This is a genomic window from Pseudomonas sp. AN-1 (assembly GCF_034057115.1).
Taxonomy (GTDB): Bacteria; Pseudomonadota; Gammaproteobacteria; order Pseudomonadales; family Pseudomonadaceae; genus Geopseudomonas.
Genome location: NZ_CP139195.1, coordinates 967,964 through 1,080,452, shown reverse-complemented (window position 1 = coordinate 1,080,452; position 112,489 = coordinate 967,964). Strand labels below are relative to the sequence as shown.

The 112,489-nt window shown below is 67.7% G+C and carries 108 protein-coding genes and 2 tRNA genes (2 of these 110 cut by a window edge); 58 read left to right on the top strand and 52 right to left on the bottom strand.

From position 1 onward, the window contains the following. The 3 genes from rbbA to SK095_RS04795 form a co-directional block, all read right to left on the bottom strand. On the bottom strand, window positions 1-1,178 hold the beginning of the coding sequence (gene rbbA / locus SK095_RS04805; protein ID WP_320548067.1) for a ribosome-associated ATPase/putative transporter RbbA. Its footprint begins 1,555 nt before the window's first position; 1,178 of the gene's 2,733 nt are visible here — the first part of the coding sequence; the start codon lies at window positions 1,176-1,178; the stop codon falls past the left edge of the window. After that, on the bottom strand, window positions 1,175-2,248 hold the full coding sequence (locus SK095_RS04800; RefSeq protein WP_136488075.1) for an HlyD family secretion protein: 1,074 nt from the start codon (window positions 2,246-2,248) through the stop codon (window positions 1,175-1,177). The genes rbbA and SK095_RS04800 overlap by 4 nt, the downstream gene beginning before the upstream one ends. Window positions 2,249-2,354: 106 nt before the next feature. Continuing rightward, on the bottom strand, window positions 2,355-3,122 hold the full coding sequence (locus tag SK095_RS04795; protein WP_320548066.1) for a YoaK family protein: 768 nt from the start codon (window positions 3,120-3,122) through the stop codon (window positions 2,355-2,357). A 329-nt stretch (window positions 3,123-3,451) separates the two neighbouring features. On the opposite strand from SK095_RS04795, the gene speC reads away from it, so the two are divergent. After that, entirely contained in the window at window positions 3,452-5,608 is a 2,157-nt protein-coding gene (gene speC / locus SK095_RS04790; RefSeq protein WP_320548065.1) for an ornithine decarboxylase, read from the top strand. Here the strand turns inward: speC and SK095_RS04785 are convergent. From SK095_RS04785 to SK095_RS04750, 8 genes are all read right to left on the bottom strand, one after another. After that, window positions 5,598-6,248 (bottom strand): 2'-5' RNA ligase family protein, encoded by a 651-nt coding sequence (locus tag SK095_RS04785; RefSeq protein WP_320548866.1) that lies wholly within the window; start codon window positions 6,246-6,248, stop codon window positions 5,598-5,600. The genes speC and SK095_RS04785 overlap by 11 nt on opposite strands. Before the next feature lies 1 nt (window position 6,249). Continuing rightward, the gene (locus tag SK095_RS04780) at window positions 6,250-8,892 is read right to left on the bottom strand and encodes a DEAD/DEAH box helicase (protein ID WP_320548064.1); all 2,643 of its coding nucleotides are present in this window, start codon (window positions 8,890-8,892) and stop codon (window positions 6,250-6,252) included. Window positions 8,893-8,950: 58 nt separating this feature from the next. Then, a complete protein-coding gene (locus tag SK095_RS04775; protein ID WP_320548063.1) occupies window positions 8,951-9,934 on the bottom strand; it encodes a glycosyl transferase family protein in 984 nt (327 codons plus the stop codon). Beyond that, window positions 9,931-10,266, bottom strand: a complete 336-nt coding sequence (locus tag SK095_RS04770; RefSeq protein ID WP_201486732.1) for a TusE/DsrC/DsvC family sulfur relay protein — start codon at window positions 10,264-10,266, stop codon at window positions 9,931-9,933. Before SK095_RS04770 ends, SK095_RS04775 begins: the two co-directional genes overlap by 4 nt. Then, complete coding sequence (gene tusB / locus SK095_RS04765; RefSeq protein WP_136488082.1) at window positions 10,263-10,562, bottom strand: sulfurtransferase complex subunit TusB; 300 nt, start codon at window positions 10,560-10,562, stop codon at window positions 10,263-10,265. Before tusB ends, SK095_RS04770 begins: the two co-directional genes overlap by 4 nt. Continuing rightward, window positions 10,562-10,921, bottom strand: coding sequence for a sulfurtransferase complex subunit TusC (gene tusC / locus SK095_RS04760; RefSeq protein ID WP_201486733.1), 360 nt, complete (start codon window positions 10,919-10,921; stop codon window positions 10,562-10,564). The genes tusB and tusC overlap by 1 nt, the downstream gene beginning before the upstream one ends. Window position 10,922: 1 nt before the next feature. After that, a complete protein-coding gene (gene tusD, locus SK095_RS04755; RefSeq protein WP_201486734.1) occupies window positions 10,923-11,315 on the bottom strand; it encodes a sulfurtransferase complex subunit TusD in 393 nt (130 codons plus the stop codon). Window positions 11,316-11,408: 93 nt separating this feature from the next. Further along, window positions 11,409-12,077, bottom strand: a complete 669-nt coding sequence (locus SK095_RS04750; protein WP_201486735.1) for a Bax inhibitor-1/YccA family protein — start codon at window positions 12,075-12,077, stop codon at window positions 11,409-11,411. Between the two features lie 130 nt (window positions 12,078-12,207). Here SK095_RS04750 and SK095_RS04745 point away from each other — a divergent pair. The 10 genes from SK095_RS04745 (at window position 12,208) to SK095_RS04700 (ending at window position 19,002) form a co-directional block, all read left to right on the top strand. Beyond that, window positions 12,208-12,295, top strand: a tRNA-Ser gene (locus SK095_RS04745). Between the two features lie 381 nt (window positions 12,296-12,676). Further along, window positions 12,677-12,985 carry a PepSY domain-containing protein gene (locus SK095_RS04740; RefSeq protein WP_320548062.1) on the top strand — a complete coding sequence of 103 codons (309 nt, stop codon included), beginning with the start codon at window positions 12,677-12,679 and terminating at the stop codon, window positions 12,983-12,985. Next, window positions 12,985-13,290 (top strand): PepSY domain-containing protein, encoded by a 306-nt coding sequence (locus SK095_RS04735; protein ID WP_136488154.1) that lies wholly within the window; start codon window positions 12,985-12,987, stop codon window positions 13,288-13,290. Before SK095_RS04740 ends, SK095_RS04735 begins: the two co-directional genes overlap by 1 nt. After that, entirely contained in the window at window positions 13,290-13,967 is a 678-nt protein-coding gene (locus SK095_RS04730) for a response regulator transcription factor (RefSeq protein ID WP_136488155.1), read from the top strand. The genes SK095_RS04735 and SK095_RS04730 overlap by 1 nt, the downstream gene beginning before the upstream one ends. After that, entirely contained in the window at window positions 13,964-15,286 is a 1,323-nt protein-coding gene (locus SK095_RS04725; protein WP_320548061.1) for a sensor histidine kinase, read from the top strand. Before SK095_RS04730 ends, SK095_RS04725 begins: the two co-directional genes overlap by 4 nt. Before the next feature lie 246 nt (window positions 15,287-15,532). Then, window positions 15,533-15,757 carry a cytochrome oxidase putative small subunit CydP gene (gene cydP / locus SK095_RS04720; RefSeq protein WP_320548060.1) on the top strand — a complete coding sequence of 75 codons (225 nt, stop codon included), beginning with the start codon at window positions 15,533-15,535 and terminating at the stop codon, window positions 15,755-15,757. Then, window positions 15,754-17,328, top strand: coding sequence for a cytochrome ubiquinol oxidase subunit I (locus SK095_RS04715; RefSeq protein ID WP_320548059.1), 1,575 nt, complete (start codon window positions 15,754-15,756; stop codon window positions 17,326-17,328). Before cydP ends, SK095_RS04715 begins: the two co-directional genes overlap by 4 nt. A 12-nt stretch (window positions 17,329-17,340) precedes the next feature. After that, complete coding sequence (gene cydB / locus SK095_RS04710) at window positions 17,341-18,483, top strand: cytochrome d ubiquinol oxidase subunit II (RefSeq protein WP_320548058.1); 1,143 nt, start codon at window positions 17,341-17,343, stop codon at window positions 18,481-18,483. Window positions 18,484-18,602: 119 nt separating this feature from the next. After that, window positions 18,603-18,719, top strand: coding sequence for a cytochrome bd-I oxidase subunit CydX (gene cydX, locus SK095_RS04705; protein ID WP_136490714.1), 117 nt, complete (start codon window positions 18,603-18,605; stop codon window positions 18,717-18,719). Beyond that, entirely contained in the window at window positions 18,703-19,002 is a 300-nt protein-coding gene (locus SK095_RS04700; protein ID WP_320548057.1) for a cyd operon YbgE family protein, read from the top strand. Before cydX ends, SK095_RS04700 begins: the two co-directional genes overlap by 17 nt. A gap of 22 nt (window positions 19,003-19,024) precedes the next feature. Here the strand turns inward: SK095_RS04700 and SK095_RS04695 are convergent, their stop codons facing one another. Together SK095_RS04695 and SK095_RS04690 are read right to left on the bottom strand one after the other, a co-directional pair. Further along, on the bottom strand, window positions 19,025-21,298 hold the full coding sequence (locus SK095_RS04695) for an ATP-dependent DNA helicase (RefSeq protein WP_320548056.1): 2,274 nt from the start codon (window positions 21,296-21,298) through the stop codon (window positions 19,025-19,027). Next, the gene (locus SK095_RS04690; protein ID WP_320548055.1) at window positions 21,295-22,935 is read right to left on the bottom strand and encodes a VRR-NUC domain-containing protein; all 1,641 of its coding nucleotides are present in this window, start codon (window positions 22,933-22,935) and stop codon (window positions 21,295-21,297) included. The genes SK095_RS04695 and SK095_RS04690 overlap by 4 nt, the downstream gene beginning before the upstream one ends. A 269-nt stretch (window positions 22,936-23,204) precedes the next feature. On the opposite strand from SK095_RS04690, the gene ahpF reads away from it, so the two are divergent. Both ahpF and SK095_RS04680 read left to right on the top strand, forming a co-directional pair. Then, window positions 23,205-24,761 (top strand): alkyl hydroperoxide reductase subunit F, encoded by a 1,557-nt coding sequence (ahpF, locus tag SK095_RS04685; RefSeq protein WP_320548054.1) that lies wholly within the window; start codon window positions 23,205-23,207, stop codon window positions 24,759-24,761. A 181-nt stretch (window positions 24,762-24,942) separates the two neighbouring features. Continuing rightward, window positions 24,943-25,272, top strand: a complete 330-nt coding sequence (locus SK095_RS04680; protein WP_136488647.1) for a hypothetical protein — start codon at window positions 24,943-24,945, stop codon at window positions 25,270-25,272. Window positions 25,273-25,352: 80 nt separating this feature from the next. On the opposite strand, the gene SK095_RS04675 is transcribed toward SK095_RS04680, so the two are convergent. From SK095_RS04675 to SK095_RS04650, 6 genes are all read right to left on the bottom strand, one after another. Further along, window positions 25,353-25,895: a hypothetical protein gene (locus SK095_RS04675; protein WP_320548053.1), complete on the bottom strand. Its 543-nt coding sequence runs from the start codon at window positions 25,893-25,895 to the stop codon at window positions 25,353-25,355. Between the two features lie 223 nt (window positions 25,896-26,118). Further along, window positions 26,119-26,307 (bottom strand): DUF2892 domain-containing protein, encoded by a 189-nt coding sequence (locus SK095_RS04670; RefSeq protein WP_201485903.1) that lies wholly within the window; start codon window positions 26,305-26,307, stop codon window positions 26,119-26,121. A gap of 46 nt (window positions 26,308-26,353) precedes the next feature. Further along, window positions 26,354-26,734 carry a rhodanese-like domain-containing protein gene (locus SK095_RS04665; RefSeq protein ID WP_201485902.1) on the bottom strand — a complete coding sequence of 127 codons (381 nt, stop codon included), beginning with the start codon at window positions 26,732-26,734 and terminating at the stop codon, window positions 26,354-26,356. After that, window positions 26,718-28,520 carry a sulfate permease gene (locus tag SK095_RS04660; RefSeq protein WP_320548052.1) on the bottom strand — a complete coding sequence of 601 codons (1,803 nt, stop codon included), beginning with the start codon at window positions 28,518-28,520 and terminating at the stop codon, window positions 26,718-26,720. The genes SK095_RS04665 and SK095_RS04660 overlap by 17 nt, the downstream gene beginning before the upstream one ends. Beyond that, a complete protein-coding gene (locus tag SK095_RS04655; RefSeq protein WP_320548051.1) occupies window positions 28,520-30,262 on the bottom strand; it encodes a bifunctional protein tyrosine phosphatase family protein/NAD(P)/FAD-dependent oxidoreductase in 1,743 nt (580 codons plus the stop codon). The genes SK095_RS04660 and SK095_RS04655 overlap by 1 nt, the downstream gene beginning before the upstream one ends. Before the next feature lie 40 nt (window positions 30,263-30,302). Next, window positions 30,303-31,169 carry an MBL fold metallo-hydrolase gene (locus tag SK095_RS04650; RefSeq protein ID WP_320548050.1) on the bottom strand — a complete coding sequence of 289 codons (867 nt, stop codon included), beginning with the start codon at window positions 31,167-31,169 and terminating at the stop codon, window positions 30,303-30,305. Between the two features lie 290 nt (window positions 31,170-31,459). On the opposite strand from SK095_RS04650, the gene SK095_RS04645 reads away from it, so the two are divergent. Then, a complete protein-coding gene (locus tag SK095_RS04645; RefSeq protein ID WP_320548049.1) occupies window positions 31,460-32,779 on the top strand; it encodes a Na+/H+ antiporter family protein in 1,320 nt (439 codons plus the stop codon). A 61-nt stretch (window positions 32,780-32,840) separates the two neighbouring features. Here the strand turns inward: SK095_RS04645 and SK095_RS04640 are convergent, their stop codons facing one another. Next, window positions 32,841-33,155 carry an SCP2 sterol-binding domain-containing protein gene (locus tag SK095_RS04640; RefSeq protein ID WP_136488639.1) on the bottom strand — a complete coding sequence of 105 codons (315 nt, stop codon included), beginning with the start codon at window positions 33,153-33,155 and terminating at the stop codon, window positions 32,841-32,843. 203 nt (window positions 33,156-33,358) lie between these two features. On the opposite strand from SK095_RS04640, the gene sohB reads away from it, so the two are divergent. Next, complete coding sequence (gene sohB, locus SK095_RS04635) at window positions 33,359-34,381, top strand: protease SohB (protein WP_320548048.1); 1,023 nt, start codon at window positions 33,359-33,361, stop codon at window positions 34,379-34,381. 42 nt (window positions 34,382-34,423) lie between these two features. Beyond that, entirely contained in the window at window positions 34,424-35,419 is a 996-nt protein-coding gene (locus SK095_RS04630) for a YhdH/YhfP family quinone oxidoreductase (RefSeq protein ID WP_136488637.1), read from the top strand. Between the two features lie 73 nt (window positions 35,420-35,492). Here SK095_RS04630 and SK095_RS04625 read toward each other — a convergent pair whose 3' ends face one another. The 7 genes from SK095_RS04625 to SK095_RS04595 form a co-directional block, all read right to left on the bottom strand. Next, window positions 35,493-35,987, bottom strand: coding sequence for a DUF934 domain-containing protein (locus tag SK095_RS04625; protein WP_136488635.1), 495 nt, complete (start codon window positions 35,985-35,987; stop codon window positions 35,493-35,495). Next, complete coding sequence (locus SK095_RS04620; protein WP_320548047.1) at window positions 35,971-37,629, bottom strand: nitrite/sulfite reductase; 1,659 nt, start codon at window positions 37,627-37,629, stop codon at window positions 35,971-35,973. The genes SK095_RS04625 and SK095_RS04620 overlap by 17 nt, the downstream gene beginning before the upstream one ends. A 197-nt stretch (window positions 37,630-37,826) precedes the next feature. Next, entirely contained in the window at window positions 37,827-39,410 is a 1,584-nt protein-coding gene (locus SK095_RS04615; protein ID WP_320548046.1) for a sensor domain-containing diguanylate cyclase, read from the bottom strand. An 83-nt stretch (window positions 39,411-39,493) separates the two neighbouring features. Next, complete coding sequence (locus SK095_RS04610; RefSeq protein WP_320548045.1) at window positions 39,494-41,065, bottom strand: sensor domain-containing diguanylate cyclase; 1,572 nt, start codon at window positions 41,063-41,065, stop codon at window positions 39,494-39,496. Between the two features lie 297 nt (window positions 41,066-41,362). After that, window positions 41,363-41,602 carry a DUF2970 domain-containing protein gene (locus SK095_RS04605; RefSeq protein ID WP_320548044.1) on the bottom strand — a complete coding sequence of 80 codons (240 nt, stop codon included), beginning with the start codon at window positions 41,600-41,602 and terminating at the stop codon, window positions 41,363-41,365. A 63-nt stretch (window positions 41,603-41,665) separates the two neighbouring features. Continuing rightward, complete coding sequence (locus tag SK095_RS04600; RefSeq protein WP_136488631.1) at window positions 41,666-42,991, bottom strand: MATE family efflux transporter; 1,326 nt, start codon at window positions 42,989-42,991, stop codon at window positions 41,666-41,668. 122 nt (window positions 42,992-43,113) lie between these two features. Next, window positions 43,114-43,476, bottom strand: coding sequence for a 4a-hydroxytetrahydrobiopterin dehydratase (locus tag SK095_RS04595; protein ID WP_320548043.1), 363 nt, complete (start codon window positions 43,474-43,476; stop codon window positions 43,114-43,116). A 243-nt stretch (window positions 43,477-43,719) separates the two neighbouring features. Between SK095_RS04595 and SK095_RS04590 the strand changes: the two genes are divergently transcribed. Next, window positions 43,720-44,460 (top strand): sulfite exporter TauE/SafE family protein, encoded by a 741-nt coding sequence (locus SK095_RS04590; protein WP_320548042.1) that lies wholly within the window; start codon window positions 43,720-43,722, stop codon window positions 44,458-44,460. Here the strand turns inward: SK095_RS04590 and SK095_RS04585 are convergent. The 8 genes from SK095_RS04585 to SK095_RS04550 are packed head-to-tail and all read right to left on the bottom strand — an operon-like array spanning window position 44,447 to window position 51,934. After that, a complete protein-coding gene (locus SK095_RS04585) occupies window positions 44,447-45,781 on the bottom strand; it encodes a leucine-rich repeat-containing protein kinase family protein (protein WP_320548041.1) in 1,335 nt (444 codons plus the stop codon). The genes SK095_RS04590 and SK095_RS04585 overlap by 14 nt on opposite strands. Before the next feature lie 7 nt (window positions 45,782-45,788). After that, entirely contained in the window at window positions 45,789-46,025 is a 237-nt protein-coding gene (locus SK095_RS04580) for a hypothetical protein (RefSeq protein WP_136488627.1), read from the bottom strand. A gap of 2 nt (window positions 46,026-46,027) precedes the next feature. Continuing rightward, window positions 46,028-46,681, bottom strand: coding sequence for a glutaredoxin 2 (grxB, locus tag SK095_RS04575; RefSeq protein WP_320548040.1), 654 nt, complete (start codon window positions 46,679-46,681; stop codon window positions 46,028-46,030). A gap of 32 nt (window positions 46,682-46,713) precedes the next feature. Further along, on the bottom strand, window positions 46,714-47,175 hold the full coding sequence (locus tag SK095_RS04570; protein ID WP_320548039.1) for a potassium channel family protein: 462 nt from the start codon (window positions 47,173-47,175) through the stop codon (window positions 46,714-46,716). 10 nt (window positions 47,176-47,185) lie between these two features. Continuing rightward, the gene (locus tag SK095_RS04565) at window positions 47,186-48,217 is read right to left on the bottom strand and encodes a DUF2955 domain-containing protein (RefSeq protein ID WP_320548038.1); all 1,032 of its coding nucleotides are present in this window, start codon (window positions 48,215-48,217) and stop codon (window positions 47,186-47,188) included. Then, the gene (locus tag SK095_RS04560) at window positions 48,207-49,337 is read right to left on the bottom strand and encodes an HlyD family secretion protein (protein ID WP_320548037.1); all 1,131 of its coding nucleotides are present in this window, start codon (window positions 49,335-49,337) and stop codon (window positions 48,207-48,209) included. The genes SK095_RS04565 and SK095_RS04560 overlap by 11 nt, the downstream gene beginning before the upstream one ends. Next, on the bottom strand, window positions 49,330-50,841 hold the full coding sequence (locus tag SK095_RS04555) for an efflux transporter outer membrane subunit (RefSeq protein WP_320548036.1): 1,512 nt from the start codon (window positions 50,839-50,841) through the stop codon (window positions 49,330-49,332). Before SK095_RS04555 ends, SK095_RS04560 begins: the two co-directional genes overlap by 8 nt. A 4-nt stretch (window positions 50,842-50,845) precedes the next feature. After that, window positions 50,846-51,934, bottom strand: coding sequence for an AI-2E family transporter (locus tag SK095_RS04550; RefSeq protein WP_320548035.1), 1,089 nt, complete (start codon window positions 51,932-51,934; stop codon window positions 50,846-50,848). A 381-nt stretch (window positions 51,935-52,315) separates the two neighbouring features. Here SK095_RS04550 and SK095_RS04545 point away from each other — a divergent pair, with 381 nt between their 5' ends. From SK095_RS04545 to SK095_RS04495, 11 genes are all read left to right on the top strand, one after another. Further along, on the top strand, window positions 52,316-54,616 hold the full coding sequence (locus SK095_RS04545) for an Orn/Lys/Arg decarboxylase N-terminal domain-containing protein (protein WP_320548034.1): 2,301 nt from the start codon (window positions 52,316-52,318) through the stop codon (window positions 54,614-54,616). A gap of 78 nt (window positions 54,617-54,694) precedes the next feature. After that, window positions 54,695-56,029: a putrescine-ornithine antiporter gene (potE, locus tag SK095_RS04540; RefSeq protein WP_320548033.1), complete on the top strand. Its 1,335-nt coding sequence runs from the start codon at window positions 54,695-54,697 to the stop codon at window positions 56,027-56,029. A 47-nt stretch (window positions 56,030-56,076) separates the two neighbouring features. Beyond that, complete coding sequence (locus tag SK095_RS04535; protein WP_136488618.1) at window positions 56,077-56,982, top strand: amino acid ABC transporter substrate-binding protein; 906 nt, start codon at window positions 56,077-56,079, stop codon at window positions 56,980-56,982. Window positions 56,983-57,058: 76 nt separating this feature from the next. Next, on the top strand, window positions 57,059-57,739 hold the full coding sequence (locus SK095_RS04530; RefSeq protein ID WP_320548032.1) for a DUF3313 domain-containing protein: 681 nt from the start codon (window positions 57,059-57,061) through the stop codon (window positions 57,737-57,739). A gap of 93 nt (window positions 57,740-57,832) precedes the next feature. Beyond that, the gene (locus SK095_RS04525) at window positions 57,833-58,993 is read left to right on the top strand and encodes an efflux RND transporter periplasmic adaptor subunit (RefSeq protein ID WP_320548031.1); all 1,161 of its coding nucleotides are present in this window, start codon (window positions 57,833-57,835) and stop codon (window positions 58,991-58,993) included. Continuing rightward, window positions 58,986-62,153, top strand: coding sequence for a multidrug efflux RND transporter permease subunit (locus SK095_RS04520; protein WP_320548030.1), 3,168 nt, complete (start codon window positions 58,986-58,988; stop codon window positions 62,151-62,153). The genes SK095_RS04525 and SK095_RS04520 overlap by 8 nt, the downstream gene beginning before the upstream one ends. Then, window positions 62,150-63,562, top strand: coding sequence for an efflux transporter outer membrane subunit (locus SK095_RS04515; RefSeq protein WP_320548029.1), 1,413 nt, complete (start codon window positions 62,150-62,152; stop codon window positions 63,560-63,562). Before SK095_RS04520 ends, SK095_RS04515 begins: the two co-directional genes overlap by 4 nt. A gap of 15 nt (window positions 63,563-63,577) precedes the next feature. Further along, window positions 63,578-64,594 (top strand): amino acid ABC transporter substrate-binding protein, encoded by a 1,017-nt coding sequence (locus SK095_RS04510; protein WP_320548028.1) that lies wholly within the window; start codon window positions 63,578-63,580, stop codon window positions 64,592-64,594. An 11-nt stretch (window positions 64,595-64,605) separates the two neighbouring features. Next, a complete protein-coding gene (locus tag SK095_RS04505) occupies window positions 64,606-65,946 on the top strand; it encodes an SLC13 family permease (RefSeq protein ID WP_320548027.1) in 1,341 nt (446 codons plus the stop codon). Between the two features lie 13 nt (window positions 65,947-65,959). Continuing rightward, complete coding sequence (locus SK095_RS04500; RefSeq protein WP_201485880.1) at window positions 65,960-67,048, top strand: hypothetical protein; 1,089 nt, start codon at window positions 65,960-65,962, stop codon at window positions 67,046-67,048. An 11-nt stretch (window positions 67,049-67,059) separates the two neighbouring features. After that, complete coding sequence (locus SK095_RS04495; protein WP_320548026.1) at window positions 67,060-68,103, top strand: aliphatic sulfonate ABC transporter substrate-binding protein; 1,044 nt, start codon at window positions 67,060-67,062, stop codon at window positions 68,101-68,103. 40 nt (window positions 68,104-68,143) lie between these two features. Here SK095_RS04495 and SK095_RS04490 read toward each other — a convergent pair whose 3' ends face one another. From SK095_RS04490 to SK095_RS04470, 5 genes are all read right to left on the bottom strand, one after another. Beyond that, entirely contained in the window at window positions 68,144-69,559 is a 1,416-nt protein-coding gene (locus SK095_RS04490) for a DUF2252 domain-containing protein (RefSeq protein ID WP_320548025.1), read from the bottom strand. 46 nt (window positions 69,560-69,605) lie between these two features. Beyond that, on the bottom strand, window positions 69,606-71,852 hold the full coding sequence (locus SK095_RS04485; RefSeq protein WP_320548024.1) for a patatin-like phospholipase family protein: 2,247 nt from the start codon (window positions 71,850-71,852) through the stop codon (window positions 69,606-69,608). Between the two features lie 43 nt (window positions 71,853-71,895). Continuing rightward, a complete protein-coding gene (locus SK095_RS04480) occupies window positions 71,896-72,960 on the bottom strand; it encodes a DUF4105 domain-containing protein (protein ID WP_320548023.1) in 1,065 nt (354 codons plus the stop codon). Window positions 72,961-73,139: 179 nt separating this feature from the next. Further along, on the bottom strand, window positions 73,140-73,541 hold the full coding sequence (locus tag SK095_RS04475; protein WP_136488606.1) for a GFA family protein: 402 nt from the start codon (window positions 73,539-73,541) through the stop codon (window positions 73,140-73,142). A gap of 228 nt (window positions 73,542-73,769) precedes the next feature. Beyond that, window positions 73,770-74,345, bottom strand: coding sequence for a hypothetical protein (locus SK095_RS04470; protein ID WP_201485875.1), 576 nt, complete (start codon window positions 74,343-74,345; stop codon window positions 73,770-73,772). Window positions 74,346-74,451: 106 nt separating this feature from the next. Here SK095_RS04470 and SK095_RS04465 point away from each other — a divergent pair, with 106 nt between their 5' ends. Then, window positions 74,452-74,748 (top strand): DUF1883 domain-containing protein, encoded by a 297-nt coding sequence (locus tag SK095_RS04465; RefSeq protein WP_136488604.1) that lies wholly within the window; start codon window positions 74,452-74,454, stop codon window positions 74,746-74,748. 83 nt (window positions 74,749-74,831) lie between these two features. Here SK095_RS04465 and metH read toward each other — a convergent pair whose 3' ends face one another. Both metH and SK095_RS04455 read right to left on the bottom strand, forming a co-directional pair. Next, the gene (gene metH / locus SK095_RS04460) at window positions 74,832-78,542 is read right to left on the bottom strand and encodes a methionine synthase (RefSeq protein ID WP_320548022.1); all 3,711 of its coding nucleotides are present in this window, start codon (window positions 78,540-78,542) and stop codon (window positions 74,832-74,834) included. A gap of 210 nt (window positions 78,543-78,752) precedes the next feature. Continuing rightward, entirely contained in the window at window positions 78,753-80,138 is a 1,386-nt protein-coding gene (locus tag SK095_RS04455) for an IS4 family transposase (protein ID WP_320546382.1), read from the bottom strand. Between the two features lie 135 nt (window positions 80,139-80,273). Here SK095_RS04455 and SK095_RS04450 point away from each other — a divergent pair, with 135 nt between their 5' ends. The 3 genes from SK095_RS04450 (at window position 80,274) to SK095_RS04440 (ending at window position 84,719) form a co-directional block, all read left to right on the top strand. Then, window positions 80,274-82,544 (top strand): fatty acid cis/trans isomerase, encoded by a 2,271-nt coding sequence (locus SK095_RS04450; RefSeq protein ID WP_320548021.1) that lies wholly within the window; start codon window positions 80,274-80,276, stop codon window positions 82,542-82,544. Between the two features lie 106 nt (window positions 82,545-82,650). Then, window positions 82,651-83,235 carry a Fe-S biogenesis protein NfuA gene (gene nfuA / locus SK095_RS04445; RefSeq protein WP_136488601.1) on the top strand — a complete coding sequence of 195 codons (585 nt, stop codon included), beginning with the start codon at window positions 82,651-82,653 and terminating at the stop codon, window positions 83,233-83,235. Window positions 83,236-83,417: 182 nt separating this feature from the next. Next, window positions 83,418-84,719 carry a sigma-54 dependent transcriptional regulator gene (locus tag SK095_RS04440; RefSeq protein WP_320548020.1) on the top strand — a complete coding sequence of 434 codons (1,302 nt, stop codon included), beginning with the start codon at window positions 83,418-83,420 and terminating at the stop codon, window positions 84,717-84,719. Window positions 84,720-84,776: 57 nt separating this feature from the next. Here SK095_RS04440 and SK095_RS04435 read toward each other — a convergent pair whose 3' ends face one another. The 6 genes from SK095_RS04435 to SK095_RS04410 form a co-directional block, all read right to left on the bottom strand. Continuing rightward, on the bottom strand, window positions 84,777-86,039 hold the full coding sequence (locus tag SK095_RS04435; protein WP_201485868.1) for a hypothetical protein: 1,263 nt from the start codon (window positions 86,037-86,039) through the stop codon (window positions 84,777-84,779). A gap of 41 nt (window positions 86,040-86,080) precedes the next feature. Next, a complete protein-coding gene (locus SK095_RS04430) occupies window positions 86,081-86,815 on the bottom strand; it encodes a hypothetical protein (RefSeq protein WP_320548019.1) in 735 nt (244 codons plus the stop codon). A 64-nt stretch (window positions 86,816-86,879) separates the two neighbouring features. Further along, window positions 86,880-87,560: a C39 family peptidase gene (locus SK095_RS04425; protein WP_320548018.1), complete on the bottom strand. Its 681-nt coding sequence runs from the start codon at window positions 87,558-87,560 to the stop codon at window positions 86,880-86,882. 63 nt (window positions 87,561-87,623) lie between these two features. Continuing rightward, a complete protein-coding gene (locus SK095_RS04420) occupies window positions 87,624-88,985 on the bottom strand; it encodes a hypothetical protein (protein ID WP_320548017.1) in 1,362 nt (453 codons plus the stop codon). A gap of 58 nt (window positions 88,986-89,043) precedes the next feature. Then, window positions 89,044-89,622 (bottom strand): adhesin, encoded by a 579-nt coding sequence (locus SK095_RS04415; RefSeq protein ID WP_201485866.1) that lies wholly within the window; start codon window positions 89,620-89,622, stop codon window positions 89,044-89,046. A gap of 1 nt (window position 89,623) precedes the next feature. Further along, window positions 89,624-90,043 carry a hypothetical protein gene (locus SK095_RS04410; RefSeq protein WP_320548016.1) on the bottom strand — a complete coding sequence of 140 codons (420 nt, stop codon included), beginning with the start codon at window positions 90,041-90,043 and terminating at the stop codon, window positions 89,624-89,626. Between the two features lie 384 nt (window positions 90,044-90,427). On the opposite strand from SK095_RS04410, the gene SK095_RS04405 reads away from it, so the two are divergent. Continuing rightward, entirely contained in the window at window positions 90,428-90,895 is a 468-nt protein-coding gene (locus SK095_RS04405; protein ID WP_136488593.1) for a DUF3429 domain-containing protein, read from the top strand. A 5-nt stretch (window positions 90,896-90,900) separates the two neighbouring features. Here SK095_RS04405 and SK095_RS04400 read toward each other — a convergent pair whose 3' ends face one another. Next, on the bottom strand, window positions 90,901-91,503 hold the full coding sequence (locus SK095_RS04400) for a hypothetical protein (protein WP_136488592.1): 603 nt from the start codon (window positions 91,501-91,503) through the stop codon (window positions 90,901-90,903). Between the two features lie 324 nt (window positions 91,504-91,827). Here SK095_RS04400 and SK095_RS04395 point away from each other — a divergent pair, with 324 nt between their 5' ends. Beyond that, window positions 91,828-92,661 (top strand): undecaprenyl-diphosphate phosphatase, encoded by an 834-nt coding sequence (locus SK095_RS04395; protein ID WP_136488591.1) that lies wholly within the window; start codon window positions 91,828-91,830, stop codon window positions 92,659-92,661. A gap of 59 nt (window positions 92,662-92,720) precedes the next feature. Here the strand turns inward: SK095_RS04395 and SK095_RS04390 are convergent, their stop codons facing one another. From SK095_RS04390 to SK095_RS04380, 3 genes are all read right to left on the bottom strand, one after another. Then, complete coding sequence (locus SK095_RS04390) at window positions 92,721-94,310, bottom strand: ABC-F family ATPase (protein ID WP_136488590.1); 1,590 nt, start codon at window positions 94,308-94,310, stop codon at window positions 92,721-92,723. Next, complete coding sequence (locus SK095_RS04385; RefSeq protein ID WP_320548015.1) at window positions 94,307-94,729, bottom strand: tyrosine-type recombinase/integrase; 423 nt, start codon at window positions 94,727-94,729, stop codon at window positions 94,307-94,309. The genes SK095_RS04390 and SK095_RS04385 overlap by 4 nt, the downstream gene beginning before the upstream one ends. Window positions 94,730-94,912: 183 nt before the next feature. Beyond that, on the bottom strand, window positions 94,913-96,115 hold the full coding sequence (locus SK095_RS04380) for an ISL3 family transposase (protein WP_320546462.1): 1,203 nt from the start codon (window positions 96,113-96,115) through the stop codon (window positions 94,913-94,915). 474 nt (window positions 96,116-96,589) lie between these two features. Between SK095_RS04380 and SK095_RS04375 the strand changes: the two genes are divergently transcribed. The 24 genes from SK095_RS04375 to SK095_RS04260 form a co-directional block, all read left to right on the top strand. Continuing rightward, on the top strand, window positions 96,590-97,276 hold the full coding sequence (locus SK095_RS04375) for an alpha/beta hydrolase (RefSeq protein WP_320548014.1): 687 nt from the start codon (window positions 96,590-96,592) through the stop codon (window positions 97,274-97,276). Further along, a complete protein-coding gene (bamE, locus tag SK095_RS04370) occupies window positions 97,276-97,683 on the top strand; it encodes an outer membrane protein assembly factor BamE (protein ID WP_320548013.1) in 408 nt (135 codons plus the stop codon). Before SK095_RS04375 ends, bamE begins: the two co-directional genes overlap by 1 nt. A gap of 577 nt (window positions 97,684-98,260) precedes the next feature. Next, window positions 98,261-98,347, top strand: a tRNA-Leu gene (locus SK095_RS04365). Window positions 98,348-98,518: 171 nt separating this feature from the next. Next, on the top strand, window positions 98,519-99,832 hold the full coding sequence (locus SK095_RS04360; protein ID WP_320548012.1) for a tyrosine-type recombinase/integrase: 1,314 nt from the start codon (window positions 98,519-98,521) through the stop codon (window positions 99,830-99,832). A 104-nt stretch (window positions 99,833-99,936) separates the two neighbouring features. After that, window positions 99,937-100,854, top strand: coding sequence for a hypothetical protein (locus SK095_RS04355; RefSeq protein WP_320548011.1), 918 nt, complete (start codon window positions 99,937-99,939; stop codon window positions 100,852-100,854). A gap of 111 nt (window positions 100,855-100,965) precedes the next feature. Beyond that, the gene (locus tag SK095_RS04350; RefSeq protein ID WP_320548010.1) at window positions 100,966-101,220 is read left to right on the top strand and encodes a transcriptional regulator; all 255 of its coding nucleotides are present in this window, start codon (window positions 100,966-100,968) and stop codon (window positions 101,218-101,220) included. Then, the gene (locus SK095_RS04345; protein ID WP_320548009.1) at window positions 101,217-101,891 is read left to right on the top strand and encodes a KilA-N domain-containing protein; all 675 of its coding nucleotides are present in this window, start codon (window positions 101,217-101,219) and stop codon (window positions 101,889-101,891) included. The genes SK095_RS04350 and SK095_RS04345 overlap by 4 nt, the downstream gene beginning before the upstream one ends. A gap of 356 nt (window positions 101,892-102,247) precedes the next feature. After that, entirely contained in the window at window positions 102,248-102,565 is a 318-nt protein-coding gene (locus SK095_RS04340; RefSeq protein ID WP_320548941.1) for a hypothetical protein, read from the top strand. Then, complete coding sequence (locus SK095_RS04335) at window positions 102,562-102,792, top strand: hypothetical protein (protein ID WP_320548008.1); 231 nt, start codon at window positions 102,562-102,564, stop codon at window positions 102,790-102,792. The genes SK095_RS04340 and SK095_RS04335 overlap by 4 nt, the downstream gene beginning before the upstream one ends. Further along, window positions 102,789-103,097 carry a hypothetical protein gene (locus tag SK095_RS04330; protein ID WP_320548007.1) on the top strand — a complete coding sequence of 103 codons (309 nt, stop codon included), beginning with the start codon at window positions 102,789-102,791 and terminating at the stop codon, window positions 103,095-103,097. Before SK095_RS04335 ends, SK095_RS04330 begins: the two co-directional genes overlap by 4 nt. Continuing rightward, a complete protein-coding gene (locus SK095_RS04325; protein ID WP_320548006.1) occupies window positions 103,094-103,351 on the top strand; it encodes a hypothetical protein in 258 nt (85 codons plus the stop codon). Before SK095_RS04330 ends, SK095_RS04325 begins: the two co-directional genes overlap by 4 nt. Before the next feature lie 3 nt (window positions 103,352-103,354). After that, on the top strand, window positions 103,355-103,609 hold the full coding sequence (locus SK095_RS04320) for a hypothetical protein (RefSeq protein WP_320548005.1): 255 nt from the start codon (window positions 103,355-103,357) through the stop codon (window positions 103,607-103,609). Beyond that, a complete protein-coding gene (locus SK095_RS04315) occupies window positions 103,602-105,410 on the top strand; it encodes an AAA family ATPase (protein ID WP_320548004.1) in 1,809 nt (602 codons plus the stop codon). The genes SK095_RS04320 and SK095_RS04315 overlap by 8 nt, the downstream gene beginning before the upstream one ends. Then, window positions 105,410-105,703 carry a hypothetical protein gene (locus tag SK095_RS04310; protein WP_320548003.1) on the top strand — a complete coding sequence of 98 codons (294 nt, stop codon included), beginning with the start codon at window positions 105,410-105,412 and terminating at the stop codon, window positions 105,701-105,703. The genes SK095_RS04315 and SK095_RS04310 overlap by 1 nt, the downstream gene beginning before the upstream one ends. Window positions 105,704-105,710: 7 nt before the next feature. Beyond that, window positions 105,711-106,388, top strand: a complete 678-nt coding sequence (locus tag SK095_RS04305) for a hypothetical protein (RefSeq protein WP_320548002.1) — start codon at window positions 105,711-105,713, stop codon at window positions 106,386-106,388. A gap of 3 nt (window positions 106,389-106,391) precedes the next feature. Continuing rightward, on the top strand, window positions 106,392-106,976 hold the full coding sequence (locus SK095_RS04300; RefSeq protein ID WP_320548001.1) for a hypothetical protein: 585 nt from the start codon (window positions 106,392-106,394) through the stop codon (window positions 106,974-106,976). Window positions 106,977-106,984: 8 nt separating this feature from the next. Beyond that, window positions 106,985-107,302, top strand: coding sequence for a hypothetical protein (locus tag SK095_RS04295; protein ID WP_320548000.1), 318 nt, complete (start codon window positions 106,985-106,987; stop codon window positions 107,300-107,302). 79 nt (window positions 107,303-107,381) lie between these two features. Continuing rightward, the gene (locus SK095_RS04290) at window positions 107,382-107,729 is read left to right on the top strand and encodes a head decoration protein (protein WP_320547999.1); all 348 of its coding nucleotides are present in this window, start codon (window positions 107,382-107,384) and stop codon (window positions 107,727-107,729) included. Between the two features lie 68 nt (window positions 107,730-107,797). Then, on the top strand, window positions 107,798-108,361 hold the full coding sequence (locus SK095_RS04285; RefSeq protein WP_320547998.1) for a hypothetical protein: 564 nt from the start codon (window positions 107,798-107,800) through the stop codon (window positions 108,359-108,361). A 280-nt stretch (window positions 108,362-108,641) separates the two neighbouring features. Further along, window positions 108,642-109,433, top strand: coding sequence for a hypothetical protein (locus SK095_RS04280; RefSeq protein WP_320547997.1), 792 nt, complete (start codon window positions 108,642-108,644; stop codon window positions 109,431-109,433). Between the two features lie 107 nt (window positions 109,434-109,540). Next, window positions 109,541-109,903 carry a hypothetical protein gene (locus SK095_RS04275; protein ID WP_320547996.1) on the top strand — a complete coding sequence of 121 codons (363 nt, stop codon included), beginning with the start codon at window positions 109,541-109,543 and terminating at the stop codon, window positions 109,901-109,903. A gap of 24 nt (window positions 109,904-109,927) precedes the next feature. Continuing rightward, window positions 109,928-110,848: a hypothetical protein gene (locus tag SK095_RS04270; RefSeq protein ID WP_320547995.1), complete on the top strand. Its 921-nt coding sequence runs from the start codon at window positions 109,928-109,930 to the stop codon at window positions 110,846-110,848. Between the two features lie 16 nt (window positions 110,849-110,864). Then, window positions 110,865-112,316, top strand: a complete 1,452-nt coding sequence (locus SK095_RS04265) for a phage portal protein (RefSeq protein ID WP_320547994.1) — start codon at window positions 110,865-110,867, stop codon at window positions 112,314-112,316. 13 nt (window positions 112,317-112,329) lie between these two features. Continuing rightward, a protein-coding gene (locus tag SK095_RS04260) for a hypothetical protein (protein ID WP_320547993.1) crosses the window boundary here: on the top strand, window positions 112,330-112,489 show its 5' portion. 158 nt of this gene lie beyond the right edge of the window; the window shows 160 of its 318 coding nt (coding positions 1-160); its start codon is at window positions 112,330-112,332; the stop codon falls past the right edge of the window.

Below are 112,489 nucleotides of genomic sequence, written 5' to 3'. Positions count from 1 at the left end.
TCGTCCTGCAGCTCGAAACGCTCGAGCATCTCGCGGATGCGCGCCTGGCGGCGTTCGGCCGGTAGGTGGAACAGGCGGGCGTGCATCTCGAGGTTCTGCAGCACGCTCAGCTCGCTGTACAGCGAGAAGGCCTGCGACATGTAGCCGACGCGCTGGCGGGTCTGCAGGTCGTGCGGGTCCACCGGCTTGCCGAACAGCAGCGCTTCGCCCGCGCTGGCCGGCAGCAGGCCGGTGAGCATCTTCATGGTGGTGGTCTTGCCGCAGCCGTTGGAGCCGAGAAAGCCGAAGATCTCCCCGCGTTCGATGCGGAAGTTCACCCGGTCGACCGCCACGAAGTCGCCGAAACGCATGCTCAGGCCGTGCGCCTCGATGGCGATGCTGTCGTTGTGCTGGCGCGGCGGGATCACCAGCGCCTGGTGGTGCTGGCGCCTTTCCTCCGGCAGCAGGCGGATGAAGGCCTGCTCCAGGTTGTCGCTGGCGGTGCGCGCCAGCAGTTCGGCCGGCGTGCCGGTGGCCAGCACCCGACCGGCGTCCATCGCCACCAGGTGGTCGAAGCGCTGCGCCTCGTCCATGTAGGCGGTGGCCACCAGCACGCTCATCTGCGGGCGGCTGGCGCGGATGCGCTCGATCAGCTCCCAGAACTGGTTGCGCGACAGCGGATCGACGCCGGTGGTCGGCTCGTCGAGGATCAAGAGGTCGGGGTCGTGGATCAGCGCGCAGCACAAGCCGAGCTTCTGCTTCATGCCGCCGGACAGCTTGCCGGCCGGGCGGTCGAGGAAGGGGTGCAGGCCGGTGCTGCGGGTCAGCTCGTCGATGCGCCAGCGCCGCTCCTCGCGGGCCTGGCCGAACAAGCGGGCGAAGAATTCGAGGTTCTCGCGCACCGTGAGAGTGGGATAGAGGTTCCTGCCCAGGCCCTGCGGCATGTAGGCGATGCGCGGGCACACCGCGCGGCGGTGGTCCTTGTCGGCCATGTCGCCATCGAGCACCTCGATGGTGCCCTGCTGGATCTGCCGGGCGCCGGCGACCAGCGCCAGCAGGCTGGACTTGCCGACCCCGTCAGGGCCGATCAGGCCGACCATGCGCCGGGCGGGAATTTCCAGACCGATGCAGTCCAGGGCATGGGTCTTGCCGTAGACGAGGCTGACGTTGTCCAGCCGGGCGACGCGCTCCTCAGTCATTGGCCGGCATTCGCGTTCAACTGCAGGTGGGCGGGCCACTGGGCCTCAGGCGCGAGCTTGAGGTAGGCCATGCCGGGCAGGCCGGTCTTCACCTGGTCCTGGTGCTTGCGCAGCAGTTCCGGGTCGATGCGCGCCTTGACCCGGAACATCATCTTTTCCCGTTCGCTGGCGGTCTCCACGGTCTTGGGGGTGAACTGGGCGACGCTGGCCACGTAGCTGACCCGGGCCGGGATGACGAACTGCGGCGCGGCATCCAGCACCACGCGCACCTCGCTGCCCAGCGCCACCAGGCCGGCCTGGCGCTCGGGCAGGAAGAAGGTCATGTACACGTCGGCCAGGTCGACCAGGTTGAGCAGCTTGCCGCCGGCGCCGAGCACCTCGCCGGGCTGGGCGATGCGGTACTGCACGCGGGCGACGCGGTCGATCTTCAGCGCGCTGTCGTCGATGTCCGCCTGCAGGCGGGTCACCGTGGCCTTGGCGGCCTCGACGGCGGATTCGGCCTCGATCACCTGCGAGCGGGCCGCCTCGATGGCGGCCTGGTCGGACAGTACCCGGGCCCGCGCCGCGGCCAGCGCCGCCTGGGCGCCCTGCAGGGCGGCGAGGTCGTCGTCGAGCTGCTGCAGGGCCATGGCGTTGCGCTTGACCAGCGCCGCGGTGCGCTGGTGGCGCTTCTGCGCGGCGGTCAGCTCGGCCTGGCGCTGCAGCACCACCGCCGCGGCGGTGGCCTTCTCGCTCTCGCGCTGGGCGACCAGGGCGTGGGCGGTGTGGATGGCGTTCTGCGCCTGGCGCACCTGGGCCTGGGCCTGGCTGAGCTGCGCCTGCAGCACCGTGGTGTCCATGCGCGCCAGCACCTGGCCGGGCTGGACGAAGGCGCCCTCGTCGACCTCGATGGCGGCGATGCGCCCGGCCAGCTTGGTGGCCACGTCGATCTCGGTGGCCTCGATGCGCCCGTTGCCGCTGACGAAGCCCTCGCCGAGGCCCTTGGGCTGCAGCCCCTGCCAGACCAGCCAGCCGGCGCCGGCCAGCGCCGCGAGGAGAATGCCGCGGGCGATCCATTTGCGTTGATTCATCTCGTCCATCCGTTTGCGAGGGCGCTTCCTCTATCTATCAGACCAGCCGTGCATTGCCTATCGCTCAAGCGGACTATCCGCAGCGCCCCGGCCTGTGGACGCTGCATCAGCTGCGCCGCCGCCGCCGCAGTTGCCAGCCCAGGCGCAGGTCGTCGAACACCGGCACCAGCGCCAGGGTCAGCAGCAGGGCCGCCAGCGGTACGGTGACGAGAAAGCCGAAGTGCTGGAAGCCGAAGGCGCCGCTGACTCCGCCGGTGAAGAAGCAGCCGACCAGCAGGGCGTTGATGCGCAGGCGCTCGCGGTTGGCGCGTACCGGCGCCTGGTCCGGGCGCTCGTGGCGGTTGACGTAGAGCGCCTTGCCCAGCTCGATGCCGATGTCGGTGATCATCCCGGTGACGTGGGTGGTGCGGATCTCGGCGTTGGAGAGCTTGGTGATGATGGCGTTCTGCAGCCCCATGATGAAGCACAGCAGCATCACGGTGAGCGGCACGAAGAAGCCGGGAATCTCCATCAGCCGCGCCCCCAGCACGCCGAAGCACAGCAGCAGGCCGGCCTCGAGTAGCAGCGGCAGGGCGAACTGGCCGTGCAGGCGGCGCCGGCGCGAGAAGTTGATCAGCAGGGTGGAGGTGATGGCCCCGGCGACGAAGGACAGCAGGCCGCCGATACCGCCGAGGGCCAGGTCGCTGGCGCCGAGCACCAGGTTGTCGGCCACCGAGGAGAGGATGCCGGTCATGTGCGAGGTGTACTGCTGCACGGCGATGAAGCCGCCGGCGTTCGCCGCCCCGGCGATGAACGCCAGGCACAGGCCGAGCTGGCGATTGCTCTGCCGGGAACGGCGGCGATCGGTGAGGCGGCGGGCGTACTTGATCGGCATGGCTCCGGGGAATCCCTCCGTCCGGGCTGCGGGGTAAGTGGCCGGATTATACGGCCGGCTTGCAGTCACGTGGTGAGCTGGTTGGGCCTGGCGATCCAGCGGCAGTGGCGAGTGGGGGGCAGGCAGCCATTTTATCAGGCGTCACTTAACATAATGAATTGCGATCGCCCATGTTAGCACCACCTGCACGCTTCACCGGTCAACAGAAAGACGCATTGATCGCACGCGCCCATCGTCGATCCGCGGCGCCTGGCGTGGGCGCTGGCAAAGCCCGTGCCGCTGGCTAGATTCAAGAGGTCGCCGCCGAGGGCTTCGGCCCGGAGAGTCCCATGAGCACGTTCAAGATCGCCTGCCCGCCCTCACTGTTCGACAGCTTCATCCTCGAACACGCGATGATCGATCTGGCCAGCACCGACTTCACCAACGTGGCCGCCGTGGTGACGGCGGCGGACGAGGCGCGCGAGGTGCTGGCCCGGATCGCCCATACCGGTTTCCCGATCCCGCTGTTCGTCGCCCTGCGGCCGGGCGAGGCGGTGCCGGAGGACATCCTGTCGCGCATCGCCGGCACGCTGCAGGTGGGCAAGGGCGAGCGCCATTTCAACGGCAAGCGCATCGCCCAGGCGGCCGAGACCTACGCGCAGAAGCTCTACCCGCCGTTCTTCAGGGCGCTCAAGGAGTACGTGAAGACCGGCAACGTGGCCTTCGACTGCCCAGGGCACCAGGGCGGGCAGTTCTTCCGCGGGCATCCGCTGGGGAGGGCGTTCTTCGAGTTCTTCGGCGAGAACGTGTTCCGCGCCGACCTGTGCAACGCCGACGTCAAGCTCGGCGACCTGCTGATCCACGAGGGGCCGGCCCGCGACGCGCAGATGAACGCCGCGCGCATCTACAACGCCGACAAGACCTACTTCGTGCTCAACGGCACCTCGACCTCCAACAAGGTGGTTACCAGCGCGCTGCTGGCCAAGGACGACCTGGTGCTGTTCGACCGCAACAACCACAAGTCCATCCACCTCGGCGCGCTGATCCTCTGCGGCGCCAGGCCGGTGTACCTGGAGACGGCGCGCAACTGCTACGGCTTCATCGGCGGCATCGATGCGCACTGCTTCGACGAGCAGTACATCCGTGCGGCGATCGCCGAGGTCGACCCGGACAGGGCACAGCAGGAGCGGCCGATCCGCCTGGCGGTGATCCAGCTCGGCACCTACGACGGCACCATCTACGACGCCCGCCAGGTGGTGGAGAAGATCGGCCGGCTGTGCGACTACATCCTGTTCGACTCGGCCTGGGTCGGCTACGAGCAGTTCATCCCGATGATGCACGACAGCTCGCCGCTGCTGCTCGACCTGGGGCCGGACGACCCGGGGCTGTTCGTCACCCAGTCGGTGCACAAGCAGCAGGCGGGCTTCTCGCAGTCGTCGCAGATCCACAAGAAGGACCGTCACATCAAGAGCCAGCCGCGCTACTGCAACCACAAGCGGCTGAACAACGCCTACATGATGCATGCCTCGACCAGCCCCTTCTATCCGATCTTCGCGGCGCTGGACGTCAACGCGCAGATGCACGACGGCCTGGCCGGGCGCAACCTGTGGCGCGAGTGCATCAGGAACGGCGTGGAGGCGCGCAAGCTGATGCTGCGCACCTGCAAGTACATCAAGCCGTTCATTCCGGCGCAGGTGGACGGCCGCCCGTGGGCCGAGCACGAGACCGAGATGATCATCGACGACCTGCGCTTCTTCAAATTCCGGCCGGAGGACAAGTGGCACGACTTCGCCGGCTACGCCAAGGACCAGTACTACGTCGACCCGTGCAAGATGTTGCTGACCACCTTCGGCATCGACCCGACCACGGGGGGCTATGCCTCGCTCGGCGTGCCGGCCGCGGTGCTCGCCCACTACCTGCGCGCCAACGGCATAGTGCCGGAAAAGGCCGACCTCAACTCGATCCTGTTCCTGCTCACGCCCTCGGACAACTTCGCCAAGCTGCAGCATCTGGTCGCGCACATCGCCCAGTTCGAGCGCCATATCGACCACGACAGTCCGCTGAGCGAGGTGCTGCCGGCCATCCATGCCGCGCACGAGAAGTACGCCGACTACACGCTGCGCCGGCTGTGTCTGGAAATGCACGATTTCTACAGGCGCCACGCGATGAACAAGCTGCAGAAGCAGATGTTCCGCAAGCAGCACTTCCCCCGCCAGGCGATGACGCCCTGGGAGGCCAACCAGCATCTGCTGCGCAACAACGTGGAGCTGGTGCCGCTGGCCGAGATCGACGGGCGCATCGCCGCCGAGGGCGCCTTGCCCTATCCGCCGGGAGTGCTCTGCGTGGTGCCGGGCGAGGTGTGGGGCGGTGCGGCGCTGCAGTATTTCCTGGCGCTGGAGGAGGGCGTCAACGCGCTGCCCGGCTTCGAGCCGGAAATCCAGGGCGTCTACCTGCAGCGCGAGGCGGACGGACGCAAGCGCGCCTACGGCTACGTGATCAAGACCTAGGGCTGGGGCGCAGTGCCAGGCGGTGCTCGACGTGCAGCGGGCCAGCCAGCTCGCTGGCGGCGTAGGTGCTGTAGTGCAGTTCGTGGATAGGTAGCGCCAGCGGCTCGGCGTCGGCGAACCCGCCCAGCCGTTGCTGCAGGGCCTGCCGCGGCACGGCGCGGGCGTACAGGCCGACCGTCAGGTGCGGATGATAGGGTGCCTGGCGGATTTCCGCGCTGTGCTGGCCCAGCGCTGAGCGCAGGGCCTCCAGGCGCCGGTCGGGATCGCTCACGGTGAGGAAGGGCGCGCTGGCGTAGCTGTCCAGGTTGCCGATCTGCAGCTCGAAGCGGCCGGCGCGCAGGGCACTGAGGGCGTCGATCTGCGCGGCCAGGCGTTCGCCGGGAAAGTCGTCGTCGAAGCGCGCGGCCTCGGCCGGAAAGCCGCAGACGAACAGGGTCACATGCGCCTGGCGCCGGTAGTCGTCGTGCAGCCAGGCGCTCAGGTGCGCGCGCGCCCGCTCGAGGCGGGCGAGGATGCGCGGGCAATCGACCGGCAGGGTCCACACGCCATAGCGGGTGCGGCCGCGGTGCCACTCGGGATAGTCGCGCCGCTCGCAGGCGATGCTCTGCGCCGGTGCCTGCAGCGGATCGGAGAAGCGCACCTCAGGCAAGCGGCGCCAGCAGGGCGTCGAGGTCGGCCTCGCTCAGCGTCCAGTCGCCCTGGCCGCCGCCCTCCAGCACGCTGCGGGCGAGACTGGCCTTGCTCTGCTGCAGCTGCTGGATCTTCTCCTCGACGCTGCCGCGGGCGATCAACCGGTAGACGAACACCGGCTTGTCCTGGCCGATGCGGTAGGCGCGGTCGCTGGCCTGGGCCTCGGCGGCCGGGTTCCACCAGGGGTCGAAGTGGATCACCGTGTCGGCGGCGGTCAGGTTGAGGCCGGCGCCGCCGGCCTTGAGACTGATCAGGAACACCGGCACCCGGCCGCCCTGGAACGCCTCTACCGGCGCGCGGCGGTCCTGGGTGGCGCCGGTGAGCTTGGCGTAGGCGATCTTGCGCGCCTTCAGTTCGGCTTCGATCAGGCCGAGCATGCTGGTGAACTGCGAGAACAGCAGTACGCGGCGGCCCTCGGCGATCAGCTCCTCGAGCATCTCCAGCAGGGCGGTGAGCTTGCCGGAGTCGGCGCTGGCGTGTTCGGTGCCCTCGTCGCCGAGCAGGCGCAGGTCGCAGCAGGCCTGGCGCAGGCGCAGCAGCGCTTCGAGGATCACCAGCTGGCTGCGGCCCAGGCCGAGGCGCTGGATCTCGGCGCGCACCTTCTGGTCCATGGCCAGGCGCAGGGTCTCGTAGCGGTCGCGCTGCACGTCGGTCAGCTCGATGCGCTGGGTGATCTCGGTCTTCGGCGGCAGCTCGCGGGCCACCTGCTCCTTGGTGCGGCGCAGCAGGAAGGGCTTGACCCGCGCCACCAGGTGGGCGAGGCGCAGCGCATCGCCGCGCTTCTCGATCGGCGTGCGGTAGACCCGGGTGAACGCCTTGCTGTCGCTCAGCCAGCCGGGCATCAGGAAGTTGAACAGCGACCACAGCTCGCCGAGGTGGTTCTCCAGCGGCGTGCCGGTCAGGCACAGGCGCTGGTCGGCGGTGAGCTGGCCGGCGGCCTGGGCCGCGCGACTGCGCGGGTTCTTGATGTTCTGCGCCTCGTCGAGGATCAGCAGGTGCCAGTGGCGGCCATGCAGCTGCTTGAGGTCGCGCGGCAGCAGGGCGTAGGTGGTCAGCACCAGGTCGTGCTGGTCGATCTGCTCGAACAGCGCCTTGCGCCTGGCGCCGTGCAGCGCCAGCACGCGCAGGTCGGGGGCGAAGCGCGCCGCCTCGTCCTGCCAGTTGGGAATCAGGCTGGTGGGCATGACGATCAGCGCCGGGCTGGTCAGCCGGCCGGCCTGCTTCTCGGCGAGGATGTGCGCCAGGGTCTGCAGCGTCTTGCCCAGGCCCATGTCGTCGGCGAGGATGCCGCCGACCTTGAGTTCGCGCAGGGCCTGCAGCCAGGCCAGGCTGTGCTGCTGGTAGTCGCGCAGTTCGGCGCGCAGACCGGCCGGGGTGGCCACCGGCTGCTGCGGCAGCTCCTGCAGGCGGCGGGCGAACTCGCGCAGGCGCTCGCCGCCCAGCCAGTGCAGCGCCGGCACCTGCTCCAGAGCTGCCAGGCGCGCGGCGTCGGCGCGGCCCAGGCGCAGGCGTTCGCTCCAGATCGCGTCCTCGTCCTGCTCGGCGCGGAAGTACAGCTCGCCGAGGCTGGCCAACAGCGGCTTGAGGCGGCCGAAGGGCAGGGCGACGCGGCGTCCGCCGTAGCTGCGCGGCAGCGGCACCAGCAGCTCCTCGTCGTCGCCGCGCCGGGCCAGCGCCTCGCCGGTGAGCAGCCAGGGCGAGTGGCGGATGGCGTGGAGCAGGATCGGCAGCAGGCTGACCTTCTCGCCGTCCACCTCGATGCCCATCTCCAGGTCGAACCAGTCGCCTTCCTCGGCTTCCTCGATACCGACGTGCCAGTCGCCGAGGGTCGCCAGGTTGAACTGGAAGTCCGGCTGCAGGCGGATCTGCCAGCCCTGTTCGCGCAACTGCGGCAGCTGCTCGCGGACGAAGTGCAGCCAGGCGGCATCGTCGGGCAGCTCGAAGGGCTCGCCGGCGCTTTCCGGCAGGGCCTCGCTGCGGCGCAGGGCGATGCTGAAGCCGCACGCGGTGAGCTGCTGGCGCAGCGCGGCCTCGACTTCCAGCTGGCGGGCGATGCGCAGCTGCCGGCGGGCATCGAGGCTGACCAGCCACTCCTTCTGCGCCACCCGGCCGAAGGTGACGTGGCCCTGGTAGTCGAACGACAGGGCGGCGCGGTGCTGGGTCTGCTCGATCATCCGCCCCTTGCGCGCGTCGTAGTGCACGCGCACGTGGCTGCCGAGGATCAGCCGCGGCTGCGGCGCCGCGGCGGGCAGGTCGATGACCTCCGGCGGGGCGTCGCGGTCGGGCACGCTATGCCCCTGCAGCTGCAGGCGCTCGAGGGTCAGCAGGGCGGCGACCACGTGCTTGCAGTTGTAGCCGACCGGGCAGCTGCAGCGGCCGTCGACGTCCCAGTGCGCGCCGCGGTCGATCAGGCGGATGCGCTGGCGGTAGCGCTGGCGGCCGGAGCCGCGGCATTCGGCGAGCAGCACGCCCTTCTCGAAGCCGTCGATCTGCGAGCGGTTGTCGAGGAAATAGTCGCGGCCACGGCTGTAGTCGCCGGCGCCGAAGGCCTGGCGCCAGTCCTGTACGCGCAGCTGGTGGATGCTCAGGGTCATGGATGATCGGACCGCAAAGCCTCGGGCGGCTCCCGATCCGGCAGCCCACCCCGACGGCTCACCCCAGTCGACGCTCCCACAGTTCGGCGGCGCGCTGGAAGGCGGCCTCACGCTCCAGGCCCAGGCCACGCAGGGCGAGGGCCATGGTGGCGAGCACGGCCAGGCGGCCGTAGGCGTCCTCGGCCTCGCCGCGCCAGAAGGCGGCCAGGTGCTCGGGGTCGAGGCTGGCCGGCTTGACGTGGCGCTGCGCCGACAGCGCCGGCCACTCCTCGTCCCACGCCTGGCCGGCGGTGGCGCCGAACAGGTGGGTGTCGACGTCGGGATTGACCTCGATCTCGCCGCCATCGCCCTTGATGACGAGGGAATGGTCGCCGAGCAGCACGCTGGCCTCGCGGTGGATGGCCTGGTAGCCGGGGTGGAAGATGCTCTGCAGCACGCAGCGCGCGCCCAGCGGGTTGAGCACGCGGGCCAGCGAGTGGATCGGCGAGCGCAGGCCGAGGGTGTTGCGCAGGTCGATCATGTGCTGCAGGCGCGGCATCCAGGCGCCCAGCGGGATAAAGGCGAGGTGGCGCTCGTCCAGCGCGTGCACCACCGCATTCCAGTCGGCGCAGCAGGGGATTTCCAGCCGGTCGAGCAGTTGTTCGCTGTACAGGCGCCCGGCGGTGTGCGCGCCGCCGCCGTGCATCAGGATGCGCACGCCGCTGGCGGCCAGGGCCTTGGCCGCCAGCAGGTACCAGGGCAGGTGGCGCTTCTTGCCGGCGTAGCTCGGCCAGTCCAGATCGACCACGGTGGGCGGTGCGTTGAGGCGCTCGCGCACCGCCTCGGTGAAGCCGGCGATCTCCTCGGCGCTCTCCTCCTTGTGCCGCAGCAGCATGAGGAAGGCGCCGAGCTGCACCTCCTCGGCCTTGCCGTCGAGCAGCATGCCCATGGCCTCGCGGGCCTCCTCGCGGGTCAGGCTGCGCGCGCCGCGCTTGCCCTTGCCGAGGATGCGCACGAACTGCGCGAAGGGGTGTTCTGCGGGAGTCACCAGGGTCGGGGTCATATGCAATTGGTCGGTTTGGGCAGTCCGGCCAGCTTGGCGGCCAGTTTGGCGGGAGTGCCGTGGAACAGTTGGTTGAGGTGCAGGCTGTTGCCCTTTTCCGGGCCGAGCTGCTGGGCGGTGTAGCGGATCAGCGGGCGGGTGGCCGGCGACAGCTGGAATTCGGCATAGAAGCGCTGCAGCAGTTCGAGGATTTCCCAGTGCGCCGCGCCCAGCACGATCTGCTCGCGCGCGGCCAGCGCCTCGGCCACCGCCGGGTTCCAGTCGTCCAGCGCGACCAGGTAGCCGTCCTTGTCCAGGGCGATGTCCTTGCCGTCTACGGTGATCATGCTCATAGCCAGCTGTTGGTCCGCTCGAAACGCAGGGTCAGCTCGACGAAGCCGGGGTAGTCGAGCGGGTGGACGAACTCCGGCGCGGCGATGCCGCGGGCCTGGAGGTCCTCGGCGAGGGCGAACAGCCGGCGGTCGGCCGGCAGCGCGCGCAGCACCTCGAACGGCTGCGAGCCGGGTTGCAGGGCGTAGACGGCGTCGCCGCAGAGCAGCAGGCCATCGCCCGGGCCGAGCAGGCGCAGGCAGCTGGCGCCGCTGGTGTCGGCGAACGGCGAACGGGAAAGCAGGTGCAGGGTGGCCATCAGAGGGTGATCACCAGGTCGTGATGGTTGAGCAGGGCAGGCAGTTCGGCGTCGGGCAGCTCGGTGACCGGCAGGGCGAGCTGCCGGGCGGTGAGGCCGCGGTGCTGCAGGTCGCTGGCGGCGACGTACAGCGCCTCGACCCCGAACAGCGGCAGCGCCTGCAGGTTGGCGGTCAGGTCCTTCTGCTCGATGGCTTTCGGGTGCTGGCCGCTGTGCAGCTGGAACACGCCGTCGTCGAGAAACAGCAGGCTGATCGGCAGGTCGAAGGCGCCGCCGGCCAGGGCGATGTCCAGCGCCTCGCGGGCGGCCGGGCCGTTCCACGGCGAGCGGCGGCAGATCAGCAGCAGGGATTTGGCCATCTCAGTCCCCTCCGAAGCAGATCAGGCGGTCGGCGTCCTGGGCCGCCTCGTGCAGCTGGCCGAGACCGGACAGCTCCCAGGGCGCCTCCAGGTTGTGGCTGGCGCGGCCGTAGCGCTGCGCTTCTTCCGCGTTCAGCACGCCGCGGCGCAGGGCGGCGGCGATGCACACCACGCCATCCAGCTGGTGCTCGGTGACGAAGGCGCGCCAGGCGGCCGGCAGGTCCAGCTCGTCCTGGGCGCTGACCGTCAGCGCGGAAGCCAGCTGTACGGCATCCTGATAGACGAACAGGCGGACGATCTCGTGGCCGCCAGCCAGCACCGCCTCGGCAAAACGCAGGGCACGGCGGCTGGACGGGGCATGGGGCGGGGCGAACAGGGCGATGGCGAATTTCATCTGGAGCGGCCTGGCAACAATGCCGCACATGATAAACGCAAACGAAAGAGCCCGCCAAAAGGCGGGCTCCATGGAGTGCACGGCAGGGTGGGATCAGTCGTCGCTGCCCATGATGCCGAAGATCTGCAGCAGGCTGATGAACAGGTTGTAGATCGACACATACAGGCTGATGGTCGCCATGATGTAGTTGCGCTCGCCGCCGTGGATGATCTCGCTGGTCTGGTAGAGGATCGCCGCCGAGGAGAACAGCACGAAGCCGGCGCTGATCGCCAGTTGCAGGCCGCTGATCTCGAACAGCCAGGCGGCCAGCATGGCGCCGAGCAGGACGAAGAAGCCCACGGTGATGAAGCCCGACAGGAAGCTCATGTTCTTGCGGGTGGTCAGCACGTAGGCCGACAGGCCGCCGAACACGATGGCGGTCATGGTGAAGGCGCTGACGATCACGTCGGCACCGTTGGCCATGCTCAGGTAGCGATCGAGGATCGGGCCGAGGGTGTAGCCCATGAAGCCGGTCAGGGCGAAGGTGCTGAGCAGGCCCCAGCCGGAGTTGCGCAGCTTCACGGTGAGGAAGAACAGGCCGTAGAAGCCGACCAGGGTGATCAGGATGCCCGGGTGCGGCACATGGGCCTGCTGCGCGGCGAAGGCCACCAGGCCGCTGAAGCCCAAGGTCATCGCCAGCAGGGCGTAGGTGTTGCGCAGGACCTTGCTGGTCTCGATCTGGTCGACCTGCGTGCCCTGCAGGACATAGGGTTGTTCGCGCATTGTGCTTTCCTCCTGGACATGCAACGTCCGCCAGATTGGCGGGATGCCCGAATCTTAGCAAAGCCGGACGCCGCGCCAAGAAACAGAGTTTGACAGTCTGTTTCGATCGGGTAGTATTGCCGCCCGTTGTGGAAGCGTGGCCGAGTGGTTTAAGGCAGCGGTCTTGAAAACCGCCGACGGGCAACTGTCCTAGAGTTCGAATCTCTACGCTTCCGCCATCTATTCAGCGCAAAGCCCCGGAAATCGGGGCTTTGGCGTTTCTGGGCTTTGCTGTTCCCCATCTGTTCATTTCGTGGTTGCTTGCTGGTCTTGGTCAGTCTTCTGCATCGACGTCCAAGGCCCGGCGCGGTATCTACATGATCTCCGGTCGGTTGACGGTCGATGCGCCGAACTCGCCATGCACCAGATCGAAGCCTTCTAAGAGATCTACCTGTCGCTGTATCAGGTCGCCATCGGCAGCGAAGGGGAGAACAACGTCTACAAGCAGTGGTCCTGGCAAGTTCAGGCCGCTCCGTCCGCCATGGCTGTTTCAGGCTCAATTAAGCAGCGCTGGTTAGAGTGAACCCATCGAAAGCCACTCACTCCCCAGGAGATCGAAGATGAATAAACTCACTGCCCTGCTTGCCACCGCCCTGATCGCCGCCACCGCCGGTGTAGCCCAGGCCCGCGACCTCGGCCCGGACGAGGCGCTGAAACTGCGCGATGCGGGTACCATCATGTCCTTCGAGAAGCTCAACGAAGCCGCCATCGCCAAGCACCCGGGTTCCGCCGTCGAGGAAACCGAGCTGGAAGAGGAGTACGGCCGCTACGTCTACCAGGTCGAACTGCGTGACGCCCAGGGCGTGCAGTGGGACCTGGAGCTGGATGCCACCAACGGCCAGATCCTCAAGGACCACCAGGACGACTGATGATCAAGACCACGCCCTTCATCGCCGGATTGACCCTGTGCCTGATCGCCTCGGCGCAGGCCCGCGATCTCGACCAGGACGAGGCCCTGCGCCTGCGCCAGGAGGGCGTGATCCAGCCGCTGCAGCAGTTGCTGCAGCAGGCCATGCAGCGCTACCCCGGCGCGCGCCTGCTGGAGGCCGAGCTGGAGGAGGAGGACGACCAGTACGTCTACGAGGTCGAGCTGCTCACCGACGGCGGTCAGGTGCGCGAACTGGATCTGGATGCGGTCACGGGCCGCATCCTCAAGGACGAGGAGGACGACTGATGCGCCTGCTGCTGGTGGAAGACAACGTCGCCCTCGCCGACGAACTGCTGGCCGACCTCGGCCGCCAGGGCTATGCCGTGGACTGGCTGGCCGACGGCCGCGATGCCCTGGTGCAGGGCGCTACCGAACCCTACGACCTGGTGGTCCTCGACCTCGGCCTGCCCGGCATGCCGGGGCTCGAGGTATTGCGTCGCTGGCGCGCCGACGGCCTGGCCATCCCGGTGCTGATCCTCACCGCGCGCGGCAGCTGGGCCGAACGCATCGACGGCCTCAAGGCCGGCGCCGACGACTACCTGAGCAAGCCGTTCCACCCCGAGGAGCTGGCCCTGCGCATCCAGGCGCTGCTGCGCCGCGCCCACGGCGTGGCCAACCAGAGCGAGCTGAAGGCCGCCGGCCTGGTTCTCGACGAGGCGCGCCAGTGCGTGCGCCGCGGCGACGAGGAGATTTCCCTGAGCGGCGCCGAATTCCGCCTGCTGCGCTACTTCATGCTGCATCCCGGGCAGATCCTCTCCAAGACCCAGCTCACCGAGCACCTCTACGATGGCGAGAATGAGCGCGAGTCCAACGTCATCGAAGTGCACGTCAACCACCTGCGCCGCAAGCTCGGCCGCGGCGTGATCGAGACCCGTCGCGGCCAGGGCTACCGTTACGCCGGCGACGCGGAGCAGGACGGGTGAGGTCGCTCCAGAGCCGCCTCGGCCTCGGCCTGACGGCGACCCTGACGGTGGTCATGCTCGCCTTGCTGCAGGGCAGCCTGTGGCTGCTCGACAGCGGCCTGCGCCGCTACCACGAGAGCAACCTGCAGGATGAGGCGGAGACCCTGCTGATCGCCCTGGTGCGCGGCGAGGAGGGCGTGCAGCTGGACGAGCGGCGCCTGCACCCGGCCTACCAGCGGACCTTTTCCGGGCGCTATTTCCGCATCGACTTCGCCGAGGACGTCTGGCGTTCGCGTTCGCTGTGGGACAGCGAGCTGCCGCGCCCGCCACGCAAGGGGCTGGCGCCGGGGTTGGAGGACGGCATCGAGGGCCAGCGCCTGCTGGTCTATCGCGGCGACTTCCGCCGCTTCGGGCAGAACTTCTCCATCAGCGTGGCGCAGGACTACAGCCCGGTGCTCGCCAGCCTCGCGCGCATCCGCTGGCTCGGCCTCGGCCTCGGCGCCGGCGGCCTGCTGCTGGCGCTGCTGCTGCAGTGGCTGACCGTACGCCGTGCGCTGGCGCCGCTGGAGCGGGTGCGCGCGCAGATCGCCGAACTGCAGGCCGGCCGCCTCGGCGCGCTGGACAGCGACGTGCCGCGCGAGCTGGAGCCGCTGGTGGGGCAGGTCAACCACCTGCTGCACCACACCGAGGAGACCCTCAAGCGCTCGCGCCACGCCCTCGGCAACCTCGGCCATGCGCTGAAGACGCCGCTGGCGGTACTGGTCAGCCTGGCCAATCGCGAGGAGCTGCGCGCCCAGCCGGAACTGCGTGCCACCCTGCGCGAGCAGCTGGAGCAGATCGAGCAGCGCCTGGCCCGCGAGCTGGGCCGCGCGCGTCTGGCCGGCGAGGCGCTGCCCGGCGCGCACTTCGACTGCGCCACCGAGCTGCCCGCGTTGTGCGCGACCCTCAGGCAGATCCATCCGCACGTCGACATCGACTGGCAGGCGCCGGAGGGACTGCGCCTGCCATGGGACCGCGAGGACCTGCTGGAGGCGCTCGGCAACCTGCTGGACAACGCCTGCAAGTGGGCCGACAGCGCCGTGCGGGTCAGCGCCGGCGCGGATGGCGAAGGCTACTGGCTGTGCGTCGAGGACGACGGCCCGGGCATCGCGCCGGAACAGCGCGAGACGGTGGTCGCGCGTGGCAACCGCCTCGACGAGCAGGTGGCCGGCCATGGCCTGGGCCTGGCCATCGTCCGCGACATCGCCCAGGCCTGCGGCGGTAGCCTGAGCCTGGAGGACAGCGCCGAGCTCGGCGGGCTGTGCGCGCGCCTGCGCCTGCCGCGCCGCGCGCTCGCGTGATCCTGTAGGGGCGAATTCATTCGCCCAAGTGCCCCGCAACTGGCGAATGAATTCGCCCCTACGCCCGCCCCCTGTGCTTCCTGCTGCGACCAAGTGTCTCGCTCGGTCTTTCGCTATACCTGGGGGAGTACGATGACTGCAGCCCGCACGCCAGCGGTGTTCCGCACAGCGACTAGAGTGGTTCATTGGTCGCCGCCGGATCGCCGGATCGCCGGATTGGCGTCCGCAGGCTGAGGAGCTGTCGTCATGCCGCAAGTCCCCCCGCAGTCGCCGTGGCGCATCCCGCTGGTGCGTGAGATCGGCGTCATCCTGCTGGTCAAGCTGGCCATCCTGCTGACCATCAAGGCGGTCTGGTTCACCGAACCCACGGTGCCGGAAAACGGCACCGCCCGGGTCAGCGAGCGTCTGCTCGGCACTCCGCAAACCTCTCCCGCATCGCCCGCATCCCTGAACGAGGAGGAGCCGAGATGATCTCGGAAGCCGTCGTCGACCTGTCGCGTCTGCAATTCGCCATGACCGCGATGTACCACTTCCTGTTCGTGCCATTGACGCTCGGGCTGGCCTTCCTGCTGGCGATCATGGAGTCGGTCTACGTGATGACCGGCAAACAGGTCTACCAGGACATGGTCAAGTTCTGGGGCAAGCTGTTCGGCATCAACTTCGCCCTCGGCGTCACCACCGGGCTGACCATGGAGTTCCAGTTCGGCACCAACTGGGCCTACTACAGCCACTACGTCGGCGACATCTTCGGCGCGCCGCTGGCCATCGAGGGGCTGATGGCGTTCTTCCTCGAGTCGACCTTCATCGGCCTGTTCTTCTTCGGCTGGGACCGGCTGTCGAAGGTGCAGCACCTGGCGGTGACCTGGCTGGTGGCGCTGGGCTCGAACCTGTCGGCGCTGTGGATCCTGATCGCCAACGGCTGGATGCAGAACCCGGTGGGCGCCGAGTTCAACTACCAGACCATGCGCATGGAGCTGGTGGATTTCGGCGCGCTGATCTTCAACCCGGTGGCGCAGGTCAAGTTCGTGCACACCGTGGCCGCCGGCTACGTCACCGGGGCGATCTTCGTGCTGGCGATTTCCAGCTGGTACCTGCTGAAGCAGCGCGATCTGGGCTTCGCCCGCCGCTCGTTCGCCATCGCCTCGGCCTTCGGCCTGGCCTCGATCCTCTCGGTGATCGTCCTCGGCGACGAGTCCGGCTACGAGATCGGCGACGTGCAGAAGACCAAGCTGGCGGCCATCGAGGCCGAGTGGGAAACCCACCCGGCGCCGGCTGGCTTCACCCTGTTCGGCCTGCCCAACCAGGAGGAGATGCGCACCGACTACGCAGTGAAGATTCCCTGGGCGCTGGGCCTGATCGCCACCCGTTCGCTGGACGAGGAGGTCAAGGGCATCAAGGACCTGATCGTCGAGCACGAGGCGCGCATCCGCAACGGCATGACCGCCTACGCACTGCTCGAGCGACTGCGGGGCGGCGACCAGAGCGCGGAAACCGTCGCCGCCTTCGAGCAGGTCAAGCACGATCTGGGCTACGGCCTGCTGCTGAAGAAGTACACCCCGGACGTGGTCGACGCCAGCGACGAGCAGATCCGGCTGGCCGCCAGGGACACCATTCCCCACGTGTTCAGCCTGTTCTGGAGCTTCCGCGCCATGGTCGCCTCGGGCTTTCTGATGCTGGCGCTGTTCGCCTGCGCCTTCTGGGCCTCGGCGCGCAAGAACGAGGAGTCCAAGCCCTGGCTGCTCAGGTGGGCGCTGCTCAGCCTGCCGCTGCCGTGGATCGCCGCGCAGACCGGCTGGTACGTGGCCGAGCATGGTCGCCAGCCGTGGTCGATCGGCGAGGTGCTGCCGACCCATCTGTCGGCCTCCAGCCTGACCACCGGCGACGTCTGGGGCTCGCTGATCGCCCTGATAGCCTTCTACAGCCTGCTGCTGGTGGTGGAGATGTACCTGATGATCAAGTTCGCCCGTCTCGGCCCGTCCAGCCTGCACACCGGCCGCTACCACTTCGAGCGCCTGGCCGGCGCGCAAGCGGCCAGGGCCTGAGGAGAGACCGCCATGTTCGACTATGAAACCCTGAAACTCCTCTGGTGGGTGCTGATCGGCGTGCTGCTGATCGGCTTCGCCCTTACCGACGGCTTCGACATGGGCGCCATGGCGCTGATGCCCTTCGTCGGCCGCACCGACAACGAGCGGCGGGTGGCGATCAACACCATCGCCCCGCACTGGGACGGCAACCAGGTGTGGTTCATCACCGCCGGCGGCGCGCTGTTCGCCGCCTGGCCGATGGTCTACGCCACCGCCTTCTCCGGGCTGTACTGGGCGATGCTGCTGGTGCTGTTCGCGCTGTTCTGCCGCCCGGTGGGCTTCGACTACCGCAGCAAGCTGGAGAACCAGAAGTGGCGCGGCGCCTGGGACTGGGCGCTGTTCGTCGGTGGCGCGGCGCCTGCGCTGCTGTTCGGCGTGGCCTTCGGCAACCTGTTCCTCGGCCTGCCGTTCCGCCTCGACGAGCTGATGCGCTCGACCTACGAGGGTTCGTTCTTCGCCCTGCTGCATCCGTTCGCCCTGCTCGCCGGGATGGTCAGCCTGAGCATGCTGTGCACCCACGGCGGCGCCTGGCTGATGATGCGTACCGACGCCGACCTGCACCAGCGCTCGCGCAAGGCCACCCAGCTGTGCGCGCTGGTGTACCTGCTGACCTTCGCGGCGGCCGGCACCTGGCTGGTAATGGGCATCCAGGGCTTCAGCCTGGTCGGCGGCTTCAGTGACCTGGGCGCGGCGCTCAACCCGCTGCACAAGCAGGTGAGCCTGGACAACAGCGGCTGGCTGGCCAACTACGCGCAGTACCCGCTGACCCGCCTCGCCCCGCTGGCGGGCCTGGCCGGCGGAGTGCTGGCGCTGCTCGGCGCGCTGTTCAATCGTGGCTTTGTGGCCTTCCTCGGCAGCAGCCTGGCCATCGTCGGCACCATCTGCACCGCGGGCTTTGCGCTGTTCCCCTTCGTGTTCCCGTCGAGCCTCGACCCGGCGTCGAGCCTGACCGTGTGGGACGCGGTGTCCAGCCACAAGACCCTGGGCATCATGCTGGTGGTGGCGGGCATCTTCGTGCCGCTGATCCTGCTCTACACCCTGTGGTGCTACACCCGCATGTGGGGCCGGTTGACCGACCAGACCATCGAGAGCAACCCGCACGGTCTTTACTGAGGCCGCGAACCGTGGCCGAGCGTAGGGTGCGCCATGCGCACCATGGGCCACGGTGGTTTTCCGGTGCACACGGCGCACCCTACTCGATCAGTGCCCACCTGGGCCAAGGAGAACGACAGATGTGGTACTTCGCCTGGATCCTCGGCGTGCTGCTGGCGTGCAGCTTCGGCATCATCAATGCCCTGTGGCTGGAAACCACCCAGAACCTCGACGAGGGCGATGCGGGTGACCGCTGAGCCCTGTCCCTGGCTGCAGCGCGGCATCAGCCGCGCCGGCTCCCTGCTGCTGGCAGCACCGCTGGCGCTGGTGCTGCTGATCCATCCCGCCGCCATGCTCGACGCCGAGGGCCGCTACAGCCACGGCCTGCTGATGCTGGTGATGTGGGGGATTTCCAGCGGCTTCATCCACGGCGTCGGCTTCGATCCGTACAGCCGGCTGTGGCGCAGCATCTTCCATCCGCTGGGCGGCTGGCTGCTGATGGGCCTGGGTTACGCGATTCTCTGGCAGGCGCAGGGTTGAGCACCGCCTCGCGCCCCGGCATTCAACATCTCACCAACTCCACCTGCCACCAGCTCGGCAGCAGCTCCCGGACCCTGGGCTGCGCGAAGCGGTCATCGAGCAGATGCACCACGCCCCGGTCTGCGGTGGTGCGGATGACCCGCCCGGCGGCCTGGACGACCTTCTGCATCCCCGGATACAGATAGGCGTAGTCGTACCCCATGGCCTGACCGAACATCTCCTGCATGCGCGCCTTGATCTCCTCGTTGATCGCGTTGACCTGCGGCAGGCCGAGGGTGGCGATGAAGGCGCCGATCAGGCGCCGGCCGGGCAGGTCGATGCCCTCGCCGAAGGCGCCACCCAGCACGGCGAAGCCGATGCCGCGCGAGTGCTCGGTGAAGCCGTCGAGGAACGCCTGGCGCTCACCCTCGTCCATGCTGCGGGTCTGCGCGCTGGTGGGAATCTCCGGATGCAGCGTCGTGAACAGCTCGCGCACCTGCTGCAGGTAGGCATAGCTGCTGAAGAACGCCAGGTAGTTGCCCGGCCTGTCCCGATACTGTTCGGCCATGATCCGGCAGATCGGCGCCAGGCTCGTCGCGCGATGCTGGTAGCGGGTCGACAGGTTGCGCATGACCCTCACCTCCAGCTGCTCGGCGGCGAAGGGCGATTCCACCTCCAGCCAGCGGGTCTGCTCCGGCAGGCCGAGCAGATCGCGGTAGTAATCGGCCGGACGCAGGGTGGCGGAGAACAGCGTGGTGCTGTGGGCGCTGGCGAAGCGCCCGGCGAGGAAAGGCGCCGGGACCACGTTGCGCAGGCAGAGCGTCGAGCGGGCGCGCGTTCCCGCGCCGGCATGGCGGCTGATGTCGAACAGCGAGTGCGGCCCCCAGGCCTCGGCGAGGCGGCAGAACTGCAGGGCGTCGAGGTAGAACTGCAGCAGGGCGCGGTCGTTGCCGTCGGGCTGGTCGGTCAGGTGATCGGTGATGGCGGAGACGGCCTTGTGCAGCGCGGCGACGAACAGGTCCGGCACGCTGGGCAGGATCCGGTAGTCGCTGTCCTGGTCGCGGTTGAGCTGGTTCCAGTGGCGGCCGACGCGCTCCAGCGGGCTCTTCAGCTTGGCCGGCGCCGACCTGCGCATGTCCATGAACACGTGCTGGTCCAGCTCCGCCGTGTACATGCCGCGCGCCCGCTCCACCAGGTTGTGCGCCTCGTCGACCAGCACCGTCACCCGCCAGTCGTTGAGCACGGTCAGGCCGTGGAGCAGGGCGCTCATGTCGAAGTAGTAGTTGTAGTCGCCGACCACCACGTCGACCCAGCGGCACAGCTCCTGGCTCAGGTAGTAGGGGCAGACCTGATGGGCGAGGGCGATCTCGCGCACCTCGCCCTGGGTCAGCCAGCGCCGCCCGAGCGCCGCCAGCCGCGCGGCGGGCAGGCGGTCGTAGAAGCCCCTGGCCAGCGGGCAGGACTCACCGTGGCAGCTCCTGTCCGGATGCTCGCAGGCCTTGTCGCGCGCCACGTGCTCGAGCACGCGCAGCGGCAGGTCGTCTTCCTGCTGGCGCAGGCTGGCCAGCGCATCCAGGGCCAGGCGCCGGCCGGGGGTCTTGGCGGTGAGGAAGAACAGGCGGTCGAGCTTTTGTCCGGGGAAGGCCTTGAGCTGCGGGAACAGGGTGGCGAGGGTCTTGCCGATGCCGGTGGTGGCCTGCGCCATCAGCGTCTGGCCGTCGCGGGTGGCGCGGTAGACGGCTTCGGCCAGCTGGCGCTGGCCGCGGCGGAACTCGGGCCAGGGGAAGCGCAGCCGTTCCAGGCTGGCGTCGCGCGCCGTGCGGTGCGCCTCTTCCTGCTCTGCCCAGGCGATGAAGCGCCGGCACTGCAGGGCGAAGAAGGCTTCCAGCTCGGCCGCCGCGAAGCGCTCGCGCAGCACCGTTTCCTCCTGGGTCAGCACGTTGAAATACACCAGCGCCAGCTCGATCTCCGCGAGGCCGCGGTTCTGGCAGAGCAGCCAGCCATACACCTTGGCCTGCGCCCAGTGCAGCTGGCGGTGGTTGTCGGGGATGCGTGCCACGTCGCCGCGGTGGGTCTTGATCTCTTCCAGCAGGTTCTGCGCCGGGTCGTAGCCGTCGGCGCGGCCGCTGACCATGAGGCTCTGCCAGGTTCCGGCCAGCGGCAGCTCGGCCTGGTAGTGCGGGCCGCGCCGGCTCACTACCGTCTGGTGCCCGGCGATGCCTTCCTGGGCGCTGGGCGAGGGGGTGAAGCGCAGGTCGAGATCGCCGGCCTTGGCGGTGAACTCGCACAGCGCGCGCACGGCGATGGCGTAGCTCATGCCTCGGCCCAGCTCACGTAGCAGACCTCGACCGGGATGCCGTGCTCGGCGGCGAAGGCCAGCCAGCGCTTCTGATTGTCCTGCAGGCGGTCGCCCGGGCCCTTCACCTCGATCAGTCGGTAGTGGCGCTCGGCGGGGTGGAACTGGATCAGATCGGGCATGCCGGCGCGGTTGGCCCTGAGGTCGCGCAGCAGGCGCTCGCAGCAGGCGCGCAGGTGCGCGGCGGGGATGCAGGCCAGCGCCAGTTCGAGCAGCGCCTCGTCGAGCAGGTTCCAGAACACGAAGGGCGACTGGGTGCCGAACTTGGTGCGATGCAGCAGGCGCACGTGCGCCCGGTAGCTGCCGTCGTCCAGACGCGCCAGGCAGGCGTCGAACAGCGCCCGGCGCCGCTCGTGGAAGTCGCTGCCGTACAGGTCGACCGGCCCGCTGTGGAACGGATGGAAGAAGGCCCCCGGCAGCGGCGCGAAGATCGCCTCCCAGCACAGCAGGCCGAACAGGCTGCACAGCAGGGTGTTCTCCACGTAGTGCACCGGCGCCTGTTCGCGGTGCAGGTGCTCGCGCACCGCGTGCTCGACGCTGCCGTGCGCCGGGCGCGGCAGCACCAGCTCGCTGCGGCATTCGGCGACGGCGGCGCGGCGTGCGGGGGCGGGCAGGCCGAGCCTGCGCGAAAGGCGCGGCAGCGCCCGCTCAAGGCGCTGGGCTTCCTCGTCGCTGCCGGGGCTGGCGCTCAGCTGCACGGCCAGCGCATGGGCCTCGCTGTGGCGTTCGAGCTTCTCCAGCACGCGGATCTGCCGCCAGCGCGCCTCGCCGTGGGCGCTGCGCCGGTAGAGGGCCAGCGCCGCCTCGGCCTCGCCGTCCTTCTCCAGCTGCTGGGCCAGCCTGAACAGCAGCCGGGCATGGCGCGACTGCAGGTAGGGATTGGCGCTGGCGAAGTCGAGCAGTCCTTCCAGCAGATCCGCGACGGGCTCGCCGGCCTCGAAGCGCTCGCGCCGCGCACGCAGGAACAGGTAGTCGTCGACGTCCTCCCGGCAGCGGAAGCCGCGCGATTCCGGGGCGATCGCCACCGGTTCGTAGCGGTAGATGCCGAGGTCGGCGAGGACGAACTCCGACCAGTCCTGGCTCAGGTTGCCGAAGAACAGCAGGCGCAGGCGGTCGCACAGCTCGCCGACCTGCAGGCTGTACAGGCGCTCGTCGAGGTTCGGGCACCAGGCGGCGAACGGCTGCGCCGGCAGCTCCAGCGCCAGCAGCTGCGCCTCCAGCTCGGCCTTCTTCTGGCTGGCGCGGCGGTCGGCCAGCGGCAGGTGGGCGAGCAACTCGTCCTTGCGCAGCAGGGCGGCGACTGCGGCGGCCTCCAGCGGTGCCCGCTCGCTCAGCCAGCCCAGTTCGAGGAGCGGCCGGGCAGCCGCCGCGATATCGCCGATCTCGTCGTATCGCAGCTTGCTGGCGCGGAAGTGGCTGCCCTTGCGCATGACCATGCGCACCAGCAGCGCCTGTGCCGGTACGGCCAGTTCGGCGAAGCGGGCGATGAAGCGGGACTCTTCGTCGGACAGCAGATCGGCATGGCGCTCGTCTACCCAGGCGAGCGCAGTGCGGAAGTTGCCGAGGTAATAGAGTTCGGGAGGTAGTGGCACTGACATGGCCGGATGATCTGTATAGGCATCCAGCATTGTCAATGCTGCGCGTCGGATTTCCCTGCGCCGGGTATCGATAGGCAGCTTCAATCGAACTACTTGATTCAATCAAATGGGATCGAGGCCCGGTGAGGCGTAGGATTCACTCCAGGCAGCCAGCCAAGCCCCGACAGCGTCGACAGACACGCCGAACACTGACCACGGGCAATTTCCACGGCAGGCATCTCCCCTAATCTGAAACAGATCAACCCCGATTTGCAGAGGAACATCGCCATATGTTGGACGCCAACCTGAAAGCCCAGTTGCAAGCCTACCTCGAGAAAGTCACCGAGCCGTACGAGATCGTCGCTTCCCTGGACGACAGCGAGAAGTCCGACGAGATGGTTTCGCTGCTCAACGACATCAACGGCCTGAGCGACAAGATCACCCTGAACACCACCGGCACCGACGCCCGCAAGCCCTCGTTCGGCTTCCGCCGCGACGGCGTGGAGATCGGCCCGCGCTTCGCCGGCCTGCCCATGGGCCACGAGTTCACCTCGCTGGTGCTGGCCCTGCTGCAGGTGGGCGGCTACCCGCCGAAGGTCTCCGACGAGGTGATCGCGCAGATCAAGGGCATCGAGGGCGAGTTCCGCTTCGAGACCTACTTCTCGCTGTCCTGCCACAACTGCCCGGACGTGGTGCAGGCGCTCAACCTGATGGCGGTGCTCAACCCCAACATCAAGCACGTGGCCATCGACGGCGCGCTGTTCCAGGACGAGGTGGAGCGGCGCCAGATCATGGCGGTGCCGAGCATCTACCTCAACGGCGAGCCGTTCGGCAACGGCCGCATGGGCGTCGAGGAGATCCTCGCCAAGCTGGATACCAACAGCGGCGCCCGCGAGGCCGACAAGCTCAACGCGAAGACCGCCTTCGACGTGCTGGTGGTCGGCGGCGGCCCGGCCGGCGCCGCGGCGGCCATCTACGCCGCGCGCAAGGGCATCCGCACCGGCGTCGCCGCCGAGCGCTTCGGCGGCCAGGTGATGGACACCATGGCCATCGAGAACTTCATCTCGGTGCCGGAGACCGAAGGCCCGAAACTGGCCCGCGCGCTGGAAGAGCACGTGCGCCAGTACGAGGTCGACATCATCAACCTGCAGCGCGCCAGCAAGCTGATCCCGGCCGAGACCGGCGATGGCCTGCACACCGTGCAGTTCGACAACGGCGGCGAGCTGAAAGCGAAGACGGTGATCCTCGCCACCGGCGCGCGCTGGCGCGAGATGAACGTGCCGGGCGAGCAGGAATACCGCGGCCGCGGCGTGGCCTACTGCCCGCACTGCGACGGCCCGCTGTTCAAGGGCAAGCGCGTGGCGGTGATCGGCGGCGGCAACTCCGGCGTCGAGGCGGCCATCGACCTGGCCGGCATCGTCGCCCACGTGACCCTGCTGGAGTTCGGCGAGCAGCTGCGCGCCGATGCGGTGCTGCAGAAGAAGCTGCACAGCCTGCCCAACGTGAGCGTGATCACCATGGCGCAGACCACCGAGGTGACCGGCGACGGCCAGAAGGTCAACGGCCTGATCTACAAGGACCGCCACGACGACGCGGTGCACGAGGTCGAGCTGGAGGGCATCTTCGTGCAGATCGGCCTGCTGCCCAACAGCGACTGGCTGAAGGGCACCGTGGAGCTGACCCGCTTCGGCGAGATCATCGTCGACGCCAAGGGCCAGACCAACATCCCCGGCGTGTTCGCCGCCGGCGACGTGACCACCGTGCCGTACAAGCAGATCGTCATCGCCGTGGGGGAGGGCGCCAAGGCTTCGCTGAGCGCCTTCGACCACCTGATCCGCCAGGGCTGATCGCCAGGCACCCCAGAACGCCCGCTCCGGCCAGACCGGGGCGGGCGTTTTTTGTGTGGCGGCGGCTGGCGCGGCAACCCGATGCCCGAGCGGCGTCCGTGTGCCATGCTTGCAGTGATGTTCTTCCCTGCCACCCCGTTGCGGGGGCTGTCGACAAGCGAAGTCATTGAGGAGAACCGCAATGAAGAATCATCTGTTCTGCGTGGGGGCCGAAGTACGACCGTCGCCGGCCAGCGGCCAGGCACGGGATTTCGTCAGCTGCCATGTCAATGTCTATGCCGCTGCCAACACCCTGCGCGAGGCACTGGAGCGGGCCGAGGGAGCGCTGCGTCGCGATGGCTACGAGGTGAGCTTCATCCGTGGCTGCTGGGTCGTGGATGCGGCCTGCAACGACGGATTCTGTCCCGCCGACGAGCTGCCCACGGAGGTGAGCGGGGAGCTGATGTTCAGCGACGAGGTTCACTATGGCGCTTTTCGCGAGCTGAGCAGCGAAAGCGACTACGTCTACTGAGGGGGCGGGCCCCGTGGGGCCGCCACTGGCTGGATGGGCGGGAAACCCGCGCAGGTCGTTGCTGGTTTCCCGCTTGCCGCTCAGCCGTCCTCGCCGTCGCCCAGCGCGGTCAGCCGGCTCTCGTAGGCCGGCGCCGCATAGATGCCGATTTCCATCGACAACTCCAGCAGCCGCGGCAGGTCGCGGGTGTAGATCAGCACCATCTGCAGTCCGCCATCCAACGGTTCGCCGAAGTCGACCAGTTCGTAGCCTTCCGTTTCCGGATACAGGTCGCTCAGCGCCACCTGGATGCGCTGCAGGGCGGTCAGCAGATCCTCCCCGGCAAGATCGCCAGCCTCGAACGGGAAGGGCGACGACGTGCCGAACGAGTCGATCACCTGCTGGAGCAACTCGTCGGCCTGCTTGGCCTGGAACAGCACGCTATCCGGCAGACTGCCGAGCAGTACCCATTCCCCCGGCGGGATCGGGCAGCCGTCCTCGTAACCGCTCTCCGGATGGGCGGCGAGGAAGGCCGGCGGATCGGCATAGGCCTGGGCTGCCTCGTCGGCGATCCGCTGGATGTCGTCGTTTCCCATGCTGCCCGAGCTGATCAGGGTGATCAGCTCCACCAGTAGTTCCTTCATGTCGTGCCCCCCCGAGGGATCGTCGTCGGCTTCGTCGGCGGGTGTTGCAGGCCTGGCCGGCAGCGTTCCCGCCGCCCGCGGCTCGCTCCAGGTCGGGACGGCCCAGCCGCGGGTTGCAGAGCAACCATAGTTCATCCGCGCGCGGTGCACCCCCTGCAGCGAGCCCCGAGCCTGTCCCGGGCCGGCCGGCGAGCCCTGCAGCCACGTGGCCGGGGGCGGGCCGTCACTTCTTCAGCGGGCAGGTCTTGATGCCGAGCAGGCTGTAGGCCGGGCACCAGTTGAGCAGGCCGGTGGCCAGCGGCAGGATGCCGATCCACGCCCACACCGGGCCGCCGGCGATGGCCCAGACGATCAGCGCTATGCCCACCACGATGCGGGCGATCTTGTCGATACCGCCAACGTTCTTCTGCATGATGTATTGCCTCTCGGGTTGCGGGATGGGATGCCGTGCGCTCGGTTCAGTCGAACACCGGCAGACTCGGCGTCACCACCGCCTTGCCGGCCGCGCTCCAGGCGTCGAAGCCGCCGGCGATCGACTGCACGTTCAGGTAGCCCATGTCCTGCAGGGCGCAGGCGGCCAGTGCGGCGCGGCCGCTCGTCTTGCAGTACAGCACGATATTCAGGTCGCGGGCGGACAGTTCCGGGCTGGCGCTGAGCCGGAACTCCAGCAGGCCGCGCGGGATGTTCACCGCGCCGGGGATGTGCCCGGCGTGGAACTCGTCGGCCTCGCGCACGTCGAGCAGCGCGTCGGCGTTGCGGATCGCCGCTTCGGCGGTGTCGAGGTCGATTTCGTCGATGCGGGCCTTGGCTTCGGCTACCAGGTCATGGGCGTTTTTCACTGTCGCTTTCCTGCAGTTGGGGGTGAACGAATGGCAGTCCGTTGCGGCGCTGGCCGATGGCGCGTCGGGTGGTCTGCGGGTCGAGTTCGGCGAGGGCCTCGAACTGGCTGATGAATACCCGGCCGCCGAAGTGCGCGAGGAAGTCGGTCTGGCTGAGGCGGTCCATCACCGGGCCCTTGACCTCGGAGAGGTGCAGCTGGATGCCGGCGGCATGCAGGCGAGCGCTGATCGCCTCGAGGCTTTCCAGGGCGCTGGCGTCGATCAGGTTGACGCCGGGGCACATCAGCACCAGGTGCTCGGCCGCCGGGCGGCGGGTGACCAGTTCGGCGATGCGGTCCTCGAGGTAGCGGGCGTTGGGGAAGTACAGGCTCTCGTCGACGCGCACCGACAGCACCTTCGGGCTTTCCACCACGGCGAAGCGCTCGATGTTGCGGAAGTGCTCGCTGCCCGGCAGTTGGCCGACCACGGCGATGTGCGGCTGGCTGGTGCGCCAGAGGAACAGCAGCAGCGACAGGCCGACGCCGATCAGGATGCCGGCCTCGACGCCGACCAGCAGCACGCCGAGCATGGTCGCGGCCATGGCGGCGGCATCCTGGCGCGAGTAGCGCCAGGTGCGCTTGAGGGCGCCGAGGTCGACCAGGCTGAGCACGGCGACGATGATGGTGGCGGCCAGCACCGCCTGCGGCAGGTTGTGGAACAGCGGGGTGAAGAACAGCACGGTGACGGCGATGCCGACGGCGGTCAGGGCGCCGGCCAGCGGGGTCTGCGCCCCGGCATCGAAGTTGACCACCGAGCGGGCGAAGCCCCCGGTGACCGGGAAGCCGCCGCTGAGCGCCGCGGCCACGTTGGAGGCGCCGAGGGCGACCAGTTCCTGGTTGGGCTCGATGCGCTGGCGGCGCTTGGCGGCCAGGGTCTGCGCCACCGAGACCGACTCGACGAAGCCGACCAGGCTGATCAGCAGGGCGGCCGGCAGCAGCTGGGTGGCCAGCGCCAGGTCCAGGGTCGGCAGGCTGAACGCCGGCAGACCGCTGGGCACGGCGCCGACCACGCGCACGCCGGCTTCGGCCAGGTCGAGCAGGCTGACGGCCAGTATCGAGGCGAGCAGGGCGAGCACCGGCCCGGTCTTGGCCAGGCTGCCGGCCACGCGCGGGGTGAAGCCGAGCGCCTGCAGCCAGGGACTGAGCCTGCTGCGGACCAGGAACAGGAAGGCCAGCGCGCTGGCGCCGATGGCCAGGGTCGGCAGGTGGGTATCCGGCAGGTTGGCGAGCAGGTCGAGCAGCAGTTGCGGGGCGTGCTCGCCGGCAGCCCGGATGCCGAGGATGTGCTTGAGCTGGCCGAGGGCGATGAGCAGGCCCGAGGCGCTGATGAAGCCGGAGATCACGGGGTGGCTGAGGAAGTTGGCGAGAAAGCCCAGGCGCAGCACCGCCATGGCCAGCAGCAGGGCGCCGGAGAGCAGGGCCAGCAGCAGGGCGGCACCGGCGTATTCGGCGCTGCCGCTGGCGAACAGCGGGCCGAGGGCGGCGGCGGTCATCAGCGAGACCACCGCCACCGGGCCGACCGCCAGGGTACGGCTGGTGCCGAACAGGGCGTAGGCGATCAGCGGCAGGATGCTGGCGTACAGGCCGTTGATCGGCGGCAGGCCGGCGAGCATGGCGTAGGCCAGGCTCTGCGGGATCAGCATCAGGGTGACGATCGCCGCGGCCAGGAAATCCTTGCCGGCAGCGTCGCGGTCGTACTGCCGTGCCCACTGCAGGCACGGCAGGAAGCGGGCGAGCCGCTCTTTCATCACTTCTTCTCCTGGGTGAAATCACAGGCCGCCGGCGATTCCACCGGGCGCGGCTCGAAGTCCAGGTGCCTGGGTTCGGCCAGCCATTCGTGGCCCTTGAGCATCAGGTCGAAGTAGATGCCCGGCATCCACTTGGTCTTCAGGTCCCAGGCCAGGCGGCGCGGCACCCGCGGGTCGAGGGGGAAGGTCGGCAGCAGCTTTCCGCCGTAGCCGAACTCGGCGAGGATCACCTTGCCGCGCTCGACCGTCAGCGGGCAGGAGCCGTAGCCGTCGTAGATGGCCCGCGGCCCGCGGCCGGCCAGCACGGCGATGACGTTCTCGGCGACCACCGGCGCCTGCTTGCGCACCGCGGCGGCGGTCTTGGCGTTGGGCGCAGCGCACACGTCGCCGAGGCTGAAGATGTTGCCGTAGCGCGGGTGGCGCAGGGTCTCGTGGTCGACCTCGACCCAGCCCTCGGCATTGGCCAGCGGACTCTGGCGGACGAACTCGGGGGCGCGCTGCGGCGGCACCATGTGCAGGAAGTCGAACTCGCGTTCGACCAGTTCGCTGCCGCCGTCGGCGGCCGCCTTGCGGAACCAGGCCTTGCGCGCTTCGCCGTCGACCTTGACCAGCGTCTCGCCGAAGTTGAGGTGGGCGCCGTAGCGCTCGACGTACTTCATCAGTGGCGGTACGAAGTCGGCGACGCCGAACAGCACGGCGCCGGCCGAGCAGAAGTCGACCTGGATGTCCTTCAGTACGCCCTGTTTCAGCCAGTGGTCGCAGGACAGGTACATGGCCTTCTGCGGCGCGCCGGCGCACTTGATCGGCATCGGCGGCTGGGTGAACAGCGCGCGGCCGCCGCGCAGGGCCTGCACCTGCTGCCAGGTGTAGGGCGCCAGCTCGAACACGTAGTTGCTGGTCACGCCGTTCCTGCCCAGGGCCTCCTTCGCCCCCTCGATGGCGCTCCAGTCGAGGGTCAGTCCCGGGCAGACCACCAGCGCGCGGTAGCCCAGGCGGCTGCCGTCCTCGAGTACCACCTGCTGCTGCTCCGGCTCGAACGCCGCCGCGGCGGCGCGGATCCACTGCGCCCTGGGCGGGATGCAGCGGGCCATGTCGCGCTCGGTGCGGGCGCGGTCGAACACCCCGGCGCCGACCAGGGTCCAGCCGGGCTGGTAGTAGTGCTGTTCGCGCGGCTCGACGATGGCGATGCGCAGGCCCGCATCACGCTTGAGCAGGCTGGCGGTCACCGCGCAGCCGGCGGCGCCGCCGCCGATCACCAGCACGTCGTAACGCGGCGTGTGGGCGAACTGGCTGGGGGAAACCGGCTGGTTGGGCAGGGTCTGCCAGCGCTGTTCGAGGCGCGGCTGCAGGGCAGCGAGGTCGTAGCCGGCCTCCCTGGCCGTCTGCAGCAGGGCATCCGGGGCGAGATGGTGGGCTTCGGCCAGTGCCCACAGGGTGGTGGAGCGGGTGCCGGTGCGGCAGAAGGCCACGACCGGGCCCCTGACCCGGTCGAGCAGTTCGCGGAAGGCCGCGACGTCCTCGTCGGTGATCTTGCCGGAGACTACTGGCAGGTCATGGTACTCCAGGCCGGAGGCCTCGGCCGCGGTGCGCATCGCGGCGCTGGAGGGCTGGCCTTCGCCCTCGTTGTCCGGGCGGTTGTTGATCACGCAGCGGTAGCCGCTGGCGGCCAGGGCTCCCATGTCGGCAGGTTCGAGCTGGCCAGCCACGGCGATGAACGGGGTCAGGCGCTTGATCGGTTGCATCTTGTCGTTCTCCAGTCTGCGTTGGAGTGCGGGGGCGGCGTCACAGCACGTCGAGCGGGATCTTCAGGTAGCGGCTGCCGTTGGCCTCGGCGGGCGGCAGCTCGCCGGCGCGCATGTTGATCTGCACCGAGGGCAGGATCAGGGTCGGCATGCCGAGGGTGGCGTCGCGGGCCTGGCGCATGGCGACGAACTGCTCCTCGCCGATGCCCTGGTGGATATGCACGTTGTGCGCACGTTCGGCGCCGATGGTCGTCTCGTACAGGTACTCCTCGCGGCCCGGCGCCTTGTAGTCGTGGCACATGAACACGCGGGTGGCGTCCGGCAGGGCGAACAGCTTGGCGTGGATCGAGTGGTACAGGGCGCGCGCGTCGCCGCCGGGGAAGTCGCAGCGCGCGGTGCCGTAGTCGGGCATGAACAGGGTGTCGCCGACGAAGGCGGCGTCGCCGATCAGGTAGGTCATGCAGGCCGGGGTGTGCCCGGGGGTGTGGATGGCGCGGGCCTGGACGTTGCCGACCTGGAACTCTTCGCCGTCGGCGAACAGGTGGTCGAACTGGCGGCCGTCGGTGGCGAACTCCGCTTCGGCGTTGAACAGCTTGCCGAAGGTCTGCTGGATCACCGGGATGCGGTCGCCGATGCCGAGCTGGCCGCCGAGCTGTTCCTTGAGGTAGTGGCCGGCGCTCATGTGGTCGGCGTGCACGTGGGTTTCGAGGATCCACTGCACGCTGAGGCCATGCTCGCGCACGTAGGCGATCAGGCGGTCGGCGCTGTGGTGCGAGGTGCGCCCGGCGGCGGGGTCGTAGTCCAGCACGGGGTCGATCAGTGCGCACTGGCGGCTCTCGGGATCGCTCACCACGTAGCTGTAGGTGAAGGTGGCGGGGTCGAAGAAGGCTTCGATGCGGGCATTCATGGGGCAATCCTCCGTCAGTCCTTGTATACCCATGGGGGTATGTCATGAATACAGCCTACTGCGATTTTTGGTTCTATGTATAGAATAAATAATCATAAGCGGGAGAGGCCATGATCCGGCTTTCCAGTGTGGACCATGGACGCCGATCGGCACTTGTCCGCCGGCCGTCCGCGCTGGCGCAACGCGTCGCCGCAACGGGCCGTCGGGCGTGCGCTTTTGACAGGTCGCCGGGGTTTGGGCAGAGTGCGCGCCTTTCGCCCGCGGGCGATCCCGAAATCTGGAGTGAAGACATGAATGCGGTACTCATCGCCGTCGGCCTGATGCTGGTGCTCAGCCTGTGCCGGGTGCATGTGGTGGTCGCCCTGATCCTCGGCGCCCTGGCGGGTGGCCTGGTCGGCGGCCTGGGCATCGAGGGCACCCTGGCGGCCTTCAACAAGGGCCTCGGTGGCGGCGCCACCGTGGCGCTGTCCTACGCACTGCTCGGCGCCTTCGCGGTGGCCATCGCCCGTTCCGGCATGGCCCACGCGCTGGCCGACAGGGCGCTGCATCTGGTCGGGCGTCAGGAGGCCAACGGCGGCGGCACGGTGAAGTGGCTGGTGCTCGGCCTGCTGCTGGTGGTGGCGGTGTCCTCGCAGAACATCCTGCCGATCCACATCGCCTTCATCCCGCTGCTGGTGCCGCCGCTGCTCTACGTGCTGAGCCGCCTGCAGCTGGATCGCCGGCTGATCGCCTGCGTGCTGACCTTCGGCCTGATCACACCGTACATGTTCCTGCCGGTGGGCTTCGGCAGCATCTTCCTCAACGACATCCTGCTGGCCAACGTGGCCAGGAGCGGCGTCGAGGTGGCCGGCGTGAGTGTCACCGAGGCGATGGCGATCCCGGCGCTGGGCATGGTCTTCGGTCTGCTGGTGGCGGTGTTCGTCAGCTACCGCAAGCCGCGCCAGTACGACCTGGCGCTGATCGAGCAGGCCGAGCAGGTCGAGCGCCGCTACAGTCCGCTGACCCTCGGCGTGGCCGGGGTGGCGGTGGCGGTGGCCTTCGCCATCCAGCTGTGGCTGGACTCGATGATCATCGGCGCGCTGGCCGGCTTCGTGGTGTTCTCCGCCTCCGGCGTGGTGCGTTGGAAGGAGGCCGACGGCCTGTTCACCGAGGGCATGAAGATGATGGCGATGATCGGCTTCATCATGATCGCCGCCGCCGGCTTCGCCGAGGTGATGCGCGAGACCGGCCACGTCAAGTCGCTGGTCGACGCCTCCGCCGGGGCGATCGGCAACAGCAAGGCGCTCGGTGCGCTGCTGATGCTGCTGGTCGGCCTGCTGGTAACCATGGGCATCGGCTCGTCGTTCTCCACCGTGCCGATCATCGCGGCGATCTTCGTGCCGCTGGGCGTCGAGCTGGGCTTCAGCCCGCTGGCCATCGTCAGTCTGGTGGGCACCGCCGGCGCCCTGGGCGATGCCGGCTCGCCGGCCTCCGACTCGACCCTCGGCCCGACCGCCGGCCTCAACGTCGATGGCCAGCACAACCACATTTGGGACAGCGTGGTGCCGACCTTCCTGCACTACAACCTGCCGCTGCTGGCTTTCGGCTGGGTGGCGGCGATGGTGCTGTAACGCGGTGCCAGAAACGCAAAAGCCGGAGCATGCTCCGGCTTTTTTCTGTCTGCCTGCCCGATCAGGACGGGAACAGGTCGCCCAGCTTGAGGGCCAGCATCATGTCGCCCTCGGTGCGCAGCTTGCCGGTCATGAACGCCTCCATGCCGCTGATCTCGCCCTTGAGCACGCCCTTGAGGGTGGCGCTGTCCATGATCAGGGCGACGTTGGGCGACTCGGCGTTGCCTTCGGTGAGGCTGCAGGTGCCGTCCTTGATGCTCAGGTAGTAGTTCTCCGCATCCTCGATGTTGAACTGGAACACCAGGTCGAGGCCGGCGGCGGCGTTGGCATTGAAGCGGGCCTGCATGGTTTCGATGACTTTGGCGACGCTGCTCATGAAGGGGTCCTTGTGTTTGGCGGGGAGTCGTGCCGGCGGCAGGAAGCGTTTGCTGGCGAGGGTAGGGGGCTGCCGGCGGGCTGTCAACGCGACCATACGCACGTTTGAAACGTCGCCGCGGTCGTGCCGTCACGCTGGCGGTGGCCGCCGCCGGTCGGCGCCGGTATGCTTTGCAGACCGCCACAAGCCATCAAGGAGAGCCCGTGGAGTTTCTTGTCGAGTATGCCGGTTTCCTGGCCAGGACAGTGACCGTGCTGGTGGCCATCCTCGTCGTCCTGGTCACCATCGCCGTGCTGCGCAGCCGCGACCGCCGCTCCGGTGGACATCTGGACGTGCACAAGCTCAACGACTTCTACAGGGCCCTGCGCGAGCGCCTGCAGGATAGCGTGCTGGACAAGGAGCAGCTCAAGGCGCTGCGCAAGGCCGAGACCAAGGCGGAGAAGGCCGAGAAGAAGGCCGCCAGCCACCGGCCTCGGGTCTACGTGCTGGACTTCGATGGTGACATCAAGGCCTCGGCCGGCGAGCACCTGCGTCACGAGGTCACCGCGCTGCTCAGCCTGGCCACCCCGCAGGACGAGGTGGTGGTGCGCCTGGAGAGCGGCGGCGGCATGGTGCACAGCTACGGCCTTGCCTCCTCGCAGCTGGCGCGCATCCGTCAGGCCGGCGTGCCGCTGACCGTGTGCGTGGACAAGGTGGCCGCCAGCGGCGGCTACATGATGGCCTGCATCGGGGAGAAGATCCTCGCCGCGCCCTTCGCCATCCTCGGCTCGATCGGTGTGGTCGCCCAGTTGCCCAACTTCCACCGCCTGCTGAAGAAGCACGCCATCGATTTCGAGGTGCTCACCGCCGGCGAGTACAAGCGCACCCTGACCGTGTTCGGCGAGAACACCGACAAGGGCCGGGAGAAGTTCCAGGAAGACCTGGACATCACCCACGAGCTGTTCAAGAACTTCGTCGCCCGCTATCGCCCGCAACTGGCCATCGACGAGGTCGCCACCGGCGAGGTCTGGCTCGGCCAGGCGGCGCTGGGCAAGCAGCTGGTCGACGAACTGATGACCAGCGACGAATACCTGGCCGAGCGTGCCCGGCACGCCGACCTGTACCAGCTGCGCTACCACGAGAAGAAGAGCCTGCAGGAACGTGTCGGCCTGGCCACCGGTGCCGTGCTCGACAGCGTGCTGCTGCGCTGGTGGAGCCGGTTGTCGCAACCCCGTTTCTGGCAGTGAGCCGGTCGCCGGTGCATCGACCGGCGACATGAGGAGGACAGGATGACGAGTTTCAAGGCCCTTTGGGTGACCGAAAGCAGCCCGGGGGTGTTCGACCAGGCAGTGGTCGAGCGGCGCATCGAGGACCTGCCGCCGGGCGAGGTGCTGATCCGCGTGCGCTGGTCCTCGCTCAACTACAAGGACGCGCTGTCGGCCAGCGGCAACCGCGCGGTGACCCGCGAGTATCCGCACACCCCCGGCATCGACGCCGCCGGCGAGGTGGTCGAATGCTCCACCGGCGAATTCCAGCCGGGCGAAGAGGTGTTGGTCACCGGTTACGACCTGGGCGCCAACCACGCCGGGGGGCTCGCCCAGTACGTGCGCGTGCCGGCCGCCTGGGTGCTGCGCCGTCCCGAAGGGCTGTCCCTGCGCGAGGCCATGCTGCTCGGTACCGCCGGGCTGACCGCCGGACTGTGCATCGACAAGCTGCAGCGCATGGGCCTGGATGCCGCGGCCGGCCCGGTGCTGGTCACCGGCGCCTGCGGCGGAGTGGGCAGCGTCGCGGTGCTGCTGCTGACCCGGCTGGGCTATACCGTGGCGGCGTCCACCGGCAAGCTGGAGCAGGCCGAGTTCCTGCACCGCCTGGGCGCCCAGCAGATCATCGACCGCACCCTGCTGCGCGACGGCACCGACAAGCCGCTGCTGAAGATGCGCTGGGCCGGCGCGGTGGACACCGTGGGCGGCGACATCCTGTTCAACGTGGTCAAGTCGCTGCAGTACGGCGCCAGCGTGACCTGCTGCGGGCTGACCGCCAGTGCGGCGATGAGCCGCGCCTCGGTGCTGCCGTTCATCCTGCGCGGGGTCAACCTGCTCGGCGTCGACTCGGTGGAGCTGCCGCTGGCCACCAAGGCGGCCATGTGGGAAAAGCTGGCCGGCCCCTGGAGACTCGACAATCTCGAGCTGGTCTGCCACGAGATCGGCCTGGAGGAACTGCCCGACGCGGTCTACCGGATCCTCGCCGGGCGCATGGTGGGGCGCACGCTGGTGCGCATCGACTGAATTCCGAGGATTACCGCGCCACAAACAGGAAGCCCCGCATATGCGGGGCTCCCTGTTTTCAGCGGGCTGAAACTCAGCGGCGGCGGAACAGCGGCAGCGGCTGGTCGACCCCGGTCTGGTAGGTCACCGAGAAGTCCGACAGGCCCTTGAGCGCGTCGTACGGGTCGCGGTCCGGGCGCACGGCGAAGGCGTCGAAGCCGCAGCGGTGCATGAAGAACAGCTGGTCGCGCAGCACGTCGCCGATGGCGCGGATCTCGCCCTTGTAGCCGTAGCGCTCGCGCAGCAGGCGGGCGCTGGAGAAGTGGCGGCCGTCGGTGAACGCCGGGAAGTCGAGGGCGATGACCTGGAAGTGCTTCAGGTCGTCGACGATGTCCTCGATCTGTTCGTGGCTCTGCAGCCACACGCCCAGGCCGCCGTCGCGCACCTTGAGGGCGTGGCTGGATTCCAGCCACAGGCCCAGCGGCACGATCAGGTCGTCGCTGTTGGAGATGCCGTCGAGGGTGGCGTCGACCGGCAGCAGGTGCCAGCGCTCGTCGATGACCTCGCCGTTCTTAATGATTCTTTGCATAGACGCGTTCCTTGAAGGGATCGATGCCGATACGGCGGAAGGTCTCGATGAAGCGCTCGTCTTCATGGCGTTGCTCGACGTAGACATTGATGATCTTCTCGATCACGTCGGCCATGTCGTCCTGGGCGAAGGACGGGCCGAGGATCTGGCCGAGGCTGGCGTTGCGCCCGGCTTCGCCACCCATCGACACCTGGTAGAACTCCTCGCCCTTCTTGTCGACGCCGAGGATGCCGATGTTGCCGATGTGGTGGTGACCGCAGGCGTTCATGCAGCCGGAGATGTTCAGGTCGATCTCGCCGAGGTCGAACAGGTAGTCGAGGTCGTCGAAGCGGCGCTGGATGGCCTCGGCGATCGGGATCGACTTGGCGTTGGCCAGCGAGCAGAAGTCGCCGCCGGGGCAGCAGATGATGTCGGTCAAGAGGCCGATGTTCGGGGTGGCCAGACCCAGCTCGCGCAGCTCGTTCCACAGGGCGAACAGCTTGGACTGCTCGACGTCGGCGAGGATGATGTTCTGCTCGTGGCTGGTGCGCGCCTCGCCGAAGCTGTAGCGCTCGGCCAGGTCGGCGATGGCGTCGAGCTGCTTGTCGGTGACGTCGCCGGGGGCGATGCCGGTCGGCTTGAGCGACAGGGTGACGGCGGCGTAGCCCGGCTTCTTGTGGGCGACCACGTTGCGCGAACGCCAGCGGGCGAAGCCCGGGTGCTCGGCGTCCAGGGCGGCGAGGGCGGCGCTCTGGTCTGCCTGGGCCTGGTAGGCCGGGTCGACGAAGTGCGCTGCGACGCGGTCCAGCTCTTCCCGGGTGAGGGTGGCCGGGCCGTCCTTGAGGTGCGCCCACTCGGCGGCGACGCGCTCGGCGAACACTTCCGGGGTCAGTGCCTTGACCAGGATCTTGATGCGCGCCTTGTACTTGTTGTCACGGCGACCGTAACGGTTGTACACGCGCAGGATGGCTTCCAGGTAGGTCAGCAGGTGCTGCCAGGGCAGGAACTCGTTGATGAAGCTGCCGACGATCGGGGTGCGGCCGAGGCCGCCGCCGACCAGCACGCGGAAGCCCAGTTCGCCGGCCTCGTTGTGCACCGGCTCCAGGCCGATGTCGTGCACCTCGATGGCGGCACGGTCGGCGGCCGAGCCGTTCACCGCGATCTTGAACTTGCGCGGCAGGTGGGCGAATTCCGGGTGGAAGGTGGCCCACTGGCGGATGATCTCGCACCACGGACGCGGGTCGATCACCTCGTCGGCGGCGACGCCGGCGAACTGGTCGGTGGTGACGTTGCGGATGCAGTTGCCGCTGGTCTGGATGGCGTGCATCTGCACGCTGGCCAGTTCGGCGAGCATGTCCGGCACGTCTTCCAGCTTCGGCCAGTTGTACTGCACGTTCTGGCGGGTGCTGATGTGCGCGTAGCCCTTGTCGTAGTCGCGGGCCAGCTTGGCCAGCATGCGCAGCTGCGGCGCGGAGAGCAGGCCGTAGGGCACGCAGACGCGCAGCATGGGCGCGTGGCGCTGCACATACAGGCCGTTCTGCAGGCGCAGCGGGCGGAATTCCTCCTCGCCCAGTTCGCCGGCCAGGTAGCGTTCGGTCTGGCCGCGGAACTGCGCGACGCGCTCCTCGATGATCCTCTGATCGTATTCGTCGTATACGTACATGTAATTCTCTGCTCTCAGGCTGTCGGCGGCGCCGTGCGGGCTGGACAAGGCGTTTCTGCTGCGCACACGGCTGCGCACTCCGATGGAGTGGCGGCACGATAGCAGCTCGTGCTTATGCAACAAAGTGAAGAATAACTATATGTACATAACCTTAATAGATAAGGCCGGGTCCGAACCGTGGCTTGCGCGCGATCGCCTCACGGCTGGCAGCTTGCCGAGGCGCTGTTCACCCGGTTGCGTCCCTCGCGCTTGGCCCGGTACAGGGCCTGGTCGGCCAGCTGCAGCACGCCGTCGACCTCGTGTGCGCTGTCCGGCCAATGGGCGACGCCGACGGAGAGGGTGAAGCGGATGCCGTCCGGCGCCGTGGCGGATTCGGTCCGCTGGCGCAGGCGTTCGGCGACCTGGCAGGCGGAGTCCAGGCTGGTGCCCGGCAGCAGCATGACGAACTCCTCGCCGCCCGAGCGGCAGAGGACGTCGTCGCGGCGCGAGCAGTCGCGCATCAGCTGGGCGAAATGGCGGATCGCCCGGTCGCCGGCTTCATGGCCGTGGTTGTCGTTGATCAGCTTGAAGTGATCGATGTCGAGGGCCAGCACGGCGAAGGGCTGTCCGCCGCGCACCCACTGTTCCAGGGCAACCTGCAGGCCGCGGCGGTTGAGCAGGCCGCTGAGCGGGTCGGTGAGGGTGTCGAGGTTGAGCTGGCCGATCTTCTGCTGCAGCAGGGCCAGGCCGGCGAGCAGGGCGCGCTTGAGCTGGGCCGCCTCGAAGTACCAGGAGCGTACCCGGTGGATCTGCTCGCTGGCGGTCGGCGAGTCCAGATGCTGGGCGGTGTTGGCCAGCTGGCGCAGGGGCTGGGAGACCATCCGTGCCAGCCCCCAGATGGCCAGCAGGCTGAGCAGCGAGAAGGGCACGGCATTGCTCAGCACCCCCAGCATCAGGCTCCGCAGCTTGGCCATGACGCTGGCGGTGGGGCGCTGGGCGACTATGCCCCAGCCGGTGCTGGGCACGGGCGCGTAGCCGGCCAGCATGTCCACGCCGCGCGAGTTGATCAGTTGGCGGCTGCCGTCCTGCCCGCGGATCACGTCCTCGATCACCGGGTTGCCGTGCACCACCTCGCCGATCCGCGCGGCTTCCGGGTGGTAGAGCAGGCGGCGGCCGCGGTCGATCACGTACAGGTAGGAGCCGTCCTTGTAGTGGTGCTCGCCGAGCAGGGTGTTGAGGATGTTGTGCTGCTGCAGGTAGATGCTGCCGCCGACGTAGCCGAGGTAGTTGCCCTGGCGGTCGTGGATCGGCTGGGAAATGAACACCACCAGGTTGCCCAGGGCGGAAATGTAGGGGGCGCTGATCAGCGGCCGGCGCTCGCTCAGCGCCTGCAGGGCGCCGTGGCTCTGCACGGTCTTGCCCACCTGCTGCAGGGTCTGCGGCGAGGAAGCCAGTACCTTGCCGCTTGCATCCACCACGAATACCGAGTTGAAGCTGGCCGTCTGCAGGCGCAGGCGGTCGACCTCCCGGTTCAGGCGCTCCTCGTCCTGCATCTGCCCGGGCAGCAGGCTGGCGCTGTAGGCCAGTTGCTGGCGGGTGCCGGCGAGGAAGTGCTCGGTGCTTGCGGCCAGCTTGACGGCATAGACGCGGTTGGACTCCAGGCTTTCCTGGATCAGCAGGTCCTGCTGCACCAGGTAGCTGGCATAGAAGGTATTGGCGAGGGTGAGCAGTGCCGTGGCAAGGGTGAGCAGCAGGATCAGGCGGCGCAGATCGAGACGCAGCAGGGATCGGAGGGAAGGCATTGCGGCGCCGGCGAAGTCAATCCATGGAAAGCGTGCGACCTTATCACATCGGCGTCCCTTCCCCCAGTAGCACCCGCAGCCGATCAGGCTGCGCCGGCGATGACCACCCGGTTGCGCCCCTGGTGCTTGGCCGCGTAGAGCGCCTGGTCGGCCTTCTTCAGCACCGTCTCGGTGCCGTTGCGGCTGTCGGGGCAATGGGCGACGCCGAGGGAAATGGTCACCGTGGTGCCGTCCGGACTCGGGCTGTCGGCCACGCACTGGCGCAGCCGCTCGGCCACGCCGCAGGCGTCGACCAGGGTGGTGCGGGGCAGCAGCATGACGAATTCCTCGCCGCCGAAGCGGCACAGCACGTCGGCCTGGCGGGCGATCTGCTGCATCAACTGGGCGAGGTGGCGCAGCAGCTGGTCGCCGACATCGTGACCGAAGCGGTCGTTGACCTCCTTGAAGTGGTCGATGTCGATGGCGATCACCGCATAGGCATGGCCGCTGAGCTGCCACTGTTCGAGGGCGAGCTGCATGCCGCGGCGGTTGAGCAGCCCTGTCAGCGGGTCGGTGATCGAGTCGAGGTTGAGCTGGCCGATCTTCAGGCTGAACTGTGCCAGCCCCGCCAGCAGGGCCTGCTTGAGCTGGCCTGCCTCGTAGTACCAGGCGCGCACCTGGCGGATCTGCTCGCCCGCCGCCTGCGAGTCGAGGTGGCGGGCGTTGCTGGCCAGTTGCCAGAGCGGCCGGGCGATCAGCCGCGACAGCCACCACAGCCCCAGCAGGGTGAGCAGCGAGACCGGGATCGCGTTGCCCAGGATGCCGAGCATCATCTCGTTGAGCTCGGCCAGGGCGGCCTGGGTCGGCCGCTGGGCGACTATGCCCCAGCCTGTGCTGGGCACCGGCGCATAGCCGGCCAGCATGTCGACGCCGTGGCGGCTGATCACCCGACGGCTGCCGCTCTCGCCGCGGATCACCGCCTCCAGCGCCGGATCGGAGCGCATGGTTTCGCCCACCCGCTCCGAGTCGCGGTGATAGAGGACCTGCCCGTGGCGGTCGACCACGTACAGGTAGGAGCCATCGCGGTAGAAGTGCTCGCCGAGCAGGGCGCCGAGCACGCTCTCCTCGCGCAGGTAGATGGCGCCGCCGACATAGCCGCGGTAGTGGCCGTCGCTGCTGTGGATCGGATGGCTGATGGCGATGATCAGCCGGCCGCTGGCCGACATGAAGGGCCGGCTCACCAGCGGCTCGCGCTTTTCCAGTGCCTCGCGGGCACCGTCGCTGTCGATGCTGACGCCCACGCCGTGCAGGGTCGGGGGGGAGACGGCGAGCAGGGTGCGGTCGTCGCGGACGATGAAGGTGGAGTTGAAGCTGTCGGTCTGCAGCCGCAGGCGCTCGGCCTCCATGGCCAGCTGCTGCGGCTGGTCGAGCTGCGGCGCCAGGTGGGTGGCGCTGTAGGCCAGCTGCTGGCGTGCCGCCGCGAGCAGGCTTTCGGTACTCTCGGCGAGCTTGCTGGCGTAGACCCGGTTGGCCTCCAGGGTCTGGCGGATCAGCAGGACGCGCTGCGCCTGATAGCTGGCATAGAAGGTATTGGCCAGCGTCAGCAGGGCGGTCGTCACGGCCAGGAGCAGAATCAGGCGACGCAGATCGATCCTGAACTCGGTGGAGAGGTGCATGTCGTGACGCCGCCAGGTTCGTGAGCTGATGTCTGTCGCAAAGCCTAGCATGGCCGCGGCGAGGCGGCGGGAAATGGCTGCTGGCAGAATGCTGGCAGCGGCCTTGAGCGCCGGCCGGCAGTGGTCTTGACTCAGGAGGAGCAGACCCACGGGGGGAATCGATGATGAACGAGCACGACAGCCACGACCGCGCCGACAGCAAGGCCGACGCCCGGGCCGCACTGGCCCTGATCCTGATCGCGGTGAGCACCGCGCTGATGTGGGTCAGCCAGCAGTGACCCGGGATACCGGGGCCGGCTAGCCGGCCCCGGCGAGGTTCAGCACCAGGCGCACCACGCCGAACAGCAGCAGCACGAACAGCAGGGTGAACAGCAGGCCGAGCAGGATGAAGTGACTGGGCTTGCCACGGCTGAAGTCGCGCTGGCGGTTGCGATTGCTCTGCACGCCGAAGGCGGCGGCCAGCACGCTCTGCAGCATCTGGCGCAGGCCGAGCGGGCGCTCGTGCTGCTTGTCGGTGGGCTTGTCGGGCTGGTTCATGGCCACCTCTCTCGCGGGGTCTGCAGCAAGCTTCGTGCGCATTCCCGGGCTGCGCAAGTCGCCCTACAGCTGGATGCGCGCCCAGGCGCGGCGCTGCCACATCAGGCCGAACACCGCCGACACCAGGCCGCGCTGCAGGATGTACAGGCTCCAGATCGCCAGCAGGCCGTAGCCGAGCACGGGGCCGAGCAGGTAGGTCAGCGGCAGCAGCACCAGCCACTGGTTGCCCAGGCTGATCGCCATCACCGTGCGGCTGGCGCCGGCGCCGAGCAGCGCCTGGGTCAGCACCAGGGTGCCGGCGTCCAGCACCATGCCCAGCCCGGTCAGGCGCAGCGGCAAGGTGCCCAGCTCGATCAGCGCCGGATCGGTGACGAACAGGCCGAGGATCGCCTCGGGGCACAGCCAGAACGGCACGCCCAGCAGGGCCAGGCCGAAGGCGGCGATGCGCACCACCTCCCAGCCCCAGCGGTGCGCCGCCTCCACGTCGCCCTCGCCGAGGCTGTGGCTGACCAGGGTGGTGGCCGCCATGCCCAGGCCGATGGCCGGCAGGATCAGCAGCAGGGTCAGGTTGATCAGCACGTGGGCCACCGCCAGCTCGGCGGTGCCGATCTGCGCGATGATCCAGAACAGGATGGTGATGCCGGTGGCGAACAGGAACTGGTGCAGCGAGTTGGGCAGCGCCAGGCGCAGCAGCACGCGCAGCTCCATGGCCGGCGGGCGCTGGCGCAGGAAGCCGCCGCCGCGCGCCACCCGCCAGGTCTGCACGGCGTAGACCAGCGAGCCGAGCCAGAGGGCGATGCAGGTGCCCAGCCCGGAGCCCTCGGCGCCGAGGGCCGGCAGGCCGAGCCGGCCGTGGATCAGGCAGTAGCTGAGCGCGGCGTTGAACAGGTGCATGCCGAGCAGGATGCGCATGTACATGCCCGAGCGGTGGCTGCCGTTCCAGAAGCCGCGGAAGGCGAAGTTCAGGCCGACCGCGGCGACCGCCAGCACCCGCCACTGGAAGTAGTCTTGGCCGATGGCGGCCACCGCCGGGTCGTCGGCCAGCAGGTCGATGATCCAGGGCGCGGCCCACCAGCACAGCAGCCCCAGCGGCAGGCCGACCAGCAGGGCGAGCAGCAGGCCGGCGTTGAGCGGGCTGGCCACTTCGGCCAGGCGTCCTTCGCCGCGGCGGCGCGCCACCAGCGCCTGCACGCCGGAGCCCAGGCCCATGACCAGGGCGATGACCATGAAGTTGGCGTAGCTGCCGATGCCGACCCCGGCCAGCGCCGTTTCGCCCAGGTGGCCGACCATCGCCGCATCCACCAGGTTGATCAGGCTCTGGCTGAGCATGCCGCCGATGATCGGCAGGCCGAGGACGAGGATCTGGCGCAGGCGCTGGGGCTCGGGCATGGAGGAGCGGGTCTCGGAAGGCGGGGCGGGCATTCTAACCCGGAAACTCCCCCCGCCAGGCGAGTGGGCCTGTGCCTTGCCGTTCCGCTCGGTTGCCTGGTCCATGGCGGGCTGCCGGGCGGCTACGACTGGCGGTGGCCTTCGGCGTGCTGCGCAGCGTGGTCGGTGCGCGCCGCCATGATGAAGTCGTTGCGGTGCAGGCCGCCGATCTTGTGGGTCCACCAGGTCACCGTGACCTTGCCCCACTCGGTGAGCAGCGCCGGGTGGTGGCCCTCCATCTCGGCGAGGGCGCCGACTGCGTTGGTGAAGTTCAGCGCGCGCTGGAAGTCGGGGAAGGCGAACACCTTCTCCAGCTGCATGACGCCGTCGCGCACCTCGATGCTCCAGTCGGGGATCTCGTGGATCAGCTCGGCCAGCTCGCTCTCGGAAACCTGTGGGGCATCGGCGCGGCAGGCCTCGCAGTGGGCTTGGGACAGGCTGTTCATGGCGGGCACCTCTGCTCTCGGAGGGTGGGGCTCCCGGTCCGTAGGGGCGAATTCATTCGCCTTGGCGGGGCATTTGGGCGAATGAATTCGCCCCCACAGCGGATTGGTCAGCTCGGATGCCAGTCACGCAATCGCCCTGGGACGGCGTCCGGTATTCGGCCAGTATAGTCCGGCCGCCTCTGTAATCCCGCCGCCCAGGCGCTACACTGCGCGGCCCGCGTTGCGCTGCCCATGGATGCCCCGATGTCCCTGACCGATTTCCTGCTCTTCGGCCTGCCTGCCGTCCTGCTCACCGGCCTGTCCAAGGGCGGCTTCGGCGGCGCCCTCGGTGGCATCGCCGTGCCGCTGCTGGCGCTGGGCCTGGCGCCGACCCAGGCGGCGGCGGTGATGCTGCCGATCCTCTGCGTCGCCGACCTGGTCGGCCTGCGCGCCTACTACGGCAAGTGGGATCTGGCCAACCTGAGGATCATGCTGCCGGGGGCGCTGGTCGGCGTGCTGATCGGCTCGCTGACCTTCGAGTTGCTCAACGAGCGGGTGATCGGCCTGCTGATCGGCGGCATCGCCGTGGCCTTCGTGCTGGCCAACCTGCTCAGGCCGGCGCAGCCGCGCCCCGGCCTGCCGCCGCCGAAGGGCAAGGGCACCCTGCTGTCCACCCTGGCCGGCTTCACCAGCTTCGTCGCCCACGCCGGCGGCCCGCCGATCATGATGCACCTGCTGCCGCAGCAGCTGGACAAGGTGCGCTACGTGGCCACCATCAACGTCTTCTTCCTGCTCACCAACGCGGTCAAGCTGGTGCCCTATGCCTGGCTGGGCCAGTTCAGCCGGGACAACCTGCTGATCAGCCTGAGCCTGGCGCCCTTCGTGCCGCTGGGCGTGTGGGCCGGGCTGTGGCTGCAGGACAAGGTCAACCACCTGTGGTTCTACCGCATCGCCCGCGCCGGCATGCTGCTGGCCGGCATCCAGCTGCTGGTCAGGCACTGGTAGCCGGCGGCTCCCCCTGCAGGGCGGCGAGTATCTCGGCGAAGTCCGGCCGCTCGCCGACCCACGGGCTCAGGCAGCGCTCGCTCAGCCCGGCCAGCGCGTGCCGGCGCTCGGGCTGCCGCTCCTCGGGGCAGCGCTGCAGCAGCTCCTCCAGCAGATGGCCGAAGGCGCGCGCCTCGATGCGCTGCAGGGCCCGGCCCTGGGCGCTGGCGGGATCGAAGAAGGAGGCGGCGCCGAAGTCGCCGAGCAGGCAGGCGCCGGCCGGGTCGACCAGCAGGTTGTGGGCGTACAGGTCGCCGTGCAGGATGCCGCGCCCGTGCAGGTGGGCGACCGCCGCGGCCGCGCCGCGGGCGATGCGCAGCGCCTCGTCGAGGTCGAAGCGGCGCTCGCTCGGGTAGCAGTCGCGGGTGCAGTTGGCCAGCGACGGCGGCCCGGCCAGCGGCCGGAAGGCCGGGTCGATCAGTTCCAGCAGCAGTCCGGGCGCGGCGCCGGCCTGCTCGGCCAGCGGGCCGGCGACGCCGATCAGGTTGGGATGCGCGCCGGCGGCCAGGCAGGCGGCCATCTCGCTGTGCGCCAGGCCGTCGCTGGTGACGTGGCCCTTGAACAGCTTGGCGGCCATCGGCTGCGCCGTCTCGCCGTCGAGGCGCCACTCGGCGCGCTGGATGATCCCCGAGGCACCCTGGCCGAGCACCTCGCCCAGTGCGATGCTCTCGCGGGCGATCGGCGGCAGCGGATGCTCGGCCAGCACCTGCGCTTCGCGCGCGTCGCTGCACGGGTTGCCGGCGAAGGCCAGCCAGGCCAGGCGCGGCAGCTCGGTGAGCCAGCCGGGCAGGCTGTCCAGGCGGTTGGCGGAAATGCGCAGCAGCTCGAGGCGCTGCAGGTCGGCCAGGCTGTCCGGCAGCGCGGTCAGGCGGTTGCCGGCCAGCGCCATCTTCTGCAGGCGCTGGCAGTTGCCCAGCTCGGCTGGCAGGCGCTCCAGGGCGTTGTCGGTGAGGATCAGCCAGCGCAGCCGGGCGGGCAGCGCGGCCGCCGGCAGCTCGCGGATCCGGCAGGCCTTGAAGCCGACCATCTCCAGCTGGGCGCAGGCGCCGAGAACTTCCGGCACCTGCTCGAAGGGGTTGTCCGAGCAGAACAGGATGCGCAGCTTGCCCAGCCGCGGCAGCCAGTCCGGAAGATGGCGCAGGCGGTTGCCGGAGAGGTTGAGCACCTCGAGGCTGTCGGCGAGGGCGAGGATTTCGTCGGGAAGCTCGGTCAGCCCGGCGGACAGGTCGAGGCGGCGGGCGCCGGCCAGTTCGCCGCGGCGCAGTTGTTCGAGAGTGTGCATGGGAAGCTCAGTCGTTCTTCAGGCCCTGCCGGCGGGCGGCGAGGCGGACGAGGATGCCCTGGGTGATGGGGATGATGACGAACACCATGCCGGCGATCATCTGCGGCACGATGATCGCCGCCACCTGCCACTCGGGGCGGCCGGCGATCACCGGCCGCCACAGCTTGAGCAGCAGGGTGATCAGCAGCCAGGCCGGCAGCAGGATGGCGGCGGCCAGTCTGGCGCGGGCGAGGAAGATGTGCACGCTCAGATCGCCCGCTCGAAGTAGGTGGCGGTCTCGGTGAGGCGGGCGACCTCGTCGACGTAGGCGCGCACCGCCGGCGGGAAGGCGAGATCCCTGACCATGCTCAGGTTGCGCAGGCCGGGGTAGAGCAGCACGTCGTCCCAGCCCAGGGTGCCGCCGTGGGCGCTGGGCAGCGGCAGGGGCGGCAGGCTGGCCAGCATCGCCTCGACCGCGGCCTTGTGCTCGGCGGTTTCCGCCAGGGCCTGGCTGAATGGGCGCTGGATGATCTGCTCCTTCTTGGCCTGGAAGTAGTCGCGCGCCGCCGCCGTGGCGAACTCCGGCAGGTCCAGGGCGATGTCGCGGGGGAACAGCAGGCACCAGATGGCCAGGCGCACCTGGTTCATGTGCTCCTGGATCGGCAGGTAGTCGCCGTGCGGGCGGATCGGCCGCGCCGGATCGCCCAGTTCGTCCAGCCTGCGGGCGATGTCCAGGCTCTCGCCCATGGCGCGGCCGTCGTCGAACTGCAGGATCGGCACCTGCTTGGCGCCGATCAGCGCGAAGCAGCTCGCCTCGTCATCGTTGAGCAGGTAGACCTGCTCGACCGGCACCTGCTTGTAGTGGGCGACCATCTCGGCGCGCACGCAGAAGGGACAGTGGTCGTACAGATAGAGCTTCATGCAGCCTCCTCGGTCTGGGCAGGCTGCAGAGTTTAACCGTTCGACCCGCGCCCGAGCCTCTCCATGTTGTGCTTGATCACCTCCCGCACCGCGGCGGTCATCACCCCGGTGGAGATTCCCAGCATCAGCACGCCGTTGCCGGCCTCGAGGGCGCCGAGCAGGCGCCAGCGCTCGGAGAGGACGATGTCGCCATAGCCGAGGGTGGCGAAGGTCACCCCCGAGTAGTAGATCGACGTGGCGAACGCGTCGAACTCGCCAAGCAGCATGAACAGGCCAGCCCACAGAGCGATCTGCACGAAGTAGCCGAGCATCATCAGCAGCATCACCAGGCCCAGCACCAGGCAGTCCCACAGCAGGGTCTGGTCGCCTGCGCCAGCCTTGCCGGTGCGGCTGTAGTAGCTCACGTAGTAGCGCAGGCACACGACCACGATGTAGGCCTCCATGAGCAGGCACAGCAGCATGGCGGGAATGCCGACCAGCAGGTTGAGCAGCATGGTGATCTCCTCAGCAGCCGGGCTGGCGCAGGCGGCCCTGGCGGTAGCGGTCGAGCAGGTAGACCATCAGCCAGGCGTACAGGCTGATGGCGACGAACAGGCCCATGCGCAGGGCGAAGGCGCCATAGACGTCCTTGCCGTTGGCGCTGTCCTCGACCGACAGGCCGAGCAGGATGAGCATGGTCACCAGGCCGTTCAGCCAGAAGCCGGGGCTCAGCCGGGTCGGCGTGAGGCCGTAGAGTCTGCGCGCCACCAGCAGGCCGAACAGCAGCATCCACAGGAAGAACATCCACAGGTGCACGAACAGGCCGAGCGCCCACCAGAACAGCACGGCCATGAGGCCGCCGAGCAGGGTCGAGCCGATCAGCTCGCGTGCGGCGTCGCGCGCCGTGGCGCTGCAGCTCTGCTGGCCGAGGCCGACCGCCTTGAGGATGATCGCCATGTAGCCGGCCGGGTCGATCAGCGCCAGCAGCCAGGCCGGCAGCACCACCAGGGCGGCGCGCAGCGCCACCCAGTTGGCCTCCGCGGCGGGCAGGCGCGGCTCGGTCGGCGGCGGTCGGGCGCCGGCCGGCTCGGGAAACAGCCAGTGGCCGACGGGCAGCACCAGTACGGCGAGCAGCAGGCCCTGCGCCAGGGCGGCGATGACCATCAGCGCCAGGCCGAAGTCGGTGGTGCCGGCGGCCGAGATCATGGTCAGGCCGACGGTGAGGAAGGTGGTGAGCAGGGCGTTGCCGCCGCCCAGGCCATGGCGGAAGGCCAGGAACAGGCACAGGCCGACCAGCAGTACGCCGCTGAACGGGGCATGGCGCAGCAGGGGGATCAGCATCAGGCCGCTGCCGGTGGTCAGGATCACCACCAGCGTCAGGCCCAGCCCGGCCTTGGGCGACAGCGGGCGGTCGAGCCGGGCGAACAGGAACAGGGCGAACAGCGGGGCAACGAACGGCAGCGGCAGCCCCAGGGCGTAGCTCGCCGCCAGGCACAGCGCGGTGCCGCTGGCCAGGCGCAGCGCGCGCTGGGCGCGGGGCCTGCGCTCAGTAGCCATAGGACAGCCAGCTCATCAGGTAGAGGAACAGGCGGCCGAGCGGGTTGAGCGGGTTGCCCTGCGTCGGGAACGCCATCACGTCGGCCTGGCCGCCGACGCGGATGCCGCGCAGGCCGGCCAGCCTGGCCACCTCGCCCGGGGCGAACTCGACGATCACCGGGAAGCGCTGCGCCGGACGCAGCCAGTCGCGGCTGTTCTCCACCTTGGGCAGGGTGCCGGGCGCGGTGCTCTGGCCGACGCTGACGCCGAAGCCGACGCTGCGCACCCTGCCGGCGAACACCTCGCCGGGCAGCACGTCCAGCACGATGGCCACGGGGGTGTCCGGCACGATCCGGCCGAGGTTGTTCTCGGTCATTTCCGCATTGATCCACACGTCCTGGATGGTGATCAGGGTCATCACCGGGTTGCCCGCCACGGCGAACTGGCCGACATCGGTGCGCAGGTCGGTGATCATGCCGGCCGAGAGCGCGCGTACCCGGGTATTGGCGAGATCCAGCTCGGCCTTCTCCACGGCGGCGGCGGCGCTGCGCAGCAGGGCGTTCTGCTCGTCGCTGCCGCCCTGCTGCTCGCGCGCCCGCTGCACCTCGGCGCGCGCCGCGGCGACCTGGCTGATGGCCTGCACGTGGGTGGCCCGCGACACCTCTAGGCGGCGCAGGGAAATGGTGCCGGGGTCCTCGCGGTACAGCCGCTCGAGACGATCCCGGTCCTGCTGCGACTTGAGCTGGTTGGCCTCGGCGGCGCGCAGCGAGGCCTGTGCCGAGTCGATGCCGGCGGTGCTGGCGGCGATCTGCCGGCGGGTCGACTCGAGGTCGGCACGCGTCCGTTCCACGGCGATCTGGTACTGCCCGGGGTCCACTTCGAAGAGTACTTCGCCGGCCTCGACCATCTGGTTGTCGCGCACCCGCACCCGGGTCACCCGACCGGCCACCTCGGCGGCCACCGGCACCACGAAGGCCTGCACCCGCGCCTGCTGCGTGTAGGGGGTGAAGCGGTCGGCCAGCAGGTACCAGAGCAGGCTGAGCAGGATCACCCCGAGCACGCCCTTCACGCCGCGGGAGACCGGGTCGGCGGGCGGCGGGGCAGGCGGGGCCGCAGGGGCGGGCGGCGTCTCGTCACTCATCTTCGCGCTCCTCGTCGGGTGGCGGAGGTTCGTCCAGCAGATCGCCCCAGTCGGTGCGGCGCTGCATCTGCATGCGGCTGGCCTCATCGATCCGCGGCCGGGTGCTGTGCCAGCCGCCGCCGAGGGCCTTGTACAGGGCGATCAGGCTGCTCACCGCGCTGTTGCGGGTGACCAGGTAGCCGTCCTGCTGGACCAGCAGGGCCCGCTGGGCATCCAGCACACGCTGGAAGTCGGCGTAGCCTTCGCGGTACTGGGCGCTGGCCAGGGTCAGCGAGCGTTCGGCGGAGACCGCCGCCTCGCGCAGGATACGTTCGCGCTCCAGCGCCTTGCTCAGGCCGCGGGCGGCATCGTCGGCCTCGCGTGCCGCCTGGCGCACGCTGTCGCGGTAGACCTCGATCAGCTGCTGCAGGCGGGCGTCCTGCACGCGCACGTTGTTGCTGATGCGCCCGTAGTCAAGGATGTTCCAGCGCAGGCTGGGGCCGCCGACCATATCGAGGGTGTCGGGTGCGCCATCCAGCGAGCTGGTCGACCAGACGATGCTGCCCAGCAGGCTCAGCGAGGGGTACAGATCGCTCTTGGCCACGCCGATCAGCGCCGATTGGGCGGCGACGTTCAGCTCGGCGGCGCGGATGTCCGGGCGGCGGCGCAGCAGGTCGGCCGGCACGTCCTGCAGCACGGCGCGGTCGAGCAGCGGAATCAGGCCTTCCCGTTCGGCCAGCTCCGGCAGCGGCCCGGGCGGGCGGCCGAGCAGCACGGCCAGGGCGTTGCGGGTGCGTGCCACCTGGTCCTCGAACTCGGGGATGCTGCTCAGGGTGCCCAGGTACTGGGTCTTGGCCTGTTGCAGGTCCAGCTCGTCGCTCTCGCCGCTGGCGAACAGGCGCTCGGTGATCTCGAAGCTGCGCTTCTGCTGCTCGGCGTTGCGGCGGGCGACGCGCAGGCGCGCCTCTGTGGTGCGCAGGGCGAAGTAGGTCTCCGCGACCTGGGCGCGCAGCAGCACCAGCACGTCCTCGTAGTTGGCCTCGGCGGCGAAGTAGGCGGCGTCGGCCGACTCGATGGCGCGGCTGAAGCGCCCCCAGAAGTCCAGCTCCCAGCCGATGTCCAGGCCCAGGCTGTGCTGCCAGAAGCGGCTGTCCTGCGGGTTGCGGCCGCCGGACTGGTTGCGGTCGAGGTAGATGCTGTCGGCGCTGGCCTGCTGCAGCTGCGGGTAGCGGCCGCTCCGGGCGATGCCCAGCTGGGCGCGCGCCTCCATCACCCGCAGGCCGGCGATCCGCAGGCCGGCGTTGTGGGCATCGGCCTCGGCGATCAGGCGGTCGAGCAGCGGATCGTCGAACACCCGCCACCACTCGCGGATGTCGGCCTCCGGCCGCTGCTGGCTGGCCTGCTCGATGGCCGGGCTGCGCCACTGCCCGAGCCAGGCCTCGCCGGGCGGCTGGAAGTCCGGCCCCAGGCGCACGCAGCCGCTCAGGCCGAGTGCGCCGAGCAGCAGCCAGCGAGCGCGGGCCATGGGCTCAGGACTGCTTGTCGGCACCGGGCTGGTCCCTGACCCACTGCCAGAACAGCTGGTAGCCGACTGCCAGGACCACCGGACCGATGAACAGGCCGATGACGCCATTGGTGACCATGCCGCCCAGGGCGCCGATCAGCACCACCGGCATCGGCACATCGACACCCCGGCCGAGCATCAGCGGCTTGAGCACGTTGTCGGCCAGGCCGGCGATGAACACGTAGATGGCGAAGACGATGGTCGCAGTGCTGGCGCCCTCGGTGGTGAAGACGAAGGCGATCACCGGAATGGTGATCAGGGTGGCCGGCAGCTGCATGATGCCGAGCAGCAGCACCGCCAGGGCCAGCAGGCCGGCGCCGGGAATGCCCTTGAGCACGAAGGCGACGCCGATCAGCAGCATCTGGATGAAGGCGATGCCGACCACGCCCTGGGCCACCGCGCGGATGGTGGCGGTGCACAGTTCGGTGATCTTCGGCCCCTTTTCCGGGCCGGAAAGCCGTGTGGCGATCTCCACCGCGCTGCGGCTGCCGCTCTCGCTGTAGGCCATGAAGATGCCCGCGATGACCAGGGCGACGATGAACACCAGCAGGCCCATGCCGAGGCCGGCGAGCTTGCCGAGCAGGGCGAGCACCAGCTCCTTGATCTGCGGGGTGAACTTCTGCGCCACGCCGGACAGATCGGTGGAAGCCTGCAGCCAGAAGGCATACAGCGGCTTGCCCACCAGCGGCCAGCCGGCGACCGACTCGGCAGGGGGGCGGATATGCACGTTGCCGCTCCTGACCATGGTCAGGGCATTTTCCACCGAGTCGGCCAGCGAGGAGCCCAGCAGGTAGATCGGCACCATGAGGATGGCGATGGCGACCACTACGATCAGCGTCGCGGTGCGGCCGTCGCTGTTGCCCAGCCTGCCCTTGAGCCGGCGATGCAGCGGATAGAGGGTGATCGCCATGATCAGCGACCAGAGCATCAGGTTGAGGAAGGGGTGAAAGATCTGGAAGCAGAACATCACCAGCACGGCGATCAGCCCGGCACGGATCAGGACATCGAGCAGGCCGCGCGACAGGGCCTTGTCGGAAGGGAAGCTGGGCAGCATCGCTGGACTCCTCGCGGGGCACGGCATCGGTAAGCCCAGCATAGACACTGCGACCGGAGGGAAGGGGGCGTGCCGGCACGGCGGTGCCCGCCCACAGCTGGCGAGGGCGGCGGCATCGCTGCAGCGAAGGCGTGCGTCGGGTTGTTGGCGGCCGAGTCTCTTCTATGCTTGTCCATGCTTGGCTTGAGTGGATTTCCGACGACCTGCAGCGGGTCGCCGGGAGCCGCTCTGCGGTAGCCGGCGACCTGGAGCGTCAAGGCCTCGCTTGCCGGTGCTGCAGTCTGCCGATTGCCGCTGTTCCGGCGCTCGCGCCGCGCTTCCGGATAACGACATTCCTGCCGCGATCCGCCCCGCGGCCAAGCGTCCCAGAGGAGCCGCTCGATGAGTCTCTCGCCAACCCCGTTGCCGCCGGCCCTGGCGCAGCGCTATCCGGTGCTGGTCGCCGCGCAGATCCAGGGGCACGAGGACAGCTACGTCGCCCAGAGCGCCCGGGCGGTCGCCCTGGCGCTGGAGGGCTACGGCCTGCGCGTGCAACTGGTCGGCGCCCTCGACGATGTGGAGGCGGCATTCCGCGCCGATCCCGGGTTTTCCTGCGTGATCCTCGGCTGGGGACTGTGCGAGCAGGACCTGGCCAGGGCAATGAGCATCATCCGCCTGATTCGCAAGCGCACCGCGCAGCTGCCGATCATGCTCGGCATGGCTCATGCGCACCGCGGCCGGGTGCCGCTGGAGTTCGTCGAGAACATCGACGGTTTCATCTGGCAGCCGGAGGACAGTCCCGAGTTCCTCGCCGGGCGCATCGCTGCCGCCGCGCACCGCTACCTGGATACCATCCTGCCGCCGTTCTTCGGCGCGCTGGTCAACTTCGCCGACACCCACGAATACTCCTGGCACACCCCGGGCCATACCGGCGGCACCGCCTTCATGAAGACCGCGGTGGGGCGCAGCTTCCTCGACTTCTACGGCGAGCAGATGCTGCGCTCCGACCTCAGTGTGTCGGTCGGCGAGCTGGGCTCGCTCAACGACCACTCCGGGCCGGTGGCCGCGGCCGAACGCTACGCCGCGCGGGTGTTCGGCGCCGACTACACCTTCTTCTCGGTCGGCGGCAGCTCGGCCAGCAACCAGATCATCCTGCACTCGGCGGTGACCGACGGCGACCTGGTGCTGGTCGACCGCAACTGCCACAAGTCGCTGAACTACGCGCTCAACCAGTCCGGTGCGGTGCCGCTGTACCTGCGCCCGCGGCGCAACGCACGCGGCCTGATCGGCCCGGTGCCGCAGGGCGAACTGACCCCCGAGGCGGTGGCGAAGAAGATCGCCGAGAGCCCGCTGGCGCGCGACAAGCAGGCTCGCCCGGTGCTGGCGGTGCTGACCAACTCCACCTACGACGGCCTCTGCTACAACGTGCGGACCACCACCGGCGAGTTGAGCCGCAGCGTCGACCGCATCCACTACGACGAGGCCTGGTACGCCTACGCGCGCTTCAACGCGCTGTACGAGGGGCGCTACGGCATGCACCGCGGCGAGCGCCACGCCGACGACGCCACGGTGACCGTGACCCACTCCACCCACAAGCTGCTCGCCGCGCTGTCGCAGGCGTCGATGATCCACATCCGCTCGGGCAAGGTGCCGGTCGAGCCGGCGCTGTTCAACGAGGCGTTCATGATGCACACCTCGACCTCGCCGCAGTACAGCATCATCGCCTCCACCGACGTTTCCGCGAAGATGATGGACGATGCCGGCGAGTATCTCACCGAGGAGTCGATCGGCGAGGCCATCGCCTTCCGCCAGGCCATGGTGCGCCTGGGCAACGACATGCGCATGCGCGATGCGCATGACTGGTGGTTCGGCGTCTGGCAGCCCGATGTGGTGGATGGCGTGCCTTTCGGCGACATCGACCCGCAACGCCTGCATCACGGCGATGCCTGGGTGCTCAGGCCCGGCGCCAGCTGGCACGGCTTCGGCGACCTCGGCGCCGACTACTGCATGCTCGACCCGATCAAGGTCACCGTGCTGACCCCGGGCATGAGCCTGGAAGGGCAGATGCAGGGCAGCGGCATTCCGGCGCCGCTGGTGTCGCGCTTCCTGTCCAGCCGCGGCATCGTGGTGGAGAAGACCGAGCCGTACTCGATCCTGCTGCTGTTCAGCGTCGGCGTGACCCGCGGCAAGTGGGGGTCGCTGGTCGCCGGCCTGATGGAGTTCAAGCGCCACTACGACGCCAACACGCCGCTGGAGCAGGTGCTGCCCGAGCTGCCGGGCAGCTACCCGGAACGCTACGCCGGCATGGGCCTGCGCGACCTGGCGGAGGCGATGCACCAGGACATGCTGGCCACCCGGATGCTGCACAACATGGATGCCGCCTTCACCCTGCTGCCCGACCCGGTGTCCTCGCCGCGCGACACCTACGCCCGGCTGGTGCGCGGCGAGGTCGAGCAGATCCCGGTGCGCGACATGCAGGACCGCACCGTCGCCGTGCAGCTGGTGCCGTATCCGCCGGGCATCCCGCTGATGATGCCGGGCGAGAAGGCCGGCGCCGACAAGCGCGCCGTCATCGATTACCTGCTGGCGATGGAGGTGTTCGACGGGCATTTCCCCGGTTTCGAGCACGACAACCACGGCGTCGAGATCCACCGCGACACCCAGGGGCAGCCGGTCTACATGATCTACGTCGTCAAACGGTAACCGATCAGCCCGGGCCGGCGGCGCGCTGCAGGCCGCCGGGGGCAGGGCCGGCGTCGCACATTGCGCGAGGAGTCTCGAATGGCTGATTCAAGCAAGAAGATGGGCCTGTTCGGCCTCACCACCCTGGTGGCGGTCAACATGATGGGCTCGGGCATCATCATGCTGCCGGCGAACATGGCGCAGCTGGGCGCCGTGTCGCTGCTGTCGTGGATCATCACCGCGGTCGGCTCCATGGCCATCGCCTACTGCTTCGCCCAGTGCGGCATCTACTGCAACCGCTCCGGCGGCATGTCGGCCTACAGCGAGGAGGCGCACGGCAAGTCGGAATTCTTCCTCTGCTCGTTCCTCTACTTCCTGTCGCTGGCGATCGGCAACGTGGCGATCGGCATTTCCGCGGTGGGCTACCTGACCTCGTTCATCCCCTGGCTGGGCAGCGGCGCCATCCCGCTGTGCATCGGCACCATCGCCCTGCTGTGGATCACCACCTTCGCCAACTTCGGCGGGCCGAGCATCACCGGCAAGATCGGCACGGTGACGGTGTGGGGGGTGATCATCCCGGTGGCCGGCCTCAGCGTGATCGGCTGGTTCTGGTTCAAGCCGGAGGTGTTCGCCGCCGCCTGGAACCCCAACAACATCGCGGTCAGCGACGCCATCACCCAGAGCATCCCGCTGACCCTGTGGGCCTTCCTCGGCATGGAGTCGGCGGCGCAGAGCTCCGACGCGGTGGAGGATCCCAAGCGCAACGTGCCGCTGGCCTGCCTGTTCGGCACCCTCGGCGCCGCGGTGGTCTACGTGCTGTCGACCACGGTGATCCAGGGCATCGTGCCCAACGCCGAGCTGGCCAACTCCTCGGCGCCGTTCGCCTACGTCTACGCGCAGATGTTCAACCCGCTGGTCGGCAACATCATCATGGCGCTGGCGGTGATGGCCTGCATCGGCTCGCTGCTCGGCTGGCAGTTCACCCTGGCGCAGACCGCCAAGATGACCGCCGACCAGGGCATGTTCCCCAGGCTGTTCTCCAGGGTCACCGCCGCCGATGCGCCGATCATCGGCATGCTGGTCTGCGGCGTGATCCAGACCCTGATGGCGCTGTCGACCATCTCGCCCAATGCCAGCGAGCAGTTCGGCAAGCTGGTCAGCCTGGCGGCGGTGACCAACCTGATTCCCTACGTCACCGCGCTCACCGGCCTGCTGGTGATCATGCACAAGTCCAACGTCAGTGGCGCGGTGTACAGCCGCAACGTGGCGTCGCTGCTGATCGCCATGGCGTACTCGTACTACGCCATCTATGCCTCCGGCAAGGATGCGGTGTTCGGCGCCCTGATCGTGATGGCGATCGGCTATCTGCTCTACGGCTTCATCGCCAAGAACTTCGTCGAAGAGCGTCCGGCGGCCATGGCCACCAGGGCCTGAGCGCCATCTCCGGGATTGCCATGACCTCCGAATGTAGGGACCAGGACATGAACATGAAGCCACACAAATCAGTCAGTCTGCTGCTCGCCGGCCTGCTCGCGCTGCTGCCGATGCTGGCGGGCGCCCAGACGCTCGAGCGCGTGCGTGCCAGCAATGCGCTCACCCTGGGCTATCTGCCCGACCTCGCGCCGTTCAGCAGCGAGGAGAGCGGCAAGCCCGGCGGCTATGCCATCGACCTGTGCCTGAAGGTCGCCGACGCCGTGAAAACCGGGCTGGGGCTGAGCGACATGCAGGTGCGCTACCGGGCGGTCAGTGGCGAGCATGCCATCGCCGCCATCACTTCGGGAACGATCGACATCCTCTGCAGCCCGACGCCGGAAACCCTGGAGCGGCGCAAGTCGGTGAGCTACTCGCGGCCGGTGTACACCGCCGGTCTCTCCGCCCTGGTCCGCAAGGACGCGCCGCCGTCGCTGGTCAACGCGCTCAATGGCGAGGCGGTGCACAGCGGGCCGACCTGGCGGGCCACCATCAACCAGGGGCTGGCCAACCACACCTTCGCGACCATCGAGGGCGGGGTCACCGAGGACTGGGTGCGCGACAAGATGCGCAAGCTCGGGGTGATCGCCACCCTGGTCACGGTCGGCAGCCACGAGCAGGGCATGCAGATGGTGGCCGCGGGCAAGGTCGATGCGTTCTTCGCCGAGCGCATGCTGCTGCAGCATGGCCTGAGCAAGGCCGAGGGCGCGGCGGGGATGACGGTGCTGGACCGCATCTTCGAGATCGCCCCGGTATCCATGGCCATGGCGCGCAGCGACGAGGATTTCCGCCTGCTGGTGGATACCGTGCTCAGCGAGATGTACCGCACGGGCGAGCTCGAGCAGTTGCACACCCGCTACTTCGGCGCGCCCGGCGAGATGCTCAAGATCCTCTCGCGCGTCTATGCATTGCCCTAGCAGCCGTGGTTTCCAGTGATTCCGATGGCGCCCCGATGCGCTCATCGACCGACCCGTCAAGGCACAGGAGAAACACATGAAGCGCTCCACTATCGTTCTCACCGGGCTGGTACTTTCGGCACTGCTGCTCGGCGGCTGCGCGTCGCAAGTCACCAAGCCGGAGCAGTATTCCGGGTTCCTGTCGGATTACTCGCGGCTGCAGCCGGCCACGTCGGCCACGGGGCAGCCGGTCATGCGCTGGATGGCGCCGGGCGTCAGGCTGGACAACTACCGGCACGTGATCGTGCAGTCGATCGGTTTCTATCCTGCGCCGACCCCGTCCGAACAGATCGGCGCCAAGGCGCTGGCTGACCTGCAGGCGTACGCCGCCCAGCAGGTCAAGACTGCCTTCGGCAGGCGCTTCCAGGTGCACGACCCGGCCAGCACGCCGCAGGGCTCGCTGCCGCGCGGGCAGACCCTGGTGCTGCGCGCCGCCATCACCGGCGTGGATACCAAGGCCGAAGGACTCAAACCCTACGAGGTGATCCCGATCGCCCTGGTCACCGCCGCCGCGACGACGGCGGCCGGTGCGCGCGACCGCACCACCGAGCTGTTCGTCGAAGCCGAGCTGATCGACGCCAGCACCGGCCAGCCGGTGCTGCAGGTGGTGCGCAAGGGCTACGGCAAGGAGCTGGAAAACAAGGAGGAGCAGGTGACCCTGAGCACGCTCAAGGGCGTGATCGACGGCATCGTGCGCGATATCGAGAAGTTCGAGTAGCGCCCTGTGGCCGTGCGTGATCGAGCCGCCCCGTGACGACCGTTGATGGACGACGCCATGTCAGAAAAAATCAGTCAACGCCAGCTGTCGAGGATGATCATCGCGCTTCTGCCGATGCTCCTGATCGGCTGCGACAGCAAGGTGCCGCCGCCGGCGGCGGTGATGGAGGTTCCGGTCGTCACCGTCGCCGCCAGGGACGTGAACATCCCCCTTGACGTGATCGGCGAAACCGTCGGCTCCACCGACGTGACCATCCGCGCACGGGTCGACGGCTTCCTCGACGGCATCCACTTCAAGGAAGGCACCTTCGTCGACAAGGGCGCGCTGCTCTACAGCATCGACCCGCAGCCGTTCCAGGCCAAGGTCGCCCAGGCCAACGCGATGCTGGCGCAGGCGCGCACCAGCCTGGTGAAGACCAAGGCGGACCTCGACCGCATCCGGCCGCTGGCCGAGATCAACGCGGTCAGCCAGCTGGATCTGGATGGCGCGGTGGCCAACTACGAGGCGGCCAAGAGCTACGTGGAAGCGGCCAGGGCGCAGGTCGAGCTGGCCCAGCTCGAACTGGGCTACACGAAGATCCATGCGCCCGAGCGCGGTCTGATCGGCCTGTCCGAGGCCGAGGTGGGCGACTTCGTCAGCCAGCGCAACAACGGCGGCCTGCTCAACGTCATCTCGCGCACCGACCCCATCGCCGTGCGGGTGTCGATCACCGAGCGCGGCTACCTCAACGCCGCGCGGCGGCTGGCCGACCAGCAGCAGGGCAAGGCCGCCGATGGCAGCATCGCGACCGCAGCCCAGCGGCCGCTGTCGCTGATCCTCGCCGACGGCAGCCTGTACGAGCAGCGCGGCGTGCCGACCAAGGTCGACCGCAACATCGACCCCACCACCGGCGCGCTGACCATCGAGGCCGAGTTCCCCAACCCGCAGGGGCTGCTGCGCCCCGGCATGTTCGCGCGCATCCGCTTCGATGCCGACGAGATCAAGGGCGCCATCCTGCTGCCGCAGCGCGCGGTCAGCGAGCTGCAGTCGGTGCACCGGGTGTTCGTCATCAAGGCGGACGACACGGTAGAGGTGCGCCAGGTGCAGGTGGGCCAGCGCCTGGGCAGCGACTGGGTGATCGAGTCCGGCCTCAAGGCCGGCGAGCGGGTCGCGGTGGCGTCGCTGCTGCGCCTGCGTCCGGGCATGACCGTCAAGCCGCGTCCGGCCGATGCCAGCGAGCTGCCGCCGGTGGCGGAGGGTGGCAAGAATGGGTGAGTTCTTCGTTCGCCGGCCCATCTTCGCGATGGTGATCTCGATCATCATCGTCATCGTCGGCCTGGTGGCGATGGGCAGCCTGCCCATCGCCCAGTACCCCGACATCACCCCGCCGGAGATCAAGGTCGAGGCCACCTACGACGGCGCCAACGCGGTGAACGTCGAGCAGTCGGTGGCCACGCCGCTGGAGCAGAAGGTCAACGGCGTCGAGAACATGCTGTACATGAAGTCGACCAACGCCGGCAACGGGCAGATGACCCTGTCGGTGGCCTTCGAGGTCGGCGCCGATCTCGACATCTCCAACGTGCTGGTGCAGAACCGCGTGTCCGAGGGCTCGGCGCAACTGCCCGAGGACGTCAAGCGCAAGGGCGTCAAGGTCAAGAAGGCGCTGGCCTTCCCGCTGATGCTGGTGACCTTGCGCTCGCCGGGCGGCAGTTACAACGCCGACTTCCTCACCAACTACATGTCGATCAACGTGCTCGACGAGATCGCCCGCATCCAGGGCGTCGGCCAGGTCACCATCTTCGGCGGCGCCGACTACGCCATGCGCATCTGGATCAAGCCGGACCAGCTCAGCCGGCTGGGGCTCACCGTGCCGGACATCGTCACCGCCGTGCAGCAGCAGAACGTGCTGACCCCGGCCGGCAAGCTCGGCGGCCCGCCGGCCGCGCCCGGTACCGAGTTCGCCTACGCGGTACAGACCCGTGGCCGCCTGGAGACGCCCGAGCAGTTCGGTCAGGTGGTGGTGCGCTCCAATCCGGACGGCTCGCAGGTGTTGCTGCGCGACGTGGCGCGCATCGAGCTGGGCGCCGAGACCTACAACCAGATCGGCGCCTTCGGCTCCAAGCCGGCGGCGGTGCTGGCGGTCTACCAGCTTCCCGACGCCAACGGTCTGGAGGTGGCGGAGAAGATCCGCGCAGCGATGGAGCAGATGAAGGAGCGCTTCCCCCAGGACATCGAGTACGTGGTTTCCCTGGACACCACCAAGCCGGTGTCGGCGGGCATCAAGGAGATCGTCCGCACCCTGTTCGAGGCCACGGTCATCGTCACCCTGGTGGTGTTCATCTTCCTGCAGAACTTCCGCGCCACCCTCATCCCGACCCTGGCGGTGCCGGTGGCGCTGGTCGGCACCTTCGCGGTGTTCCCGCTGCTCGGCTTCTCGATCAACACCTTCTCGCTGCTCGGCCTGGTGCTGGCCATCGGCATTGTGGTGGACGACGCCATCGTGGTGGTGGAGGGCGTGTCGGAGAAGATGGAGCGCGGCATGCCGCGCCGCGAGGCGACCATCCAGACCATGAAGGAGGTCAGCGGCCCGGTGATCGCCACCGCGCTGTCGCTCACTGCGGTGTTCGTGCCGGTGGCCGCCATGTCGGGCATCACCGGTCGGCTCTACCAGCAGTTCGCCATCACCATCGCCATCTCGGTCATCATCTCGGCGATCGTCGCGCTGTCGCTCAGCCCGGCGCTGTCGAGCACCCTGCTGCAGCCCCACGGCCATGGCAGCAAGGGCTGGCTGGGGCGCTTCTTCGCCGGCTTCAACCGCATTCTCGACGCGGCGACCGACAGGTACATCGGCCTGACCAGCCGCTTCACCCATCGCCCGCTGCGTGCGCTGGCGGTGCTCGGCGTGCTGGTGGTGCTGCTGGTAGCGTTGTTCCGCAGCGTGCCCGGCGGCTTCGTGCCCGAGGAGGACCAGGCCTACCTGATGGCCAACCTGCAGCTGCCCGACGCCGCCTCGCTGGAGCGCACCCACGCCGCCGCGGCCAAGGTCGAGGCGATCCTCGCCGCCGAGCCGGCCATCGAGTCGTACACCACGGTGACCGGCTACAGCTTCCTGTCCGGCGCCTCGTCGACCAACAACGCCTTCTTCTTCATCCAGCTCAAGGACTGGGACGAACGACCGGCAGCCCAGGACAAGGCCACCAACGTGGCGCACCGCCTGAACGGCAAGCTGGCGGCGGTCAACGAGGGCATCGCCATCGCCTTCGGCCCGCCGGCCATTCCCGGCCTCGGCACCGGCTCCGGCTTCTCGATCATGCTGCAGGACCGCGTCGGCAACAGCCCCGACTACCTGGCCGAGCAGACCCGGGCGTTCATGGAGGCGGCCGGCAAGCGCCCGGAGCTGGCCGGCCTGTACACCACCTACCGGGCCACGGTGCCGCAGATCTACATGGACGTGGACATCCAGAAGACCATGAAGCTCGGCGTCGCCCCGGCGGACGTCAACCAGACCCTCGGCGCCTTCCTCGGCGGCGCCTACGTCAACGACTTCAACCGGTTCGGCCGGCTGTACAAGGTCTACGTGCAGGCGGAAACCGACTACCGCAAGGATCTCGCCGACGCCTCGCTGTTCTACGTGCGCAACGCTGCCGGCGCGATGGTGCCGATGAACACCCTGCTCACCGACGAGTCCACCAACGGCCCCGAGTTCACCTACCGCTTCAACATGTTCCGCGCCGCTGAGGTCACCGGCCGCCCGGCGCCGGGCTACAGCTCGGCGCAGGCGCTGAAGGCGCTGGAGGAAGTGGCGGCCGAAGTGCTGCCCAGCGACATGTCCTACGCCTGGAACGCCATGTCCTACCAGGAGAAGGCGGCGGAGGGCTCCGGTAGCATGGTGTTCGTCATGGCGCTGGTGTTCGTGTTCCTGATCCTCGCCGCCCAGTACGAGAGCTGGTCGCTGCCCTTCGGCGTGCTGTTCGGCACGCCCATCGCCATCTGCGGCGCGATGTTCGGCCTGTGGCTGGCGCGCCACTTCAGCGCCAGCTACGAGAACAACGTGTTCGCCCAGATCGGCCTGGTGATGCTGATCGGCCTCGCCGCGAAGAACGCCATCCTGATCGTCGAGTTCGCCCGCACCGAGATCGAGAAGGGCAAGGGGCCGGTGGAGGCGGCGCTGGCGGCGGCGCGGCTGCGCTTTAGGCCGATCCTGATGACCTCGTTCGCCTTCATCCTCGGCGTGATCCCGCTGATCCTCGCCAGCGGCGCCGGCGCCGAGGCGCGCAAGATCATGGGCATGACCTCGTTCGCCGGCATGCTCACCGCCACCGTGGTCGGCGTGGTGCTGGTGCCGGGGCTGTTCGTGGTGGTCGAGAAGTACCTGACCGGCAGGAAGAAGAAGCCGCCGCAGGCCGAGCACGTGAACGAGGAGGCCAGGCCATGAAGGGATTCGTCCGCCGGCCGCTGCCGGCGACCGTGCTGCTGTCCGGGCTGCTGCTGGTCGGCGGCTGCATGGTCGGCCCCGACTACCAGCGTCCGCCGCTCGACATGCCGGTCGCCTGGAAGGAGCCGGCCGCCACCGATGCCTCGTTCGCCAACCTCGACTGGTGGGATGTGTTCGCCGACGACAGGCTCGACGCGCTGATCCGCGAGGCTCTGGACAACAACCGCGATCTCGGCGTGGCGGTCGCGCGCATCGAGGAGGCGGCGGCGCTGCTGCGCATCGAGCGGGCCAACCAGTTCCCGGTCCTCGACGCCGAGGCCGGCGCCGGGCGCTCCTCGCAGAGCCGCAACATCCTGCCGGGGGCCGAGACCGAGAGCAGCTACTTCCTCAACGGCGCCGCCTTCTTCGAGATCGACCTGTGGGGCAAGCTGCGCCGCGCCACCGAGGCGGCGCGGGCCGACCTGCTGAGCAGCGAGGAGAACGCGCGCAGCGTGACCATCTCGCTGGTCGCCGCGGTGGCCACCACCTACTTCCAGCTGCTCGACCTCGACGACCGCCTGCGCATCTCCACGCGCACCCTGAAGTCGCGCGAGGACGCCCTGGCGATCATCCGTGCGCGTTTCGAGAAGGGCACGGTGCCGGAGCTGGACGTCAACCAGGCCGAGATCGAGGCCGCCGACGCCCAGGCCTCGGTGGCCGCCTTCGACCGCGCCGTGCGCCAGACCGAGAACGCCCTGAGCGTGCTGGTCGGCTCGCGGCCGCGGGCCATCGAGCGCGGTACGCAACTGGCGCAGCAGAGCCTGCCGGTCGAGGTGCCGGCTGGCCTGCCGCTGAACCTGCTGGAGCGCCGGCCGGACATCCTCGCCGCCGAGCAGATACTGGCCGCCGAGACCGCACGCATCGGCGTGGCTCGTGCCCAGCGGCTGCCGTCGCTGTCGCTGACCGCCAGCTTCGGCTATGCCAGCCGCGACCTCAGCGACCTGGTCGAGGGCGACAGCGAAAGCTGGAACGTGCTCGGCAGCCTGTTCGCGCCGATCTTCAACGCCGGGCAGCTCAAGGCCGTCGAGCAAGCCCAGCGTCAGCGCGCCGAGCAGGCGCGGCTGGGCTACGAGCAGGCGGTGCTCAACGGCCTGCGTGACGTCGACGACTCGCTTGCCGGCCTGCGCACCGCGCGCGACGAGCACGTCGCCCGCCAGCGGCAGCTCGCCGCGGCGCGCACCGCGGCGCGCCTGTCGCGGGCGCGCTACGACGGCGGTCTGGTCAGCTACCTGGAGGTGCTGGACTCCGAGCGCAGCCTGTTCCAGGCCGAGCTGCTGGAGTCGCAGACCCGCCAGCAGCAACTGAGCGCGGCGGTCAGCCTGTACCGGGCGCTGGGCGGCGGCTGGTCGCCGTCCGATGGCCAGCCGTGAGCGAGGAGTGAAGCCATGCGCTGGCCTTTCCTGCCCCTGCTGTTGGCCGCCGTGCTGGGCGCGCCGGCGCACGCCGGGCAGGTCATGGACAGCATCAAGGCGCGCGGCGAGCTGCGCTGCGGGGTGAGCGAAGGCATTCCCGGCTTTTCCGAGGCGGATGCCGGCGGGCGCTGGCGCGGCCTCGACGCCGACTTCTGCCGCGCGGTGGCCGCGGCGCTGCTGGGCGATGCCGAGAAGGTGGCCTTCGTGCCGCTGCGGGCCTCGACCCGCTTCCCCGCCCTGCAGGCGCGCAAGATCGACCTGCTGGTGCGCAACACCACCTGGACCCTGACCCGCGAGGCCTTCCTGCAGGTGCAGTTCCCGGCGGTGCTGTTCTACGACGGCCAGGCGTTCATGGTGCCCGGCGCCAGCGGAATCGGCCGGCTGGCCGATCTTGGGCAGGCGACCATCTGCGTGGTCAAGGGCACCACCCACCAGGGCAACCTGGCCGACTACGCCCGGCTCCATGGCCTGAGCTGGCAGCCGCTGGTCATCGATTCGCTGCCCGCCGCGACACAGGCCTTCCTGGCCGGCCGCTGCCAGGCGCTGACCGCGGATTCGGCGCAACTGGCCGCCATGCGCCTGCAGGCGCCCGGTGACCCGCAGGCCCTGGTGATCCTGCCGGAGCGCATCTCCCGGGAGCCGCTCGCGCCGGTGGTGGCGGGGGAGGATCTGCAGTGGGTCAGCCTGGTGCGCTGGGTGCTGCACGTGCTGGTGCTGGCCGAGGAGTTCGGCGTGACCCAGGCCAATGTCGATGCGCGCGTGGCCGAGCTGGGCGGGGCCACCGGGCGCCTGCTGAGCGGCGAGGACCGCCGGCTGGCGCAGGCGCTGGGCGCCCGCGACGACTGGGCGCTGCGTGCGGTGAAGGCGGTCGGCAACTATGGCGAGCTGTACGAGCGCAATCTCGGCGCCGCCAGCGGGCTGCACATCGAGCGGGGGCTCAACCGCCTGTGGCGCGACGGCGGGCTGCTGTACGCCCCGCCGATCGACTGAGCGAGGATCGCATGACCGACCTGCAGATCTACCTGACCCTTGGCGTGTTCTCGGCGGTGATCCTGGCGATCGCCTTCGACCTGATCGACATGGCGGTCGCCGCGCTGCTGGGCGTGGGCGTGCTGCTCGCCAGCGGCATCCTCACCGACAACGACCTGATCGCGGCCCTGCGCATGGCGGGCGGCCCGATATCGCTGCTGTTCGGCGGCATGGTGGTGGCGCGCGTGCTGGCCAGCACCGGCATCTTCGAGCGGGTCGGCGGCCTCTATCTGCGCGCCACCGGCGGCAGCGGCAGGCGCTTCCTGATCCTGCTGGTGCTGCTGGTCGCCCCGGTGTGTGCCTTCCTGCCCAACGCCACCACGGTGATCCTGCTCGCCCCGGTGATCATCGGTGTGGCCCGCGCCCTCAAGGTGGATTTCGTCGGGCCCATGGTGGTGACGGCCATCGTCAGCAACGCCGCGGGCATGCTCACCCTGGTGGGCGATCCGGCCACCTTCCTGGTCGGCAGCTCGATCGGTATGAGCTTCGGCCAGTACCTGCGCACGGTCAGCCTTGCCGGCCTGCTGGCCGTGCTGGTGATCATCCCGCTGCTGCCGTGGCTGATGCCGCAGGTATGGCGGGCACAGATCGAGCTGCCGCCGCCGGGGCCGGTGGTTCCGCTGCAGCGGCCGTGGTTCGCCCTGCTGGCCCTGGCCGTGCTGGCCCTGATGGTGCTGCTGTTCCTGTTCGGCGAGCAGCTGCCGGTGCGCATCGTGCCGCCCTCGGTGGCGATCATCGCTGCCGGCCTGGCGCTGCTCATCGTCTATGCGGTGCATGTCGAGCCGGTCGAGGTGGTGCTGCGCGACATCGACTGGAAGACCCTGGTGTTCCTCGGCGCCATCTTCTGCCTGGTCCAGGCGTTCACCCAGACCGGCCTGCTGCAGGGCCTGGCTCTCAAGCTGCACGAGTGGTTCGGCACCGAGTTCGCGCTGGTGGCGCTGGCCCTGCTGGCGGGCATCGGCCTGCTGTCGAGCCTGCTCGCCAACATCCCGGTGGTGGCCGCCGCGCTGGTGATGACCAAGGGCTACCTGGTGGCCGCCGAGGTGGTGCCGGAGATCGCCTTGGGCGTGGGCTTCACCGACTGGCCTGCCGCCAGCCTGCCGGTGTTCATCGCCCTGATGTTCGGCGCCACCCTCGGCGGCAACGCCACGCTGATCGGCGCCTCGTCGAACATCGTCACCGTCGGCATCTGCGCGGCGCAGGGCGAGAAGATCAGTTTCGTGCGCTTCTCGCGCTTCGGGGTGCCGATCACCCTGGTGCAGCTCGGCGTGTCGGCGCTGTACGTGGTCGGGCTGTTCTGGCTGGCGCGCTAGCCGAGGAGGGGCGATGAAAGGGCTCTCGGTCGCGGCGCTGGGGCTGGCGGCGCTCTGCGTGGCCCAGGCGGGCTGCACGAGCATCGGCCCCGGCACCGTGGAGCGCGACCGCCTGGACTACTCGGCCGCAGTGGGCGACTCGTGGAAGAGCCAGATGCTGCTGAACCTGGTGAAGCTGCGCTACGGCGATGCGCCGGTGTTCCTCGACGTCGGGCAGATCGTCGCCGGCTACTCGTTCCCGCGCAGCCTCGGCGCCGTCGCAGCCGTCAACCAGACCGACGGCGCTCCGGTCATCAACAGCTCCGTGGGCCTGTCGGCCGGGGCCACCTTCAACGACAGCCCCACCGTCACCTATGCGCCGATGACCGGCGAACGCTTCGCCCGTTCGCTGATGACGCCGATACCGCCTTCGGTGATCCTCAACATCATCCAGGCCGGCAACCCCGTGGAGGAGGTGTTCCGCACCTCGGTCCAGTCGGTGAACGGCGTCGACAACCGTCGCGTCGGTCGCCTGTTCGTGCGGCGGGCCAACCCGGAATTCTACGCCCTGCTGCCGAACCTCGAGCGCCTGCAGTCGTCGGGCGACATCGGCATGCGCGTCCGGCAGCAGGACGGCGAGGCGCAGCTGCAGATGATCTTCCGCCCGCGGACCGCCGCCGCCGAGGAAAGCGCCCGGCGCAATGTGGCGACCATCCTCGGCCTGGACCCCGAGGCGCGGGAGTATCAGGTCAGCTATGGGACCGTGGCCGGCAGCGACCGGGAAATCGCCCTGCTGACCCGCTCGATCTACGAGATCCTCGTCGACATCGCCTCGTTCATCTCGGTGCCCGAGGCGCATGTGGCGGAGCGGCGGGTGCGGCCGACCGCGGAGGGCGACATCGGACCCAACGGCGCCATTCCGCCGCTGATCCGGATCGCCAGCTCTGCGCAGCAGCCGGCCGACGCCTTCGTGGCGGTTCCATACCAGGGCTACTGGTTCTACATCGACAACCGGGATATCCCCTCCAAGCAGATATTCTCGTCGATCATGTTCCTCTTCACCTTCGTGGAGACCAGGAGCAGTGAAGCCGCGCCCATCCTGACGATTCCGACCTCGCGCTGAGACGGCCAGACATGAGCAAGCGAATGATGCGCAAAGGTGCCGTACTGCTGTTGTCCTTCGCGCTGTTCCTGACCGGCGCGGGAGCGGCCTGTGCCAGCCCTCCGCAGGCGCAGCGCGGCGCACTGCCGATCACCATCGGTTACCAGTCGAACACCGACTGGCTGCTGCTGGTGGCCAGGGACCTGCATCTGTTCGAGCGGGCCGGGCTGAGGCCGAGCTTCGTGAAGTTCGTCGCCGGGCCGCCGATGATTGCCGCTGCCCGGGAGCAGAGCATTGATGTGGCTTCCATCGGCAGCGTGCCTTTCATCAGCGGACTGACCCAGGGCGTCGACTGGGTGGTGGTCGGCATCAACCCGGAGAATGCCTACGGCGAAGGCCTGGTCGCCCGGCGGGGCAGCGGCATCGAAACGGTCGCCGACCTGGCCGGCAAGCGCATCGGCTTCTTCCGCGGCTCGACGGCGCATTTCGGGCTGATGATGACTCTGCGCCAGCTGGGCATCCGCCGCGACCAGGTCGAACTGCTCGACATGCCCCCTGCGGAGCAGTTGAGCGCGCTGGCCGGCAACAGGATCGACGCCGCCATGGTCTGGGAGCCCTGGATGCAGAAGATGGTGCATGAGGCGAACGGCCGCCTCATCGTCACCGAAGGAGCCATGGGCATCTACACCTCGGTATCGGTCTACGCGGCCCGCAGCGCATGGCTGCGGGAAAACCGTGAAGCGGCGGTGCGCTTTCTGCGTGCGCTACTGATGGCCAGCAAGGTCATGCAGAAGAGCCCCGAAGTCGGCATCAAGGCGCTGGCGCGGGAGATGAGCATCCGGGAGGAGTGGGCCGAGGCGATCCACGAGAACTCCCCGCCACCCGACCTGTCCCTCTGGGTGGATGCCCGTTACCGGTATTCGCTGGTCAAGGACGCGGAGTTCCATCGCCGCCTCGGCTATCTGGTGACCTTCCTGCTCGAAGAGCAGGTCATCGCCGAGGAGGTGGACGTGCGCAACATCCTCGATGTGTCGGTCATCACCGAGGCCTTGAAGGCGCGGGAAACCGAACGCTGAGGGCCGATGGGCCCCCAGTCGTGGAACCAGCGTGCGGGTTCTACTCCTCCTCGATGAGCGCCTGCAGCCGTCCGGAGTTCACCGCCTCCACCAGGACCGCATGGTCCCGCGCGGTCTGATCGGCATAGGCGAGGGAAAAGTCGCCCAGCGCCTCGTCGAAGGCATCGCTCTTGCCCAGATAGCCGCTGATGGTCGCCGCATCCCCCGACTTGGCGTGGGCTCGGGCCAGCACCAGGCCGCAGAGCCCGGCGTAGCGCTTGAGCTGGGTGGCTGAGACGCCCTCCAGGGGGATGGACATCTTCATGTCCCGCAGCTGGCGCACGAAGAAGTCGCGCCCCGCCCGACCGCGTGCCCAGCCGAGGAAGATGTCGCTGGAGGACTGCATCAGCCTCTGCCCCATGACGATGCGCTGGCCCTGGTTTTCATAGCGGCTTTTCCCAGCGTAGGGTTCGAGGACCGAGTGACAGGCTTCCTTGAACTGGAGGATCAGCGGGTGGTTTTCTTCGGAGAACATCAGCGCGATGAAGCAGCGGGTGCCGACGCTGCCGATACCCACCACTTTCAGCGCGGCATCCACCAGGCGATAGCGATCCAGCAGCACACGGCGTTCGTCGGACAGCGTCGCCCGGTAGTCCGCCAGCCCCTCATGGACCTTGTCCATGAACTCGGGATCGGCGACGTGGTAGATGATCGGCGGCTGATCGACGATGCGGGGGTGCCCGGCCACCTGCTCGGCCAGCTTGGGGAAGACGTTTTCGACCACCCGTTCGTGGGCCTTTTCGGCGAGCTGCTGGCGCAGTTTCCGCACCTTTTCGTCGGGCGCCATCTCGATCAGGGTTGCCTCGTCCAGGCGCGAGTACCAGACCTCCAGGGGGCTCATCCGGGAGTATTCGCGCAGGTTCTCCCGGTAGGCGCGCACACAGGCCACGGCCGCATCCCGCGACTCATCATCGGACAGCCGGTTGTCGCGTCCGGCGACCGCGAAACTGGCGGCCAGCCGCTTGATGTCCCACTCCCAGGGGGCGGGAAGGGTTTCGTCGAAGTCGTTGAGATCCAGCACCAGGTTGCGTTCCGGCGTGGCGAACAGGCCGAAGTTCATCAGGTGGCAGTCGCCGCAGGTCTGCACCCGGATGCCGGTGCTGGGGGTGATGGCGAGATCGTGGGCCATCAGCGCCGCCGAACCGCGCAGGAAGGCGAAGGGGCTGCGCAGCATGCGCCCGTAGCGGATCGGCACCAGCTCCTGCAGGCGATCCTTGTTCGATTTCTCGAGAATGGCGATGGGGTCGCGCCCCCTGGCCGGCGGCGTCCAGGCGGCATGGCTGCTGCGCGGGATCTTCTCGCGCAGCGCTCGCCCGGTGTTGATGCGCTCTTCCCGGGAGCGGAATACCGGGGCTGGTTCGGCTGGCTGGTGGCTCGCGGTCCTGCTCTTCTTGTGCGATTTCTTCTCGCTGCTCATGGTTGCCCCTGCAAATGTCGACGGCGGTCGGCTGGCGGTCATGTCCCTAGAACGGCCTGCCCAGATAGAAATAGAAGCTGTCGTTGCCGTCCTCCGCACGCCCATAGCCCAAATAAACCGGGCCGAGCGGACTGTCGGCGGCGATGAAGATGGCGGCGGACCTGAGCCAGTCTTCGCTGTTGCCCGGAACCAGCGGATTGCCGATCCGGCTGGCCTCCAGGGAAAAGCCGGTGTAGGCGCCTTCGAAGATGCTGCCTTCGAGGATCCGGTGGTAATACATCAGCCTGCCGAACTGCAGTTGCTCGCCCAGCAACTGGCCGGTGGAGTAGCCGGAGCCGGTCAGGAATCCGCCCCACTGGAACTGGTCGTAGCGTGGCAGGGGATTGCTGCCGATCTTGTCGCCGGCCTTGAAGGCAAGGTTGAGGGTGTGGTTGCCGAACGAGAACGCGCCGTTGCCGTCGGCGTCCCACTTGGTGTACTCGTCGTCGGCGCCGAGCGCGCCGGTCGAGTCGAAGATGCCGGCTCCGGCGCGCCAGCCCGAACGGGGGAAGTGCACGCTGTCGAGCTGGTCGAGCTTCAGCCGGGCGCGCCAGGCCCCCTGGATGATCCGCGACTCGCCGGGCGACAGGCTCTCGGGGCCGGTGTCCAGTTGCGGCTTGAGACGTCCGCCGACGGCGCCGATACGGAATTCTCCGTAGCGGCTGAACTGGCTGCCCACATCCACCCCGCCGAGCATGGAGGTCATCTCGTAGCTGGCCACGCGGTCGTCGTCGCGGTAGAGATCGGCGGTGCGCCGCTCGATGGCGGCATGCGGTGCGATGAAGAAGCGGCTGGTGGCGCTGAACGGCTGGTAGAACTCGGTGTACAGGCCGCTGGTGTGGCCGAGCTGCACGTCGGTGCGCCACTCGGCGCCGCGGTCGTTGATCCAGGTCTTGCGGTAGCTGCCGAGGATGTTGAAGAACGCATCGCCGCTGAAGTCGCTGGACAGTCCCAGGCCGAAGCGCAGGTAGTTGGGGCCCCAGGATTTCTCCACGGCGTCCACGGCGAGGATGCGCTTGCCGGGCTCCTCGATGAAGCGGTAGTTGACGTGCTCGAAGTCGCCGGTGCCGTAGATGCGGCGCATGTCGCTGTCGAGGGTGTCCTGCTCGATCTGCTCGCCGGGCCTGGTGTCCATGGCCGCCTGGGCGGTCTTCGGATTGACGCGCTTGAGGTTCTCGAAGCGGATCTCGTCGACCGGGCGCAGGTCCGGCGCCACGGCGATGGTCTGGCCCTGGCGCAGCGCCGCATACTCGGCGGCCGGCAGGGACAGCCGGGCGAGGCGGTCGGCGACCTGGCGCGCCGCCGCCTCGCCGATCGGGGCGATCTGCTCCAGGTGGTCGAAGTCGCCGGTCGAGAAGTCGCCGAGGTCGGGGGAGATGAGGATGTCCTGCGGCTGCAGGGTGGCGAGCGAGGCCTGCACGTTCTGCTCGGTGAGGATGCTGAGCATCTGCCCGGTGACGCCGAAGATGCCGCTGAGCTGCTCGCGGGTGAGCAGGGGGGTGCCGACGTTCACCGCGATGACGATATCGGCGCCCATCTCCTCGCGCGCGGTCTGGATCGGCAGGTTGCTGGTGAGCATGCCGTCGACCAGGATCATGCCGTCGAACTCCGCCGGCGCCACCGCGCCGGGTACCGACATGCTGGCGCGCATCACGTTGGCCAGCTCGCCCTGGTTGAACACCACCGCCTTGCCGGTCACCAGGTCGGTGGCCACGGCCCGGTAGGGAATCGGCAGCGCGTCGAAGCGGTAGTGGCCCTTGGCCTTGGACAGCCGGCGCAGCACGGTTTCCAGCTGTACGCCGGTGACCACGCCCTTGCCGAACTTGACCTGGCCGTTGTCCAGGCCGACTTCGGGGGTGAACAGGATGCCGTAGTCGTCCTCCTTGCGGCGCATGGAGCGTTCCTGGCGTGGCGGGTCCTCCTTGAACAGCAGCTCGGTGGAGATGGTGTTGAGGATGGTGTCCATCTCCGCCGTGGAGGTGCCGGTCGCGTAGGCGGCGCCGACCAGGGCGCCCATACTGGTGCCGGCGATGCAGTCGACCGGCACGCGGTACTCCTCGAGCACCTTGATCACGCCGACGTGCGCCGCGCCCCGCGCGCCGCCGCCGGAGAGGACCAGGCAGATCCGTGGGCGTTTCGTGCTGCCTTCCGGCCGGGCGGCGGCGATGCTGTCCGCCGGCACGGCCAGGGCGGGCGGCATGGTGGCCATCGTCAGGGCCAAGGCGACGAGGACGATCCATTCACGAAGTGGCATGCCCATTTTCCCCTGTTGCGCTGGTCCTGAGTGGTGGTTTCGCTCACTGTCCGGTGTCGATGTCATCGTCCGCTACGCCGGCGGGTGAAGCCCGGCCCGGCTCGCGGATACGCCTGGAGAAGTCTGCGGCGCTGTCCGCGGCCTGCGCCCGGGCGTTGACGTGGACCTGCTGCTGCAGTTCGGCGAACGGCAGGCCGCGGCTGTCCAGGCGTCCCTGCTCGTAGAGGAACTCCGGCAGGTAGCCGCTGGCCAGGATCCTCCAGTCGAACGGCAGGTGGCTGGGGTTGACCCGAGTGTTCATCCAGATGGTGGTGGTGCAGTTGGTGGTCAGGGTGTTGTAGAACTCGGGGCGCTCGTGCAGCTCGTTGATGCGCTGCATGTATTCGAGGAACAGGCGCCGGCCGTTGTCGAGATCGCCCTTGAGGCGGTAGACGTAGACATCCTCCGGCGGGTCGTGCCGGTAGTTGGTGCGCAGGCGGATGACGTCGCGCTCGTCGGCCACCACGTAGTAGAGCTCGTACTGGCGGAAGAAACCCTTGAGGGTCGAGTAGCCTTCGCCCTTTTCCTTGCGCGTCTCGATGGACACTGCCAGGTGGTCGCCCTTGCCGAAGTCGAAGCTGAGGAAGATGTGGGCGATGGCCGGGCCCATCCAGTACACGGCGACCAGATCGACCCCCTGCAGCTGGCGCAGGTCGAAGCGCCGGTCGTACCAGGCGGGGGTGAAGTCGGTTTCGCTGCGATAGTCGAAGTTGCGGATGTCGTGCACGGTGACCATGTCGCCTTCGATGCTGGCATGGGGGAGCACGGCGACGTCCGCCAGCCAGTCGCGCTGGTTGGAGGGCTCGATGCCGTGCCACCAGACCAGCAGGACGACGAACAGGGTGAGGTAGCAGCCCAGCATCGTCCGCCGCCAGCGGTGCAGCGGCAGGGCGCCGAGGGCGAGCAGCGTGGCAAGGGCGACGCCGGCAGCCAGGGCATTGCGCAGGGGCTCGTCGCGCGGCCCCGCGTAGAGCAGGGCCAGCGCGCCCCAGACGCCGGCGGCAAGGACCAGCAGGCCTAGCAGGAGCAGGCCGAGAAAGGTGGCAATGCGGATCGGAGTCTTGCGCATGGGGCCTCCGCCCTGATCGTGAAGCATCTCCGCTGCTGCAGACCGGGCGCACCGCTGACAGGTTGCCGCGCCGGGACAACGCGCGGCGGTGCAGGCCAGCAGGACAGGTCAGTGAAAGTGTGGCGGGTTTCCCCGGCCTGTCCACCCCGCAGGCTCGACCAAGGCCTGCGGGGCTGCGTTCAGGAGGCGGGGCGCTCGGCGTACTGCGGCAGGTCGTCGTGGATCTCGCACCACTCGGCCCTGGAGCCGACGAAGATGTGCGCGGTCGGCTTGCCGGCGATGGGCGTATCCAGCGTGCCGATGCGCAGGCGCAGCAGCTCCGGCTGCCCCGGGCGACGGCTGTACAGCGGCGAGCCGCACTTGCCGCAGAACACGCGGAACACGCCCGGCGAGGACTGGTATTCGGCCAGCGCTTCCTGCCCCTGGACGAGATGGAACGCGCTGGTGCTCACCGAGGCGTTGGTGGCGAATGCCGAGCCGTTGGCCTTGCGGCAGCGCGAGCAGTGGCACATGACGATGGGACCGAGTTCGCCGTGGATTTCGTAGCGGACCGCGTTGCACAGGCAGCTGCCTTCGAGCATGGGACTCTCCTTGTGGGTAGGGACAGGACGGGCGTTTGCGTCGTGCAGCTTACCGCGGCCCCGGCAGCCGGCGAAGATCGTCCGGAAGCCTTCCGGCTGCACGTTTTCTCATCTTGCCGACATCCGCCTCACGAAATCTTCACGCTCGCCTGCGTACGCTGAACGAACTGAGAGTTTCCCCTGTTTGCCCCGCCACCGAGCGGGGCTTTTTGTTTCCGGGCGTCCGGGTCAGGGCAGCACGGTCAGCTGCTCGACCCAGACCAGCTCGCAGGCGCCAGCGCCGGTGTCCTCCCGGCTCAGGGAGCTGACCCACTGGAAGCCGTCATCGCCCTCGACACGCACCAGCTGGCCGGACAGGCGGATACGCGCGCCCGCCTGCAGCCTGTCCAGCGTGGCGGCTACCGCGGCACTGGCCGGGATCATGTGCATGTTGGCGCTGTGCCTCTCGATCTCCCGGCGGGGGATGGGCAGCTCGTCGGCTCGCCAGTAATACCAGCGGTTGCTCTGGCGGATCTCGATCTGCCCGGACAGGCCCGGATCGGCCATGGGGCCCCAGCCCAGCGCCAGGTCGGTGGGCGAGACCTGGGCGCCGCGGTCGAAACGGTAGTCCTCGCGTCCCAGCACCAGCGCCTCCTCGAGCTGGAAGGGCTGCAGCGCTTCAACGCGATGATCGCCGATCCGCAGCTGGCCGCCAGCCAGGTCGCCGCTCACCGGCGGCGCCTTGGAAGCCGGAGTCAGCACGATCCACGCCAGCCACAGGCCGGCCAGCCATACGGTCAGTTTGAAGAGGCGCTGCAGGTTCATGGCTCGCGGTTGGCGTGGAGGGGGAGGCGAGTTTAACCGCTGCGACGGAGCGAAAGCTGCGGCTTCGTGCTATGTTCCGCGCCTTGCAACGTGCTCTGGAATCACCATGAAATTCATCCATCAACGCGAACAGCTCAACGAGGACGACCTGGTCATCATCGAAAGCTCGCAGCCCTGCAACATCCGCCTGATGAACGACGCCAACTTCCGCGCCTTCAAGAACGGCGCCCGGCACAACTACATCGGCGGCCACTTCGATCGTTTCCCGGCGAAGATCCGCGTGCCGGGTGACGGCTTCTGGAACATCACCCTCGACACCGTCACCCGCCGCCCGATCAGCGTGACGCGCAAGCCGAAGCTGGAGTATTCGATCAGGATTCGGCGGGCGAAGGGGGCGCATTGAACTCCCGTCCGCGGTTCAATGTGCTGCTCCTGAATGCATGAGGCCCGCTTGCGCGGGCCTCATGGCTTCTACGGCGTAATCACTCAGGAGTCGTAACCCAGATTCGGCGCCAGCCAGCGCTCGGTCACGGCCAGCTCCTGGTCCTTGCGCTTGCTGTAGCTCTCCACCTGGTCCCTGTCGACCTTGCCGACGGCGAAGTATTGCGCCTGCGGGTGGGCGAAGTACCAGCCGCTGACGGCGGCGGCGGGGAACATGGCGTAGTGCTCGGTGAGGAACACGCCGCTCTGGCCCGGCTTGCCGGTCTCGGCCTGCGGGTCGAGCAGGGCGAACAGGGTGCCCTTCTCGGTATGGTCCGGGCAGGCCGGATAACCCGGGGCCGGACGGATGCCCTGGTACTTCTCCTTGATCAGCGCCTCGTTGTCGAGGGCCTCGTCCCGGGCGTAGCCCCAGTAGTCCTTGCGCACCTGCTCGTGCAGCCACTCGGCGCAGGCTTCGGCGAGGCGGTCGGCCAGCGCCTTGACCATGATGCTGTTGTAGTCGTCGCCCTTGGCCTCGTAGGCCTTGGCCAGCTCCTCGGCGCCGATGCCGGCGGTGACGATGAAGCCGCCGACGTAGTCGGTGACGCCGGAGTCCTTCGGCGCGACGAAGTCGGCCAGCGACAGGTTCGGCTTGCCATCCGGCTTGATGGTCTGCTGGCGCAGGTGGTGCAGGGTGGCCAGTTTCTCGCCGCTCGCGCCGTAGACTTCCAGGTCGTCGCCGGCGACCTGGTTGGCCGGCCAGAAGCCGAGCACGGCGCGGGCCTTGATCAGCTTCTCGTCGATCAGCTTCTTCAGCATCGCCTGGGCGTCGTTGTACAGGCTGGTGGCCGCTTCGCCGACCACCTCGTCGGTGAGGATGCGCGGGAACTTGCCGGCCAGGTCCCAAGAGATGAAGAACGGCGTCCAGTCGATGTACTGGCTGAGCACCTCGAGGTCGATATCCTCCAGCACCTTGACGCCGGTGAAGGAGGGCACCGGCGGCTGGTAGCCGGCCCAGTCGAACTGCGGGCGGTTGGCCAGCGCGGCCTGGTAGCTCAGGCGCTCGATGCGCGCGCTGCGGTTGACGGTGCGCTCGCGGACCTCGGCGTACTCCGTGCGCAGCTTGGCGACGTAGTCGGTCTTCAGCTCCTTGGACAGCAGGGTGGTGGCCACGCCGACCGCGCGCGAGGCGTCGGTGACGTAGACCACGGCGTCGTTGCTGTATTGCGGCTCGATCTTCACCGCGGTGTGCGCCTTGGAGGTGGTGGCGCCGCCGATCATCAGCGGCAGGCTGAAGCCCTGGCGCTGCATTTCCTTGGCGACGTGGACCATCTCGTCCAGCGACGGGGTGATCAGGCCGGACAGACCGATGATGTCGCACTTCTCGGCGATGGCGGTCTGCAGGATCTTCTCCGCCGGCACCATCACGCCAAGGTCGACGATGTCGTAGCCGTTGCAGCCGAGCACCACGCCGACGATGTTCTTGCCGATGTCGTGTACGTCGCCCTTCACGGTGGCCATGAGGATCTTGCCCTTGGCTTCCGGCTTGTCGCCCTTCTCGGCCTCGATGAAGGGGATCAGGTGGGCCACCGCCTGCTTCATCACCCGTGCGGACTTCACTACCTGCGGCAGGAACATCTTGCCGGCACCGAACAGGTCGCCGACCACGTTCATGCCGGCCATCAGCGGGCCTTCGATCACCTCGATGGGCCGCGCGCACTGCTGGCGCGCTTCCTCGGTGTCCTCGACGATGAAGGTGGTGATGCCCTTGACCAGCGCGTGCTCCAGACGCTTGTTGACGTCGTAGCTGCGCCACTCCTCGGTCTCGGCCTCCTTGACGCTGCCGTCGCCCTTGTACTGGTCGGCGATGGCCAGCAGCGCCTCGGTGCTGCCTTCGTGGCGGTTGAGCACCACGTCCTCGACCTTGTCGCGCAGCTCGGCGGGGATCTCGTCGTAGATCTCCAGCTGGCCGGCGTTGACGATGCCCATGGTCAGGCCGTTCCGGATCGCGTGGTAGAGGAATACCGAGTGGATCGCCTCGCGCACCGGGTTGTTGCCGCGGAACGAGAACGACACGTTGGACACGCCGCCGCTCGACAGGGCATAGGGCAGGTGGTCGCGGATGTAGGCGCAGGCCTCGATGAAGTCGACCGCGTAGTTGTTGTGCTCCTCGATGCCGGTGGCCACGGCGAAGATGTTCGGGTCGAAGATGATGTCTTCCGGCGGGAAGCCGACTTCGTTGACCAGGATGTCGTAGCTGCGCTGGCAGATCTCGCGCTTGCGCGCGGCGGTGTCGGCCTGGCCGACCTCGTCGAAGGCCATCACCACCACGGCGGCGCCGTAGCGCTTGCACAGGTGGGCGTGGTGCTTGAACTGCTCGACGCCTTCCTTCATGGAGATCGAGTTGACGATGCCCTTGCCCTGGATGCACTTCAGGCCCGCCTCGATCACCTCCCACTTGGAGGAGTCGATCATGATCGGCACGCGGGAGATGTCCGGCTCGGAGGCGATCAGGTTGAGGAAGGTGACCATCGCCGCCTTCGAGTCCAGCATGCCCTCGTCCATGTTGATATCGATCACCTGGGCGCCGGCTTCCACCTGCTGGCGGGCGACGTCGAGGGCTTCGGCGTAGTTTTCCTCGCGGATCAGGCGGGCGAACTTGGCCGAACCGGTGATGTTGGTGCGCTCGCCGACGTTGACGAACAGCGAGCTGCGGTCGATGGTGAACGGCTCGAGGCCGGCCAGGCGGCAGGCCTTGGGGATGACCGGGATGGCGCGCGGCGGGTACTTGGCGACCGCCTCGGCGATGGCCTGGATGTGCGCCGGGGTGGTGCCGCAGCAGCCGCCGACGATGTTCAGGAAGCCGCTGGCGGCGAATTCCTCGACCACCACGGCCATCTCGGCCGGTGTCTCGTCGTACTCGCCGAAGGCGTTGGGCAGGCCGGCGTTGGGGTGGGCGGAGACGTGGGTCTCGGCCTTGGTGGCCAGCTCTTCCAGGTACGGGCGCAGGTCCTTGGCGCCAAGGGCGCAGTTCAGGCCCACGGAGATCGGCTGGGCGTGGCGCACCGAGTTCCAGAACGCCTCGGTGGTCTGCCCGGACAGGGTGCGCCCGGAGGCGTCGGTGATGGTGCCGGAGATCATGATCGGCAGCGTGACGCCGTCTTCCTCGAACACCTGCTGCACCGCGAAGATCGCCGCCTTGGCGTTGAGGGTGTCGAAGATCGTCTCGATCAGGATCAGGTCGGCGCCGCCCTCGATCAGGCCGCGGGTGGCCTCGGTGTAGTTCTCCACCAGCTCGTCGAAGGTGACGTTGCGGTAGCCGGGGTTGTTGACGTCCGGGGAGATCGAGCAGGTGCGGCTGGTCGGGCCGAGCACGCCGGCGACGAAACGCGGCCTGTCCGGGGTCTCGGCGGTCTTGGCGTCGGCGACCTGGCGGGCCAGGCGGGCGCCGGCGACGTTCAGTTCGTAGACCAGTTCCTCCATGCCGTAGTCGGCCTGGGAGACGCGGGTGGCGTTGAAGGTGTTGGTCTCGAGGATGTCGGCGCCGGCGTCCAGATAGGCCTTCTCGATGGCGCCGATCACGTCCGGACGGGTCAGCAGCAGCAGGTCGTTGTTGCCCTTGACGTCCTGCGGCCAGTCGGCGAAGCGCTCGCCGCGGTAGTCCTCTTCTTCCAGCCTGTAGCTCTGGATCATGGTGCCCATGCCGCCATCGAGGATCAGGATGCGTTCCTTGAGGGCTTGCTGGAGGGCCTGGAGGCGGGCGGCGCGGTCGGACATGGGGACTACCTGGACAGGGTGGATCGTGAAGGCGGGCATGATAGCAAAGCTGCATGGTTCTGGAGCGGGGAGGGGGTGGCCATGAATTTTGTTCATGTTGTCGGGGTCTGATGGTTCCCACGTTCCGCGTGGGAACCGGATCCTTGGACGCTCTGCGTCCATCGGCCGCCGGAGCGGCCGGCGCTGCGTGCCCACGCGGAGCGCTCGTCGTTATACACAAGTCCCGGTGAGCGCGTCGCGGGCCTCAAAAGCGATGACAAAGTCCCGCAACCGCTGCAGCCCGGTCCACATTGCCTTGGGCCCGGGTGGCCCATCGTGCTTGCGCCCCAAATAGCCGCCCAGGCTGGCTATCAGCATCACGACCTCACCCAGCGAGGGGGGAGTCTGTGGCGGCATGCAACGCTTGGCCACCATGTAGGCGGCCCGCCACTCCCGAGCCTCGAACACCAGCTCGCAGCTCAGACCTGGACAGCTTCGCCCCAACATCAGGCTGTACAGCACCCGCCATGTCACGACCAGGTAAAGCCCGATGCAGGGCAGTAGTCGCTCTTCGGTCTCCAGCTGCAGTCGATTGATCTGGCAACCATTCTTCAGAACGTGGAAGTAAACCTCGATACACCAGCGCACGGCATACCATTCGACGACTGTAACGGCTTGGGCCAGGCCTTCCACCGGCAGGCTTGTCAGCAGCAACCACTCCAACGGCTCGACGCCCTCCGGCGGGTGCTCCTCGCAAGCCAGGACGGCATTGATCATGACCTCAGGCAAGCGATGCCCGACGCGGGACGGTGGTTGCAGCGTGAGACTGGCAGAGCGCAGAGTGACCTGCGCCAGGCGGGCGGGACGTTTCGGGCGCGCCCGTACCTCAACCTCGACTTGCCCCAGGCTTGGCGTCGCCGCCACAGAGGCCCACAGCTTGTCGGCAGCACCGCCCAGCACGCGGCGATCCTGTGCTGCGCGCACAATCCATTGCGCCCGTGTCGTCGCAGCGACGTCTTCATACTCGACGAACCACTCGTACAGATCACCTTCGGCGTCGGCGAGATTGACGACCTGGCTTTGCGGGAGCTGCCCCTGTAGCGCACAACTGCTCTGGTAGCTGTCGATCCAGCGTCGACTTTCCTTCTCGTCCACTCCTTTTCCGCGCCGCTCCTTGCGTGGGCTTGGCTCATCACGCTGCCACCACTCGGCCGCCACCACGCCCAGACAAACCCGCTCCGGTGTGAATGCCACGGTCGGATGGAGTCGGCGGGGATGCTTCTGCCTCTCCTTGATGGTGCCCACTCCCTTGGGGCCCAGATTCACCCACTTGTCTAGCTCGGTCGTGTCCTGGGCTAACAGCACCACGGGGCAGCACTCCATGCGCTGCAAGGTGGCATCCCGATGGGGGGCCAAAACTGTTTCGAAAGTGGCCTTCTCGTTATCGAAGAAACGGTAGGCCGCCATCGTCTCCGCCCAGCTCCGGCAAGCGGTAGGAATGCTGTTGCGTGGATCTGCACCCAACTGCTCCAGCAGCTTGGCGACACGCGCATTCAATCGCTCATCGCCCAGGTTTGCCGTGCGCATCTCTTCCTCAGCCCAGCTCGCGGATGACATCCCTGTACTCCCTCGGAAAACCTAAGATGGTGACTGAACTTGTGTATAACGACGAGCGCGGAGCGTGGGCACGATCAGACACCAGAGCGCTGGGCAAACGGCTAGAATCCTCCATCGCCCGCCACGGACAGCCTCATGCCCATCTTCCTCCTGCTGCTGGCCAGCCTGCTGCTCAGCCTGCCGCTGTCCGCCGCGCCGGTGTCCTTCACTCGCGACGTGCAGCCGATCCTCACGCAGAAGTGCGTGGCCTGCCATGCCTGCTACGACGCGCCCTGCCAGCTCAACCTGGGCAGCGCCACCGGTATCCAGCGCGGCGCCTCGAAGGTGCCGGTGTACAACGGCAAGCGCATCGAGGCCGACGCCACCACGCGGCTGTTCGTCGATGCGCAGACGGAAGCCGGCTGGCGGGCGCAGGGCTTCCATTCGGTGCTGGGCGGCGGCGATGCCGCGCTGGTGGCCCGGATGCTCGAGCTGGGCCGCACCCATGCGCCCATACCCGGCGCGAAGCTGCCGGAGGATCTGGAGATCGGCATCTACCGCGACAACCAGTGTCCGACGCCCGAGCAGTTCGACGACTTCGCCCGCAGGAACCCCGGCGCCGGCATGCCCTTCGCCGTCAGCGGCCTGAGCGACGGCGAGTACGCCACCCTGCGCCGCTGGCTGGCCGAGGGTGCGCCCCTGGATGGCGAGCCGGTGGTCGCCAGCGCTTCCGAGGCGGCGCAGGTCGCCGCGTGGGAGGCGCTGCTCAACCGCCCCGGCGCCCGCGAGCAGCTGGTGGCGCGCTGGCTGTACGAGCACCTGTTCCTCGCCCACCTGTACTTCGACCAGGGGAAAAGCAGGCGCTTCTTCGAGCTGGTGCGCTCGCGCACCCCCAGTGGCGAGGCGGTGGACGTGATCGCCACCCGGCGGCCCAACGATGACCCCGGCACCAGCTTCCACTACCGCCTGCGGCCGATTCAGGGCGTGATCGTGCACAAGACCCACATCACCTACGCGCTGGGTCCCCACAAGCTCAGGCGGATCGAGGAGCTGTTCTTCAGCGGCGACTGGGTGGCGAAGGCGCTGCCCGGCTACGGCCCGCAGCGCCGTGCCAACCCGTTCGAGACCTTCGCCGCCATCCCGGCCCGAGCGCGCTACCAGTTCATGCTGGACGATGCCGAATACTTCGTGCGCACCTTCATCCGCGGCCCGGTGTGCCGCGGGCAGATCGCCACCGACGTGATCCGCGACCACTTCTGGACGCTGTTCCAGGCCCCCGCCCACGACCTCTATCTGCAGGATGCCGACTACCGCGAGAAGGTCACGCCGCTGCTGGCGCTGCCGGGGCAGGAGGACGATCTGGCCCGCCTGCCGCTGGTCTGGCACCGCTACCGCAGCAAGCTGGGCGACTACGAGGCGGCGCGCCGCGAGGCCTACTCGCACACGCCGTATCCGAGCTGGTCGCACATCTGGGCCGGCAACGACAACGCGCTGCTGAGCATCTTCCGCCAGCATGACAGCGCCTCGGTGCGCAAAGGCCTGATCGGTGCCGTGCCGCAGACCCTGTGGTGGCTGGACTTCCCGCTGCTGGAGCGCACCTACTACGCGCTGGTGGTCAACTTCGACGTGTTCGGCAACGTCTCCCACCAGGCGCAGACGCGTCTGTACTTCGACCTGATCCGCAACGGCGCCGAGCAGAACTTCCTGCGCCTGATGCCGCCGGGCGAGCGCCGGGCGATCCTGCACGACTGGTACCAGGATGGCGGCCTGCTCAAGGTGTGGCTGAACTACGAACGCATAGACAGCGACACGCCCAGCGGCCTGGTCCTGCCACCGGGCGATCCCAAGGAAGCCTTCGCTGCGCGCCTGCTGGAACGCTACGGCACGCTGAACGCGCGGCCCGACCCGCTCAACCGCTGCCGCGACGGGCGCTGCTACCGGCCCACTGCCAATTCCGCCGTGCAGCAGATCGACCAGCGCCTCAGCGCGCTGGCGGCCCGGCCGCTGGCGCAGTTGAAGGCCATCGGGTTCCTGCCCGAGGCGACCCTGCTGCGCGTCGAGCTGGATGGCGGCGGGCGCGAGGTCTACAGCCTCTTGCGCAACCGTGCGCACAGCAACGTGGCCTTCATGCTCGGCGAGTCGCTGCGCTACCAGCCGGAGAAGGACACCCTGACCCTGTACCCGGAAGTGCTGAGCAGCTACCCGAACTTCCTGTTCAGCCTGCGTGAAGGGGAGGTGGGCGCCTTCGTCGCCTCGTTGCAACAGGCCGAGGCGGTGGAGGATTTCGAGCGCATCGTGCAGCGCTGGGGCGTGCGCCGCAGCGATCCGCGCTTCTGGAGCCTTTTCCACGACCTGGCCGCGCACATCCGCGAAACCAAGCCGGTGGAGGCGGGGGTGCTGGACATGAATCGCTATCAGAACCTGTGAGGGCGTCGGGAGAAAGGTGCTGCCGGCCTTATTCCTACCAAAATGCTGGGACTTTATCCGCGCCCCGGCATGGCGTACACTGCGCGCATACCTGCAAGGAGTTCCCATGAGCGCCATCACCTTCACCGAATCCGCCCAGGCTTACCTGGCCGAGCTGCTGGAGAAGCAGAACACCCCGGGCATCGGCATCCGCGTGTTCATCACCCAGCCGGGCACCCAGTACGCCGAGACCTGCATCGCCTACTGCAAGCCGCACGAGCAGAAGCCCGAGGATACCGCCCTGGCGCTGAAGGACTTCACCGCCTGGCTGGATGCGGTCAGCGTGCCCTTCCTCGAGGACGCCGTGGTCGACTACGCCACCGACCGCATGGGTGGCCAGCTGACCATCAAGGCGCCGAACGCCAAGGTGCCGATGGTCAACGAGGACAGCCCGCTGCCCGAGCGCATCAACTACTACCTGCAGACCGAGGTCAATCCGGGGCTGGCCAGCCACGGCGGCATGGTTTCGCTGGTCGACATCGACGACGAAGGCGTCGCCATCCTGCGCTTCGGCGGCGGCTGCCAGGGTTGCGGCATGGTCGACATGACCCTCAAGGACGGCGTCGAGAAGACCCTGATGGAACGCATCCCCGAACTGAAGGGCGTGCGCGATGTCACCGACCACACCAATAAGGAAAATGCCTACTACTGAGTAGCCCATTTTCCGGATATTGCAGTGAAAAATCACAAAGGGCGGATATCCGCCCTTTGTAATTTCGATTATCACAAAACCATCTAAGCTCCCGTCTTCCCCTTTGCTAGTTTCATTCCAGCAGCGCCGATGTCTCTTCAGAGATTATTAGCGAATAACCAGGATGGAACATGCACAATCAAATGCTTCGTCGACTCCTCGTTGTCGACACTTCGAACGAATTCAAGCCCCTTGTTTCCAAACTGCAGCATGCCGGCTGGGAGGTAACGGCCTGTTCATTCGATGAAGCCTTCGAGCAGCGGGCGGAGGTCGGGATCATCCGTCTCGACCTTGCGCTCGATGATCTGGAGGAGGTGCGTGACCTGGTCAGCCACAACCCCGCCCTGTGGGTTGCCGTGCTGGCGCCGGGGGTGCCGCTGGATGGGAGCCTTGGCTCCCTCATCGGCGAATGGTTCTTCGACTACTACACCCTGCCGCTCGATCTGGACCTGTTCCAGGCCACGCTGGGGCACGCCCTGGGCATGGCCATGCTGCGCAGGCCCGAGAAGCTCAGGGCCGATGACGACCGGCTGCTGGGCAACACGGCGACCATGCGCGAACTGCGCACGCTGCTGACCAAGCTGGGCCCCACCGACTCGCCCGTGCTGATCCGCGGCGAAAGCGGCACCGGCAAGGAGCTGGTGGCTCATGCCCTGCACCGGCTTTCGCGACGGGCCAGGGAGCCCTTCGTGGCGATCAACTGCGGGGCCATTCCCGAACAGTTGATCCAGTCCGAACTGTTCGGCCACGAGAAGGGGGCCTTCACCGGTGCCCATCAGCGCAAGATCGGCCGGATCGAGTCGGCGGATGGCGGCACGCTGTTCCTCGACGAGATCGGCGACCTGCCGATGGACCTGCAGGCCAACCTGCTGCGCTTCCTGCAGGAAGGGCAGATCGAGAGGGTCGGCGGCAGCCAGCCGATCAAGGTGAATGTCCGCGTGCTGGCGGCCACCCACGTCGACCTGGAGCAGGCCGTGGAGCGTGGACGTTTCCGCGAGGACCTCTACTATCGCCTGAACGTCCTGCAGGTGCGCACCAGCCCGCTGCGCGAGCGTCTGGAGGACGTTCCGGCGCTGGCCCGGCATTTCGCCAGGTTGTATGCCGAGGAGGTCGGCCGGCGTCCGCGGCCCTTCAGCGATGCGGCATTGAAGGCGCTGTGTGACTACGACTGGCCGGGCAACGTGCGCGAACTGGCCAACCGGGTGCGGCGTGGCCTGGTCCTCGCCGAGGGCAATCTGATCGAGGCGGAGGATCTGGGCTTCCAGCGCGCGGTCGCGGCGCACAAGGCCGACATCAGCCTGGAAGACTACAAGCTGCAGGCCGAGAAGCAGGCGCTCAGCGATGTGCTGCTGCAGTACTCGCAGAACCTCAGCCGCGCCGCCAAGGCGCTCGGCGTGTCCCGTCCCACCTTCTATCGCCTGCTGAGCAAGCACGGCATCCGCTGACCGCCACCATGTAAAGCCCCGGCCGGACGCACATCCGGCCGGGGCTTTTGCGCAGGGTCAGAAGTAGTAGGGGAACTTGAGGCTGAAGGAAAAATCCGGCGCATCCGGGGTCAGGCCGATCGACAGGTTGGGCACCATGGTCAGCTTGTCGGTCAGGGCGAAGGTCATGCCGACGTTGAAGTAGGCCGCATTGGCGTCGCTGCTGTCGACGGTCTGCCAGTCGCCGCCGTCGGGCTTGATCTCGCTTTTCCGGCCGATCAGCTGCGAGTAGGAGAAGGACAGGCTCATGCGGTCGTTGAGGGCGAAGGCAGTGCCCAGGCCGTACTGGAACCAGTCGCCCAGCTTGACCTTGCCGCCGAGCTTCTGGCCGGGCGTGGAACTGATGTCGTCGAAGGACTCCTCGAAGTTGTGGGTATAGGAGAGGTTGGCGAACAGCACGGCGGGGTCGACGGTCTTCACCAGGGCGATGCCCGGGGTGACCGACCACACGCCGTTGCCGGTGGGCAGCTCCTCGGGCACGGTGAGGTTGGTGTTGGTGGGCGACTGGACCAGCTTGATGCCATAGGGCTCATCGCCGGTCGGTGCCTTGACCCGCAGGCTGAAGACCGCATCCGGCCGTCCTGGCGCCTCGTCGAGGAACTTGTAGGACACGCCCATGCTGACATCGCCGATGGCCGGGTCGCGGGTGACGGTTTCCGAGGAGAAGGTGTTGGTGCCACCCCCGGCCCCTCCGCCGGCACCGGTTGCACCGGCCGATTCGTAGGTCGTCTCGCGGTAGGTAACCGGCACGTTGAGGTCGAACTGCCAGCGGTTGCCCAGGTTGTAGCGGCCAGTCAGGTCGAAGGTGAAGTTGTCCGACTCGATCTGGTCGACGCCGATGTTGCCGAGGAAGATGGCGTCCAGTGCGAGGAAGCCATTGAGGAACATCTGCCGGGCATCGTAGTGGCTGTAGGTCAGACCGGTTTCCAGGCTGAACCTGCCTTCGCCGAAGAAGCCGCTGGCCTTGTCGTAGATGTCCCCGACGCTGCGGGCGGGCGTGTTGTCTTCACGCAGGCTTTCTCCATAACCTGTCGCTTGCGTGCCGGAGGAAGGAGAGCGTGCCAGGCGCTGGGGTTGGGGGACCCCAGGCTGCGCTTCCACTTCGCGCACGCGCTGTTCCAGTACCATCAGGGCTTTCTGTTGCGCGTCGTATCGCTGGCGCAGTTCGAGCAGTTGCTGTTGCAGGGCCGCTACATCTGCCTCTGTAGCTGCATGCAGGAAGGTGGATGGAAGAAGGGCAGCGACACCTATTGCAATCTGAAGCGGATATGAACGAGACATGAGCGAAGTCCCTATCGGTTGGATGGTGCTTCAAGCGTAGATCAGTAGCCCACCGGCCGTAGGTCGCGCAGCTGGTTCCAGTTGAGTTGCAACTGATCGCCGTTCAGGCCGCGATCGCGCAGTACCACATCCAGGGTCGCCAGGTTGGTGACCGTGTTGCTGGATCCACCGATAACGGTGTGCTGCTGCAGGCCGCCGCTGCCCATCTGCTGCAGGCTGTTGCCTTGGCCCAGCGCCTGGATCGCGATCTGCAGGCCGCCGGCATTGGGGCTGATGCGCACGCTGCCGGCGCTGGAGCTGCCTTCGATGACGCCGCTGAAGCCCTGGCTCCCGCCGCTCGCCGTCGGCGCCGAACTGCCCCGGCTGATGTTGATGGAGACACCGTTGAGAGCGGTGTTGAAGTCGCCGGCAGCCCGTACGCTCTGGCTGACGCCCTGCACTTCGGAGAGTCCGGCGCCGCCGGTGACCTGGCCGTTGCCGGCGGTCGGTGCGCCCTGTCCGTTATCGTTGGTCAGGAGCGAGACGGTGAACTGCGGCTCAAACATGTTCTCGTTGACCTGCATGCTGACGCTGCCGCCCAGTACCTGGCCACTGGCGTTCTGCCACTGGCTGGACATGGTCACGCCGAAGTGAACGATGCGTCCTGGCATCACGAAACGGCCGCGCAGTTGGGAGAGTTCCTGGTCGCTCAGTTCGACCGCTTCGAACGGATTGCTGGCGTGAGCCGAGATGCTGGCGGCAATGCAGCTGGCAGCCAGTAGGACATGAAGCTTCATGGTGACCTCCGCAGGCGTTCTGCCAATGTCCTTGCCACTGGCAGGGGGTTGCAGTACGTCGCTATCAGAAAAAGTCGCTCTGGATGAAGCCGTGCTCCATCAGCTCGGCGTCCTTGACCGGCTGGAAGCCATCGAGGTGCTTCCGGGCGGTGAGGGGCTCCGGGGGGCTCAGCAGGGCGTTGGCCCTGTCGTATTCGGGGCCGATCACGGCGAATACGATGCCGTTCCAGCCCTTGGTGAAGTCTTCGAGGCTGTAGCGCTTGTGGCCGAGCACCGGATCGCCGATGTAGACGAATCCATCCTGGGTGCGCTGCAGGACGACGAAATGCTTGTAGCCGCGGATCTCCTGCAGGACGACGACGGGTATCTTGAGTCGTTCCAGTCCATCGGCTTCGATTCGATAGCCGCGGGCGCGCATGCCGAGATTTTCGATGTAGCGCTTCATGTCCAGCATGGAGAAGCCCTGGTTGCGCACCAGCTCGTGGTCGGCGCCGAGGAGCATGCCGTTGATCACGAAGGTTTCGTCCACATCGAAGCGGTAGGCCTGGCGCAGGATGGTGGCCAGGGCGGCAGCGCCGCAGCTGAAATCGGTTTTCTGTTCCACCAGGTTGCTGAAGCGCTGTTCGCGCATGCTCTCGACCTGCTTGAAAGCCAGTGCGCCGCCCGGAAGGACGGCCATCGGAACTTGAGCGGCCTGGAGGGCGCCACTCAGACAGCACAGAACAGGCAGGATGACCAGACGCATTGCACACCTCCCTATGAAAGAAGGGGAGCCCTGCGGGCGCAGGGCTCCCTTCGTGCATGGTGATTAGAGGTCGTCGTTGCCGTTGCTGCAGGCGTTGCAGCCGGCGGCGATGGTCATGGTGTTCAGCTGCTGGTTGTTGGAACCGGCGGCCACGTTCACGCCCAGGTTGCCGCTGGCACCGTTCAGCGAGTTATCCAGGCTGATGGTGTTGGTAACCGGGTCGATGAACACGCGAGTCTTGGTGAAGGTCGCCGTGGCTGCCAGGCTGCTGTTGCTGGCCTCCTCGTAGGCCTTCTCGAACTGACCGCTGGCGCTGCCGCTGGCGCTGGCCGAGTGGCTGGACTCCTCGGAGGCGCTGAAGTCGGACTCGAAGTTCTTGTTGACGTCGTGGGTCTCGGAGGAGGAGTACGACGAGGTCTTGTCGAGGCTGGCCACTACGCTGCCGGCCGACTCGGCTTGCCAGTCCTTGCCCCAGGAGCCACTGGCGTCGACGCTTACATCCACCTCTGCATCGGCGTGGAAGTCCGGGCCGCGTCCGCGGTTGCGGTCGACATCCAGCAGCACATGAGCGTCGGCATCGATGTCGAGGGTCTTGGTCCAGGAGGCCGAGGCGCTGCCCGAGTGGTCCTTCTCGATGGAAGCATTCAGGCTGGAGCTGTAGTCATGATCGGCGGTAGAGGACGAGTCATGATGGGCGCTGAAGGAGCCCGAGGCGTTCTTGGAGTACGAGCTGCTTTCCTCGTTGGCCTTGGCCCACTCGTAGCTCGAACTCGCGGAGCCGCTCGCGCTGTGGGACTTGCTGGAGTCCTTGGTGACCGAGAGCGAGGTGGTGTAGGTCACCCCGGCGGCTTCGTTGTACACGGCGGCGCCGCTCAGGCTCTGATCGCCTTCGACTTCGGCGGTGGCAGACCAGCCCCGGGCGGTGGCGATGGCCAGAGCGTTGGCCTGCTGGTTGAGGTTGCCGGAGGCCACGTTGATGCCGACGGCGCCGGAGGCGTTGTTGCCGAAACCGCTGGTGGTGACGGCGTTCGAGCCACTGAACTTGACGATGCCGTCGCGGTTTTCCTGGTCGACGTCGATCTCGGCGCGTGCCGAGCCGAACACGAAGGCTTCGTCGGCGGTAGCGATGGCCACGTCGTTGACCTGCTGGTTCATGCTGCCCGCGGCGATGTTGGCGCCGACGTTACCTTCGTTGTCGCTCAGGGTGTCGGTCATGTCGACGCTGTTCTGGGTGCCCTCGTCGGTCACGTGGGTGCCACGGCCGATGTACTGATCGCGCTTCACCTCGGCGGTGGCGTCACCGGCATTGCGGTCGAGCAGGTAGGACTGCTGCTGATGGTGGTGGCGTTGTCCGGCCTGTGCCGAGATGGCCATTGCGGCGGCAATGGCGAACACCAGCGGTTTCAGGGTCATCGATGCTTTCATGGTGGTTCTCCTTGCAGTTTTTTTATGCAACACGTGTTGGACTTGCGTTGGTTTCAGGTCAATCCATGACCCTTATGCTGAGGCTGTTTACCGTCCGGTTGCCCACCCCAGCGCTCTGGCTCAGCTGAACTACACCACTGCTGCCGGCGAAGGCCCGGTCGTCGGTACCGACGATCCTGGCTCCCGGCCCCGACTCAGCTGCTCCTGAGTCCTGCGAAAGCACCACGCTCTGCTGAGCGAGGATGCTGTCGTCCAAACTTTCCACGGGAGCGCCCACGCTCGTGCGGAAAGAGTTGATCTGCTGGCTGCCGGCGCCGCTCGACTGGTTGACGCCGAGTACGCCGTTGCCGTTGCTGAAGGCATTGCCCTCGATGCTCGACTGCATGTTCCGGGAAAGATCGGGGTTCTCCAGAACCTGCTGCTGCCGCAAGTTGGTCGTCGCGGACGCGCCGCTGCCGATAGCCAGGGCGCGTGCGTTGATCTGCTGATGCTGATCGCCTGCCGCCTGGTTGATCGACAGCACGCCCTGGTAGTTGCGTCCGCTGTCTTCGATCAGGGCCTGGCTGTGCGGAGGAACCTGCTCGGCCAGAGCCAGAGCCGGCAAGGCGAGGCCGATGAACAGACTGATGCGGCGCATGTCAGCGATCTCCGGTGATGGCTTTCAGTGGGGCCAGGCCCTGCTGCAGACTGCGGTTGACCTGGTTGGAGATGCTGGCGCCGGCGCCCCCCGAGTGCCCCGCCCGCATGTTGGGCAGGCCCCGGCCGGCTTCGCCGCTCGATGCGCCGAGGCCGGGGAGCTGGCCGCCCGGCATCACCTGGCGCTGCAGGCCCGCACCGCTGGAGATGCTGGCGAAGTCGCCATCGCTCAGCTCGGTCGCGGCCATGGTGCGATTGCCCATGGCTGCCTTGGCGCTGACCGTGTTCGGATTCGGATCGGGAGCCAGCGGGGCTCGGGTTGCGACCCGCGGCTGCACGTCGCGGGTGATGACGATGACACCGTCGGCGCTGAGCGCAGGAGTGATTGTTCCTGCACCTGTCAGTGCGATCGTCAGCAGCATTGCCGAGCGAGAGATCCTTGAAGCTTTTCGATCCATGGCAGCGTTTCCTGCACGTTCAGACCCTGTTGCGTGCTGTCTGTATCGCAGGTGTCGTGCCAGTTCTCGAAAACCCAATCAGATCAGTGGCTTGGCGGATACGGCGGGAAAACGGCGGGGAAAGGTGTTAACCCGCTGAAACACCCGAATGAGCCGCTCAGGTCTCGGGGCCAGCAAATCCGCGGCCTGCAGGGAAATTGCGGGTGTTGCAGGATTGATACAGTCCCCCCGCAAGGGCGGCCGGGCCGCAGGAACGCGCTATTTGCCGGCCCCGATCTGTATCATGCGTGCAACACAGTCCGCTGTTGCAGCGGCATGCCAGCCATTCGCCGAGCGCAAGGAGAAAACATGCATCCCTTCACTGCCACCCGCCCCCCGCATCTGGCCTGGCTGCTCGGCCTGGCCGGGCTGATCCCGTTCATCAGTGGCGCCCTGGGCATCTGGCTCACCCCGGTCGGCTGGCGCCCGCTGGTACTGACCGCGCTGCTCGACTACTCGGCAGTGATCCTGGCCTTCATGGGAGCCATCCACTGGGGCCTGGCGATGCGCGCCGAGGAAGACAGCCTGAATGCCCAGATGCAGCTGGGCCTGTCGGTGATACCGCCGCTGATCGGCTGGGCGGCGGTTTCCTTCGGCATGCCGGTGGCGCTGGCGATTCCCGTGTTCATCCTGGCCTTCATCGGCCTGTACCTGGCCGACCTGCGTGCCGTGCGCCTGGGGCTGGCGCCGATCTGGTACAAGCCGTTGCGCAAGCCGCTGACCGTGGCGGTCAGCATCAGCCTGCTGGTGGCCTGGGGCGGTGTGCTGCTGGCCTGAGCCGCTCAGCAGCTCAACTGGTCGGCCTCGCGGCAGAGCTTCAGCAGCTTGTCGGTCACGGTCCGTTGCAGTTCGTTGCGCTCGAAGGCCGACAGGTGCGGCAGGTCGCACAGCTGCAGGCGGTGCAGGTGCAGGCAGGGGATGCGCTGGTCGAGTTCGCGCAGGTCGCCCTTGACCAGTACCGGCAGGAAAGCCTCGCCGCGGGCCTTGAGCCTGCTGATGATCAGGGCCAGGGCGCTCTTGAGCGGGCGCGCCTGCAGCGGTTCGCCGTTGCTGCCCATGAGGGCCAGCAGCAGGCCCCGCTGGTTCTGGAAGTGCCCCGGCAGCACGCACAGGCCGGTCTTGACCACCGCCAGCGGTGAAATGTGGTGAATCGTGTCGAGGATGGCGTGGGTGCTGGGCTGGACCACCATCTTGTGGCTGCCGCCGGCGGGGAAGTACAGGCTGTAGTCGGTGTACAGCTGGTTCACCGAGCCGGCATGGATGCACAGGCGGTTCTCGAACAGCCGGATCAGGCGCTCCGCCTGGGCGCGGTCGTGTAGTCCGTCAAGATCCCAGATCAGGTCGGGGTTCGGCTTCCTGCTCAGGTCGATTCCCTTGGGGCTCATGAATGTAGTCACTGCGATGACACCATGACGAGGGGATGCTGCCCGGGGCGGGCGTGGGTTCGGGGGCGCAGTATGCGCAGGCAGGATATCGGCAGACCAGATGCGCTGCGCGGATTTGCGACGGACGTCGGTCATCTGCGAGTGTGGGGTGGCAAAGTGCTACTTCGCCTTGATTCCGGTCAATGCGCGATGCCGGAACCTGCACCCCGGATCGCGCTCTGGTAGGATGCCGCCCGGCCGTCAGCCATGCAGCGCAGGGCTGCGGCCAGGCAGCTATCAATCACGGAAATGGACGCGCCAGGGGCGCGTGACGGGAGTTCTTGCATGGAATTGTGGACCGCCATCCAGGCGCTGATCCTGGGAATCGTCGAGGGACTGACCGAGTTCCTGCCGATCTCCAGCACCGGTCACCAGATCATAGTCGCGGACCTGATCGGCTTCGGCGGCGACCGCGCCAAGGCGTTCAACATCATCATCCAGCTCGGCGCGATCCTCGCCGTGGTCTGGGAGTTCCGCCAGCGCATCTTCGACGTGGTGCTCGGCCTGCCGCGCGAGCGCCAGGCGCAGCGGTTCACCTGCAACCTGCTGATCGCCTTCTTCCCGGCGGTGATCCTCGGCGTGGCCTTCGCCGACCTGATCGAACACTGGCTGTTCAACCCGATCACCGTGGCCAGCGCGCTGGTCATCGGCGGGCTGGTCATGCTGTGGGCCGAGAAGCGTCAGCATGCCATCGAGGTGCATGCGGTGGACGACATGAGCTGGAAACATGCCCTGAAGATCGGCTGCGCCCAGTGCCTGGCGATGATCCCCGGCACCTCGCGCTCGGCCTCGACCATCATCGGCGGGCTGATCTTCGGCCTGTCGCGCAAGGCGGCCACCGAGTTCTCCTTCTTCCTCGCCATGCCGACCATGGTCGGTGCCGCGGTCTATTCCGGCTACAAGCATCGCGCCCTGTTCGAGAACGGCGGCGACCTGCCGGTGTTCGCCCTCGGCTTCGTCACCTCGTTCATCTTCGCCATGCTGGCTGTGCGGGCGTTGCTCAAGTTCATCGCCAACCACAGCTATGCGGTATTCGCCTGGTACCGCATCGGTTTCGGCCTGCTGATCCTCGCCACCTGGCAGCTGGGCATGATCGACTGGAGCACGGCGCAGGGCTGAGCGAGCGTTCAGAATGAAAAACGCCCCGCAAGTGCGGGGCGTTTTTCATCGGGGGCAGATCAGGCCGCGACGCCCTGGCTGCGCAGGTAGTCGTCGTAGGTGCCGCTGAAGTCGGTCACGCCGTTCTCCGACAGCTCGATGATGCGGGTAGCCAGGGAGCTGACGAACTCTCGGTCGTGGCTGACGAAGATCAGCGTGCCCGGGTAGTTCTCCAGCGCCAGGTTGAGCGCCTCGATGGACTCCATGTCCAGGTGGTTGGTCGGTTCGTCCATCACCAGCACGTTGGGCTTCTTGAGGATCAGCTTGCCGAACAGCATGCGGCCCTGTTCGCCACCGGAGATCACCTTCACCGACTTCTTGATCTCGTCGTTGCTGAACAGCATGCGGCCGAGGGTGCCGCGCACCAGTTGCTCGCCGCCTTGGGTCCACTGGGCCATCCAGTCGAACAGGGTGACATCGTCGGCGAAGTCGTCGGCGTGGTCCTGGGCGAAGTAGCCAACCTCGGCGCTCTCGGTCCACTTCACCTCGCCGTCCATCGGCGCCATCTCGCCGACCAGGGTGCGCAGCAGGGTGGTCTTGCCGATGCCGTTGGGGCCGATGATGGCCACGCGCTCGCCGGCCTCGATCTGCATGGAGAGGTTCTTGAACAGCGGCACGCCGTCGAAGCCCTGGCTGACGTGCTCCAGGGTCACCGCCTGGCGGTGCAGCTTCTTGGTCTGCTCGAAGCGGATGAACGGGCTGACGCGGCTGGACGGCTTGACCTCTTCCAGCTGGATCTTGTCGATCTGCTTGGCGCGGCTGGTGGCCTGCTTGGCCTTGGAGGCATTGGCCGAGAAGCGGCTGACGAAGGTCTGCAGCTCGGCGATCTGCGCCTTCTTCTTGGCGTTGTCGGACAGCAGGCGCTCGCGCGCCTGGGTGGCGGCGATCATGTACTCGTCGTAGTTGCCCGGGAACAGGCGCAGCTCGCCGTAGTCCAGGTCAGCCATGTGGGTGCACACGCTGTTCAGGAAGTGGCGGTCGTGGGAAATGATGATCATGGTGGAGTTGCGCGCGGTCAGCACGCCTTCCAGCCAGCGGATGGTGTTGATGTCCAGGTGGTTGGTCGGCTCGTCGAGCAGCAGCACGTCCGGATTGGCGAACAGCGCCTGGGCCAGCAGCACGCGCAGCTTCCAGCCGGGCGCCACGGCGCTCATCGGGCCGAAGTGCTGGTCCAGCGGAATGCCCACGCCGAGCAGCAGCTCGCCGGCACGCGACTCGGCGGTGTAGCCGTCCATCTCGGCGAACTGCACCTCGAGGTCGGCGACCTTCATGCCGTCTTCTTCGGTCATCTCGGGCAGCGAGTAGATTCGGTCGCGCTCGGCCTTGACCTGCCACAGTTCCTCGTGGCCCATGATCACGGTGTCGATCACCGTGCAGTCCTCGTAGGCGAACTGGTCCTGGCGCAGCTTGCCGAGGCGCACGTTGGGCTCGAGCATGACCTGTCCGGCGGACGGCTCGAGGTCGCCACCGAGGATCTTCATGAAGGTCGACTTGCCGCAGCCGTTGGCGCCGATCAGGCCGTAGCGGTTGCCGTTGCCGAACTTGACGGAAACGTTCTCGAACAGCGGCTTGGCGCCGAACTGCATGGTGATGTTAGCGGTGGAAATCAAGAGGCTCTATCTCGCGGGTTGTAGCAGGGTGTCGTTGTGAGCTGTACCACTTTCGTACCATCCGGCGCTTTATCAGTGGGCTTGGCCGGTTCCGTATCGAGCTTGTCGAGCTCATGCCAGTCGGTCGTGGAGTCGATCCAGCGGGCGTAGGTGGACAGCAGCATCTGGACGCTGTGCCCGAGCTGGGACGCGATGAACGCGGGGTTCATCCCGCTCATCAGGCACATGGTCGCGTAGGTGTGACGAGCATTGTACTGCGGACGGTCCCGAATCCCTAATTTGGCCAGAGCCTGCTTGAAATAGCGATCAGTCGTCGACGACTGGGTGATGAGCTCGGCGATCTTCGCGGGCGGGAAGGCGTAGCGCGACTCCGGGAATGCCAGGTCGCGCTCCGGCGAGCGGCTGGGGAGCGACGGCAACCATGCCGAGCACCATGAGGATGGCGCTGCTATCGACCTTGAGCGCGGGAAGTCTCCTGCTGGCGATGCGATGGCGGGGGGAGGATAGGCAGGACCGCGGGCGATATGCCGGGGCCTGATTTCGGCGCCGGCGAAGAGCTGCAGGGCGAGGGGTGACGCTCCGAAGTTCGGGCAAAAAAGGGTTCATCGCATTTTCCCGGGGAAGGCGGCCTTGATTTTCAGGAAGAAGTAATCGGCGTCCCTGAAGCCATAGGCCATGCGCTTGATCACCTTGATCCGGTTGTTCACCCCCTCCAGCAGGCTGGTGTGCATGTGGAATCGTGCACTGGCGAGGATGCCCCGGGCATAGCGCTGGAGGTTGCGGGCAAAGCGTTGTAGCGGCGCCAAGCCGCTCTCCCGGACATGCCTCAGCCAGGTTCGCCAGCGCCGCCAGCCCTCCCGCACGCTGGGTGCGTACCAGACCTCCTTCAACGCATCCTTGAGCACATAGACCGTGGCCAGTGGCTGGTTGGCTGCCAACAACTCCTGCAGTCGAACGGCATGATCCTCCTTCAGGTTCTCCCGGTTGCGCAGCAGCAGCCAACGGCTCTGCTTGACCACTTGGCGAGCGGGCTTGTCATGGCGCAGGGCATTGGCCTGGTCTACCCGGATGCGGTCGATCACGTCACGTCCGTAGCGGGCGACCACATGGAACAAGTCGTACACAACCTCGGCCTGAGGGCAGTGCTGTTTCACTTCCAGGTCGAAGGCCGTATTCATGTCCATCGCCACAGCCTCGATCTGCTGGCAGCGCTCACCGAGTTGCTCGAAGAACGGGCGTATGGCCTTGCGGCTGTTACCCAGGCCAACCCACAGAACGCGGGTACGCTCGGCATCCATGATCACCGTCGCGTAACGATGGCCTTTGTGCAGGGCGAACTCGTCCATCACCAGACGGCGCACATCGCCCGGCTCGAAGGTGCCGAATGCGGCCTGGAGACGCCGCTTGTCCAGCGTCTTGATGGTGTGCCAGTGCAGCCCGGTGAGCTGGCTGACATGGCTGATGGGCATGAACCGCAGCAGGGTTTCGACCCAGGAACACAGCCGGCGGGTCAGCCGCGAGGCCGGGGCCAACCAGGAAATGTGCTCGGTAACTCGCCCACACGTCAGGCAGTCCACTCGGCGTATGGGGAGTCGCAACTGGACGCGCTGATCGAACAGATCCCGGTCGCGAACGAGGCGAATGCGTCGGTCATGGATCAGGGGGCTGGGCTGCTGACAGCGACCACAGCGTGGAAGGTCGGCCGCTCGGGGTTCGAGGGTCAGCGTGAGGTTTTTTTCGACGGAATGGCTGCAGGCTACAACGTCGTAGCCTGGCCAGAAAGCAGCAAGATCAATAGGATGCACGGTGACAGCAGGGGGCAGGCGTTGGTGTGTTTGGCGACTGCCAATTTACCTGCTTCCCTGTCTGTCAATCCGCTCTTCCCCACGATCCCGCGAAGAACCCTATTTTTCTGCCTCCAATGCTGTTGGCCACTAGCAGCGCCTCCAGAGACGATTGGCTTCTGGGCACGGCTCTCGTTGTATGTGGCTGTTGGGGCATTGTCTCGGCGGCAAACCTTGCTTTCCATCTGGTCGCGGATCGGCACTGGCCGGGAAAGCCGGTTCAACTGTTCGGGCTTGGGTTGGGGGTGGCTGCCTGCAGCATCAGTTTGTTCCTCGTCGGGGCCAGCTTTGCAGGGGCTGTTTTTGCTGCCCCGATCGTGGCGACCATCCATTTTGTTGTTCTGGCAAAGCGCCGCAGCGCGTAGGGTAGACTGCGGTGCAGCCTTGTCTTCCTTGCTTTAAGCAGTCCATTTCGCCACCGATCAAGGATGATCAATGACCGCATCCCCCTCCAAACTCCTCTTCCTCCCCGGCGCCTCCGGCAACACCGAGTTCTGGCGCCCGGCCGCCGAGCGCCTCGCCCACCCGGCGCAGCAGGTCCATATCGGCTGGCCCGGCTTCGGCAGCACTCCACCCGACCCGAGCGTGACCGGCATGGCCGATCTGGTGGCCCGCGTGCTGCCGGAGATCGACCAGCCCACCGCGCTGGTGGCGCAGTCCATGGGCGGCATCGTCGCCGTGTGCACGGCGCTGGAGCGGCCCGAGCAGGTCACCCACCTGGTGCTGACCGTCACCTCGGGCGGGGTGGACATGCTCGCCCTGGGCGCGCAGGACTGGCGCCCGGACTTCGCCGCCGCCAACCCGAACCTGCCGCGCTGGTTCCTCGACGACCGCACCGACCTCACCGCCCGGCTGGCCGAGCTGCACATGCCCGTGCTGCTGCTCTGGGGCGACGCCGACCCGATCAGCCCCGTCCGCGTCGGCCAGCGCCTCGCCGAGCTTCTACCTTGCGCCGAGCTGCACGTCATCCCCGGTGGTGGACACGACCTGGGCTCCACCCATGCGGCCGAGGTGGCGAGGCTGATCGACAGGCATCTTGCGTCCCCCCTTCAAACGCAGTCATCAGGCGTCTCACTGCGAGTAGCGAACCATGGGCATCTCGATGGGGGGGGGCAGGGCTGATGGCGGCATGGAGCTTCAAGCGAGCGCTCAAAGCTGCAGCGATTGCTGTGCTTGCAGTGGTTTTTTCCTTGGTAGTGCTGCTCGGGCTGCTTGTCTGGTGGGGCTCGGCTGGAGTTTTCAGCTCCGAGGATTTCGATCCGGAAAAGTGGCGCGCTCCTACAACGGATGCCATGGACGGAACCTGCTATCGCGGCGGTATGGCCGAGGATGTACGAGGCCGCCTGTTGGTCCCCGGAACTTCCAGGGAGGAAGTCGAGAGGGTGCTGGGCAGGCCTGACTTCAAAGGACCGAGTGAGTACCGCTATGTGCTCGGCATGTGCAGTGGCCTGGGCATTGACTACAACGATCTTCATGTTTTCTTTGACGATGCAGGTGGAGTCACGCATTCATCGATCATCCAGCACTGATTTCGGCGGGCGGTAGGGGGGAACGCTTTGATTGTCCACCTCGCTGCCCCGTCCGCGTCGGCCAGCCCCGTGCCGAGCTGCATTTCTTCACCGGCGGCGGTCACGACCTGGGCTTCACCCATGCTTACGAGGTGGCTGGATTGATCGACCGGCATCTGGTGGCGGAGTAGGGCGCAGGGCCGCCTCAGCTGGATGTGCGAGCAGGGTGCGTGAGGCTACTGGAGCCGGCTCGCTGGTCATGGGGTTGCGGGGTGGCGAGCCCCCAGGAGGAGGGCAAAATGAGTGCTAGAACTCGAAATCCGACCGCTCTAGCATGCGGCTTTCAGGGGTTTCGGCTTCGCTTGGTTCTGGCACGGAAATCGGCTAGAATGCGCGCCGTTCAAGGGTTTTGGGAGCGGATTGCAAATCCGTGTACGCCGGTTCGATTCCGACCTCGGCCTCCACTACAAGAAAAGCCCTGTAGATCATTGATCTACAGGGCTTTTTATTTGCCGGCAAGTTCAGCCGAACTTGCAGCGTAGGCGGGCGACTGTATATAGTCCGCCCCGTGCCGCTGGCGGCACATCGACGCGCTACCGCCCGAATGGCGAAATCGGTAGACGCAGGGGACTTAAAATCCCTCGGCCGCAAGGTCATGCCGGTTCGAGTCCGGCTTCGGGCACCATTGACATGCTTTCGCTTGCTCCTGCTTTCGCCCGAGCAAGAGGGAAGGCCAGAGAAACCGGCTCTTGTGGCCGGTTTTTTTGCGCCCGGATTTGCCCGCCTTGCGCTGGATATTCCCGCTGTTTAGGGATACGTTTGGGGATACGTCGATTCGGTGAGAAAACGTATCCCTATGGCACGCCCGGTTATCCCTTTGACAGACCCCAAGTGCGAGGCCGCGAAGCCCCGTGACAAGGAGTACAAGCTGTTCGATGGGCAGGGGCTCTACCTGCTTGTGAAGCCTTCGGGGGTGAAGTCTTGGCGCTTCAAGTACACGAAGCCGGATGGGCGTGCAGGGCTGACAGCATTCGGCAGCTACCCGGCGCTGGGGCTGAAGGCGGCACGGCAGTGCCGCGCCGAGGCTCTGGAGCTGCTGGCGCTTGGGGTGGACCCCATCGAGCACGCGCGGCAATCCAAGATCGAGGCCGCCGCCGCAGCGGCGAACACCTTCAAGGCCATCGCCCTGGAGTGGCATGCGGTCGGCGCTCGCAAGTGGTCACCGGCCCATGCAGCCACCATCCTGCGCCGCATGGAATCGCACCTGTTCCCCATGCTCGGCGCCCGCCCGGTGGCCGACCTGAAAACTCGAGACCTGCTGGCGCCGCTGAAGGTTGCCGAGCAGCGCGACGCCCTGGACCTGGCCAGCCGGTTGCGGCAGTACCTGGACGGCATCATGCGCATGGCCGTCCAGCACGGGCACATCGACAGCAACCCCGCCCGCGACCTGCTGGGGGCCACTGCGACGCGCAAGGCGAGCCACCGCCCTGCCTTGCCACTGGAGCGCCTGCCCGAGCTGCTGGGGCGTGCGGACGCCTACAGCGGGCGCCGACTGACCCGCCTGGCCGTACAGCTGACGCTGCTGGTGTTCATTCGCTCCAGCGAGCTGCGCTTTGCCCGCTGGGAGGAAATCGACTTCGCCCGCGCGCAGTGGACGATCCCCGGCGAGCGCGCCGCCATCGAAGGCGTGAAGCACTCCCACCGTGGCGCGAAGATGGGGACGCCGCACCTGGTGCCGTTGAGCCGGCAGGCGCTGGCGCTGCTGGAGCAGGTGCGACAGCTCACCGGTCGGCATGAGCTGGTCTTTCCCGGCGACCACCACCACTGGAAGCCGATGAGCGAGAACACGGTGAACGCCGCCCTGCGTCGCATGGGGTACGACACCAAGACCCAGGTATGCGGGCATGGCTTCCGGGCAATGGCCTGTTCCGCCCTGGTGGAGTCCGGGCTGTGGAGCCGTGACGCAGTAGAACGGCAGATGAGTCACCAAGAGCGCAACGGGGTGCGCGCGGCCTACATCCACAAGGCCGAGCACATCGAGGAGCGCCGGCTTATGTGCCAGTGGTGGAGCGACTACCTGGATGCCTGCCGGGAGCAGTTCATCACCCCTTATGACTTCGCTCACCGTGGCGAGGCGGGTGGCAACGTGGTGACGATCAAGCGCGCATAGCCAGGTTACCGGCCAGCCTAGCCCGACGGGGCGAAAAGCGGATTTCCCACCCGCCCGGCTGGCCGATCTATTCAGGAAATGGGAGCGCCTGGGAGGGCGTAACGATGGAAAAGGTTTACCGGCTGCTGTCGTGGCTGGGCTCAGAACAGGCCGTTAACTGGCTGCATGACATGACTGCTACTCCCCTGAGCGTGTGGGATCTGTTGCAACTATGTGAGGCGGGGCAATGCGACTGTTATATCAATGCTACCGACCTAGAAGGTATCTGGGTTGATCCTGACGGAGATGAGAGAAAATGTACGGGGGAAGGCTATCAGAAGGTCATAGGGCGTAGACATGCCATGTCGACTCAATGGCTCCAGCTTGAAGGCAAATTTTGGGAGCACCCAATCGATCAAGCGTGGTACCCGAATAAAGATCACTGGGAGGCAGCAGACGAGGCAGAAGCGTGCAACGAATTTTATTTCAAGCCTTCCGACATTGAAGCATTGGCCTCCAAGATGAACGGCGCTGCAGAGCGCACCGGCGAAGCTGAAGTCCTGTGCCAAGAGCTGGAGCAAGAGCGCGCGGCTCGGCACAAAGCAGAGCTGCGAGCAGAGCAGGCCGAAGCAGAGGCCGCAGACCTGCGCCAGCAGCTGGGAAACGCCAAGACCGCTTATGAGGCGCTGCGCCGGGAGCACCGCGCAGCACATGACGGATGGACATTCGCTCAAGCCGAGAGCACAAGGAAGGGCTACGAATTGACCGCCGCCACCGCAGAGATTGAGCGCCTGCGCCAGCTGGCGCCTACGGCCGAACATGCCGAGTACCCGCCCGAAACACCCGCCACCGGCTTGACCTTCCCCTATGCCACAAAGCAACTGGAGGCAACGTTAGAAGCCGCCCTAGAGCATTGGCAAGACTTCGATCCCGATAGGCCTCCATTACAAAAGCTGGTAGTCGCCTCCATTGTTTCGAAGGGGGTTCCAGTGCGCCAGGCCGAAGAGCTGGCGAGAGCGATCAAGCGCGTCGATCTGCTGTAGCCGTGGCACAAGGACATGACATGGTGACGTGTCACTATGTCACCACTTCCTGACATATCGGCCTGATCCATACCGTGTGCCCCGTCGATTCCGAAATCAGGGGCACACAACGTGAACCAGACCAACCAAACCGCAACCCCGTACAACACCAGCGCCAGCAGTCTGCCAGAGCTGTGGACGATGGCCGACGTGGAGCGCGTCATGCGCCGCACCCGCTCCGGGGTGGATAAGCTGCGCGCTCGCGATCCGAACTTCCCCACGCCCCTGAAAGACGGAGAGCACCGCAGCAGCCGCATTTACTTCGTGCGGCAGGAGATCGAGGCCTATCTCGCAGCCCGCTTGAGCGCGCGCGAGGTGGTGGTATGACTGCGCGCATCATCCCCTTCGACTACAACGGCCAGCAGGTGCGGTTCAACTGTGATGGCTGGCTTCATGCGACGGAGATCGCCGAGCAGTTCGGGAAGCGAGTGAACGACTGGGCGTCCCTGTCCAGTACCGCCAGCTACATCGAGGCCCTGGCCCGAAACCTAAATACCGGGAAATCTGGTATTTACAGCGCCTCGGATTTCATCAAGACCAAGCGCGGAAAGCACGGCGGAACGTGGCTCCACCCGAAGCTCGCTGTTGCCTTCGCTCGCTGGCTGTCCGATGACTTCGCCGTCTGGTGTGACCTGCAGATCGACGACCTGCTGCGCACTGCCGGGCCGTCCTGGGGCGATGCTCGCCGCGGTGCGGCCCTCGGCTACCGGGCCGTGTGCGATGCGCTGGCGCTGAACTGCGAGGCGCGCGGCAAGGCGCCCCAGCGTCACCACTTCATCAACGAAGCCCGGCTCATCAACGAGGTCATCACCGGGGCATTCGCCGGCCGCGACCGCGAGCAGTTGAGCGTGGCCGAGCTGGAGCTTGTCACTCTGGCCGAGATGCGTGACTCGGTGCTGATCGCCAGCGGTATGGCCTATGCCGAGCGCAAGGCCAATCTGCTCGGCTATGTGCGCAGCTTGCAGACCAAGTATCTGGCTGGAGGACGCGCGGCATGAGTACAGCTATCAGCATGACGACGAGCAATGCCGGGAAACCCGACATTGGTCACGGCAGCATGCATTGCACGAAACAGGGGGTTGCAAGCTATGCGCGTCGCCGCTACTCTGCAGGCGTCACGGTAAATCCCGTGGCCGGGCTTGGCCGCCCGATCATGCAAAAGGCGCACAAGCGCCCATATCCGAACGCAGGCGCTTTTTTTGTGCCCGCAGTTTCGTGTTATGGCGGCTGTGCGTGGGACGCCTTCGGGCGTGCCGGGTTCCTTTTGCCCCGGTCGGCCAACCCGCGTACAGCTGCCACCCCAATTCGCTTGGCCGCGAACGGTGGCAGCTCCCCAGCAAAAGGAGCACCACCCATGATGCAAGACCACGCCCTCAATCCGTCCGCACTCCGCGAACGCGCCGCTGCCCACCGCGCCATGGCCATTGCCGCCCTGAGCGCCGACTCCTCCCTGTCTGTCCGTCTCAAGCGCTACAACCACCACATGAGCGTGGCGCGTGCCCTGGAAGGCGATGCTGCTCAGCAGCAGACCACCAGCACCCGCGACCCTCGCACCGCCCTGGCCTGGCTCAAGGCCGGCAAGTCCGTCCGTATCGACTCGCTCAACCTGCGCGACCACCTGCGCCACGTTCGCGCCCTGGCTGCTCTGGAAGCCCGTGGGGGTGCGAAATGAGCCGTCCCGCCCCGACCCCTGCCCAGATCATCGAGGCCGCCCGCAAGCGCCTGGCGAAGGCCAAGACCGCCGAGAGCATCCGTTTCGAGGAATGCACAGCCGTCGGCATGCTCGGCGCCCTGGAAGACCTGCGCCTGATCGACATGGACACCTGGCGTACCCTGCGCGCCGAGTTCGACGCCCTGGCCGACAGCCGCCGTGCGCTGCTGCAAGGGGGTGCGCAATGAGCGCCCGCGACCGCTTCGCCTACGACACCGGCAACCTGCTTATCAGCGTCGGCCTGGGGCTGTCCGCCATCGCTGACCTGCTGGGCGCCGATGCCTCCGAGCACCACCTGCAACCCTCCCACCTCGACGGCCTGGCGCACACCGTGGCCGCCCTCGCCGAGCTGGTGAAGCGCGACGCCTACGACCTGTGCGACGCCTTCGACCCCGACGAGCTGCCGGCGCCGCAGAGCGCAGCCGCAGACCTGGACAGGGCGCTGGCTGCTGCCGGCAAGCCCGCTGCCCAGCGCAAAGGGGGTGCGAAGTGAGCAAGGCCAGTACCAAGCACAGCGCCGCCCTGGACATCGCCAGCGAAGCACTGGACGCCATCAGCTACGGGAAGCACATGGCCCGCTGGCTGGCCGCCGTTGCGCGCTCCATCCAGCTGGACGCCCAGCACAACGAGGGGCGCAACGTCCGCCCCCTGGCTGATCTTGCCCAGTACCTCGGCGACGACTCCGCCGGCTACCTGAGCAGCGAAGGCGAGCGCCTGCGCCGCGACCTCGACACCGTAGAGGGCTGACCCATGACCGAACAACAACGCTGCCAGCAGGCGGCGACGGCCCCGGCTTGCCCGGAGAAAGGCGCCGCCCTGCAACTGACCCCGCGCCACTTGGAGCTGATCCGCGCCGCGCAGCTGGCGCTGTGCCGGGCCACCGCCCAGCACGACAGCGCCGCCGCGCGTGATGCCGCGCTGCGCGCATGGACGGACGCCGCCGAGCGGCTGGCTGTGGCCTTGGTCTCGAGCCTGGAAACCCTCGAGGAGGCCTGCCATGACTGACCCTCTCGACCTGCTCCTGTCACGCCTGGATGGCGTCAAGCAGGCCGGCGAGCGCTACGTTGCCCGCTGCCCTGCGCACCAAGACAAATCGCCATCCCTCAGCCTTTCGCGCGGCAAGGACGGCCGTGCACTGATCCACTGCCACGCCGGCTGCGAGACGCGCGACGTGCTGGCCGCGGTCGGCATGGAGCTGCGCGACCTGTTCCCCGACAACCTGAGCACGGAGCAGCGCCTGCAGTACCGGCGGGAGGCGCTGGAGAGGGAGCGCCACTTCGAGCGCCTGATCATCCAGGCCGCGAAGGGAGATGCTGCCAACCGCCTGAGCGATGGAGATCTTGAGCGGCTGGCGCTGGCCCAGGAGCGCATCGACCTGCTGGACCGCCAGCTGGCCGACATCGGGAGCCTGCCCGCGCAACGGCAGGCGGCATTGCACGCAGTCACGATCGGGGACGTCATGAACGCCAAACTGGAGAAGGTGAGCCACTCGGTTAAGCCGTGGATGCCGCGGCGCCATGTCACGCTGTTCGGTGGGCACGGGGGGATCGGGAAGTCCTCCCTGGCGCTGGCCATCTGCGCCCACGTCGCGTGCGGCCGGCCGTTCGCCGGCATGGAAGTGGAGGAGTCCAGGGCGCTGTTCGTCAGCCTCGAGGACGAGGCCATGATCGTGCGGCTGCGCCTCCGCCGCATCATCGAGACCTTCAAGCTTCCGCCCGAGAAGGTGCTCGCCAACCTGCGCGTGCTCGACGGCACCGAGGGCTCTGCTGCGCTCATGACCGAGGGCGAGGGCTACAACGCAGCGCCGGTCTTCACGCCGGCCTTCGCCGAGCTCATCAGCCAGGCCGAGGGCATGCGGCTGATCGTCATCGACAACGCCAGCGATGCCTTCGACGCCAACGAGAACAGCCGCCGCGACGTGCGCCTGTTCATCCGCGGCCTGGCCGCGCTGGCTCGCAAGCAGGATGCCGCGGTGGTGCTGCTGGCGCACATCGACAAGGCCAGCGCCAAGGCGGGCGCCGGCGGCAACAGCTACAGCGGCAGCACCGCCTGGCACAACAGCACCAGGTCGCGGCTGGCGCTGCTCGAGCAGGATGGCCGCATCGTGCTGGCCCATGAGAAGGCCAACCTGGGCAAGAAGGCCGACCCGGTCACGCTGAGCTTCAACGACGTGGGCGTGCTGGTCCCGAGCGCCGCCATGGTCGACCTGGCCGACCCGGATCTGCAGGCGACCTTCGATGCGCGTGACGTCTACAACGTGCTGCGTCTGGCCGTCGAGTCCGGAATCGACGTGCCAACGGCAACGCGTGGGACTTCGACCACCTGGCATGCCCTCGAGCTGCTTCCCGAGCTGCCCGAGTTGTACAGGTCGGGCCCGGGGCGAAAGCGCTTCAATGCGGCGCTGATGCGCTTGTTTCGAGAGGGGAGGATCGTCAAGGAGACCTACCCGAAGCCCAACAGCAAGTGGGGCGAGCGCTGGATGATGGCGAGCGAAACTGGCGAAAACCAGCGCGGTGCTCGGGCAGAAATCGCCGGAAAAGCCTTCTCCCCTCTCTCCCCCATACCCCCTAGCGAAACTGGCGAGCTTGGGAAGCGCTGCGCCAGTTCTTCGGTTCGGTCGCTCGCTGAAACTGGAGAAACCGGCGAAACCGGCGAACAGCTGAGCTATGCCGCCAGTTTCACCAGTAACAAGAGAATCGAAACCGGAGAAACAGGCGAAACCAACGCGCACGGATCAGACCAGGCGATCCCCCTCCGGCCCGGCCGGGTGCCGGCCTTCGATGAAGCTGACGCGGAGGCGGTGTGATGGGCGCGATCGACTACCTGAACGACCGCGGCTTCTCCGCGCGGAAGGTCGGGATGCGCGTTGTCGTGTCCCCTGCCTCGAAGCTGACCGCCGAGGTGCGGTCGTTCATCAAGAGCCATCGCTTGGAGCTGCTCGCCGAGCTGGCGGCCAACGATGGGGTGGAGCGCCGCTGCCACTGGACCGTGAGCGCTGTTGGCTACCGGCCCTTCACGATGATCGGCGAGCCGATCACCCGCGCTGAGGCGCTTGCGGCGGCCAGGACGACATGGCCCTCCGCCGAGATCCTGGAGTGATGACACCATGACCATGAACCCCGCAGAAGCAATCCAGCGCCTGACGCTGATCGGCCTGAAGCCGACCACCACCATGCGCGACAGCCTGACCATCGCCCGGCGCGTGACGCGCCACTGCTGCGCGATTCGGGAGGAGATCCGCACCATCCGCCACGCGGCGCGCCGCAAGGCTCGCAAGCTTCGCCAGTTCGAGCCGTTCACCAAGCAGCAGGTGGCCGACCTGGAGCAGCTGGCGCGCGACTACGGCGCCGGCCAGATGGCCAGCGCCCGGACGATCCTTGCGGCCTACGGCGAGGAGCTGATGAGCGACTGCCACGGCTACATGGCCGCCCTGGGCTTCGATGCCGTGTGCGACCTGCTGAACGTCAACACGGTCGAGCGGGAGCAGGCCCGCGCCGAAGGGGTGGCCGACCTGGCCGGGCTGGTGTTCGTGCACAACCTCGAGGACAGCGCCGGTCATCGTGACGAGGACTTGAAGCGCGGCCCGCTGTTCGATGCGTGCATGGCCGCCATGTCTGAGTTCATCAAGAGAACGCCGCGCCACCTGCTTCCAGATCCGTTCGCCCGTGGTGGGCCGCTGTACGGGGTGCCCGTGCATGAGCTTCACCCGGACGGCAGCATGACCACCAAGCGCCCGGCGCTGGTGGTTCACGACGCCAGCGGCTCCCGCACGGTGGAGAGGTAGCCCATGGCCACAACGAAACAGCGGGTTTCGGATGAGCAGCGCCGGCAGGTGCTGGATCTGCGCCGCAAGCATTCGCTGCGGGAGGTAGCTGAGGCGACCGGCCTGCCGCTGGGCACGGTGAAGACCATCGTCAGCCGCTCCGGCGCCTTCCGCGACAACGCCCAGCACCGCGCGCTGTTCACCCTGCCGCCGGTCAGGGAAGCCGCCGAGACGCTCCCGGCCGAGGCGCCCGAGCTGCCGCCGCAGGAGGTGGTGACCGGGGACCGTGAGCTCGATGCGGTGCTGTGGCTGCGCGGCGTGATCACCACCGGCAACGCCGCCATGATCGCCAAGGCGCTCGAGGCCGCGAAGCGCATCAAGACTCCGGCCGACACGCTGGAGAAGCGCTATGCACAGTACCTGGCCACGACGACGGCACACCCCTGCAAGCCGTCTTCGGGTCGTTCGGGTTCGCGGACCTGGAGGCGCTGGCCGGCAAGACGATCAAGCAGCGCGCCCTGGCCGCCGAGGCGGAAGCGCGCTTCGGCGAGACGCTGTTCATCAACACGGCGGCCGAGGATTTCGCGTTCGACACCCTGGCCAGCCTGAACGTCAGCGTGATCCGGTACGACGAGTCTGCCGCCGAGGTCGCCCGGCGCTTCAGGGCGTATCCATCGCTGATGCCCAACACCTTGGCGGACTGCCTGCACGAGCTCGACTACTGGAGCCGCCTCTACTGGCTGCGGAATGCGGTCAGCCGAGACTTCGACGACCTCCCCGAGATCACTGCGCGGAAATGGTTCGTCGAGGGGCTGCTGAGCGAGATCAGGCCGCGCAGCCGGGAGGAGGCCAAGGCTGTGTTCCGGCACCTGCTGGACGGCGGCCGCGGTAGTCAGGAAGTCGAGAACGCCATCATCGAGAACCTGCTCGGGTGACCGAGCCATGTGGCTTTGCTCGCAAGGCATGGCCATTCCAACGTACCACTTCACCATCAAGCAGAACGGAGATCACCCAATGAAAACTATCACCCAACGCGCCCGCACTGGCGAGTTCATTCTTTTCGAGGAGAGAGGCTCAATCACCAGGGAGGAAGTCACCATCGCCAGCACAGCCTCCGCGCTGCCTGCAGGCCAGCTCCTGGGCAAGGTCAGCGAAACTGGCGAGTACGTCCCTTATGACCCTGCCGGCACAGATGGTTCGGAGTCGGCTGTTGCCATCCTCTACGGCCCGGCGCCTGCCTCTGATGTGGCGCGGCGGGCTCTGGCTGTTGTGCGTGACACTGAAGTCATGGGGGCCTTCCTGACGGGCCTGGATGCGTCAGCAGTCGAATCGCTGGCCTCCGCTGGCATCACCATCCGCTAAACAGGAAGCCTTCCATAGGGTCGCCAGAACGGCGACCCACGGCGCAAGGCGAGAGACGGGAGAGGGAAATGGAGAAAAAACCAGCTATGGCGCCCGCAGGCTTGGTCACCAATTACCAGGTGACAGCCAAGCACCCGATATTCGACATGCCGACTCTCGGGGCCTTCCGGACCTGCGAAGAGGCCGGCCAGGTAGTCGACCGGCTCGCCGAGTGCTACCCGGGCCTCGAGGCTATGGTGCGCAACTTCCAATGGCCTGAGCAGGATGTGCCGCCGGCTGAGTGGTATGCCGCAGCACATGACCTGGTCGACATGTTGTGTGCTCCCGCCCCACAGCTGTCCGTCATCGAGCCGATACGTCCCGTCGAGGCGGATGTGTTCACCTGGGAGATGGTGCTCGAGGAGGCCAGGCTCGCCGGCTGCGCACCCGAGGATATCGTCGTGGCTACCGCGGCGAGCGAGGGCGAGCGAGGAGTGTGGGTCGTCTCGCGGCTCCACCTGAGCACCACCGACCGGCGGAAGGCTGAGTCGGCGGCGAGATGGCTGCGCCGCGGGCGCGACCAGGCCGGCATCGATCATGCGGTCACCGTCGTGGTCGGCGAGGTGTTCCGCAAGGTCGCTGGCCCTCAATGAACACCAGGGTGGCGTGGAACGGTGAGGCGAGGGTGAGCCCACCGTTGCCGACCGGTTGCCTCACCGTTATCCGCCCGCGACACACGCTGTCGCGTGCTGGTGGTATGCAGCCTCGCGCCGCCGGGTTGGGCGGGCCGGAGATCAGCAGGCCAGCCAGCCGCCCAGTGAGCAGGCCTGTGCGCCCCTCGGGGCCGCCTGCCGGCGGGGACCCTGGCCCCCTCCCGGGTACCGCGGGGGAGGCGTCGAGCCGCGCGGTAGCCGACAATTTTTCGACCTTCCAATGCTCCACCACAGGCTGCGGCAAGAACCGCTGGAAGCCGCGCCGCTGCTGGGCTGGCGCCGATCTGCTGGCCTGTGCGACCTGTACATCGAGAACGAGGTGAGGATGATGATGGAAAGCTGGCCGCAGCCTGTTGCTGCCCTGCCGCTGCTCGAGGTGGGCAACATCCTCGGGCTTTCGCAAGCAGCACTCCGCGAGCTGATTGCTCAGAGGCTGATCGGGGTGTGCACGCGCCGGCCGTTGGCCGCGGGGTTCTGGGGCATGACCAGGCCCGGGCTGATCACCGGGCTCAACAATCGCCAGCCGTTCAACGGTAGGACGCTGGCCAGGCTCGTGGATTCTGATGCCATAACCTGCGTGCTCACCGGTTGTGTCTCTGTCGCGCAAGCGCATGTGGAGCCGGCGAGCGATGCCGACCGGACCGAGTGCCTGGCGACGACCTATGCCAACAGCACCGCTGCGACACCCATCGCTGTCGAGGATCTGCTGATCAGCCGGGTTGAGTTCGAGAGGTTCACCCGGGAGGTCGGTCACTCCCTGGTTGGGATCGGTCGCCCGAGTATGTCCGATGCCGCTCTCGGGGCGGCCGCACGCCAGCGCATGCAGGAACTCGCGGAGCTTCCGCGTGATGAAGCGCCGGCGCGTGAAGCGGAGTATCGGCGGTGGCAGGAGTGTGCCGCAGAGATCCAGCGCGGCCGGCCGTTTCCAGCCAGCAAGCGGCAGCTGGCCGGCCTGGTCAAAAAAGCCCTCGGCATCCCTGACGCCGAGCGGACGATCAGAGCGCACATCTGACAGGAGGTGTTGCAAGTGTGGGCAGTGGGCTGGGCACGTCGGTGCTGCCCACTGCTGCCGCGTAGCCTGCGTCCATGTTCCCCGGCATCCCATCGGAGGCGCCGCACATGGCAAACGCAGCCCCCACCACCAGCGGCATCGAGCCGCTCGATACCACCCTCAGCCCATCTGCCCTGGTCGCCACGGCGCCGACCAAGATCGCCCGCGTCCTGGCCTACCTCCTGGACCCCGACCAGTCGCTGATGCGCTTTGAGGCATCCCGGCTGGTCGGTGATACAGCGCTGAACAGCACCATCAGCAAGCTGGCCAACGACTACGGCCTGCTGTTCGAGCGTACCCCGGAGCTGGCTCAGAACAGCTGGGGAGCGCCTACCCCGGTTGTCCGCTACCGGCTGCCGTCGGCCCAGCATCAGCGCGCCCGCAACGTTCTCCAGATGCTGTTTTCGCGCCGCAGCAAAGCCCGGCACTGAAACCCCACCCTTCAAGGAAAAGACATGAGCAGAATCGCCAAAAGCCAGGCCAGCCAGGAGCGGCTGGCCGAACTCCAGTCGCAGCGCGCCGAGCTGGCCGCCGAACTTGACCGCCTCGAGGACGAGGACCCTCAGCTTCGGGAGCAGCTTGCAGAAGCCAGAAAGGCGGGGTCGAAATGGCGGACCCCCACCGGGACGGTCGTGGAGGACGAAGCCGATGTTCTGGCCCGCGAGCTCAGTAGCCGCCTGTCTGCCCAGGATGCGCGCCGCGGTGATTTGCCGAAGCTGCTCGACGAGCTGGACCGCCAGATCGTGCTGCTTGAGCGTCTCGCGGCGGCTGATCAGGAGATTGCTGCGGCCATCCAGGGCATAGCTTTCGCCAGTCAGGAAACAGCAGCGCTGCAGGCGAAGCAGGACCAGATTGCCGGACGCATCAAGGCGATGGAGGAGGAGATCTCCACCGCGCTTGCCGCAGCTGAAGCCGCCGAGCAGGCCGCCGCAGCAGCGATTGCCGCCGCCGATGATGCGAAGGCCGAGAAGTCTGCTCGCGCCCAGCTGGACAAGGCCGTCGAGCTTTCCCTCGCCACCGATGCTGCCTCCCGCATGAAGCGCCGTGCGATCGACGCTCTCGCCGCGGAGGCTGCGATCCTGACCCAGCGCATTGACGCGTGTGACCAGCGCATCGGTGAGAGCGAGCAGAAGGCTGGAGACGCTGCCTTCCTGAAGCTCAGCGAGCAATGGAACCAGGCAGTTGAAGAGCTCCGCGCCATCGGCGTGCTGCTGGCGGCGGCAGACCGCATTCGGGATGGTCACCGCCTGAGCGATCTGCGGAAGCTCGAGCTGCCGCTGCTCGGTAGCGGGTATGGCCTGTCGATTGGACGCCATGACCTGCTGGAGGCCGCTGAAGAGGCCGGCATCACGCTCAATGAATTGGCCTCTGCCTGACTCGCCGGGGGCTGTGATGGACCTTGAAACCCTGAAATCCCGCGGCTTCATCCTCGACGGTGCTCCGCTAGGTGCCCAGGCCAGCTACGACGCCGCCAGCCAGGGCCGCCGCCTCAAGGAATGGTCGCCTGGCTCGCCGGGTCCGACTCGCGCAGCGGTCGGCCAGATGACCACCGTCCGCGCCCGTTCGCGCGACGCCGGCCGTAACAATGGCTGGATCGCCAACGGCGTACGCAACTGGGTCAGCAACGAGATCGGCGCCGGCATCAAGCCGCGCTCCAGGGCGCCCGACGCGAGCTTCGCCACCGAGGCAAACCGCCTCTGGGAGCAGGAGTTCGCCGCCGCTGCCGACTACGACGGCGTGCTCGATATCTACGGCCTGATGGCCATGGCCGTGCGCTCTCGCAAGGAAGCTGGCGAGGTGTTCGTGCGCATTCGCCGCCTCGGTCTCGACAGCGGCGCCCCGGTGCCCATCCAGTTCCAGCTGATCGAATCCGACCAGGTGCCGCACACCCACAACGAGCTGCGGAGTGATAGTGAGATTGTCGCCGGAATTGAGCTCGACCTGGCCTCCGGCAGGCGCACCCGCTACTGGATGTACCGCCGCCACCCCGGCGACATGGCCGGCACGGGAATGGATCTGGTCGGCATCCCGGCGGCCGACGTCATCCACCATTTCGCCCCGCTGCGCCCCGGCCAGGTGCGCGGCGTGGCCGAAACTGTCCAGGCCCTTATCAAGGCCCGCGACTTCGACGAATACGACGACGCTGAGCTGACCCGCAAGAAGACCAGGGCAAACTACACCGGGGCCATCACCCGGCAGAACTACGACGACGGCGACTACCAGTTCGACCCGTTCACCGGCGAGCCGCTGGAAGGTGGCGCCGCGCCGATGGTCAACATCGAGCCAGGCACCTTCCCAGCCCTGCTGCCGGGCGAGGAGATCAAGCTGTTCGACGGCGACCAGGGCGGCGCCTACGGCGAGTTCATGCGGCAGCAGCTGATGGGCGTGGCCGCCTCGCTGGGAATCCCCTACGAGCTACTGTCCGGCGACATGCGAAACGTCAACGACCGCATCCTGCGCGCTCTGCTCAACGAGTACCGCCGGCTGATCGAGCAGGCCCAGTGGCTCTACACCATCCCGCAGCTGTGCCAGCGCATGTGGGAGGCCTTCATCGACGCCGCGGTGCTCGCCGGCCGGCTCAAGGTACGCGACTACGCAGCCAACCGCGGCGCCTACCTGGCCTGCGACTGGCGCCCGCATGCCTGGCGCTACCTGCACCCGGTACAGGACGCCCAGGGCGAGCTGATGCTCATCAAGGGCGGGCTCAGCTCCCGCGCCGCCGCCGCCGCCGAGCGCGGCTACGACGTCGAGGACATCGACGAGCAGAACCGGGCGGATACCGAGCGCGCCCAGGCCATGGGCCTGCAGTACAGCCACGACCCCATCCCATCCGAAGACAAGTAATCAGGAGTAAGCCATGACCCAACACACCACCAACGCCAAGGAGCTGATGCTCGGCGAAGTTCCCGTCACCGTCCGCGAGATGACGGTCCTGCAGGTGCGCAACTGGCTGGCTGAGATGCAGAACCCCGGAGTCAAGCGCGACCTGGTGGGTGAGGCGCTGTTCCTCGATTGTT

Coding starts and splice junctions, on each gene's coding strand:
- SK095_RS04800 (WP_136488075.1), bottom strand. CDS start 2,248: ATGAATCAACGCAAATGGATCGCCCGCGGCATTCTCCTCGCGGCGCTG.
- SK095_RS04795 (WP_320548066.1), bottom strand. CDS start 3,122: ATGCCGATCAAGTACGCCCGCCGCCTCACCGATCGCCGCCGTTCCCGG.
- speC (WP_320548065.1), top strand. CDS start 3,452: ATGAGCACGTTCAAGATCGCCTGCCCGCCCTCACTGTTCGACAGCTTC.
- SK095_RS04780 (WP_320548064.1), bottom strand. CDS start 8,892: ATGACCCTGAGCATCCACCAGCTGCGCGTACAGGACTGGCGCCAGGCC.
- SK095_RS04775 (WP_320548063.1), bottom strand. CDS start 9,934: ATGACCCCGACCCTGGTGACTCCCGCAGAACACCCCTTCGCGCAGTTC.
- SK095_RS04770 (WP_201486732.1), bottom strand. CDS start 10,266: ATGAGCATGATCACCGTAGACGGCAAGGACATCGCCCTGGACAAGGAC.
- tusB (WP_136488082.1), bottom strand. CDS start 10,562: ATGGCCACCCTGCACCTGCTTTCCCGTTCGCCGTTCGCCGACACCAGC.
- tusC (WP_201486733.1), bottom strand. CDS start 10,921: ATGGCCAAATCCCTGCTGCTGATCTGCCGCCGCTCGCCGTGGAACGGC.
- tusD (WP_201486734.1), bottom strand. CDS start 11,315: ATGAAATTCGCCATCGCCCTGTTCGCCCCGCCCCATGCCCCGTCCAGC.
- SK095_RS04750 (WP_201486735.1), bottom strand. CDS start 12,077: ATGCGCGAACAACCCTATGTCCTGCAGGGCACGCAGGTCGACCAGATC.
- SK095_RS04740 (WP_320548062.1), top strand. CDS start 12,677: ATGAATAAACTCACTGCCCTGCTTGCCACCGCCCTGATCGCCGCCACC.
- SK095_RS04735 (WP_136488154.1), top strand. CDS start 12,985: ATGATCAAGACCACGCCCTTCATCGCCGGATTGACCCTGTGCCTGATC.
- SK095_RS04730 (WP_136488155.1), top strand. CDS start 13,290: ATGCGCCTGCTGCTGGTGGAAGACAACGTCGCCCTCGCCGACGAACTG.
- cydP (WP_320548060.1), top strand. CDS start 15,533: ATGCCGCAAGTCCCCCCGCAGTCGCCGTGGCGCATCCCGCTGGTGCGT.
- SK095_RS04715 (WP_320548059.1), top strand. CDS start 15,754: ATGATCTCGGAAGCCGTCGTCGACCTGTCGCGTCTGCAATTCGCCATG.
- cydB (WP_320548058.1), top strand. CDS start 17,341: ATGTTCGACTATGAAACCCTGAAACTCCTCTGGTGGGTGCTGATCGGC.
- cydX (WP_136490714.1), top strand. CDS start 18,603: ATGTGGTACTTCGCCTGGATCCTCGGCGTGCTGCTGGCGTGCAGCTTC.
- SK095_RS04700 (WP_320548057.1), top strand. CDS start 18,703: ATGCGGGTGACCGCTGAGCCCTGTCCCTGGCTGCAGCGCGGCATCAGC.
- SK095_RS04695 (WP_320548056.1), bottom strand. CDS start 21,298: ATGAGCTACGCCATCGCCGTGCGCGCGCTGTGCGAGTTCACCGCCAAG.
- SK095_RS04690 (WP_320548055.1), bottom strand. CDS start 22,935: ATGTCAGTGCCACTACCTCCCGAACTCTATTACCTCGGCAACTTCCGC.
- ahpF (WP_320548054.1), top strand. CDS start 23,205: ATGTTGGACGCCAACCTGAAAGCCCAGTTGCAAGCCTACCTCGAGAAA.
- SK095_RS04680 (WP_136488647.1), top strand. CDS start 24,943: ATGAAGAATCATCTGTTCTGCGTGGGGGCCGAAGTACGACCGTCGCCG.
- SK095_RS04675 (WP_320548053.1), bottom strand. CDS start 25,895: ATGAAGGAACTACTGGTGGAGCTGATCACCCTGATCAGCTCGGGCAGC.
- SK095_RS04670 (WP_201485903.1), bottom strand. CDS start 26,307: ATGCAGAAGAACGTTGGCGGTATCGACAAGATCGCCCGCATCGTGGTG.
- SK095_RS04660 (WP_320548052.1), bottom strand. CDS start 28,520: ATGAAAGAGCGGCTCGCCCGCTTCCTGCCGTGCCTGCAGTGGGCACGG.
- SK095_RS04655 (WP_320548051.1), bottom strand. CDS start 30,262: ATGCAACCGATCAAGCGCCTGACCCCGTTCATCGCCGTGGCTGGCCAG.
- SK095_RS04650 (WP_320548050.1), bottom strand. CDS start 31,169: ATGAATGCCCGCATCGAAGCCTTCTTCGACCCCGCCACCTTCACCTAC.
- SK095_RS04645 (WP_320548049.1), top strand. CDS start 31,460: ATGAATGCGGTACTCATCGCCGTCGGCCTGATGCTGGTGCTCAGCCTG.
- SK095_RS04640 (WP_136488639.1), bottom strand. CDS start 33,155: ATGAGCAGCGTCGCCAAAGTCATCGAAACCATGCAGGCCCGCTTCAAT.
- SK095_RS04630 (WP_136488637.1), top strand. CDS start 34,424: ATGACGAGTTTCAAGGCCCTTTGGGTGACCGAAAGCAGCCCGGGGGTG.
- SK095_RS04625 (WP_136488635.1), bottom strand. CDS start 35,987: ATGCAAAGAATCATTAAGAACGGCGAGGTCATCGACGAGCGCTGGCAC.
- SK095_RS04620 (WP_320548047.1), bottom strand. CDS start 37,629: ATGTACGTATACGACGAATACGATCAGAGGATCATCGAGGAGCGCGTC.
- SK095_RS04615 (WP_320548046.1), bottom strand. CDS start 39,410: ATGCCTTCCCTCCGATCCCTGCTGCGTCTCGATCTGCGCCGCCTGATC.
- SK095_RS04610 (WP_320548045.1), bottom strand. CDS start 41,065: ATGCACCTCTCCACCGAGTTCAGGATCGATCTGCGTCGCCTGATTCTG.
- SK095_RS04605 (WP_320548044.1), bottom strand. CDS start 41,602: ATGAACCAGCCCGACAAGCCCACCGACAAGCAGCACGAGCGCCCGCTC.
- SK095_RS04600 (WP_136488631.1), bottom strand. CDS start 42,991: ATGCCCGAGCCCCAGCGCCTGCGCCAGATCCTCGTCCTCGGCCTGCCG.
- SK095_RS04595 (WP_320548043.1), bottom strand. CDS start 43,476: ATGAACAGCCTGTCCCAAGCCCACTGCGAGGCCTGCCGCGCCGATGCC.
- SK095_RS04590 (WP_320548042.1), top strand. CDS start 43,720: ATGTCCCTGACCGATTTCCTGCTCTTCGGCCTGCCTGCCGTCCTGCTC.
- SK095_RS04585 (WP_320548041.1), bottom strand. CDS start 45,781: ATGCACACTCTCGAACAACTGCGCCGCGGCGAACTGGCCGGCGCCCGC.
- grxB (WP_320548040.1), bottom strand. CDS start 46,681: ATGAAGCTCTATCTGTACGACCACTGTCCCTTCTGCGTGCGCGCCGAG.
- SK095_RS04570 (WP_320548039.1), bottom strand. CDS start 47,175: ATGCTGCTCAACCTGCTGGTCGGCATTCCCGCCATGCTGCTGTGCCTG.
- SK095_RS04565 (WP_320548038.1), bottom strand. CDS start 48,217: ATGGCTACTGAGCGCAGGCCCCGCGCCCAGCGCGCGCTGCGCCTGGCC.
- SK095_RS04560 (WP_320548037.1), bottom strand. CDS start 49,337: ATGAGTGACGAGACGCCGCCCGCCCCTGCGGCCCCGCCTGCCCCGCCG.
- SK095_RS04555 (WP_320548036.1), bottom strand. CDS start 50,841: ATGGCCCGCGCTCGCTGGCTGCTGCTCGGCGCACTCGGCCTGAGCGGC.
- SK095_RS04550 (WP_320548035.1), bottom strand. CDS start 51,934: ATGCTGCCCAGCTTCCCTTCCGACAAGGCCCTGTCGCGCGGCCTGCTC.
- SK095_RS04545 (WP_320548034.1), top strand. CDS start 52,316: ATGAGTCTCTCGCCAACCCCGTTGCCGCCGGCCCTGGCGCAGCGCTAT.
- potE (WP_320548033.1), top strand. CDS start 54,695: ATGGCTGATTCAAGCAAGAAGATGGGCCTGTTCGGCCTCACCACCCTG.
- SK095_RS04535 (WP_136488618.1), top strand. CDS start 56,077: ATGAACATGAAGCCACACAAATCAGTCAGTCTGCTGCTCGCCGGCCTG.
- SK095_RS04530 (WP_320548032.1), top strand. CDS start 57,059: ATGAAGCGCTCCACTATCGTTCTCACCGGGCTGGTACTTTCGGCACTG.
- SK095_RS04525 (WP_320548031.1), top strand. CDS start 57,833: ATGATCATCGCGCTTCTGCCGATGCTCCTGATCGGCTGCGACAGCAAG.
- SK095_RS04520 (WP_320548030.1), top strand. CDS start 58,986: ATGGGTGAGTTCTTCGTTCGCCGGCCCATCTTCGCGATGGTGATCTCG.
- SK095_RS04515 (WP_320548029.1), top strand. CDS start 62,150: ATGAAGGGATTCGTCCGCCGGCCGCTGCCGGCGACCGTGCTGCTGTCC.
- SK095_RS04510 (WP_320548028.1), top strand. CDS start 63,578: ATGCGCTGGCCTTTCCTGCCCCTGCTGTTGGCCGCCGTGCTGGGCGCG.
- SK095_RS04505 (WP_320548027.1), top strand. CDS start 64,606: ATGACCGACCTGCAGATCTACCTGACCCTTGGCGTGTTCTCGGCGGTG.
- SK095_RS04500 (WP_201485880.1), top strand. CDS start 65,960: ATGAAAGGGCTCTCGGTCGCGGCGCTGGGGCTGGCGGCGCTCTGCGTG.
- SK095_RS04495 (WP_320548026.1), top strand. CDS start 67,060: ATGAGCAAGCGAATGATGCGCAAAGGTGCCGTACTGCTGTTGTCCTTC.
- SK095_RS04490 (WP_320548025.1), bottom strand. CDS start 69,559: ATGAGCAGCGAGAAGAAATCGCACAAGAAGAGCAGGACCGCGAGCCAC.
- SK095_RS04485 (WP_320548024.1), bottom strand. CDS start 71,852: ATGCCACTTCGTGAATGGATCGTCCTCGTCGCCTTGGCCCTGACGATG.
- SK095_RS04480 (WP_320548023.1), bottom strand. CDS start 72,960: ATGCGCAAGACTCCGATCCGCATTGCCACCTTTCTCGGCCTGCTCCTG.
- SK095_RS04475 (WP_136488606.1), bottom strand. CDS start 73,541: ATGCTCGAAGGCAGCTGCCTGTGCAACGCGGTCCGCTACGAAATCCAC.
- SK095_RS04470 (WP_201485875.1), bottom strand. CDS start 74,345: ATGAACCTGCAGCGCCTCTTCAAACTGACCGTATGGCTGGCCGGCCTG.
- SK095_RS04465 (WP_136488604.1), top strand. CDS start 74,452: ATGAAATTCATCCATCAACGCGAACAGCTCAACGAGGACGACCTGGTC.
- metH (WP_320548022.1), bottom strand. CDS start 78,542: ATGTCCGACCGCGCCGCCCGCCTCCAGGCCCTCCAGCAAGCCCTCAAG.
- SK095_RS04455 (WP_320546382.1), bottom strand. CDS start 80,138: ATGTCATCCGCGAGCTGGGCTGAGGAAGAGATGCGCACGGCAAACCTG.
- SK095_RS04450 (WP_320548021.1), top strand. CDS start 80,274: ATGCCCATCTTCCTCCTGCTGCTGGCCAGCCTGCTGCTCAGCCTGCCG.
- nfuA (WP_136488601.1), top strand. CDS start 82,651: ATGAGCGCCATCACCTTCACCGAATCCGCCCAGGCTTACCTGGCCGAG.
- SK095_RS04440 (WP_320548020.1), top strand. CDS start 83,418: ATGCTTCGTCGACTCCTCGTTGTCGACACTTCGAACGAATTCAAGCCC.
- SK095_RS04435 (WP_201485868.1), bottom strand. CDS start 86,039: ATGTCTCGTTCATATCCGCTTCAGATTGCAATAGGTGTCGCTGCCCTT.
- SK095_RS04430 (WP_320548019.1), bottom strand. CDS start 86,815: ATGAAGCTTCATGTCCTACTGGCTGCCAGCTGCATTGCCGCCAGCATC.
- SK095_RS04425 (WP_320548018.1), bottom strand. CDS start 87,560: ATGCGTCTGGTCATCCTGCCTGTTCTGTGCTGTCTGAGTGGCGCCCTC.
- SK095_RS04420 (WP_320548017.1), bottom strand. CDS start 88,985: ATGAAAGCATCGATGACCCTGAAACCGCTGGTGTTCGCCATTGCCGCC.
- SK095_RS04415 (WP_201485866.1), bottom strand. CDS start 89,622: ATGCGCCGCATCAGTCTGTTCATCGGCCTCGCCTTGCCGGCTCTGGCT.
- SK095_RS04410 (WP_320548016.1), bottom strand. CDS start 90,043: ATGCTGCTGACGATCGCACTGACAGGTGCAGGAACAATCACTCCTGCG.
- SK095_RS04405 (WP_136488593.1), top strand. CDS start 90,428: ATGCATCCCTTCACTGCCACCCGCCCCCCGCATCTGGCCTGGCTGCTC.
- SK095_RS04400 (WP_136488592.1), bottom strand. CDS start 91,503: ATGAGCCCCAAGGGAATCGACCTGAGCAGGAAGCCGAACCCCGACCTG.
- SK095_RS04395 (WP_136488591.1), top strand. CDS start 91,828: ATGGAATTGTGGACCGCCATCCAGGCGCTGATCCTGGGAATCGTCGAG.
- SK095_RS04375 (WP_320548014.1), top strand. CDS start 96,590: ATGACCGCATCCCCCTCCAAACTCCTCTTCCTCCCCGGCGCCTCCGGC.
- bamE (WP_320548013.1), top strand. CDS start 97,276: ATGGCGGCATGGAGCTTCAAGCGAGCGCTCAAAGCTGCAGCGATTGCT.
- SK095_RS04360 (WP_320548012.1), top strand. CDS start 98,519: ATGGCACGCCCGGTTATCCCTTTGACAGACCCCAAGTGCGAGGCCGCG.
- SK095_RS04355 (WP_320548011.1), top strand. CDS start 99,937: ATGGAAAAGGTTTACCGGCTGCTGTCGTGGCTGGGCTCAGAACAGGCC.
- SK095_RS04345 (WP_320548009.1), top strand. CDS start 101,217: ATGACTGCGCGCATCATCCCCTTCGACTACAACGGCCAGCAGGTGCGG.
- SK095_RS04340 (WP_320548941.1), top strand. CDS start 102,248: ATGATGCAAGACCACGCCCTCAATCCGTCCGCACTCCGCGAACGCGCC.
- SK095_RS04335 (WP_320548008.1), top strand. CDS start 102,562: ATGAGCCGTCCCGCCCCGACCCCTGCCCAGATCATCGAGGCCGCCCGC.
- SK095_RS04330 (WP_320548007.1), top strand. CDS start 102,789: ATGAGCGCCCGCGACCGCTTCGCCTACGACACCGGCAACCTGCTTATC.
- SK095_RS04320 (WP_320548005.1), top strand. CDS start 103,355: ATGACCGAACAACAACGCTGCCAGCAGGCGGCGACGGCCCCGGCTTGC.
- SK095_RS04315 (WP_320548004.1), top strand. CDS start 103,602: ATGACTGACCCTCTCGACCTGCTCCTGTCACGCCTGGATGGCGTCAAG.
- SK095_RS04310 (WP_320548003.1), top strand. CDS start 105,410: ATGGGCGCGATCGACTACCTGAACGACCGCGGCTTCTCCGCGCGGAAG.
- SK095_RS04305 (WP_320548002.1), top strand. CDS start 105,711: ATGACCATGAACCCCGCAGAAGCAATCCAGCGCCTGACGCTGATCGGC.
- SK095_RS04300 (WP_320548001.1), top strand. CDS start 106,392: ATGGCCACAACGAAACAGCGGGTTTCGGATGAGCAGCGCCGGCAGGTG.
- SK095_RS04290 (WP_320547999.1), top strand. CDS start 107,382: ATGAAAACTATCACCCAACGCGCCCGCACTGGCGAGTTCATTCTTTTC.
- SK095_RS04285 (WP_320547998.1), top strand. CDS start 107,798: ATGGAGAAAAAACCAGCTATGGCGCCCGCAGGCTTGGTCACCAATTAC.
- SK095_RS04280 (WP_320547997.1), top strand. CDS start 108,642: ATGCTCCACCACAGGCTGCGGCAAGAACCGCTGGAAGCCGCGCCGCTG.
- SK095_RS04275 (WP_320547996.1), top strand. CDS start 109,541: ATGGCAAACGCAGCCCCCACCACCAGCGGCATCGAGCCGCTCGATACC.
- SK095_RS04270 (WP_320547995.1), top strand. CDS start 109,928: ATGAGCAGAATCGCCAAAAGCCAGGCCAGCCAGGAGCGGCTGGCCGAA.
- SK095_RS04265 (WP_320547994.1), top strand. CDS start 110,865: ATGGACCTTGAAACCCTGAAATCCCGCGGCTTCATCCTCGACGGTGCT.